Here is a 111,708-nt window from a genome sequence, read left to right on the forward strand (position 1 = left end):
CGTCTACAGCGCCAAAAATAAAGCCTATGGCCTGTTCAGCGAAGAGAGTGAGCTGGCTGACAGCCTGCGCCTGCAGCGTCAGGGCGAAGAGGATTTCCTGGCGTTTAGCCGTGCCGCAACCGGGCGTCTGCGCGACGAGCTGGCGAAATATCCCTTCGCCGACGGCGGTATCGTCCTGTTCTGCCACTATCGCTACCTGGCGGTCGAGTATCTGCTGGTGAGCGTGCTGAATAACTTAAGCAGCATGCGCGTGAACGAGCAGCTGGATATCAGCTCAACGCACTATCTGGATATCAACCATGCGGATATCGTGGCGCGCATTGATTTAACCGAGTGGGAAACCAACCCGGAGTCGACTCGCTACCTGACCTTCCTGAAAGGGCGCGTGGGCCGCAAAGTGGCGGATTTCTTTATGGACTTCCTCGGCGCCAGCGAAGGCCTGAACGCCAAAGCGCAGAACAAAGGACTGCTGCAGGCCGTTGATGACTTCACGGCGGAAGCGCAGCTCGATAAATCCGAGCGTCAGACCGTGCGTCAGCAGGTTTACAGCTACTGTAACGAGCAGCTGCAGGCCGGCGAAGAGATTGAACTGGAGTCGCTGTCAAAAGAGCTGGCGGGCGTCAGCGAGGTCAGCTTCCAGGAATTCACCGCAGAGAAGGGCTATGAACTTGAGGAGAGCTTCCCGGCGGATCGCAGTACGCTGCGCCAGCTCACTAAGTTTGCCGGCAGCGGCGGTGGGCTAACCATCAACTTCGACGCCATGCTGCTGGGGGAACGCATCTTCTGGGATCCGGCTACCGATACGCTGACCATCAAAGGCACGCCGCCGAACCTGCGCGATCAGCTTCAGCGTCGCACGTCTGGCGGTAAATAGCAGCCATAAAAAAACCCCGCCGAAGCGGGGTTTTTCTCGACAGGTTTGCGATTACGCGCGAACGAAGTCGATGTGAGTCAGTTTTGGCTTGAACGCGTGACGCTGAACAGCCTGAACCTTCACTTTTTCTTCTTTACCGCCAACAACGATGGTCAGAACTTCGCTGTAGAATTCAGCTTTGGTCTGCAGGTTCCACACTTTGTCGTGATCCAGTTCGATAGAAACTGGAGCAGCTTCGCCACCGTAAACGATAGCCGGGAACTTGTTAGCGTTACGCAGGCGGCGGCTCGCACCCTTACCCTGCACGTTACGTACTTCTGCTTCGATAGTGAACATTGATTTCTCTCTGTATTTAAAACCCTACTACAGGCGACCCAGCAGCAGGTGAGTGTTCTGCCTCACGGATGTGAAGCGGGCGGCATTTTATACTCAAATGCCCCTCACATCAATGAAAAGTCCGCTAACCGCGCAATTCATTTGCCCGGCGGAAGCGTCCTTCATAGTCAAAGACCTTTTCGCGAACCTGCCAGAACTGACCTTTTTTTCGGGCGACAACAAAATCCGGATGGCGCAGCAGCACCTGCTGATGCACGATATCCGCTACGGTTATCCAGCGCAGCGGAACGCCCGGCGTGCGGGTATGTGGGCGGATAAACAGCTGCTCAAAAGCCGTGCGCTGGGCAGGCGTCTGGACCCGGAACCGTTCGCTGACGTCAGCGCCATCTTCGTCGTAATAGGTAATTTTCAGCCACTCGCCTTTTTCATCCGCGCTGGGCTGCAGCGCCATGCCGGAACAGCGCAGCACCAGCGCATCCTTCAGCTTCAGCGCCGCTTTCAGCATGTCGTCCGGGTCGACCAGTACCGTGTCGCACTCACGGCAGCGGCGGGCGGCAATGTCATTTTCGGCGTTGCACTGCGGACAGTTTTTGAAGCGGAAACGGAAATCGCACTGCTCGCGATGCCCGTCATCATCTTCAAACCAGCCCTGGCAGCGGCGGCCGAAGTGTTCAATCAGCGTGCCGTCGGCGGTGGTTTTTCCCCAGAAGGTGTTGGCAAACCCGCAGGCCGGGCAGAAAACCTGCACCGGCACGTTGTCGCTTTTGCCTTTTGGCGCGCCCACTTCCGGGGAGTAGAGATCGTGCGGGTTACCGGCATAATCCAGTATCAGGCAGTCGGTTTTGCCCGGCGCCAGGCGTAGTCCGCGTCCGACAATCTGCTGATACAGGCTGACGGATTCCGTCGGGCGCAAAATCGCAATCAGGTCGACGTGCGGGGCGTCAAATCCGGTGGTTAAGACCGAGACGTTGACCAGATAGCGAAACTGCTGCGCTTTGAACGCTTCAATCAGCCTGTCGCGCTCCGGGCCGGGCGTTTCGCCGGTGATCAGCGCCGCGTCGTCGGCGGGCAGCAATCCGGTGATCTCACGCGCGTGCTCGACGGTCGCGGCAAAGATCATCACCCCTTTGCGCGTCGCGGCAAATTCCTCAATCTGGCTGATGATGTGCGGCGTAATGCGCTTTTGCTTTTTCAGCTCCTGATTAAGATCGGCCTCGCTGAATAATCCGTTGCTCTGCGCCTGTAAGCGGCTGAAATCATATTGCACTACCGGCATATCCAGCCGCTCTGGCGGGGTCAGGTAGCCGTGCTTAATCATGTAGCGCAGCGGAAGTTCATAGATACAGTCGCTGAACAGCGCCTTCTCATCGCCGCGCACCATGCCGTGATAGTGAAAACGGTAGATCCAGCCTTTACCCAGACGAAACGGCGTGGCGGTCAGGCCGAGCAGGCGTAAGTGAGGGTTCACCTCTTTCAGGTGAGTGAGGATTTGCTGATACTGGCTGTCGTCTTCATCGCTGATGCGGTGGCACTCATCAACAATCAGCAGCGAAAACTCGCTGCGAAACAGGTCCAGATTACGTGCAACCGACTGCACGCTGCCGAAGACCACTTTGCCGTGGCTCTCTTTACGCTTTAACCCGGCGGCAAAAATGTCGGCCTCCAGTCCAAGCGCGCAATATTTGGCATGGTTTTGCGCCACCAGCTCTTTGACGTGAGCCAGCACCAGCACGCGACCGCGCGCCAGGCGGGCCAGCTCGGCGATGACCAGGCTTTTGCCTGCGCCGGTCGGCAGCACAATCGCCGCTGGCTCGCGGTGTTTACGGAACCAGGCGAGGGTGGCGTCGACGGCTTCCTGCTGATAGGGACGAAGTGTAAAAGTCATGGGGTCTCGGTTTCGTTATTCCGCGTATAGTATGCCACGAAACTTTTTCCCTTGAGTGGCGCAACCAGACCATTATACTGAACCGTTCCTGACCGCTTCTTTTTTCGGACGCACGGTCCGACTTCCAGCACCATTAAGGCTAAAAAGATTTCATGCGACTTGATAAGTTTATCGCTCAGCAACTCGGCGTAAGCCGCGCTATTGCCGGGCGCGAAATTCGTGCCAACCGCGTTACCGTGGACGGCGAGATTGTGAGAGACAGCGCGTTCAAACTCCAGCCCGATCATCAGGTTGAGTACGACGGTAATCCGCTGACCCAGCAGCACGGTCCGCGCTATTTCATGCTTAATAAGCCGGAAGGCTATGTCTGCTCAACGGACGATCCGGATCACCCAACGGTGCTCTATTTCCTCGACGAGCCGGTAGCGCACAAGCTGCACGCTGCGGGGCGCCTCGACATCGACACCACCGGGCTGGTGCTGATGACCGACGACGGACAGTGGTCTCATCGCATCACTTCCCCGCGTCACCACTGCGAGAAAACCTATCTGGTCACGCTGGAGTCACCGGTTTCTGATGACACGGCAGAGCAATTCGCAAAAGGCGTTCAGCTGCATAATGAAAAAGATCTGACCAAACCGGCGGTGCTTGAAGTGATCACCCCGACGGAGGTCCGTCTGACCATCAGCGAAGGGCGCTACCATCAGGTCAAACGGATGTTTGCCGCCGTGGGGAACCACGTCGTGGGCCTGCACCGTGAACGTATCGGCGCGATCGCCCTCGATCCCGACCTGGCGCCCGGTGAATACCGCCCGCTGACGGAAGAAGAGATCGCCAGCGTCGGTCTGCCTTCGCATTAATTTCAGGAGAACCCTGTGACCACCAGGCCACACTCGTCGTTCAAAATCGTCTTCATTCTTGGCCTGCTGGCGATGTTGATGCCGCTGTCTATTGACATGTATCTGCCTGCGCTGCCGGTGATTTCCGCGCAGTTTGGCGTACCGGCAGGCAGCGCGCAGATGACGCTCAGCACCTATATTCTCGGTTTCGCGCTCGGACAGCTGTTGTATGGCCCGATGGCGGACAGCCTGGGGCGTAAGCCGGTGATTCTGGGCGGGACGCTGGTCTTTGCGGCCGCAGCGGTCGCCTGTGCGCTGGCGCAGAGTATCGATCAGCTGATCGTCATGCGCTTCCTGCACGGGCTGGCCGCCGCTGCCGCGAGCGTGGTGATCAACGCGCTGATGCGTGATATCTACCCGAAAGAAGAGTTCTCCCGCATGATGTCGTTTGTCATGCTGGTGACGACAATTGCGCCGCTGGTGGCACCGATGGCCGGTGGTGCGGTGCTGGTGTGGTTTAGCTGGCACGCGATTTTCTGGATCCTGGCGCTGGCCGCGCTGCTGGCCTCGGCAATGATTTTCTTCTTTATTGATGAAACCTTGCCCGTCGAGCGCCGCCAGAAATTTCATATTCGAACCACGATAGGCAACTTCGCGTCGCTGTTTCGCCATAAGCGGGTGTTGAGCTACATGCTGGCGAGCGGGTTCAGCTTCGCCGGGATGTTCTCCTTCCTGAGCGCCGGGCCGTTTGTCTATATTGAACTGAACCACGTTTCGCCGCAGCACTTTGGCTATTACTTTGCGCTCAATATTGTCTTCCTGTTTGTGCTGACCATCATTAACAGCCGCTTTGTCCGGCGGGTGGGGGCGCTGAACATGTTCCGCGCCGGGCTGTGGATCCAGTTTGTGATGGCGGTCTGGCTGGTGGTGAGCGCGTTCCTGGACGTGGGCTTCTGGGCGCTGGTGATCGGCGTGGCGGCCTTTGTTGGCTGCGTGTCGATGATCTCGTCAAATGCAATGGCGGTGATCCTCGATGAGTTCCCGCACATGGCGGGGACCGCTTCGTCACTGGCTGGAACTTTCCGCTTTGGGATTGGCGCCATCGTCGGGGCGCTGCTGTCTATGGCGACATTCAGCACGGCCTGGCCAATGCTGTGGGCGATGGCTTTTTGCGCAACCAGCTCTGTACTCTTCTGCCTTTACGCCAGTCGACCGCGAAAAGCGGCCCACTAAAACACAGAGAAGGCCCGGCAGGGCCTTTTTTGTTGACGCATATCAACCAAACCCTCGTTCGTTTATCCCGTGTTTGTTTATTTTATGTAAAATCTATTTATGTAAAAAGTCACATCATTGTATTCAAAAAGGTTGAGTTAGATCGCAGAAACGGGTACATATAGCGCCGACGCGAGCCTGAATACCGATAAAAAAGCGCTGAATAGTGCAGGTTGGCGATGATGTGTTACTATAAATGTAAATAAATTGTGAAGTAAATTTTGCTTCCGGGGAACGAACGTGAATACATTACAACTCTCCATTGTCCATCGCTTGCCCCAGAGCTATCGCTGGTCGGCGGGTTTTGCAGGTTCGAAAGTTGAACCGATTCCGCAAAGCGTCGCAGGCTGTGAGAATTGCCTGGTGGCGCTCAAGCTGCTGAGCCCGAGCGATGAAAATGCATGGCGGGTGATGGAGCGTCTCAGCCAGGCCCTGACGGATATCGAAGTGGACAGCTCCGTACTGGAGTGTGAAGGGGAGCCGTGCCTGTTTGTCAAAAGCCAGGACGAGTTTGCCGCGACCTGCCGCCTGAAAAACTTCGGCGTTGCGATTGCTGAGCCTTTCTCCGGCCAGTACCCGTTTTAAGCGCTAGTCTGCCGCCAGCAGCTGGCGCGTGTAGTTCTGCGTTGGCGCAGTAAAGACGCGCTGGCAATCACCCTGTTCGACCACCTCACCCTGCCGCAACACAATCACCTGATGGCATAGCGCCCGAACCACCTGAAGATCATGGCTGATAAAGATATAGGCCAGCCGGTGCTTTTCCTGTAGCCCTTTCAGTAGCGCCAGGATCTGCGCCTGGACGGTTCTGTCCAGAGACGAGGTCGGTTCATCCAGAATAATCAGCTCCGGTTTCAGGATCAGCGCGCGGGCAATGGCGATACGCTGGCGCTGGCCGCCGGAAAATTCCGCAGGATATCGGTGGCGGGTGTCGGGATCTAAGCCCACTTCCGCCATCACCCGCATGACCTCCTGTTCCCGCTGTTGTGCGCTCAGTCCAGCCTGGTGAACGCGCAGACCCTCTTCGATAATCTGTAACACGCTGAGGCGCGGGTTAAGCGAGGAGTTGGGATCCTGAAACACCACCTGCATGCGCGGGCGAACGGGCAGCATCTGGCGGCGGTTCCAGCGGTGCAGCGGCATATCATCAAACAGGATCTCGCCCTGAGAGGCAATTAAGCGCAGCAGCGCCAGGCCGGTGGTGCTTTTACCGGAACCAGATTCGCCCACCAGCCCCAGGGATTCCCCCGGGCGCAGCGAGAAGCGGATATTTTTCAGCACCGGGTTCTGGTCAACGATGCGCCGCAGAACGCCTTTACGGATTGGGAACGAGACGGATAAATCTTCAACGCGCAGCAGCGGTGTGCTGTCAGCCGCGAGCGGAACCGGGTCTCCAGAAGGCTCGCTGTCGAGCAGGCGCTGCGTATAGGGATGCTGCGGCGCGTTCAGCAGCGTGGAGGCGGTATTCTGTTCAACGCACCGTCCGTTTTGCATGACCGCGACGCTGTCGGCCAGCTTTCTGACGATGCTCAGGTTGTGCGTGATAAACAGCAGGCTCATGTTCAGCTCGTCACGCAACTCACGCAATAGCGTCAGAATTTGCGCTTGTACCGTCACGTCCAGCGCCGTCGTTGGTTCGTCGGCAATTAACAGTTCGGGGCGCGTGAGCAGGGCCATGGCTATCATCACCCGCTGACGTTCACCGCCAGAAAGCTGATGCGGAAAATCATTCAGCCGTTTAGCCGCATTGCGTATGCCTGTTCGTTCCAGACAATCCAGAATTTCGCCTCGCGCGGCCTCTTTGCGCATACCCCGGTGCAGAGAGAGCACTTCATAGAGCTGTTTTTCCAGGGTATGCAGCGGGTTAAGGGAAACCATGGGCTCCTGAAAGATCATAGCAATCTTATTGCCGCGAATACCGCGCAGGGTATGTTCATCAGCGTGCAGCAGCGAACGGTCGTGGAACAGAATATCCCCTTGCGGATAACTCACGGGCGGGGAGGGCAGCAGACGCAAAATGGAGAGCGCCGAGACGCTCTTGCCTGAGCCGGATTCCCCCACCAGCGCCAGCGTTTCACCGCGCTGGATCTGCAGCGACAGGTCAGTGACCACGGTCCGCGACTCACCCTGCTTCGAGAAGGCAATCGACAGGTTTTCAATACTGAGAAGAGGCTGCGTCATTTTATACCGCCTTGTTGGGATCGAAGGCATCGCGCACGGCTTCGCCAATAAAAATCAGCAGCGAAAGCAGCACCGCCACGGAAAGGAAGGCGGTGATACCCAGCCACGGCGCCTGCAGATTATTCTTGCCCTGCAGCAGCAGTTCGCCGAGCGACGGTGAGCCCAGCGGCAGGCCGAAGCCCAGAAAGTCCAGCGAGGTGAGGGTGGTGATGGAGCTGCACAAAATAAACGGCAGGAAGGTGAGGGTCGCCACCACGGCGTTTGGCAGCATATGGCGGAAGATGATCCCCCAGTCGCTCACCCCGAGCGCCTGCGCGGCGCGAATATAGTCGAAGTTACGGGTGCGCAGAAACTCCGCGCGCACCACGCCCACCAGCGCCATCCAGCCGAACAGAACGGTGATGCCCAGCAGCCACCAGAAGCCCGGCTGTACCACGCTGGAAAGCAGAATGATCAGAAACAGCGTTGGCATACCGGACCAGACTTCAATAATACGCTGCCCCCACAGGTCAATTTTTCCGCCGTAGTAACCCTGAACGGCGCCAGCCACCACGCCCATCACGCTGGAGAAGAGAGTCAGCATCAGCCCAAAAAGAATCGAAATTCGCGTGCCGTAAAGGATGCGCGCCAGCACGTCGCCGCCGTTGGCGTCCGTCCCCAGCCAGTTTTGCGCAGAGGGCGGAGAAGGGAAGGGGGTTGTGGTCGCGAAGTTAATGCTGTTGGCGCCAAAGCGCACCGGCGCCCAGAGAGCCCAGCCGTGCTGTTCTATCTGCTGGCGCAGCCACGGATCCTGATACTCCGCCGGTGTCGCAAACGGGCCGCCGAAATCGCTTTCACTGTAGTTAGCCAGCACCGGCACGTACCAGCGGTCGTTAAAGTGCACCAGCAACGGTTTGTCGTTGGCGATCAGCTCCGAACACATGCTCAGGACAAACAGAACGGCAAAAATCCACAGCGACCAGTAACCGCGGCGGTTGTGACGAAAACGGGCCCAGCGGGCCTGGTTGACGGGGCTTAAACGCGGCATCAGCGGCCCTCAAAATCAATTCGGGGATCGACCAGCGTATAGCTGATATCGCTGATGATATTCAGCAGCAGGCCAATCAGGGTGAAAATATAGAGTGTGCCGAACATCACCGGATAATCGCGCGACACGGTGGCTTCGTAGCCCAGCAGGCCCAGACCGTTGAGCGAGAACATCACCTCAATCAGCAGCGAGCCGGTAAAAAACATACTGATGAACGTGGCCGGAAATCCGGCAATCACCAGCAGCATGGCGTTGCGGAAAACGTGTTTCCACATGATCTGCTTTTCGCTGACCCCTTTGGCGCGGGCGGTGACGACATACTGCTTGCGGATTTCATCGAGAAAGGCGTTTTTGGTCAACATGGTCAGGGCGGCGAACCCGCCGATTACCGTTGCCAGAACCGGCAGCGTGATATGCCAGAGATAATCGGTGATTTTCTGATACCATGGCAGCGTGCTGAAATCGGCGGAGACCAGCCCTCGCAGCGGGAAGATGTCGAAATAGCTGCCTCCGGCAAAGAAGACAATCAGCAGAACGGCAAACAGAAACGCCGGGATAGCATAGCCAATGATAATAAAGGTGCTGCTCCACATATCGAAGCGGCTGCCGTTATAAACCGCCTTGCGGATCCCGAGCGGAATAGAGACCAGATAGATAATCAGCGTCCCCCACAGCCCCAGCGTGACTGAAACCGGCAGGCTTTGCTTGATCAACGTTAACACAGATGCACTGCGAAACAGGCTATCGCCAAAATCAAAGCGGATATAATCCCAGAGCATCTTGAAATAGCGCTCGTGAATAGGCTTATCAAAACCGTAGCGGTGGGTGATCTCGGCGATCACCTCCGGATCCAGCCCGCGCCCGCCGCGGTAATGGCTTTCACTGATATTCCCCACGCCGGTGCGCGCATGGCTGGCACCCATGCCTTCTCCGCCGCCGCCGGGCATGCCGCCGCTGTTGCCAAACTCGATGGCAGCAATCGCCTGATCGACCGGGCCGCCCGGGGCAATTTGCACAATAAAAAAGTTAATGGTGATGATGGCCCACAGCGTGGGGATGACCAGCAGGAGCCGGCGGATCAGATAGGCACCCATGAAAATTCCTTATCGCCGCTCAGCGGGAAGTCTGGCGGCTTTATTAACGTCATACCACCAGGTGTCAAAGCCCAGCGAATAGACAGGGCGCACCGCAGGCACGGAGAATTTATCCCAGCGCGCAAGGCGGTCTTCGCCCATATACCACATCGGCAGCATGTAATAATTCCAGGTTAACACCCTGTCGAGCGCGCGCCCGAGCGGCAGGAGTTTGTCTTTATCGCCCTGCGCCGCCACAATTTTCGCAATCAACGCATCAATCGCCGGGCTTTTTACGCCTGGCGCATTGTACGAAGAGTCGATGTAGCTGGAGGCCCAGGAGATTTGCAGGTCCGAGCTGGGCCACGGCTGCGCGGGCCACAGGCGCTGCATCATGTCGTAATCGCGGCTGCGCATGCGGTTGGTGATCTGCGCGTTATCGACCTGACGAATATTCATGGTGATCCCCAGCCGCGCAAGGTTATGCTTAAACGGGAGCACCCACTGATCGTTACCACCGGAGGAGAGCAGCAGTTCAAAGCTGAGGGGCTTGCCCGTTTTGGCATCCACACGCTTTTGATTTTTCAGGTGCCAGCCCGCTTCATCCAGCAGCTTGCTGGCTTTCAGCAGGTTGTCCCGGTCGTAGCCGTCACCGTTTGAGGCAGGCGGTTGAAACACCGTGGTAAACACTTCCGGCGGCACTTCCGCTTTCAGCGGTGCCAGCAGGACCAGCTCATCGGCTTTCGGGTAATCACGTGCGGCATATTCGGTGTTCTGGAAATAGCTGTTCGCCCGGCTGTAGGCCCCGTAAAACAGCGCTTTGTTCATCCATTCAAAATCAAAGGCCAGGGAAATCGCTTCCCGAACGCGGCGGTCGGTAAATACCGGGCGCTGGATGTTAAATGCCAGCCAGCGCGTGTCCTGGGCAGATTCGTTTTTGTGCTCGTCTTTTACGATGTAGCCTTTAGCGAAATTTTTACCGATATAGCGGGTCGCCCAGTTTTTGGCACTGTTCTCCACGCGCAAATCGAAGGCGCCAGCCTTGAAGGCTTCAAATGCCACGTTATCGTCAAGGTAGTAGTCATAGCGAAGGGTGTCGAAATTCCAGCGCCCGCGGTTGACCGGCAGGTTTGCCGCCCAGTAGTCTTTCACACGGGAATAGACCACGTACTGCCCCATGCGCCAGTCGGTAATGCGGTAAGGGCCACCGGCCAGCGGCGGCGTGGAGAGCGGGTCGCTTAACTTATGGTTTTTCCAGAACGATTCAGGCATAACCGGCAGCGAGAACAGGCTGAGCATGTTCTCTTTGTTCGGTTCGCTCAGCTCAATTCGCACGGTAAGTGGCGCAATGGCGCGTACCGTCGTGCCTTTATACACAATACGGAACTGAGGTACGCCTTCGGTCATGAATTTGTGAAACGTAAAGGCCACGTCGCTGGCCTTGACTGGTGTGCCGTCGTGAAAACGGGCGCGGGGATTTAGCGTGATTTCGGCCCAGGAAAAGTTATCCGCGTAGCGCACGTTGTCGGCAATGAGCGGATAGTAGCTGCCGGGTTCATCATCCGACGTGACAAAAAGCGTATCGTAAAGTGATTCCGTTCGCGCCGCCGCCACGCCGCGCAGGGCGAAGCGGTTAAAGTTGTCGAACGTTCCCGTCGCGGAGAGCGTGACCTTTCCACCTTTCGGGGCGGCAGGATTGACGTAATCAAAGTGCGTGAAGTTGACCGCGTATTTGGGCTCGCCAATCACGGCGAACGCGATGTTCTCTTTTATGGTTTGCGCCTGGCTGGACAGGCTTACTACTGCCAACCAAAGCAACATAAAGCGCATTAACATCTCGCGGCGGCTCCCTCTTTTACAGACCGGCTCAGTTAAGCTGAATAATAAGTGACGCCACGGGCAATGTGAAATTATTCACCGTCAGGCGACAGCGTATTTTGCCACGTACGGAACTGCTCCAGCGGCATCGGGCGACTAATCCAGTATCCCTGCAGGAAATTAACCCCATGTTCGCGCAGCCAGGCTGCCTGTTCCGGCGTCTCCACCCCTTCCGCAACGGTAGACATATTCAGCCTTCTTGCCAGCGTCAGTACAGCATCCAGCACCGGGGAGGTCACGGTTTCTGTGCCAATGGCGTTGACAAAACCACGGTCGATTTTCAGGTAGTCCATGGTGAAATGTTCAAGATAAATCAGCGCGCTGTGGCCGGTGCCGAAATCATCAATGGCAACTTCAAACCCCTCGTTGTGCAGCCATTCGAAGAGGCTATTGGCTTCCCGATGGTTAACCATGTCGCGCTCGGTAATTTCCAGTACGATCTGGAAATAATCAGGCGGCAGCAGGGCCTTGAAGGTGCGCATATCGTCTTTGAAGCTTTCCGCATGCAAATGTCCCGGTGCGATATTGATGCCCAGTTTTGCACCTGGCGGGAGCACGGTCTGTAACACCGGCGCATCGCGAATGATGAGATCAAAAAGATGCAGCGTCAGCGGAACAATCAGCTTTTGCGCTTCGGCAAAATTGATAAAGGCGTCCGGCGGGATCTCTCCCATTGTCGGGTGTTTCCAGCGCATCAGAACTTCGACACCGCGCATCTGAAGGGTTTCGGTATCCACCACGGGCTGATAAACCACGTAGAACTGGCCGCGCTTAATGGCGCTCAGAATTTCTTTGCCCGGATTGAGACGTGTCGTGAGGATGTAAAAGTTAAGCGACCCTGCCGCAATGCCGCACACCAGCCCGAAGAACAGGGCGTAAAGTATCTCATCGCTCGTCCACTCCTCGGCGTACAGGTTGATGGTCAGAGGAACGTTTTTGAGCGTCGCGGTGCGCGCAGGCGTTTCCTGTAAATCCTTCGTTTTGACGAGGGTGCTTGAGGTGGTGGATAACGCGTTGTCGCCGATGACGATCGCTATGCCTGCAAATTCGTCCTGGCGCGCGGTATAAAGCAGGTACGGCGTCAGGTTGAGATTCACTGAGGTGAATACGCCACCGTCCTTTACGAGCGGATTACGATACCAGATGGCAATCGCGGGCTTATTGGGCAGCATGGGCGTACCGGGCAGCAGGGCGATATCCACCTGCTTGTTGATGTGCAGCCCGGGTATGAGCTCCTCCATCGGAGCATTCAGTGGCCCGGTGGCTGACGAGCAAAAGGCCATTTTGTCCCTGACCAGCAGGAAGGCGCGCACGTTGAGGCTGAAGGCCGCGCGCGAGGTAAGCTCTGCGTTAACGTCTGCGCAATTATTGAGCGTCAGCGGCTGGAGCACGTCGATGGAGGCTTTCAGCTCGTCAAAATAGCTCTCCATGTAGATGCGCACATCCATGATCAGCGTATCGAACCGGACTTCCCGCTTGTGGTAGCTCCAGAAAAATTGCAGTGAACCCAGGAGCAGGGCAGTGATCAGGCCGGTAATAATGCTGAGGATCAGTATTTTGCGATGACTGGAGAAGTAGCGGGTGAGCATAAACGTCGTGATTCCTGAAATGCCGCTGGATGTATTCAGTGTAACGGGCAAAAAAAAACACCGCCGAAGCAGTGCTTTTTTATTGTATCGCCAGCCAAGGGATAACCAACGATACAATTATCATATTAACTGCGGGTCAGTACGCGACGCGCTTCGTTGTAACGCTTCTTCCAGTACGGTTCGTTCATGCTGGAAATGGTCACACCGCTGCTGGTGGAGGCATGTACAAACTGGTCATTACCAATGTAAATGCCCACATGTCGACCCGTCGAACCTGCACGGAACAGCACTAAATCACCGGTGCGGAGTTTGGTACGTGAAATCGACTTGCCCATCTCCTGCTGTTCGTAGGTCGAACGCGGAAGATCTAACCCAAATTGCTCACGGAACGTACGCTGTACAAAACCGGAACAATCAATGCCTTTTTTGGTGCTGCCGCCAAGACGGTAACGCACGCCTTTCCAGTCAGCATACTGGTCCATAATGCGGGACTTCACGTCCAGATTACGTACCATATTTTCAAATTCATCCTGAGAGGCTTGCAGTGACGAGGAATCTTCCATTCCCACAACACGCGTCTCAGGATGCATATTCTTTGCGGTGTTCGATGTACTACATGCAGATAACAGTACCGCGACTGCTATCGCCGGGATCCCCCGTAAGATATATCTCAGAAACGGTTGAGATTTGACCATTTTGTTTATTTTCCCTTGAAGTCCTTAACGACAAATATCGTTATAAAAATGCCAAACGTGACGAGACTAATTATCTGTTCACATTGAGACAATTGTTTCTGGTGACATTTGTGGCGCAGCGCACAAAATTATTCACCATCGAAATAATTATCTCCATGGGGCAAAACGAGTTCGAGATTAACCGATTGCCAGGGCTAATGCGAGTAAAAAGAACCTTTTTTTTATAAGAAATTGTGATACAGGAAGTAAAAATTTGTCATTGCACAAAATAGCGGCAGATCCGCCGCGTAATCGTGCAATTGCTTCATTTTTATCATGAATGTGATGACAAGAATATGACAGCGCAGAAAGATCGCAGGAAGGGCATTATCAGGGATCGCGATGATCCCCGATAGTTTACGTTAAAAAACGGTATTTATTTGTTCAATTTTTGTTGCTTTCTACGCGGAAGATAGCGATCGAAAACGGTAATTAGGCGATCGCTCAAAGGCGTCATCAGAACCCACGGCAGACCAATCAGCACGGCGGAAAGCGAACCCACGACAATATCCGTCAGCCAGTGCGCGCCAATCATCACGCGCGGGAATGCAAATATCACCACAATAAGAAGGGCGATAGCAAAGGCCTTCTTGCCGAAATAGCGGAGCATAAAACCGGCGAAAATGAGCAGCATCATGCCGTGATCGCCCGGGAAACTGTCTTTCGAGGCATCTTTTGTTGGAATATGCAGCAGTTCACTCACGCGATAGATATTCGGGAAAGAGAGCGAAGGGCTGGCGCGCTTTACCGGCATCAGATGTTGCGCCAGCTGATTAATAACCACCGCAGCCAGAAGCATCACCAGACCGATAATCAGGATGCGACGGCGCCCCGTGACATCCTCTCTGAGCCAGAAAGAGAGCATCAGACAGCCCATGGCCAGCAGGGAAAAACCGTCAAAGGCGCGGTTATTGGTGATCGCGACCAGCCACAGGAAGGCGTCACTCTTCACCAGCCCCTGGTTGAAGAAATGGAACAGGGCTGAATCCAGCGGGAACCAGAAACCGTGATTCACCGGGATATACCAGGAGAAGAAAAGCGCCAGACCGGCGACATTAAGCAGTAGTATCAGGGGAAATCGAGTTGTCATAACGTTCAGCATAGAAGGAAAACTGGGGCAACGTTAGCCGCCCGAACTTAAACGAATCCTCAACAGGCTGGTCTGCAGGGCATTCCAGTCGGCGTTAACCGCACTAATTAACTCTATTCGGCTGTCAGGCGGCGCGACGTTTTGCGTTTCGATAAAGAAATCGTCGCCCTGGCGGTTGATCCGCACCAGTCCGTCAGGGGTGCGCATGATCCCCTTCACGCGATCGACCGGCGCAAGCCTCGCCCACTCAAGGATGCCAATGGTGTCGAAAACGGTATCGGCGTCGAAGATCCAACCGCAGGCCTGATACCCCTGGCCGCTGTTCAGATTCCGACGCCAGCGCTGGTGTTCGGGCAGGCTAAGCGCAGCCAGACCCTGCTTTGGAGGATGTTGATGCGCATGCTCCGCGCTGGCCGGCAGTTCAGCCAGGTTCAGGCGGGGGAGATCGAGCAGGGCGATATCAATGTTCCCCTGGGTGGCCTGCACCCGCGTCCGGTTGCCGCCGAAATGTTGCCACCAGGCATCCAGCGCGGCCTGGCTTTCCGCCGTGGCGCGATCGTCTTTATTGGCGACGATCACGTCTGCTGCGGCGAGCTGATCGCGGAAGTTCTCATTGGCCACCGCTTTTTCATCCAGAAGCTGACGCGGATCGAGCAGGCAGAGGGTGGCGCGCAGATCGATCCACGGCTCGTAAACCGGCGCGGTCAGTAAATCGAGGATCTGCTTCGGGTGACCCAGACCGGTGGGTTCAATCAGCAGGCGGTCCGGTTTGCCCTGACGCAGCAGCGTATTCAGCCCCACCTGCATAGGCAGGCCGTTTACGCAGCACATGCATCCGCCAGGGATCTCTTTAATCATCGCGCCGCTGGATGACAGTAACGCGCCATCAATGCCCACTTCGCCGAATTCATTGACCAGCACGGCCCATTTCTCGGCGGGGTCTTTATTCGCCAGCAGATGAAGAATAGAGGTGGTTTTACCGCTGCCGAGAAAACCGGTGATGAGGTTGGTTTTGGTCACGTGCGCTCCGGGAGAATTGTGATGCTATAACACTTTTCTCTTATCCTGGCGAAAAACGGGCGCAATGAGAAGGGGGAGGGCGAACGGAGGCGATATCCGTTCGCATTAAGCGCAATAATCGCTAAAGATTTAACGTTTCAATAACAGCCTGACGTGCCCCGCGGCGGGATATGCGCTGGTAGGCCTGGCTGACAGCCTCAACGAAAACGCGATTTTGCGCGAGATCGTGACCAAAGACCTCGCTCAGCCCCAGCAGCGCGCTAACGCGGTCGGCGTCGCTGCTGGCCTCGACACTCGTGCGGATTTTATCGCTGAGGGGATCGCGAACGTCAATCGCGTTGCCGCGTTCGTCGGACCCGCTGACATAGCGTATCCAGCCGGCGACGCCCAGCGCCAGCAGCGGCCATGCGGTTTTGCGCTCAAGGTGAACGCGGATCCCATCCAGCATCCGCTGCGGCAGTTTCTGGCTACCGTCCATCGCGATTTGCCAGGTACGGTGCTGCAGCGTCGGGTTAGCAAAACGCTCAATCAGGCTGTCGGCGTAAGCCGTCAGGTCGACATCCTTTATGCGCAGCGTGGGCGCCTGTTCATTCAGCATTAACCGCCGGGCGGCTTCGCGGAAGGTGGCGTCCTCCATGCATTCATTAATATGTGCGTATCCGGCGAGATACCCCAGATACGCCAGGAAAGAGTGGCTGCCGTTGAGCATGCGTAATTTCATCTGCTCCCACGGCAGAACGTCCTGCACCATCTGAACGCCCGCCACTTCCCACTCCGGACGCCCGGCGACAAAATTATCTTCCACTACCCATTGAATAAACGGCTCGGAGCTGATGGCGCACGGATCGTTAACGCCGAGCGCGTCGGCGATTTCCGCAAGCGAGGTCTCCGTCGCGGCGGGAACAATTCTGTCGACCATCGTTCCCGGAAAACTCACGTGACCTTCGATCCACTCCGCCAGCGCCGGGGAACGCTTGTGCGCCATACCGAGCACCGCATTTTTCACCACGTGGCCGTTGTCCGGGATATTGTCACAGGAAAGCACGGTAAATGCAGGTAAGCCACGCTCGCGGCGGCGATGAAGAGCTTCGACCAGGATCCCCGGGGCGGAATGCGGTTCAGAAGGATTTTCGAGGTCGTGAAGGATCCGGGCGTTTTGCAGATCAAGCTTACCGGTCGCGGGATCGATGCAGTAGCCTTTCTCCGTAATGGTGAGCGACACAATCGCCACCTGAGGTTCGCAAAACTTCTCAATTATGGCGGGCAGAGAGTCCAGCTTTGCATTCAGACATTCATGTACGGCGCCGATAATAATCGGTTGATTTCCTTCAGCGCCTTTCTCCAGCACGGTGAACAGGTGGTCCTGCGCGCGCAGCTGGCTCATCAACACATCGCCGCTGAACAGGCTTATTTCACAGATCCCCCAGTCGCCGCCTTTTTCATTCAGCACCCGGTTTGTTAACAATGCCTGGTGCGCGCGGTGAAACGCACCGAAGCCAAAATGGACGATGCGGGAGCGCAGCTGCTGGCGATCGTAGCGAGGGAGCTGAACATGGGCAGGGAGCGAGGTGGAGGCAATTGTCTTCATGAAATACACACCTGATTAACCATTAATTAACAATGCCAGTGTAAAGTTATATGACAGCAAATAAAATTGGTGAGCCGTAAATATCCCCGTTCTGTGAGTTTGATCAATCAATGCGTGGCGGTGTGTTGACCCTTTCCGGTAAACATGTATGGTAGTCGTCATTGCAGTTACCCATATTGGTATAACAACTTGAGAGGATGAGGCAATGGAACAAACCTGGCGTTGGTACGGGCCGAACGATCCGGTTTCTCTTGATGATGTGCGTCAGGCTGGCGCAACGGGTGTCGTCACGGCGCTGCATCACATTCCTAACGGCCAGGTCTGGCCGGTTGAGGAGATTCAACAGCGTCAGGCGCTGCTGGCAGAGAAGGGACTGACCTGGTCTGTCGTGGAAAGCATTCCGGTTCACGAAGATATCAAAACACACACCGGGGAATACCAGACCTGGATTGCAAACTACCAGCAGAGCATTCGCAACCTGGCGGCCTGCGGCATTGATACGGTCTGCTATAACTTCATGCCGATTCTGGACTGGACGCGTACCGACCTGGAATATCAGATGCCGGACGGCTCGAAAGCGCTGCGTTTTGACCAGATTGCCTTTGCGGCGTTTGAGCTGCACATTCTGAAACGCCCGGGCGCCGAAGCGGATTATACCGCTGAAGAGCAGCAGCAGGCGCTTGAATGGTTTAATGCCGCCAGTGAAGCGGACATTGAAAAGCTGACCCGCAATATCATTGCTGGTCTTCCGGGGGCGGAAGAGGGGTACACGCTGGATCAGTTCCGCGCACGTCTGGCGGAATACGGAAATATTGATAAGAACCAGCTGCGTGAGAACATGGCATATTTCCTGCGCGCTATCGTGCCGGTTGCGGAAGAAGCGGGGGTACGTCTGGCGGTGCACCCGGACGATCCACCGCGTCCTATTCTCGGCCTGCCGCGTATTGTTTCCACCCTCGAAGATATGCAGTGGCTGAAAGAGACGGTAAACAGCATCTATAACGGCTTTACCATGTGTACCGGCTCTTACGGAGTGCGCGCGGATAACGACCTGGTGCGGATGATTGAAACCTTTGGCGATCGCATTCACTTCACGCACCTGCGTGCGACCTGCCGCGAAGCGAATCCTAAAACCTTCCACGAGGCGGCGCACCTGGGCGGCGATGTGAATATGGTGGCGGTGGTAGACGCCATTCTGGCGGAAGAGGCGCGCCGTAAGCAGGCGGGCGATGTGCGTCCTATTCCGTTCCGTCCGGATCACGGACACCAGATGCTGGACGATCTGCGTAAGAAAACCAACCCGGGCTATTCGGCCATTGGCCGTCTTAAAGGGATGGCGGAAGTGCGCGGCGTTGAACTGGCGCTGAAGATGACGAAGTATCCGGAACTTCTGTAACCGGAATTGTCGGGTGGCGAAGCCGCCACCCGACAAATGCCATAATCAGTCAGCACGACCCATATAGCGTTTTTCTTCAATATGGATGCGGATCTTCTCGCCCGCGGAGAGGTATTCCGGCACCTGCACAACCAGCCCGGTGGTCAGGGTCGCTGGTTTGTTGCGCGCACTGGCCGACGCGCCTTTGATGCCCGGCGCGGTTTCAACGATTTCCAGATCCACGGTCTGCGGCAGTTCCAGCGCCAGCAGCACGCCGTCCCAGGTCAGCACCTGCATGTCTGGCATTCCGCCTTCAGGAATGAACAGCAGCTCTTCTTCGATCTGATCTTTGGTGAAGATGTACGGGGTGTAATCTTCTTTATCCATGAAAACGTACTCGTTGCCGTCGATGTAAGAGAAATCAACATAGCGACGGGTCAGGGTCACGGTATCAACGATATCGTCACCTTTAAAACGTTCTTCCACCTTCAGGCCGGTACGCACATCGGCGAAACGCATTTTGTACAGCGTCGCTGCACCACGGGCGCTTGGTGCCTGAATGTCGATATCTTTCACAATCAGCAGTTTGCCGTTGTAATTCAGTACCATACCTTTCTTAATTTCGTTCGCTCTTGGCATTGCAGTAATCCTGTCTACGGGAGGTAAAAAATATCGCGCCAAATTACTCGCGCGCGGCCTTTCAGGCAAGAGGAATTCGTGGCTTTTGCTATCAATACGCAAAAGGTGTTACTGTGCGCGCGATGCCCGACTGTACGGGCGTTCGTCACTGAGAGAGCATGTATGGATTGTCGTCCAGATTGCGGCGCGTGCTGTACCGCTCCGTCCATTTCAAGCCCCATTCCAGGTATGCCGGAGGGCAAGCCCGCCAATACCCGCTGTGTTCAGCTCTCTGAATCCAACCTGTGTATGATCTTTGAGTCACCCCTGCGCCCGAAGGTCTGTTCAGGGCTTCAGCCCTCGGCCGAAATGTGCGGCAGCACGCGCGCGCAGGCAATCACCTGGCTGCTGGAACTGGAAGCGCTCACCGCACCTTAAACGTCTTTAATTCTCGCCAGACAGCCAATCGTCAGCGTACACATCACCAGCGCAATCCAGAACACCGTGTGATAGTTCCAGATTTCAGCAACGACACCGGCCATTGAGCCCGCGATAATCCAGCCCACGCGGGTGGTATTCGTATAAAGGGTGGTCGCAGAGCCTGCCTGGCCCGGCATCAGATCCTGGAAGTAGAGCATGCCAATCCCGGCCAGAATGCCGATATATACGGCGTTCAGCAGCTGTAAAGCAAGAAGCAGGGCTGGCGTATGCACCGTCAGCATGCCGATATAGAACAGCAGCCCGGCGACGGCCGCGATGCGCATCAAAAAACGCTTGCCGAAACGCTTCGCATAATAGCCTGCGATCAGCATGGTTGGGATCTCAAGGCCCGCGGCCGTCCCCATCATGATCCCCGCCAGCTTCTCCGGCAGATGCAGTTCATCAATAATAAACAGCGGCATGTTGATGATATACAGGCTGTTGGTGCCCCACATCAGCGTGCAGATAACAAACAGCAGCAGGGCGTCGCGGCGGTTACGGCGCGGGGCTTCCAGCACGCCCGTTGCCACTTTGGGCTCTTTGCGCATGGATGGCAGAAAGCACCACACCAGCGCGCCGCACGCCACAAACGCGACCGCCGCGCTCAGGTACATCACCGTAAAGCCAAACCCCATCGCCAGCGCGTAGGCCAGCGGCGGGCCAATCACCCATGCCAGCGACACCTGGGCGCGCAGTATCGAGCTGAACATTACTGCTTCCCGCCCGGTATGGTCGGCATGCTCGCGGGCGAGGGCAAACAGCTGCGGGTTGGCGGTTGAGCCAAAGCTGCTCAGAAAAACCCCGACGAACAGCAGAACGAAATAGTTACGGTTCCATGCAAACAGGACGCAGGCCAGCACCCCCAGCAGACAGCAGAATACGATCAGGCTTTTACGATCGCCTTTTCGGTCGGATCGACCGGCCAGAAACTGGCTGACGAGAATACCGATGATGGCGCTCCCGGTAAAAAAGAAGCCAACCATCGCCGGACGGGCGTGAACTTCGTTAGTCAGGAACAGGCTCAGCGTCGGGGTTTGTAACGCACCGGCGATGCCCGTGAAGAAGGCAACAATCAGGAACGCCGTTGACGTCAGGTCAAAGGGCTTCGGCGAGGTGGCCGCAGGGGTGTTATGCATGTTTTATAATTAGCGAGTAACAGAGAGGGGCGGAGTTTACGCCGAGAGCTAAAAAATAAACAGTGGGTGAAGTCAATTACGCCACGAAAAATCAAAATGGCATTTCAACTTGTGATCCTCATGGCTGAACTTAGCTGAAACTGGTTTGCTGAACTTCAGCAAAATTCAGCTGAGCGCAGAAGAAATGTGCTGTATCTCTAAATTCTGATATCGGAAATACGAGTTTACTTGCAAGACATTGCAGAAAGCGCAAGACTTTTTGAAACGTTTCAGCGCTATCTTGTTTTAACAAACGGAGCAGGCTAGCGTATTTTTTCTCATGTAAGCTGAAACGATTCACTTTCAGCAGGAGAGGAGAACCATGTTCCAGTTATCTGTTCAGGATATTCACCCGGGCGCTCAGGCCGGGGACAAAGAAGAGGCCATTCGTCAGGTTGCCGCTGCCCTTGTGCAGGCGGGTAACGTCGCGGACGGCTACGTAAACGGTATGCTGGCGCGCGAGCAGCAGACCTCCACCTTCCTCGGCAATGGCATTGCCATTCCGCACGGTACAACGGATACCCGCGACCAGGTGCTGAAAACCGGCGTGAAGGTTTATCAATTCCCGCAGGGCGTGCTCTGGGGCGAGGGTCAGGTAGCCTATGTGGCGATCGGTATTGCGGCAAGCAGCGACGAACATTTAGGCCTGCTGCGTCAGTTGACGCACGTTCTGAGCGATGACTCCGTAGCGGAACAGCTGAAGTCTGCAACCACCGCTGAAGAGCTGCGCGCCCTGCTGATGGGTGAAAAACAGAGCGAAGCGCTGAAACTGGATAACGAAACCCTGACGCTGGACGTTGTCGCGACCGATCTCGTGACCCTGCAGGCGCTGAACGCGGGTCGCCTGAAAGAAGCGGGTGCCGCTGATGCCACCTTTGTAACGCGCGTGATCAACGATAAACCGCTGAATCTCGGTCAGGGTATCTGGCTGAACGATAGCGCTGAAGGCAACCTGCGTAGCGCGATTGCCGTGAGCCGCGCAGCTACCGCCTTCGACGTAGAAGGTGAGCGTGCAGCGATGCTGGTAACCGTGGCGATGAACGATGAGCAGCCGGTTTCGGTGCTGAAGCGTCTGGGCGATCTGCTGCTGAACAACAAAGCTGAAAAACTGCTGAATGCCGATGCGGCAACCATGCTGGCGCTGCTGACCAGCGACGACGCGCTGACGGATGATGTGCTGAACGCTGAATTCGTGGTGCGTAACGAACACGGCCTGCATGCCCGTCCGGGCACTATGCTGGTGAATACCATTAAACAATTCGAAAGCGAGATTACCGTGACCAACCTGGATGGTTCGGGCAAACCGGCCAACGGCCGTAGCCTGATGAAAGTTGTCGCGCTGGGCGTGAAGAAAGGCCATCGCCTGCGCTTCACCGCGCAGGGCGCAGATGCTGAACAGGCGCTGAAAGCGATTGGCGATGCCATCGCAGCGGGTCTGGGGGAGGGCGCATAATGAGCAGACGTGTTGCCACCATTACGCTGAACCCGGCTTACGATCTCGTGGGTTTCTGCCCGGAAATTGAGCGCGGCGAAGTCAACCTCGTGCGTACCACTGGCCTGCATGCCGCGGGTAAAGGGATTAACGTCGCGAAAGTCCTCAAGGATCTCGGTATCGACGTCACCGTCGGCGGGTTCCTCGGTAAAGATAACCAGGATGGCTTCCAGCAGCTGTTCAGCGAGCTGGGCATTGCCAACCGTTTCCAGGTTGTGCAGGGCCGCACCCGCATCAACGTTAAGCTGACGGAAAAAGACGGCGAAGTGACCGATCTTAACTTCTCCGGTTTCGAAGTGACGCCTGCTGACTGGGAACGCTTTGTGACCGACTCCCTGACCTGGCTGGGCCAGTTCGACATGGTGTGCGTCAGCGGCAGCCTGCCGTCCGGCGTTAGCCCGGAAGCGTTTACCGACTGGATGACGCGTCTGCGCAGCCAGTGCCCGTGCATTATCTTCGACAGCAGCCGCGATGCGCTGGTAGCGGGTCTGAAAGCCTCTCCGTGGCTGGTGAAGCCAAACCGTCGCGAGCTGGAGATCTGGGCAGGCCGTAAGCTGCCAGAATTAAAAGATGTGATTGACGCAGCCCATGCGCTGCGCGAGCAGGGGATTGCTCACGTGGTGATTTCGCTGGGTGCTGAAGGGGCGTTGTGGGTTAACGCTTCAGGTGAATGGATTGCCAAACCGCCGTCAATGGAAGTAGTGAGCACCGTTGGCGCGGGGGATTCCATGGTTGGCGGCCTGATTTACGGCCTGCTGATGCGTGAATCCAGTGAACATACGTTACGTCTTGCCACCGCCGTTGCTGCCCTGGCCGTGAGCCAGAGCAATGTCGGTATTACCGATCGTACCCAGTTAGCCGCGATGATGGCGCGCGTTGACTTAAAACCTTTTAACTAACAGCAGGAGAGGAATAATGAAAACGCTGCTGATCATTGACTCCGGTCTCGGACAGGCTCGCGCCTACATGGCGAAGACCCTGCTGGGCGCGGCGGCACAAAAAGCACACCTGGACATCATTGATAACCCAGGCGATGCCGAGCTGGCGATTGTCCTGGGCGATAAAATCCCGGCCGACAGCGCGCTGAACGGCAAAAAAGTGTGGCTGGGCGATATTAATCGCGCGGTGGCACACCCGGAACTGTTCCTGAGTGAAGCGAAAGGTCACGCGACCGTTTACAGCGCACCTGTCGCGGCGGCATCGGTGACGACCTCTGGCCCGAAACGCGTTGTCGCGGTCACGGCCTGCCCGACGGGCGTGGCGCACACCTTTATGGCGGCTGAAGCCATCGAAACCGAAGCGAAAAAACGCGGCTGGTGGGTAAAAGTTGAAACCCGCGGCTCTGTGGGTGCGGGTAATGCCATTACGCCTGAAGAAGTGGCGGAAGCCGATCTGGTGATCGTGGCGGCGGATATTGAAGTGGATCTGGCGAAGTTTGCCGGAAAGCCGATGTACCGCACCTCTACCGGCCTGGCGCTGAAGAAAACCGCGCAGGAGTTTGATAAGGCGCTGGCAGAAGCTAAACCGTATCAGGCGACAGGTGCAGCCAAAACCCCGACCGAAGGGAAAAAAGAGTCTGCGGGCGCATACCGTCACCTGCTCACCGGCGTCTCCTACATGCTGCCGATGGTGGTAGCGGGCGGTCTGTGTATCGCACTGTCGTTCGCGTTTGGTATTACGGCATTTAAAGAAGAAGGGACGCTTGCGGCTGCGCTGATGCAGATCGGCGGCGGTTCAGCGTTCGCGCTGATGGTGCCGGTGCTGGCGGGCTTTATCGCCTTCTCCATTGCTGACCGTCCGGGTCTGACCCCGGGGCTTATCGGCGGTATGCTGGCGGTGAGCACCGGCTCCGGCTTTATCGGCGGTATCATCGCCGGTTTCCTCGCGGGTTACGTGGCAAAACTGATTAGCTCGAAGCTGAAGCTGCCGCAGAGTATGGAAGCGCTGAAGCCAATCCTGATCATTCCGCTGATCTCCAGCCTGGTCGTTGGTCTGGCGATGATTTACCTGATTGGTAAGCCGGTTGCGGGCATCCTGGCGGGTCTGACCCACTGGCTGCAAACCATGGGCACGGCGAATGCGGTGCTGCTGGGCGCAATCCTCGGCGGTATGATGTGTACCGATATGGGTGGCCCGGTGAACAAAGCGGCATACGCGTTTGGCGTTGGCCTGCTGAGTACCCAGACCTACGCGCCGATGGCCGCGATCATGGCGGCAGGTATGGTGCCACCACTGGCGCTCGGCCTGGCGACAATCATTGCCCGTCGCAAGTTTGATAAAGCGCAGCAGGAAGGCGGCAAAGCGGCGCTGGTGCTGGGTCTGTGCTTCATCACCGAAGGTGCGATTCCGTTCGCGGCGCGTGACCCGATGCGTGTTCTGCCGTGCTGTATCGTCGGTGGCGCGGTAACGGGCGCCATCTCCATGGCGATTGGCGCGAAGCTGATGGCACCACACGGCGGTCTGTTTGTCCTGCTGATCCCTGGCGCCATAACCCCGGTACTGGGTTATCTGCTGGCGATTATTGCCGGTACGCTGGTGGCGGGCTTGTCCTACGCGGTGCTGAAACGTCCGGAAGCGGAAGTTGTGGCGAAAGCAGCGTAAGCGGTAAGCAATAAAAAAGCCGGGTGCGAATGCAACCCGGCTTTTTTTATGCCGCCTGTTCAGCGGTTTGCTGTGCCTTCAGCCAGGCTATCTCTTCCGCCCAGATATCCGGATTGATGGTTTCCAGCACCATCGGAATACCGTCGAAGCGGGCGTCCTGCATGATAAAGCGGAAGGCATCGTGACCGATATTCCCTTCGCCCAGGCTGTGGTGACGGTCAACGCGGCTGCCGAACGCGCTTTTCGCATCGTTCAGGTGCATACCGCGCAGGTACTTAAAGCCGACAATTCGCTCAAATTCATCGAAGGTGTTTTTTGTTGCCTCGGTTGTGCGCAGGTCATAACCTGCTGCAAACGCGTGGCAGGTATCAATGCACACGCCCACGCGGGATTTGTCTTCCACGCCGTCAATAATTGCCGCCAGATGTTCGAACTTAAAGCCGAGGTTGCTGCCCTGACCGGCGGTGTTTTCAATCACTGCGGTGACGCCTTTGGTCTTATCCAGCGTCATGTTGATAGACTCGGCAATGCGCGCCAGACAGGCATCTTCGTCAATCTGCATCAGATGGCTACCCGGATGGAAGTTCAGCAGCGTCAGCCCCAGCTGTTCGCAGCGCTGCACTTCATCAAGGAACGCCTCGCGGGACTTGTCCAGCGCTTCCTGAACCGGATGCCCAAGGTTGATCAGATAGCTGTCGTGGGGAAGGATCTGGCCGGGCCCGTAGCGGTATTTCTCGCAGGCGGCTTTGAAATCATCAATCACGTCGGTGGTGAGCGGGGCGGCGCGCCACTGGCGCTGGTTCTTGGTGAACAGGGCGAAAGCGGTCGCCTCGATTTCGGCGGCGCGAATGGCGGCATTCGCAAGGCCACCGGCAGCGCTGACGTGCGCTCCAACGTATTTCATAAAAGAACTCCTGTTAACCCGAAACGCTTATGATAGCGGGTTAACAGGAGAAGGACGAGATGGTTTATGCCATCAGGCTGTGTACGGCGAGGTTAATCGCGCCGCCGCCGACAATCAGCCAGATGAAGAGCACCAGTGCCATCAGCAGCGGCTTCGCACCGGCTTTTTTCAGCGCGCTGACGTGAGTGGTCACCCCCAGCGCCGCCATCGCCATCGCCAGCAGTACGGTATCCAGCGTCACCAGCATATCCACTACCGCTTTCGGCAGCAGGTGGAAGGAGTTAAAGATGGCGACCACGATGAACAGGATGGCAAACCACGGAATGGTGATTTTGCTCTTCTCGTTGCCGCCAGCCGGAGCCAGCTGTTTAACACGGGCCGCCAGGAAAATCAGGAACGGGGCCAGCATCATCACGCGCAGCATTTTGGCAATGACCGCCGCGTTTTCGGCTTCCGGGTTAATGGCGTGACCTGCCGCCACCACCTGCGCCACTTCGTGCATGGTCGAGCCAATATAGATGCCGTAGGTTTCCGGGCTAAACCAGTGCGCCACCAGCGGATACATGGCCGGATAGAGGAAGATCGCCAGCGTACCGAAGATAACTACCGTCGCGACCGCTACCGTCACTTTACTGGCTTCAGCTTTAACGACCGGCTCTGTCGCCAGCACCGCGGCCGCACCGCATATGCTGCTGCCTGCGCCGATTAACCAGCTGGTTTGCTTATCCAGGCCAAAGATTTTCTGACCAATAAAGCACGCCAGTAAAAAAGTGCTGGTAAGCGTCAGGACGTCGATGGCAATCCCGCTGACGCCCACGTCCGCAATCTGCGAAAAGGTAAGGCGGAAACCGTAAAGAATAATCCCGAGGCGCAGCAAATGCTGTTTAGCAAAGATTACCCCGCCGTCGCAGGATTTCCAGATGTGCGGGTAGACGGTATTCCCGACCACCATGCCGAGCAAAATGGCCAGCGTTAGCGCGCTGAAACCTGCACCGGCGACCGCCGGAATACTGCCGCCCCATAAGGCCGCGCCGGTAACCACGGCGCTGAGCGCGAGACCCGGCACGAAGTGCCACACTGTACGGTGATGTTGTAAGGTGATTTCTGACATAACCTTCTCCTTTGTCTGGCTAAAGGTTACGGCGCTCTGGTTTAAAAATAAAATTGATTATATACTTATAATTAATCTATATAAGTGGTAAGCAACCATGCACATTACATTGCGTCAGCTGGAAGTGTTCGCCGAGGTGCTGAAAAGCGGCTCGACGACCCAGGCGTCACAAATGCTGGCGCTCTCGCAGTCCGCCGTCAGCGCGGCGTTGACCGATCTCGAAGGCCAGCTGGGCGTTCAGCTGTTCGACAGGGTAGGGAAGCGGCTGGTGGTCAACGAACATGGCCGCCTGCTGTACCCGCGCGCGCTGGCGCTGCTGGAGCAGGTCGTCGAAATCGAACAGCTTTTTCGCGAGGACAACGGCGCGATCCGCGTCTATGCCAGCAGCACCATCGGCAACTACATCCTGCCGGAAGTGATTGCCCGCTACCGCCGGGATTTCCCAACCTTGCCGCTGGAAATGAGCGTCGGTAATAGCCAGGACGTGATTAACGCGGTGATCGATTTTCGCGTAGATATTGGCCTTATCGAAGGGCCTTGCCACAACGTCGATATCATTGCCGAGCCCTGGCTGGAGGATGAGCTGGTGGTGTTTGCCTCACCGGCCTCGTCGTTATTACAGGGTGAAGTGACGCTGGAGCGGCTGGCGCAGGCGCAGTGGATCCTTCGCGAGCAGGGTTCCGGCACGCGTGAAATTGTCGATTACCTGCTGCTGTCCCATCTGCCGCATTTCCAGTTAGGGATGGAGCTGGGGAACTCAGAGGCCATTAAGCATGCGGTGCGTCATGGCCTGGGGATCAGCTGTCTTTCCCGACGGGTGATTGCCGAACAGCTGGAGACCGGGTCGCTGGTTGAGATCCCCGTTCCGCTGCCAAAACTGGTACGCACGCTGTGGTGCATTCATCACCGCCAGAAACACCTTTCCAGCTCTCTGCAGCGTTTTCTGCGCTATTGCGAGATGTAAAAGCGCCCCTTACCCCAAAGGGGAGAGGGAAAAATTATGCTTTACTTATAATCCTGGCCGAGTCATGAAGCTCTCTTATAACTGAGTATTTCTGCCGGAAGCAACGCAGATCGTCTGCTACAATCGCGCCTCATTTATTGAATGGACAGCATTTTCACATGGTTTCAGAAACTAAAACCACACAAGCGCCCGCGCTACGTCGCGCACTTAAGGCGCGTCACCTGACGATGATCGCCATTGGCGGCTCAATCGGTACAGGTCTTTTCGTTGCCTCTGGCGCAACGATTTCGGCAGCCGGCCCGGGTGGGGCATTATTCTCTTATATCCTGATTGGCCTGATGGTTTACTTCCTGATGACCAGCCTGGGCGAACTGGCGGCATACATGCCGGTGTCAGGTTCGTTTTCGACCTACGGACAAAAATACGTTGAGGAAGGCTTTGGCTTCGCGCTGGGCTGGAACTACTGGTACAACTGGGCGGTGACCATCGCCGTTGACCTCGTCGCCGCACAGCTGGTGATGACCTGGTGGTTCCCGGACACGCCGGGCTGGATCTGGAGCGCCCTGTTCCTCGCCGTCATCTTCCTGCTGAACTACATCTCCGTACGCGGTTTCGGCGAAGCGGAATACTGGTTCTCTTTGATCAAAGTGGCAACCGTCATCATCTTTATCGTCGTCGGTGTGGCGATGATCGTTGGTATTTTCAAAGGCGCTGAACCTGCGGGCTGGAGCAACTGGACAACAGGCGATGCGCCGTTTGCCGGGGGCTTATCGGCGATGATTGGCGTGGCGATGATTGTCGGCTTCTCCTTCCAGGGCACCGAGCTGATTGGTATCGCGGCCGGTGAATCCGAAAACCCGGAGAAGAACATCCCGCGCGCGGTGCGTCAGGTATTCTGGCGTATCCTGCTGTTCTATGTGTTCGCGATCCTGATTATCAGCCTGATTATTCCTTATACCGATCCAAGCCTGCTGCGTAATGACGTGAAAGACATCAGCGTCAGCCCGTTCACCCTGGTCTTCCAGCATGCGGGTCTGCTCTCTGCGGCGGCGGTGATGAACGCGGTGATCCTGACGGCGGTACTGTCTGCGGGTAACTCCGGGATGTACGCCTCCACCCGTATGCTCTACACCCTGGCCTGCGACGGTAAAGCGCCGCGCATTTTCTCGAAACTGTCTCGCGGCGGCGTACCGCGCAACGCGCTGTATGCGACCACGGTAATTGCTGGCCTGTGCTTCCTGACCTCCATGTTCGGCAACCAGACGGTTTATCTGTGGCTGCTTAACACCTCCGGCATGACGGGCTTTATCGCCTGGCTGGGCATTGCCATCAGCCACTACCGTTTCCGTCGCGGCTACGTGATGCAGGGTCACGATCTGAATAACCTGCCGTACCGCTCTGGCTTCTTCCCGCTGGGGCCGATTTTTGCCTTCATTCTGTGCCTGATTATTACTCTGGGACAGAACTATGAAGCCTTCCTTGCGGACACCATTGACTGGGGTGCCGTCACGGCCACCTACATCGGTATTCCGCTGTTCCTGATCATCTGGTTTGGCTACAAACTGACGAAAGGAACCCGCTTCGTTCGCTACAGTGAAATGGATTTCCCGGAACGATTTAAACAATAACCTCACTTCCTCTCTTTCAGCCCGCTCAGTTGAGCGGGCTTTTTTTATGGGCAGATCAGAAGCTGTAGGTCATGCCGACGGTATAGCGACGGCCATCCAGCACGGTGTCATACGTATCGTAGTCAATCTGCTTATCGAGCACGTTATACACACCGGCAGTAACCAGCAGGTTTTTGTTGGCGTTGTAGCGCATACCGACATCAACCTGAGTGTAGGACGGCGTACCCTGGGACATTGACGTGCGGCTCAGGTACTCAGACGTTTTACCGCGCAGGTTCAGACGGCTCCAGAAGCCGACGTCGGGCGTCGCCTGCCAGTCCAGGGTGGTGTTGAACATGTGTTTCGGCATTTTGTTCAGTGGTTGGCCGGAGAACTGGCCGCTCTTCTGCTCGGACTCTGTATAGGTGTAGTTTGCAGTCCAGTTCACATCACGCGTGATCTTCCACCCGAAGGAGGACTCCACACCGCGCATGTTGGCTTTGTCCACGTTGACGCGGTCGCTGACGAAATCATAGCTGTGATCGCCAATCGTACAGGCGGGATCGGCGCTGCTGTTACAGCGGCGAACTTCCGTAATCTTATCCTTGAAGTCGGTATTAAACAGCGTCACACCGGCATTAAGGTTATCGTTATTATCCCAGAGCAGGGCGAGCTCTTCGCTCAGGCTCTTCTCTGGTTTCAGATCCGGGTTGCCGACGATGATACCGTCAAGACGGCCGCCACCTGTCACCTGGCCCCAGCTGGCAGACGACTGACGCAGATCCGGCGCACGATAGCCAGCAGAAACCCCGCCTTTCAACGTCCACTGATCGGCCAGGTGCCATACGCCGTAACCGCGCGGCGTCCAGTTAGTACCGTAGTTTTGGTCTTTGTCCATACGCAGGCCGCCGGTCAACGTAAAGCTTTCCGTCATTGACCATTCATCTTCGGCAAACAGGGCCCAGCTCCAGCGCGTCAGTTTGTTCAGGTCGTCAGCAGCTTCCAGCTGATTACCGTTGTCGCGCAGTTTCTCATAGCGATACTGCCCGCCGAGGGTCAACGTATGATCGCCGAGGAAAATCTGGTTCTGGTTGTTGAAGGTGGTGTTATAGGAGCGCATTTCGCGACCTGGATTATTGGTCTCTTCCTGCTGGATATAGCTGGTGGTATTGAAGTCGTCGTAATAACCACTGTGGGTTAACGAGTAGGTCGTGTGCTCATAGCGCGAGTCGCTTTTGGTATTTGGCTTACAGGTTGTTCCCCGGCAGGTTTCAGCCGCTTTCGACATCCCTGGGGTGCTGTTTCTGTCCTGAAGCTCGCGAGCAAAGTCGAGGTCGAAATCGTTCTTCTCGTCCGGCGTGAAGTTAAGCGTAACGCCACCGTTACGCATTTTCTGCTCGTTATAGCCGTTGACGATTTTATCTTCTGCGCGGCGTGACAACAGCCCCGTCACTTTTGCGCCCAGCAGTCCGTCAATCAAGGGACCAGAAGCGTAGGCGTTGGTCTGGAAGATATCGCCGGAATCATGGTTTTCCTGGAAGGTCGCATCACCATGCAACGAACCGGTCCAGGCTTTGGTGTTCGAGACTTTTTTGGTAATGACGTTAATGACGCCACCCATCGCATCGGAGCCGTAAAGCGAGGACATCGGGCCGCGGATGACCTCGATGCGCTCAATGGACGCCAGCGGCGGCAGCCAGCCTTGTTCAATACCCGAGTTGTCGCTGTTTGGGCGGGTGCTTCGCGTGCTGACGCGTTTGCCGTTCACCAGGAACAGGGTGTATTGAGAGGCCATGCCGCGAATACTGATATCACTGCTGCTCCCGCCGCCAGTGACGACAACGCCCGGGACATCTCTCAGGGCATCGGTAACATCACGGTAGGCTTTATCTTCAATCTGCTGTTTTGAAATCACAGAGATGGAGGCGGGGGCATTCTGGATCTTTTGTTCAAAACCCGTCGCGGTGACGACAACGGTGTCCTGATCGGCTGCGTGAACGAAGGGGGAACATGTGGCAGCGCCAATGGCGACGGCCAGGAGCTTAATGCGTGGTATTGTCATTTGTACATTCCGTATAACAATGAAAAAAACTCCATCGGGATAACCCTGAGAACTGTATGTTTTTGTCTTGTAAGAACTCTTTGAGATGGAGAAGAGCCTGGAATTGTACAAAAGAATGTAGAATTGTAAACACAAATGATAATTGAAATCATTTGTGTTTGACAAAAGCGACAGAAAACAGGCTGGATTCAAGCGGATAGAATTATGTACAGAGGAGGAGGGGAAAGACCCGATAGGCAGGAGGCGCTACCGGGCAAAAGGCGGAACTTACCTGAACAGATGCTCCGCATGGAAGCGGAGATGATCCTCAATAAAGGACGCCATGAAGTAATAGCTGTGATCGTAACCCGGCTGAATGCGCAGCGTCAGCGGCCAGTCCTTCTGGCGTGCCGCCTCAGCTAACACCGCAGGCTGTAGCTGTCCGGCGAGGAACTGATCCGCATCGCCCTGATCGATAAGCATCGGGATCGCATTCGCCGAATCGCTTGCCAGCATCAGCGCGCAACTGTCCCACTCCTGCCATTTCTCTGCATCCTCACCCAGATAGTGCGTAAAGGCTTTTTGCCCCCACGGAACCTGCGTTGGGTTCACAATCGGCGCGAACGCAGAGACGCTGGTGTATTTCCCCGGGTTTTTCAGCGCCATGATTAACGCCCCGTGCCCGCCCATGGAGTGCCCGCTGATGGCACAGCGATCGTTCACCGCGAATTCAGCCTGAATCAGCGCTGGCAGCTCGTCACGAATGTAGTCATACATGCGGTAATGGCTCGCCCACGGCTGCTCGGTGGCGTTGAGATAAAATCCGGCGCCTTTACCTAAATCGTAACCGGCATCATCCGCCACCTCGTCACCGCGCGGGCTGGTGTCGGGCATCACCAGTGCAATGCCCAGCTCGGCCGCAATACGCTGCGCGCCCGCTTTGGTAGTGAAGTTTTCGTCGTTGCAGGTCAGGCCTGACAGCCAGAACAGAACCGGCGGATTTTCCGTCGGTGGCAGGAAAATGCTGAACGTCATGGCACAGTTCAGCGTGGTGGAGTCGTGCCGCCAGCGCTGCTGTCGACCTTCAAAACAACGGTGCTCTTCGAGCAGTTCCATGCAGGGCTCCTTAATGAGAATAGCTATTCATTAGACCCATAATACAGCGTTTTCATTTACCTGTGAGCAACTTTCACTTTCGCGGAACCGCAAGATGCTGCATCATAAATTTACTTTTTTTTAACAATTGGAGCGGTCATGGCGTTGCGTATTGCGCTCAGTGGGTTTGTCGTTCTGGTCGTGGCGATGGGGATAGGGCGTTTCGCTTTTACGCCTCAGGTGCCGCTGATGATTGCCGCCGGGCAACTCACGCTCACCAGCGCAGGTCTGGTGGCGGCGATGAACTATCTGGGCTATCTGGTTGGGGCGTGGGATGCCATGCGTGCACACCGCTTTGTTGAAATGCGCCTCTGGCTTGGCATCACTGGCGCGGTGGCGCTGACCTTGCTCTCCGCCGCCGCGGATAACGCCGTTGTACACGGCCTGCTGCGCTTTGTGATTGGCTGCATGAGCGGCTGGTCAATGGTGCTGATTGCCGCCTGGACCAACGAACGGTTGGGGCAGTTGGGTAAACCGGGCCTGAGTGCCGCCGTGTTTGCCGGTCCTGGCGCGGGCATTGCCCTGAGCGGGCTGCTCGCGGTCTATATTCAGGCGAAATCCCTTTCGGCCGGTGCGGCGTGGCAGATCTACGGCGTGCTGGCGCTGGTATTGGTTGCGCTGGTGGCGCGCTATCTGCCGCGCGCGGGTCAGCTTCATCGGCCCGGCACCGCGCCTGAGCCGCTGGTGCTGACGGCGGATCTCAAGCGTCTGGTGTGGAGCTACAGCCTGGCGGGATTTGGCTATATTCTCCCGGCGACATTCCTGTCGCAAATGGCGGCGGTGCGTTTCCCCGGCAGCCTGTTTGCCCAGTTTGTCTGGCCGATATTTGGAGCCGCCGCCGTGGTCGGCATTGCGCTCAGCATTCTGTTGCGCCATACCTCAACGGCTAACCGCAGGCTGGCTATTGTGTTGTGGTTACAGGGAGCAGGCGTGCTGGCGGCCTGGCTGCTGCCGGGCATTGGCGGCTTGCTGACGGGCGGGCTGCTGGTCGGCGGCGGGTTCCTCTGCGCCGTGCAGCTCTCGCTTTTATACGGTCGCGAGCTGGCACCGAACCATACGCGTTATATGGCGGGGCTGCTCACCACCGGGTATGCCATTGGCCAGCTGATCGGCCCGGTGACCTCGGCGCTCTCGACGTGGCTGACGCACCGGCTGGAGCCTGCGCTGGGGCTGGCTGGCGTTGCGCTGTTTGTTGCGGGTGCTCTGGTCTGGAACCGTCACGCTGAAAGGCAACAGCAATTGCAATAATTATCGTCGTGAATACTGGATTATGTGCGTCGCCTCACGCACAATGAGCGCATACTTTTGCCACAACGAGGGCAAAAGACGCCACACCTGCAGGAGAACAAAATGTCATCACTCAGTAAAGAAGCTGCCCTGGTCCACGAAGCCCTGCTCGCGCGCGGTCTTGAAACGCCACTGCGTCCGCCCGTTCAGGATATGGACAATGAAACCCGTAAAAGTTTGATTTCCGGGCATATGACCGAGATCATGCAACTGCTGAATCTCGATCTGAGCGATGACAGCCTGATGGAGACGCCCAAGCGCATCGCGAAAATGTACGTCGACGAGATTTTCTCCGGCCTGGATTATGCCAACTTCCCGAAAATCACCGTTATCGAAAACAAGATGAAGGTAGATGAGATGGTGACGGTCCGTGACATTACGTTGACCAGCACCTGCGAGCACCATTTCGTGACCATCGACGGTAAAGCGACCGTGGCGTATATCCCGAAAGATACGGTGATTGGCCTGTCGAAGATCAACCGTATTGTGCAGTTCTTCGCGCAGCGCCCCCAGGTGCAGGAGCGTCTGACGCAGCAGATCCTGATCGCGCTGCAGACGCTGCTGGGCACCAATAACGTGGCGGTCTCCATCGACGCGGTGCACTACTGCGTGAAAGCGCGCGGCGTGCGTGATGCGACCAGTGCGACCACCACCACCTCGCTGGGCGGCCTGTTTAAATCGAGCCAGAACACTCGCCAGGAATTCCTGCGCGCCGTGCGTCACCACAACTAATCAGACAGGGCAGGGACCATGGAGCGAAACGTCACGCTCGATTTTGTTCGCGGCGTCGCCATACTGGGTATCCTGCTGCTGAATATCAGCGCCTTCGGTCTGCCGAAGGCCGCATATCTCAATCCCGCCTGGTACGGCGACATCACCCGAAGCGATGCATGGACGTGGGCGATCCTCGACCTGTTTGCCCAGGTTAAATTTCTCACGCTTTTTGCGCTGCTGTTCGGCGCGGGCCTGCAGCTTCTGCTCAAACGCGGCACGCGCTGGATCCAGTCGCGCCTGACGCTGCTGGTTATCCTTGGGTTTATCCACGGCCTGTTCTTCTGGGACGGTGATATTCTTCTCGCTTATGGGTTAGTCGGGCTGATCTGCTGGCGGCTGATTCGCGACGCGCACAGCGTGAAAAGCCTGTTTAATACCGGCGTGATGCTCTATCTCATGGGGCTCGGCGTTTTGCTTTTGCTGGGGCTGATCTCCGGCGACGCGACAAACCGTTCCTGGATCCCGGATGCCGCTAACCTGCAGTACGAACAGTACTGGAAGCTGAAAGGCGGTACGGAGGCGATAAGCAACCGTGCGGATATGCTGGGGGATAACCTCCTTGCGCTGGGCGCGCAATACGGCTGGCAGCTGGCGGGCATGATGCTGATGGGGGCGTCATTGATGCGCACCGGCTGGCTGAAGGGGGAGTTCAGTCTGCGCCACTACCGCCGCACCGGGGCAGGACTGGTTCTGCTCGGCGTGCTGATTAACCTCCCGGCGGTGATTGCTCAGTGGCACCTCCACTGGGATTACCGCTGGTGCGCGTTCCTGTTGCAGGTGCCGCGCGAACTCAGCGCACCGTTCCAGACTATCGGCTATGCGGCGCTGATGTATGGCTTCTGGCCGCAGCTGTCTCGTCTGTGGATCGTCAGCGCCGTTGCCTGCGTTGGCCGCATGGCGTTAAGCAATTACCTCCTGCAAACGCTGATCTGCACCACGCTTTTCTATCGATTTGGCCTGTTTATGAAATTCGACCGCCTCGGACTGCTGGCATTTGTTATTCCGGTCTGGGTGGTAAACCTGGCGTTTTCTGTTATCTGGCTGCGCTATTTCCGCCAGGGACCGCTGGAATGGGTGTGGCGGCAATTAACCGCACATGCTTCGGGTGTATCATTGCGTAATACATCCAGATAACGATCTGGATCACAATCATTAACAAAACGGATGTAAGCGTTTTCATGAGTGTGAGCTTCTTCACGTAGTCCCCTTTCTCTCGCTGCCAAAATAGCCACCTTGCTAAACACAGGGGGTGTCTGTGAGTTGCTGCAATCCTATTAAGGATGGTGAATATGATCACCATTCGTGACGTCGCCCGTCTGGCGGGCGTTTCTGTGGCCACCGTCTCTCGCGTGCTGAACAACAGCGCGCTGGTCAGCCCTGAAACCCGTGAAACCGTAATGAAAGCCGTGACCCAACTGGGATATCGGCCAAATGCCAATGCCCAGGCGCTTGCAACGCAGGTCAGCGATACCATCGGCGTGGTGGTAATGGATGTCTCGGACGCCTTTTTCGGTGCGCTGGTGAAAGCGGTCGATGTGGTCGCCCAGCAGCATCAGAAATACGTGCTGATTGGCAACAGCTATCACGAGGCGGAGAAAGAGCGTCATGCCATTGAAGTGCTGATTCGTCAGCGCTGTAACGCCCTGATTGTTCATTCAAAAGCCCTGAGCGATGAAGAGCTGGCCGGGTTTATGGAGCAGATCCCGGGCATGGTGCTGATCAACCGTATTGTCCCGGGCTATGCCCATCGCTGCGTCGGGCTGGATAACGTCAGCGGCGCGATGATGGCGACCAAAATGCTCCTTAATAACGGCCACCAGCGGATCGGCTATCTGGCCTCCAGCCATCAAATCGAAGATGACGAGCTGCGGCGTGAGGGGTGGAAAAACGCCCTGAAAGAGCACGGCATTACGTCATCGGAAAGCTGGGTTGGCACCGGCACGCCGGACATGCAGGGCGGTGAGGCGGCAATGGTGGAACTCCTGGGCCGCAACCTGCAGCTCTCTGCCGTCTTTGCGTACAACGACAGCATGGCGGCGGGTGCATTGACTGCGTTGAAGGATAACGGCATTGCGGTGCCACAGCATTTGTCACTGATTGGTTTCGATGATATTCCCATTGCCCGTTACACCGACCCGCAGTTGACCACGGTGCGCTATCCCATTGCTTCTATGGCAAAACTGGCGACCGAGCTGGCGTTACAGGGGGCGGCAGGGCTGCTGGATCCGGGGGCGACTCACTGCTTCATGCCGACGCTTGTTCGGCGTCATTCCGTCGCCGCCCGGCAAATTGTGGTTCCGATCACTAACTGATTACATCAGGTGATGTAACCGTTTTCAATCTGTGAGTAAATTCACAGTATCTTAACAAGGCGCTGACTATGATGTCAGCGTTTTAGGGGCTGAAACGCTATGTAACAGTGATTATTCACTTTCACTATAGCTAATGTGCCGCAAACAACGAATAAAACGCATTTCTGGAGCGTTACCGACCACGGAAGATAGAAATTTTATAAGTGAACGTCGGCTGTCAGTAACGTTTTATTAACACCTGCCTGCCGATTGTTATTCACAAGAACTACCCTGCATAAAAAAACCGGAGATACCATGAATAAGAAGGTGTTGACCCTGTCTGCTGTAATGGCAAGCATGCTTTTTGGTGCAGCAGCGCACGCTGCGGATACCCGTATTGGTGTGACCATCTATAAATACGACGACAACTTCATGTCTGTTGTGCGTAAAGCAATTGAGAAAGATGCGAAAGCAGCGCCAGACGTACAGCTGCTGATGAATGACTCCCAGAACGACCAGTCCAAACAGAACGACCAGATCGATGTTCTGCTGGCGAAAGGCGTGAAAGCGCTGGCAATCAACCTGGTTGACCCGGCTGCAGCAGGCACGGTTATCGAGAAAGCGCGCGGTCAGAACGTGCCAATCGTTTTCTTCAACAAAGAACCTTCCCGTAAGGCGCTGGACAGCTATGACAAAGCGTATTACGTCGGTACTGACTCCAAAGAGTCCGGTATTATTCAGGGCGATCTGATCGCGAAACACTGGGCGGCTAACCCGAACTGGGATCTGAACAAAGACGGCCAGATCCAGTTCGTGCTGCTGAAAGGCGAACCAGGCCATCCGGATGCTGAAGCACGTACCACCTATGTTATCAAAGAGCTGAACGACAAGGGCCTGAAAACCCAGCAGCTGGCGTTAGATACGGCGATGTGGGACACCGCTCAGGCGAAAGATAAGATGGACGCGTGGCTGTCTGGCCCGAACGCAAACAAAATCGAAGTGGTCATTGCCAACAACGATGCGATGGCAATGGGTGCGGTTGAAGCGCTGAAAGCCCACAATAAATCGTCCATTCCGGTATTTGGCGTGGATGCCCTGCCAGAAGCGCTGGCGCTGGTTAAATCTGGCGCGATGGCCGGTACCGTTCTGAACGATGCTAACAACCAGGCGAAAGCGACCTTCGACCTGGCGAAAAACCTCGCCGATGGTAAGGGCGCGGCAGATGGCACCAGCTGGAAAATTGACAACAAAATCGTTCGCGTACCTTACGTGGGCGTAGACCAGTCCAACCTGGCTGAGTTTATCGGTAAATAAGTGATCTGAATTGTCTTCACTGGGCGCAACCTGTTGCGCCCTTTTATAACGCGATATGCGAGGCCAACAAGGTATAATTATGGTCAGCACAACTACTCAGTCAACCGGCGAATACTTGTTGGAAATGAACGGTATTAACAAGTCATTTCCCGGTGTTAAGGCACTCGATAACGTTAATTTAAAAGTCCGCCCTCACTCTATTCATGCATTAATGGGGGAGAATGGTGCGGGTAAATCAACGTTATTAAAATGTCTTTTTGGGATCTATCAAAAAGATTCTGGCAGCATTCTTTTTCAGGGGAAAGAGATCGATTTCCATTCAGCGAAAGAAGCACTGGAAAACGGTATCTCAATGGTTCACCAGGAATTAAACCTGGTACTGCAACGTTCGGTAATGGATAACATGTGGTTGGGTCGTTATCCAACCAAAGGTGTGTTTGTCGATCAGGACAAAATGTATCGCGACACCAAAGCGATTTTCGATGAGCTGGATATTGATATCGATCCGCGCGCCCGCGTGGGGACATTATCCGTTTCCCAGATGCAGATGATCGAAATTGCCAAAGCGTTCTCCTATGACGCGAAAATCGTCATCATGGACGAACCCACCTCGTCATTAACGGAAAAAGAGGTTAATCACCTTTTTACCATTATTCGTAAGCTGAAAGATCGCGGATGCGGCATCGTCTATATCTCGCACAAAATGGAAGAGATCTTCCAGCTGTGCGATGAAATTACCATCCTGCGCGACGGCCAGTGGATTGCCACGCAGCCGCTGGAAGGGCTGGACATGGATAAGATCATCGCCATGATGGTTGGTCGCTCCCTGAACCAGCGCTTCCCGGATAAAGAAAACAAGCCAGGCGAAGTGATTCTGGAGGTGCGTAACCTGACCTCGCTGCGTCAGCCGTCTATTCGCGACGTCTCCTTCGATCTGCACAAGGGCGAAATTCTGGGCATTGCTGGCCTGGTAGGGGCAAAGCGTACCGATATCGTGGAAACCTTGTTTGGTATTCGTGAGAAAGCCGAAGGCACCATTACCCTGCACGGAAAGAAAATTAACAATCACAACGCCAACGAAGCCATTAACAATGGTTTTGCGCTGGTGACGGAAGAGCGTCGTTCGACCGGTATTTATGCTTATCTGGATATTAACTTTAACTCGTTAATTTCGAATATTCGTAATTACAAAAACAAAGTCGGACTGCTTGATAACTCCCGTATGAAGAGCGATACCCAATGGGTAATTGACTCCATGCGCGTGAAAACGCCAGGCCACCGCACACAAATTGGTTCGCTTTCCGGTGGTAACCAGCAGAAAGTCATTATCGGCCGTTGGTTGTTAACCCAGCCTGAAATTCTGATGCTGGATGAACCAACCCGCGGTATTGACGTCGGTGCGAAGTTTGAAATTTATCAGCTGATTGCCGAGCTGGCGAAAAAGAATAAAGGGATCATTATTATTTCTTCCGAAATGCCGGAACTGTTAGGGATCACGGACCGTATTCTGGTTATGAGCAATGGTCTCGTTGCCGGTATTGTTGACACCAAAACGACTACGCAAAACGAAATTTTGCGTCTTGCGTCTTTGCACCTTTAAGATCAGGGGCTCCTCATGAGTGCGTTAAATAAAAAAAGTTTTCTCACTTACCTGAAAGAAGGCGGTATTTACGTTGTTCTTTTAGTCCTGCTGGCCATCATTATTTTCCAGGACCCTACGTTCTTAAGCCTGTTGAACCTGAGTAACATTCTGACCCAGTCCTCCGTGCGTATTATCATTGCGCTGGGCGTGGCGGGGCTCATCGTCACCCAGGGGACAGACCTTTCTGCTGGTCGTCAGGTCGGCCTGGCGGCGGTGATCGCGGCAACCCTGCTGCAGTCGATGGAAAACGCCAACAAGGTATTCCCGGAAATGGCAACCATGCCGATTTTCGTCGTGATCCTGATTGTCTGCGCCATCGGGGCGGTAATTGGTCTGATCAACGGTATTATCATCGCCTACCTTAACGTGACGCCGTTTATCACCACCCTGGGTACGATGATCATCGTTTATGGCATCAACTCCCTGTACTACGACTTCGTGGGCGCGTCGCCAATCTCTGGCTTTGACAGCGGCTTCTCCACCTTCACGCAAGGTTTTATTGCGCTGGGCAGCTTCCGCCTGTCATACATTACCTTCTATGCGCTGATTGCGGTGGCTTTCGTCTGGATCCTGTGGAACAAAACGCGCTTCGGTAAAAACATCTTCGCTATCGGCGGTAACCCGGAAGCGGCGAAAGTGTCCGGGGTAAACGTAGCCCTGAACCTGCTGATGATTTACGCGCTGTCCGGTGTGTTCTACGCCTTCGGCGGGATGCTGGAAGCAGGCCGTATCGGCTCCGCAACTAACAACCTTGGCTTCATGTACGAGCTGGATGCGATTGCCGCCTGCGTGGTCGGCGGCGTTTCCTTCAGCGGCGGGGTGGGAACCGTGCTCGGCGTGGTCACCGGTGTGATCATCTTTACCGTGATCAACTACGGTTTGACCTACATCGGCGTGAACCCGTACTGGCAGTACATCATCAAGGGCGCGATTATTATCTTCGCGGTGGCGCTCGATTCACTGAAGTACGCGCGTAAGAAATAAGCGCAGGAATGAAAAACCCGCAGCGATGCGGGTTTTTCAGGAGAAAAGTGAAGCTATAAGCGATTTTGAAACAGGCACCAGCCCGGTTTGAAGCCCAAAGGGCTTAAAGATTTTATTTATGACGTCAGCGGAATAATTGCCTCTGTTATTTTCTACATCCGACAATGTTTTCCGGGATACGCTGACCAGCTTTGCATATTCATCCTGCTTCAGCCCCAGCACTTCGACCCTGAGTCTTTTCAGCGCCTCTCCCTGTGTGATTTTACCCAGTAAAATGTCCCGTATGGCTGCATGCAGTACAGCCTGGCGATCGAGAGTACTAATCCGTGTTAAGCCTTGTGAAACGCGTTGCCTCTTCACCATCGATGATGTGTCCGGATCTTCTGCCTCATCATGCTGTCGCTTTTTATTTACGCTGCGTACTCGGGCTAATGTCTGTAGAAGCTCTGATTCAGCTTTATTAGATGTTTTCATAATAAACCCCAACGGGAAAGCTTATTCGGAATATAGTGAAAACCAATCGCGGGCATTTCCATTATCTGTTCCGGAACGCCTCGCGCCGCCAGCCTTTCCGGAAGATCGATGAGCTGGACGGCTGTCTCATGCAGAGCGTCAAGTAAAGTTGCGGGAGGGATCCACTCCGCCAGCGCTTGCGCGATAGAGTTGAAATTATAATCCCCCCCTGATTCGCAAGATAATGACCACTTCAGGGTTCGAGGTATCCCTTCAGGATCGGCTTTCATCGGCGCAAAGTCATACACAGGGGAGAGCATAATTTGGTTTTCAGCTTTCACAAAGGCGGTGTTTCGTCCATGGTTGTCACTATTTCCAAAAATAATATTTACCAGATCGCGACGCACCCATTCTGTTACAAAGCCCGGAATATCGAATTGGTAGCCCTGATGCTGAACCATATGGCTGGAGGTAATTTTGTTAATTAACGCGCGCAGCGTTGTCTCATGATCCAGGAGAGTGCCGGGTGCTTTTTGTAATAGCGAATACACCGATTCCATACCCAGCCTGACCAGTTGGTCCTGCTCATTTCTCACTATGTCGAAACGCGGTAACCACAGAGACGGGTAATGGCTACCTTCTTCAAGGCGCATTGTGTCTACTGGGATCGTGGAAAAACCCATCGCGTTAAGCTCGTGGTAATAATGAAATTCAGCCCGCAGAATATTACAGTCAACTTCTGTTCTGTTTCCGCGAGGATATTTAACCAAATAATAGCGATCCCGGTTATCCGGCTCGTTTTGCCAGGTATCGATCCAGATGGCATCAGTTTCACTACAGCGCAGCAAAAGTTTAGGCGCTTCACCGCCAGCGCCAGTTGCCCCACCCGCAGCCGCGCCTCTTTCCTGGGCATAATCCAGAAAATCGGCCGCACGATCGATGACGTCCGCTACCGTAAACTTTTTAGCGCTCGCGACTTTATTCCATTCAGGAACAGATTCTTTAATTCGCAAATTTCCCACAGGGGACATTGTGCCAAATTTCAGCAATAAGAAATTTTGCTGGCCAAGGGGCAATTCGCTGATACCGAGCGCATTTATCCAATAACGGCGGCTGGCTCCGGCGGGAATGATATCATCGATAAATCGCAGCCAGCCCGGTTGACCATGGTCATCAAAAAAGAGTGATACAGGGTGATTGACTGAGACCGCGTGAAAATCATCATAGTCTAAAAAATTAATCGCATACTCAGTGAGATAGTCTAACTGCGTGGTATTCCAGTCATTTTTATCACTTCCTGGATATTTGATGAGAGCGATATCCGTCCATGTTTCGTTCAGATATGCCTGTACGGTTAACGTCTCCATCTCACCTCCATAAAGCAATAATGAGTAAAATATTACTCATTGAGAGTGATAAAAGCAAGTTGCGCTACTTATATCACTCATTAAGCGTCTGAAAAGAGAATAAAGCGTTTTATATCACGCATTGTAGAGTTGTATTACTTCTTCTGCATCTCAAGTAGCTGCTCCGGCGTCACTGCCGGGTAACCCTGCGCGTCTTCCGGCACTTCATGCATCGCCGGAATCGGGACCAGCGGGCCTAAGAAGCGCGGTTCACGTTTGAAAATGTAGAGGTCCGCAAGGGCGCCAAAACGCGCACCAAACTCGCGTACGCGCACGCTGAGCATATCCTTAGGCGATGGCACCGCATAACACTGCGCCTGAATGCCCATATGGAGCGCAATAAATAGCGCACGCTCGCAGTGGAAGCGCTGGGTGATGATGATGAAGTCGTTGGTGTCGAAGACTTTACGGGTCCGCACGATGGAATCCAGGGTGCGGAAACCCGCATAGTCGAGCACGATATCGGCCGGATCGACGCCTGCGGCAATCAAATCCTTCCGCATCGTCACCGGCTCGTTATAGCTTTGCAGGGCGTTATCGCCGCTCAGCAGCAGGTAGTTCACCTTGCCGCTGTTATAGGCGTTCAGCGCGCCCTGAATGCGGTAGCGATAATACTGGTTGATCACCCCGGTGCGGTAATATTTGGCGGTGCCAAGCACCACGCCCACCTGGCGATAGGGCAGATCCTGCAGGTCATCAAAGATGTAGGGGGCGGTTTTCCAGCTCATCCAGCGGTCGAGACCCAGCACGATAAACAGCAGTATGCCGACCAGGACAGACAGGCTGTAAAAAACGCGCTTTAACATGGAGATGGCTCGTTCGTGGATGAAATTTAACTCAGGCTACTTTACCCGCCTGGTTAGCGCAAGAAACAGCGACTCAACTGAGGGGTTTTTCAGCAACGTGGCGGGCATTTCTGCCCGCCGGAAGGATCACGCAAGCAGAACGCGGTCAATCGTCGTACAGCCTAACGCCTTGAGCGTTGCGGCGGTGGCGTCCCACTGAATCAGCGGTGCATCGGCTTTTTCTGCCAGAATAGCGCGCTGAATGTCCGGATAGTCGTAGCCGTTCAGGCTCAGCAGGTTAAGCGCGCCCTGCAGCGGCGGCAAGGTTGGGTTAAACGCGGCGTTTTCCGCATAGCTGCCGGTGAAGATCCCGCCATCGCGGCACTGCAGCGCCACGCCGCTCGGGGATTTGCTGTACGGGGTGTGGCTCTTGTTCGCCGCGCGAATGGCCGCCTGGCTCAGGTCATCGCCGGACAGGGCGTAACCGTGATCCTGCTCGTCCATCAGCAGCGTTTTAATTTCCAGATCTTTCGGCCCGAAGGCGTCCGGCAGGTAATCCCCCAGCGTGTGCGGCGCGCGACCTGGCAGGTTGATGCGCAGCTGCAGCCCGCTGTTCAGCTCATTCATAAACTGACGGCAGTGGCCGCATGGGGTGTAGTTAACGGTGATGGCGTTCAGGGCTTTCTCACCGCGCAGCCAGGCGTGGCTGATGGCGCTCTGCTCGGCGTGAACAGTCTGCTGCATGGTTGCTCCGAGGAACTCCATGTTCCCGCCGAAGTACCAGGTTCCGCTGACGCCGCGCGCAATGGCGCCGACGTTGAAGTGGGAAAGATCGGCCCGGGCGCAGGCGGCAGCCAGGGGGAGCAGTGCGAAAGCCAATGCGTCTTCATCCAGCCCCGTTGCCTGTTTCAGCACCGTGACCTGCTCCGCCGTCAGCAGGGCGGGGAAATGTGCATCTGCCAGAACGGGAGCCAGGGCTGACTGCAAATTTTCTGCAAGCTGAGCGAAGGCAGCTTGAAAACGTGGGTGCATGGCGTTTGCCTCATAAAGGTTAATGGATCGGTAGTTTACGGAGCCGTCAGGGCTTTATATGTGATCCACTTCTCATTATGTATGCAACTTATGAAATCAAAATGAAATTTGCGCGACGCATCGCAAATTTTAGCCCATCACCGCCAGAATCACGGGGAAAATGAACGGGGCGAGCAGGGAGGTGATAATGCCGCAGATGACCAGCGCCAGCGAGCTAAACGCCCCTTCCTGATAGTCCAGTTCCGCGCAGCGTGCAGTGCCCAGCGCGTGCGAGGCGGTGCCCATCGACAGCCCGCGCGCCGCTTTGGTGTGAATACGCATCCCGTTCAGCAGGGTGTGACCAAACACCGCGCCGAGAATACCGACGAAAATAACGCACATCGCGCTGATGGCCGGGATCCCGCCGAGGCTGCCGCCTACCGCCATCGCGATAGGCGTGGTCACCGATTTAGGCAGAATAGAGGCGGCAATCTGCGGGGAGGCTCCCATCAACAGCGCCACCGACGTGCCGGTGATCATCGCCACCAGGCTTCCCACAAAACAGATCGTAATGATGGATTTCCATCGGGCGCGGATCTGGTGCAGCTGCTCATATAAAGGAAAGGCAAGCGCGACAACGGCGGGTTGCAGGAGATCGTTTAAAATTTTGCTGCCCGCAAAGTAGCGTTCGTAGGGAATGCCGGTGAGCAGCAGGAAGGGAATAATCACCACCATCGCCACCAGCAGCGGGTTCAGCAAGGGCATTTTGAAACGAGCGGCAAGCTTGCGCGCGGCGAAGAAAACCAGCAGGGTTAACGGCAGCGACCACCAGATATTAGCCATCATTTTTTTGTTTTCTCCCCGACCATTTTACGTTCGCCATGTACCAGATGCGAACTCCAGCTCACCACCAGAAAAACCACCAGCGTACTGACCGCGCAGGAGACCACAATCGGGCCGAACTGCGCTTTGAGCAAATCAAAATACTGCATGACGCCCACGCCGATGGGCACGAACAGCAGCGCCATGTAGCGGATAAGGACGAAGCAGCCAGGGTTAACCCACTTTGCAGGCAGAATTTGCAGCGCCAGTAAAACAAAGAGGATCAGCATACCGATAATGCTGCCGGGTATGGTGATAGGCAGCAGCGACGCGATGAAAATGCCAGCATACAGGCAGGCGTAAATCAGGACGAATGCGCGCAGATATTGCCAGATAATGTTCAATGATTTGCTCATGGTGATAGTCCTTACTGAAACGCATTCATCATACAATTAAACCTAAAAATGTGCCACGGATCACATCATGAATTTTGAGCATACCAGACATTCCGGAATGGAACGTCGGGTATCGCCTTACAGGGACAGGCTACAGTTTAGAGGAAAGGGAGTACGGTGGCGAAGTGACGAGCCAGAGATTGCATCAGCGCGAGGCGGTCAGTTTATCGAGGAAAGAAAACAGCGCCTGGTTCATTTCGCAATAATCATGCGAGCGGAGTTTTTCCGCCGTTTCGACAAAACGGAATTCATCCGCACGGCGAAGGTCGTTCTGCGAATGCTCAATCAGCAGCTCTACAACCTCCGGCGTCAGTTCCATATGGCACTGAAAACCGTAAACCCGTTCGCCGTATTGCACGATCTGGCGGGGACAGCCCTCGCTGTAAGCGAGAACCTTAGCCTGCGTCGTCAACCCTGGCATATCGTTATGCCAGTGACCGACGTTCAGCTCGTGGCCAAAATCTTCAAACAGCGGGTTCGCCTTGCCTGCATCTGTAAGCCTGACGGGAAATTTGCCGATCTCTTTTTCCGGGCTATGGCAAAACGCTGCGCCCAGCGCCTCACCGATAAGCTGTGAGCCCAGACAAACGCCTATCACCGTTTTACCTGCCTCTATCGCGCGGCTGATGAGTGCTTTTTCCGCCTGCGCATCAAACCAGGGGCATTCCTCAAGCGTCGTGGCGGGTGACTGCGGGCCTCCCATGATGATAAGCAGGTCTGTGCGCCCCAGCTCCTCGGGTAAAGGATCGCCCTGATAAACTCTGGTGTAGCTCAGGCTACAGCCGCGATTTTTCCCCCAGGTTTCATAGGCACCTGGCGCTTCGAAATGTTCATGAATGATAAAATGGATGTGCATTGCGTCTCTCTCTGGTTACGTGTACAAGCAGCATCATAAGAGGAAGGGAGGAATGTGAAATGCCAACCGTTGTCGATAAAACGCCAATTCACGATGATGCCATCGGATGGTCAAGAGGGGCAATTAGCTACACGCGCGGTGAAGTGGATCCGCCTCACCAGCATTCGCAGGGGCAGCTACTGTTTGCCATCAAAGGGGTCATGCTGGTCGAAACCGGAAGCAAACGCTGGGTAATACCGCCGCAGCGCGCGCTGTGGATCCCTCCCTTTCAGGAACACACCTACAGCGTGTTATCCGCAACGGAGCTCCGCGCGGTCTGGTTTAGCCCGGCGCTGATATCGCAATGCGAACCGTTTAAGCGGAAAGAAGAGGTTCACGTGATTATGGCGACAGCGTTGTTCAAAGAGCTGATTGCCGGGCTGTTCAGCGCGGAATACCGCCCGGCAAGCCAGCGCAGCATGGCCGTTTTGCTGCTCGATATCCTCAGCGAGACGCAGCAGATTTCGGCCGAACTGCCGATGCCCGTTGATGAGCGCTTACATCGCGTTGCCTGTGACATCATTGCCAACAATCTCTGGAATCTTTCTCTGGAAAGGCTGGCGGAACGGGCCGCGATGTCTGAACGCACATTTTCACGCGCGTTTATCAAAGATACCGGCTTTAGCTTCCGGGCCTGGCGACAGCGTGCAAGGATTTGTGCCTCGCTGGATCTCCTCGCAAACGGGTACCCGGTTAAACAGGTAGCCTGGATGCTGGGGTTTTCTGGCCCGGCGGCATTTGCGGCGGCGTTTCGCGTCATTGTTGGGGCAACCCCGGGTGACTTTCTCCCTGAACAGAAGCGCTTCCCAGCGATATAGAGAGCGGCTACTATAGCGCGTCTTTTTTTACAGGTACTGCTATGCGTGTTTTACTGGCCCCAATGGAAGGCGTGCTCGACTCGCTCGTGCGCGAGCTGCTTACCGAGGTGAACGATTACGATCTCTGCGTGACGGAGTTCCTGCGCGTGGTCGATATGTTGTTGCCGGTAAAATCCTTCTTCCGCCTGTGCCCCGAGCTGCACAACCAGAGCCGGACCTCTTCCGGCACGCTGGTGCGTATTCAGCTGCTCGGCCAGTATCCTGAATGGCTGGCGGAAAACGCTGCCCGCGCGGTTGAGCTGGGCTCTTACGGCGTGGATCTCAACTGCGGCTGCCCGTCGAAGCTGGTTAACGGCAGCGGCGGCGGGGCGACCTTGCTGAAAGATCCAGAGCTGATTTACCGCGGCGCGAAAGCCATGCGTGAGGCCGTGCCTACGCATTTGCCGGTGACGGTGAAGGTGCGCCTGGGGTGGGACAGCGACGCCCGGCAGTTTGAAATCGCCGATGCGGTGCAGCAGGCCGGGGCTACCGAGCTGGTGGTGCATGGCCGCACCAAAGAAGATGGCTACAAAGCCGAGCGCATTAACTGGCAGGCGATCGGTGAAATCCGCAAACGCCTCACCATTCCGGTGATCGCCAACGGCGAAATCTGGGATTACGAGAGCGCGCAGGCGTGCCTGAACGCCACCGGCTGCGATGCGGTAATGATCGGCCGCGGCGCGCTAAATGTGCCTAACCTTAGCCGGGTGGTAAAATATAACGAGCCGCGTATGCCGTGGCCAGACGTTGTCACGCTGCTGCAAAAATACAGCCGTCTGGAAAAGCAGGGCGACACCGGTTTGTATCACGTCGCGCGTATTAAGCAGTGGCTGAGTTATTTACGCAAAGAGTACAGCGAAGCGCTGGGGCTGTTTCAGGAGATCCGCACGCTGCAAACTTCTGCTGATATTGCCCGGGTCATCCAGTCAAAATAACCCGCACAAATATTTGAATTTTAATAATTTATTTGGTGAATATTTTGCCAGGTATGTAAATGTATGACAATTTGCGGATTGCCACGCATTACTAAAAAATAGCGCGTCATCAAGCGTAAGTTGCGCCTTTATTTTTTTGAGTGCATGGCGTAATGAAACGTTTTCTTATTTTATCTCTGAGTGCTCCCCTGGTTTTTATGCTGGCTGCCTGTGCACCGGAACATTCCACGGTGTCGCCAATTAAAACGCAAACGACAGCCGCGTCTGTTAATACCCGACTGAGCCATGTTGACTGGCCGAAAAACGAATGGTGGAAAGAATATAACGACCCGCAGTTAAATTCGCTTATTGCCAAAGCCATAGCGGATGCTCCCGATATGCAAATTGCCCGGCAGCGTATTACGCTCGCAGAAGCGCAGGCCAGAGCCGCTATCGCAGCCGATGGCCCACAAATGGATTTTTCTGCGGATGTTGAACGGCAAAAGATGTCGGCGGAAGGGCTGATGGGGCCGTTTGCCCTGACCGACCCGGCGGCGGGAACCACCGGCCCCTGGTACACCAATGGCACCTTTGGCCTGACGGCGGGTTGGGATCTCGATCTGTGGGGTAAAAACCGCGCCCGGATTGCAGCGCGTATCGGTAAAGTGAATGCGCAAAAAGCGGAGCTGGAGCAGACCCGCCAGCTGCTTTCAACCAGCGTTGCGTGTCTTTACTGGGCGTGGCAGACCCAGGCCGAAGCAGGGGATGTACTTGTCCAGATCAAACAGGAGCAGGAAAATATTATCGACGCCGATCGTGAACTGTATCAGCACGGTATTACCTCCTCGGTGGAAGGCGTCGAAACCGATATTCATGCCAGTAAGACTGATGAGCAGTTAGCTGATGTGAAGGGCAAAATGAAGGCCCTTGAAGCGCGTCTGGATGCGCTGACCGGTACATCTGCAATTCAGCTTACGCGCCACGCGTTACCTGCAACCGAAGCCTCGCTACCGTCAACGCTGGGATATGAACTGCTGGCTCGCCGTCCGGATCTGCAGGAAGCGCACTGGTATATTGAAGCCTCCATGAGCGAGGTGGAAGCCGCCAGAGCGGCGTTCTACCCTGATGTGAACCTGATGGCATTCTTACAGCAGGACGCCCTTCACCTGAGCGATCTGTTCCGCTCTTCCGCGCAGCAGATGGGCGTTACCGCCGGGCTGACGCTGCCTATTTTCGACAGCGGCAGGCTGAATGCCAACCTGGATATTGCCCAGGCGCAGAATAATCTCTCGGTCGCCAATTACAACAAAGCGGTGGTGGAGGCGGTCAATCAGGTAGCGCGCACCGCCAGCGAAGTCGAAACCCTGACGGCAAAAAACCGTCACCAGCAGCAGATTGAAAAAGATGCGGCGCGCGTGGTGGCGCTGGCGCAGGCGCGTTTTAGCGCAGGTATTATTGCTGGCTCGCGGGTCAGTGAAGCCAGGATACCGGCTCTTAAAGAACATCTTGAAGGCGTAATGCTGAAAGGTCAGTATCTCGACGCCACGCTGCAACTCACCTCGGCGCTTGGCGGCGGCTATCATCATGGCTAAAAATGGTCATTATCTATACTTACCTCTTTGCAGTTTTTCAGGAGGTGAGTATGACCAGAGTAGCGATTGTAACGGCATCGGATTCCGGGATTGGTAAAACCACGGCGCTGATGCTGGCAGAGCGTGGGTTTGATATCGGCGTCACCTGGCATTCCGATGAAAAAGGGGCGCTGGAAACCTGCCGGGAAGTCGAAGCCCGGGGGCAGCGCGCAGAGGCTATCCATCTTGATTTAAGCACGCTCCCGGAAGGTGCCGACGCTATTGAAACGCTGATTGCGCGTTTCGGTCGGCTGGACGTTCTGGTTAACAATGCCGGAGCGATGACCAAAGCGCCCTTCCTTGAGATGCCTTTTGACGACTGGCGAAACATCTTCACCGTCGACGTTGACGGCGCATTTCTCTGCTCGCAGATTGCCGCCCGGCAGATGGTGAAGCAGGGGGAAGGGGGGCGGATTGTGAACATTACCTCGGTACATGAGCACACGCCGCTGCCGGAAGCCAGCGCCTATACCGCCGCGAAACATGCGCTCGGCGGCTTAACCAAATCGATGGCGATGGAGCTGGTTAAGCACAAGATTCTGGTGAACGCCGTTGCACCGGGTGCCATTGCCACGCCAATGAACGATATGGACGACAGCGAAGTGAAGGAAGGTTCAATGCCGGAAATCCCGCTGGCAAGGCCGGGCCACACCAAAGAAATCGCCAGCCTGGTGGCGTGGCTGTGCGACAGCGACGCCAGCTATACGACAGGACAATCGTTCATCGTCGACGGGGGTTTTATGCTGGCGAACCCGCAGTTTAAGCCGGAAGGGTAAGTTTCCCCTCACCCCAAAGGAGAGAGGGTGTATCTAGTTCCCTCTCCCCTTTGGGGAGAGGGGTAGGGTGAGGGGGAGTAGACCGCACTCACTCTTCATCTCGCCTCTTTTCCCGTTGCCGCATCCACAGCCTGACCCCGATCACCGCCACAACCACCAGAATCAGCCACGCCCAGTGCTTCAGGTGTTGGTCAAGGTTATGCAGCCACGGGCCAATCACCTCACCGCCCACGTAACCAAGCGTCGTGAAGATCAGCGCCCAGGCTATCGCGCCAAGAATATTCAGCGGCAGGAAAATTTTTGGCGGCAGGCGACTGGCGCCAATCAGTATCGGCCCGATAATCCTGAAGCCGTACATAAAGCGGGTACCGATGACGAACAGATAAGGATGGCGCTGGATCAGACGCTGCGCGCGGTTGATTTTCTTTTTGTGTTTAGCGAAACGCTTTAGCAGCGTCGGGCCAAAGCGCAGCCCCAGAAAGTAGAGCAGCTGGTCGCCAATCATACCGCCCAGCGCGACCGCGGCGACAACCAGCGGGAATTTCAGTAAGCCCTGATGCGCGGCGACGCCGCCTAACAGCGTGATGGTTTCCCCTTCTGCCACGCTGCCGATGACCAGCGCGGCATACCCATAGTGTTCAATTAGCGCGTTAATATCCATTGCGTAAAGATTATCTCCCTCTGCGTACCTCGTTTAATCATATACCCCCTGCATCAACCGTGCGGCAATCAACGGAAATTTCCCACTGTACATAAAATAATCTAAAGCCTGCATTATACTTAAGGTATCGCTGACGGGCCGACAACAAGGGGGCGCTATGAACCATGTCTGGGGACTTTTCTCCCATCCCGATCGTGAAATGCATGTCATTAAAAGTGAGAACGAAACGGTCTCGCATCATTACACGCACCACGTGCTGCTGATGGCCGCGGTACCCGTAATATGCGCGTTTATTGGCACAACACAAATCGGCTGGAACTTCGGTGACGGTACCGTGGTTCAGCTCTCCTGGTTTACCGGGCTTTATATGGCCATTCTTTTTTATGGCCTCATGCTGGCGGGGGTGGCGGTCATGGGGCGCGTCATTCACTGGATGGCGCGTAACTACCCGCAGCGCCCATCACTGGCACACTGTATGGTCTTTGCCGGATACGTCGCGACCCCGCTGTTCTTAAGCGGTATTGTTGCGCTCTATCCACTGGTCTGGCTGTGCGCGCTGATCGGTACTGTTGCGCTCTTTTACACCGGTTATCTGCTGTATCTGGGCGTTCCTACCTTCCTGAATATCAATAAAGAAGAGGGCCTGAGCTTCTCCAGCTCCACGCTTGCCATTGGGGTGCTGGTACTGGAGGCGTTACTGGCGCTGACGGTTATTCTTTGGGGTTATGGATACCGTCTCTTCTAAGCTCACTGCATTGCTGGCGTAAATGCCAGCAATGCAGCATTTCTTCACGATTATCCACTGGCGACAAAGCACGGTGACCGCTATGATGCCGAAGCCAGCCTGTGTTTATCCGTCGACGCAGGCGGTGTACGTCATAACGTGCGTGAATAATTATCAGAAGTCTCACCATGCTGAAATTCCGAGTCTCATTACTTAGCCTGGCGCTGTTGCTGGGCGCGTCCGCTGCCGTGCCAGCCGTCGCCAAAACGCCCGCGGTGACCTCCGCTGCTGCCCAGCCGCAAATTGCGTCCGGTAGCGCGATGATTGTTGATCTCAACACCAATAAGGTCATTTACGCCAGTCACCCGGACCTGGTGCGCCCGATTGCTTCCATAACCAAATTAATGACCGCGATGGTCGTGCTTGATGCACATCTGCCGCTGGACGAAAAACTGAAAGTCGATATCAGCCACACGCCGGAAATGAAAGGGATTTACTCTCGCGTGCGCCTGAACAGTGAAATCAGCCGTAAAGATATGCTGCTGCTGGCGCTGATGTCGTCCGAAAACCGTGCGGCGGCCAGCCTGGCGCACCACTATCCTGGCGGCTACGACGCGTTTATCCGCGCGATGAACGCGAAAGCCAAAGCGCTGGGGATGACCAATACCCGCTATGTGGAGCCGACCGGGCTGTCGATTCATAACGTCTCCACGGCGCGTGACCTGACGAAGATGCTGATCGCCACGAAGCAATATCCGCTGCTCGGTCAGCTCAGCACCACGCGCGAGGACATGGCAACATTCTCGAATCCGTCGTACACGCTGCCGTTCCGCAATACTAACCATCTGGTATACCGTGATAACTGGAATATTCAGTTAACCAAAACCGGCTTTACCAATGCGGCAGGCCACTGTCTGGTGATGCGTACCGTGTTCAACGGTAAGCCGGTGGCGCTGGTGGTGATGGATGCCTTTGGCAAATATACCCACTTTGCGGATGCCAGCCGTCTGCGCACCTGGATTGAAACAGGAAAAGTGCAGCCCGTTCCGGCCGCGGCATTGACGTATAAAAAGCAGAAAGCGGAACAGATGGCGACGGCGCAGAACGACTGAGTCGTTTGTGCGCGCTGATGCCCTCACTCCGATCCTCTCCCACAGGGAGAGGGAGAAAACACTAAAAACGGTAACCCAGGTTACCGTTTTGCTTTTATTCCGGCAGCGTCCAGTCCCCGTCGTTGAGCGGGCGCTGCATTATCACCGTATCCCGCCAGTCGCCTTTCTTATACCCCACGCTACGCAATTGGCCGACAATCTCGAAGCCATGTTTTTTATGCAGCCGTAACGAGCCGGAATTATTATTGCCATCTCCCACAACGGCGATCATCTGCCGCCACGGGCCCTGCTCGCAGCGTGCGATCAGCGCGTTCATTAATGCGGTGCCAAAACCGCGTCCGGTGATGCTGGCATCCACGTAAATCGACTCTTCCAGGGTATAGCGATAGGCCTGGCGCGGTCGGTAAGGGGTGGCGTAACAATAGCCCACCACGATGCCGCGATAGAGTGCGATAAGCCACGGTAAACCGTTTTCGGCCACGTTTTTCATACGCTGACGCATTTCATCGATGGTGGGGGGAACTTCTTCGAATGACGCGCGGCCGTGAAGCACATGCCAGGCATAGATGGCGGCGATGGCATGCACATCATCGGGAAGGGCGTCGCGCACTTCCAGCTCGGTTTCGGATAAAACATCAACAGCCGACATGATGTGTCTGCTCCTCATCGTAACATGCCGGAGAAACGTTTCTCCGGCGACAGAAAGCTACTCTAGTACGATTAAGGAGCGCTAAACAATCTCTCAAATTTGGCTGTAGGAATTAATCAGACGTTTGCGTTATGGGCTGCTCCGTGTCTGCACTCTCTTTCCAGTATTTCTTCCGCGTTGTTTTGCCGATGCCGGGGTTCATGCTGTTTGTAGGGTCATTCTCGCGATAAAACTGCTTAAGTGCGTCAGGGGCTTTATAAAGATGCCCGACGTTGTGTTCCGCAGGATATTGTGCGCCACGCTCGCGCAGCAGGGCGAGCATCTGCTCCTTCAGTTCGTGCGCATCAACGCCTTTTTTGACGATGTAGTCCTGATGGAAGACGTAGCACATAAAGTGACCGTAATAGAGCTTATGCACCAGCTTGCTGTCGATCTCCGGCGGCAGATGCTCAAACCACTCGGTATCGTTGCGTCGCAGGGCGATATCCAGCGCCAGAATATCCTCCACCTCTTCGGAATGTACCGCCTGGTAACGGATAGCGGCGCCCGCCGCGGCGAAGCGGTGCAGGAACGCTTTGCTGCCTTCTTCCGGCGTACAGGCAAAGAAATCGCCTTCGGCGGTTTTGAAGAACTCGGTAAGCCAGCTCTGCGCTTCAGCAATCCCGTCCCCGGCCATTTTCAGCAGCAGGTGATGTTCATACTTATCGCGCCAGATTTTCATTCGCTCCGGCAGATGGGCCGGGAAAACGTTGCCCAGCTTCTGCATAAAGCGGTCGGTAAAGTGGGGTTTGAACAGCGACACTTTTTCCAGCATCGCGTCGGTGCGCCCCTTCATGGTGAAGAAGAACGGCATTTTATCGGTGCCGAGCTTGTCGATCATCAGGAAGGTATCTTTCCCGTAGCGCTCGGCGATGTCGTAAATATCCCGGTGCATATATTCGCCCGCCACCGGCAGGTGGGTGAACTCGCCCAGAATATGGCGACGAATTTCGGTCAGAACTCCGGGCTGGTTGGTGCCAATGTAAAACACCTGCTGTTTTTTCTCTGCCGGGAAGGTGTCAAGACGCACGGCAAAAACGGCCAGCTTGCCCGCGCAGCCGGAGGATTCAAACAGGCGGTCCGGGTCGGCGTTATAGCGCGCCGGGGTGTCAGCGTCGATATCCCGCACGCGGGTGATGTAATCGTGATCGTGCGCGTGACGCCCATCGTGCTGAACGTCTTCGTCCTTCACGCGATCGTCGTCAAGCTTGCTGAGGATCTGCTCGGGCGTCACGCCCAGATCGATACCCAGATGGTTCACCAGCGTCAGCTTGCCGTTTTCGTCGATGCGGGCAAACAGCGACATCTCGGTGTAGGCCGGTCCGCGCTGTACCAGCGAGCCGCCGGAGTTATTACAGATCCCACCAACCACTGAGGCACCAATGCAGGAGGAGCCGATCACCGAGTGCGGCTCGCGGCCCAGCGGCTTAAGCGCTTTTTCCAGCGAGTAGAGCGTGGTGCCCGGGAACGCGAGCACCTGCTCGCCTTTGTCCAGCAGGTGCAGCTTATCGAGGCGCAGGGTGCTGATAATCACGATGTCGCGATCGTAATCGTTGCCGTTCGGCGTGGAGCCTTCGGTCAGGCCGGTATTGGCGGCCTGCATTAAAATAATCTTGTCGGCGGCGACGCAGGCGCTCAGCACGCGCCACAGTTCCAGCAGCGTGCCGGGAAAGACCACCGCCAGCGCCTCGCCCTGGCCGGAGCGGAAGCCCTTACGGTAGCGGGCAGTTTTGGCCGGGTCGGTAAGCAGGTGAGAGGAGCCAACCAGGCGCGACAGTTCGTTAATAAAAGTTTTGTTATCGTCAGTTCGAACAGAAGTCATCTTCCACTCCTTGTGGTGGGGCAAATTTCTCGCTGTAAAGCATAGCGCGATTCACTGTTCAGCGGTCGGGTATTCACGAGAAAAATCAGAGAATAACCCTGCAACGTTCAGAGGGTTTGTGGCACACTGCGCTTTTCGCACGGTCTGGCCGGGTGCTTCCCACGGTTATTGATGAGAGAGAATAACAACATGAAATGGCTATGTTCTGTAGGTGTTGCCGTCAGCCTGGCGCTGCAACCTGCGATGGCAGAGGATTTGTTTGGTAATCACCCGCTCACGCCTGAAGCCCGCGACGCGTTTGTCACGGAGTTGCTTAAGAAGATGACGGTCGATGAGAAGATCGGCCAGCTGCGTCTGATCAGCGTCGGTCCGGATAACCCGAAAGAGGCCATCCGCGAGATGATCAAAGACGGGCAGGTCGGGGCCATCTTTAATACCGTTACCCGCCAGGATATCCGCAAAATGCAGGATCAGGTGATGGAACTTAGCCGCCTGAAAATCCCGCTGTTCTTCGCCTATGACGTGGTGCATGGCCAGCGTACCGTCTTCCCGATCAGCCTCGGCTTAGCCTCCTCGTTTAACCTCGACGCGGTGAAAACTGTAGGGCGTGTTTCTGCCTATGAAGCGGCGGATGACGGCCTGAATATGACCTGGGCGCCGATGGTCGACGTCTCGCGCGACCCGCGCTGGGGCCGCGCCTCGGAAGGCTTCGGTGAAGATACCTTTTTAACGGCCACGATGGGCAAAACCATGGTGGAAGCGATGCAGGGCAAAAGCCCGGCGGATCGCTACTCGGTGATGACCAGCGTTAAACACTTCGCGGCCTATGGCGCAGTGGAAGGCGGTAAAGAGTACAACACCGTCGACATGAGTCCGCAGCGCCTGTTCAACGATTACATGCCGCCGTACAAGGCTGGTCTGGACGCGGGCAGCGGCGCAGTGATGGTGGCGCTGAACTCGCTGAACGGTACGCCTGCGACATCCGATTCCTGGTTGCTGAAAGACGTGCTGCGCGACCAGTGGGGCTTTAAGGGCATCACCGTTTCCGACCACGGCGCGATTAAGGAGCTGATCAAACACGGCACCGCCTCCGACCCGGAAGACGCGGTGCGCGTGGCGCTCAAGTCCGGCATCAACATGAGCATGAGCGACGAGTACTACAGCAAATACCTGCCGGGGCTGGTGAAGAGCGGCAAGGTCACGATGGCGGAGCTGGACGATGCCGCGCGCCACGTGCTGAACGTCAAATATGACATGGGTCTGTTTAACGATCCGTACAGCCACCTGGGGCCGAAAGATTCAGACCCGGCGGACACCAACGCCGAAAGCCGCCTGCACCGCAAAGAAGCGCGTGACGTGGCGCGCGAAAGCCTGGTGCTGCTGAAGAACCGTCTCGACACGCTGCCGCTGAAAAAATCCGGCACCATCGCCGTGGTGGGCCCGCTGGCTGACAGCAAGCGCGACGTGATGGGCAGCTGGTCTGCCGCGGGCGTGGCCGATCAGTCCGTGACCGTGCTGACCGGCATTAAGAGCGCCGTCGGTGAAAACGCCAAAGTGGTGTACGCCAAAGGGGCGAACGTCACCAACGATAAAGACATCGTCACCTTCCTCAACCAGTATGAGGAAGCGGTGAAGGTCGATCCACGCACGCCGAAGGAGATGATCGACGAAGCGGTCAACGCGGCGAAGCAGTCTGACGTCGTTGTTGCGGTCGTGGGGGAAGCGCAGGGTATGGCGCACGAAGCCTCCAGCCGCACCGATATCACCATTCCGCAGAGCCAGCGCGATCTGATCGCCGCCCTGAAAGCGACCGGCAAACCGCTGGTGCTGGTGCTGATGAACGGTCGTCCGCTGGCGCTGGTGAAAGAGGACCAGCAGGCTGACGCCATTCTGGAAACCTGGTTCGCCGGTACCGAAGGCGGTAACGCCATCGCCGACGTGCTGTTTGGTGATTACAACCCGTCAGGCAAGCTGCCGATGTCCTTCCCGCGCTCCGTCGGGCAGATCCCGGTCTACTACAGCCACCTGAACACCGGTCGTCCGTACAACGCCGACAAACCGAATAAGTACACGTCTCGTTACTTCGACGAAGCTAACGGCCCGCTGTATCCGTTTGGTTACGGCCTGAGCTACACCACCTTCAAGGTGTCTGACGTGAAAATGTCGGCGCCGAGCCTGAAGCGTGACGGCAAGATCACCGCCAGCGTTGAGGTGACCAACACCGGCAAGCGCGAAGGGGCAACGGTGATTCAGATGTACGTGCAGGATGTCACCGCGTCGATGAGCCGCCCTGTGAAGCAGCTGCGGGGCTTTGAGAAGGTCAATCTTAAGCCTGGTGAAACCCAAACCATCAGCTTCCCGATTGACGTGGACGCGCTGAAGTTCTGGAACCAGCAGATGAAATATGATGCGGAACCGGGCAAGTTTAACGTCTTTATCGGGGTAGATTCCGCCCGCGTGAATAAGGGCGAGTTCGAGCTTCTGTAACCTTTCCCTCCTTTGCATCCCCCGATTTCCGGGGGATGCGTCTTACCTTATGCTAAAAAGGCATTTTGCCGGGTAAATCCGTCGTTTTAAGCTACGCTTTTCTCTCAAGCCTCTGAAAAAGGCGATAAAAAAATGAGGACAGCGGAATGACGATTAAAACGGGGATGGCAGTTTCTGCAGCGCTACTCGCGGCGCTAAGCCTGCCGCTACAGGCGGCGGAGCCGGTAAAAGTGGGCTCAAAGATCGATACCGAAGGCGCGCTGCTCGGCAATATTATTTTGCAGGTGCTGGAAAGCCACGGCGTGAAAACCGTCAATAAAGTTCAGCTGGGCACCACGCCCGTCGTGCGCGGCGCGATTACCTCCGGCGAGCTGGATATCTATCCGGAATACACCGGCAATGGCGCATTCTTCTTTAAAGAAGAGAACGATCCGGCATGGAAAAATGCCAAAGCTGGCTATGAAAAAGTCAAAAAACTCGACGCGGAACAGAACAAGCTGGTCTGGCTGACCCCGGCTCCGGCCAATAATACCTGGACTATCGCCGTGCGTAAGGACGTGGCGGAAAAAGGTAAGCTCACCTCGCTTGCGGATCTCAGCCGCTATCTGAAAGAGAAGGGCGACTTCAAGCTCGCGGCGTCCGCGGAGTTTATCGAGCGTCCTGATGCGCTTCCGGCATTCGAAAAAGCGTACGACTTCAAACTCGACCAGGCGCAGCTGCTCTCTCTGGCGGGCGGGGATACGGCGGTCACCATCAAAGCGGCGGCGCAGCAAACCTCCGGCGTTAACGCGGCGATGGCCTACGGCACCGACGGCCCGGTCGCGGCGCTGGGCCTGCAAACCCTGACCGATCCAAAAGGCGTCCAGCCGATTTACGCCCCGACCCCGGTCGTGCGTGAGGCAGTGCTGAAAGCCTATCCGGATATAGCGGAATGGCTCAAACCGGTCTTCGAAAAGCTGGATGAAAAAACGCTGCAACAGCTGAATGCCAGCATTGCCGTCGAGGGGCTGGATGCCAAAAAAGTGGCCGCCGACTTCCTGAAACAACAAGGGCTTGCGAAGTAACGGGAAAGGGCTGTGCCAATAAAATGTCATAACCGCGTACTGCTGCTGTTGGCCTGCGTGGCCATCGCGGCGGTCGCGTTACCGTTTGTGAACGTCGCGCCTAACCGCCTGATGTCGGGGGAGGGGCGCGCGCTGTGGCAAATCTGGCCGTTCATGCCGTGGTGCCTGACGGCCGCGCTGGCAGTGTGGCTTGCGCTAGCGTTCTGGCAAGGGCGCACGGCGCAGTGGCTGACGCTGCTGCTCTCGGAAGGGCTCTTCATCGTGCTGTTCTGGAGCGCGGGGCTGGCGGCAACGCACATGGCCTCGGCGGAAAGCCCGCTGGCGCGAACCACGATTGGCAGCGGCCTGTGGCTGTGGCTGGCGCTGTGTTTGCTGGCCAGCAGCGATGCCATTCGTCGCCTCATTACCAGCGCCGTCTGGCGCTGGGTGCTCAATGCGCAGATCTGGTGTATTCCCTTGCTCCTGTTGTTCAGCGGCGAACTGAACAATCTCTCGCTGTTAAAAGAGTATGCCAACCGTCAGGAGGTGTTTGATGATGCGCTGGCGCAACATCTGACAATCCTCTTTGGCACGTTGATCCCGGCGCTGCTGATCGGGATACCGCTCGGTATGTGGTGCTATCGCCATCCTTCACGTCAGGGCGGTATTTTTGCCGTGCTCAACGTTATCCAGACCATTCCCTCCGTTGCGTTGTTTGGCCTGTTGATTGCGCCGCTGGCCGGGCTGGTAAAGTCGTTTCCCGCGCTGGGCGCGGCAGGTATCGCCGGAACGGGATTAACGCCCGCGCTGATTGCGCTGGTGCTGTATGCGCTGCTGCCGCTGGTGCGCGGCGTGGTCGCAGGGTTAAGTCAGGTCGCGCCGGATGTGCTGGAAAGCGCCCATGCGATGGGGATGAGCGCGCGACAGTGTTTCTGGAAGATACAGCTCCCGCTGGCGCTGCCTCTGCTGCTGCGTAGTCTGCGGGTGGTGGCGGTCCAGACCGTCGGCATGGCGGTGATTGCGGCGCTGATTGGTGCGGGCGGCTTTGGCGCGCTGGTGTTCCAGGGGCTGCTGAGCAGCGCCCTCGATCTGGTGTTGTTGGGTGTCGTTCCCACCATTGCGCTGGCGGTTGTCGTCGACGCGCTGTTTGCCTTATGGCTCGCGCTGCTCAGGAGAAGAGCCAATGATTGAATTTCACGATGTCAGTAAAACCTTTGCCGGCCGCCCGGCGGCGAGCCATCTTAACCTGAACTTTGCCGAGGGGGCGTTTTCCGTGCTGATTGGCACCTCGGGCTCGGGCAAATCTACCACGCTGAAGATGATCAACCGGCTGGTGGAGCATGACAGCGGGTTAATTCGCTTTGCCGGAGAGGAGATCCGCAGCCTGCCGGTGCTGGAGCTGCGCCGCCGGATGGGCTATGCCATTCAGTCTATCGGCCTGTTTCCGCACTGGACGGTGGCACAGAACATCGCCACCGTGCTGCAACTGGAGAAATGGTCCCGGGCTAAAATCGCTGACCGCGTTGATGAACTGATGTCTCTGCTGGGGCTGGAGCCCGCGCTGCGCGACCGCTATCCGCACCAGCTCTCCGGGGGCCAGCAGCAACGTGTGGGGGTGGCGCGCGCGCTGGCGGCTAACCCGCAGGTGCTGCTGATGGATGAACCTTTCGGCGCGCTGGATCCGGTTACGCGCGGGGCGCTGCAGGCGGAGATGACCCGCATTCATCGCATTCTTGGTCGAACGATTGTCCTTGTGACGCACGATATCGATGAAGCCCTGCGCCTGGCCGACCATCTGGTGTTGATGGATCATGGCGAAGTGGTGCAGCAGGGTTCGCCGCTCGCGTTGCTGACGCGTCCGAAGAACGACTTTGTGCGCGAGTTTTTTGGCCGCAGCGAGCTGGGCGTCAGGCTGCTCTCCCTGCGGACGGTCGGCGATTATATGCGCAGACAGGATACGTCGCTCGCCGGGGAGCCGCTCCAGGCGCAGATGAGCCTGCGGGATGCCCTCTCCGCGTTTGTCGCGCGCCAGTGTGAGATACTGCCCGTTTCGGATGACCGGGGGACGCCGTGCGGGACCTTACATTTTCGCGATCTGCTGGTCGGGGAGGTGACGCGTGAAGGCACTGCGTGATCCGCTCCTCTGGCTGGTAGCGCTCTTTGTCGCCTTACTGTTTCTGATGCCCCACAGTGCGGCGCTGTTTAATACCCTTTTTCCCGGGCTGCCGCGGCCGGTGTATCAGCAGGAGAGCTTTATTAATCTTGCCCTGGCGCACCTGTGGCTGGTGGCACTCTCAAGCGTCATCGCGGTTGTGTTGGGGGTAGGGGCAGGCATCGCGGTCACGCGGCCTGCGGGCAAAGAGTTTCGTCCGCTGGTGGAGACGATTGCGGCCATTGGTCAGACTTTTCCCCCGGTGGCGGTGCTGGCGATTGCGGTGCCGGTAATGGGATTTGGTCAGCAGCCCGCGATTATTGCGCTGATTTTATACGGCGTGTTGCCCATTCTGCAGGGTACGCTGGCGGGTCTCGCGGCGGTACCGGCGTCAGTTTTAAGCGTGGCAGAAGGGATGGGGATGAGTCGCTGGCAGCGGCTGCGCAAAGTCGAGCTGCCGCTTGCAGCACCGGTTATCATTGCCGGGATCCGCACGTCGGTGATTATCAACATCGGGACGGCGACCATTGCGTCTACGGTCGGTGCCAATACGCTGGGAACGCCGATCATCATCGGCTTAAGCGGGTTTAATACGGCTTATATTGTGCAGGGGGCGGTGCTGGTCGCGCTGGCGGCCATTGTCGTCGATCGCGTTTTTGAGCGGCTGGCGTTGTACCTCAGCCGACACCGCCACGAACAATAAACGAGTACCCTGCAAGCATTACGCCGCCGATACCGCTCACGGCCATCAGGACAAAAAGGGTAATAATGGCCAGTTTGGTTGCCTTCATCATGTGCTCCTGTTGTTAACGGAACAATTATACGGTGAAGCGCAGCTGTTAATGAACCATTAAATGCCGTTATGGCTCATCCGGGCCAAGGGAGTAAACCGGGTAACCATTCTCTCGCCATTGTGTCAGCAGCTGTTGCTGCGTGGCGGAGGGCACTTCGCCACACCAGACCAGCAGGGTCTGACCGTCGAAAAACTCCGGCTTAAGCTGGGCCAGCGAGTGCGCCAGGACATCCACGCGCCAGCCCTTTTGGGTGGCAATCCACGCCTCCAGCCACAGGCGGGTGGTATCGTGCACGTTCCAGCCGACCACCAGCGCATCTTTTCCGGCTTTATTCTTCGCCGAGGCAAGGCAGACGGCAATGTAGTTGATCAGCACCCCGTCGAGCATGCTGAGCAGCGCCTGCAGGGTGGACTGCTGGCACTGCAGGCGTCGACGGAGCGGAATGAAAAGATGGGTGATGAGCGATTGTGCCGGGTGATCGCGACCCTGCTCTTTGATCCAGGCGCGCACGCGCTGCAGGTTACCGGCCTGCAACAGCCGCAGCAGGGTTTCCTGCTGTTCACGCCAGAGGTGTTGCGTGTCGGCATCATCGTAGCTCAGCAGCGACTTCACTTTGCCGACCTGCACCCCGTTGTCGATCCAGCTTTTAATTTCGCGGATCCGGTCGATATCATCATCGTTGAACAGACGATGCCCGCCGTCCGTTCTCTGCGGTTTGAGCAATCCATACCGTCGCTGCCACGCCCGTAGGGTAACGGGATTGATATCACAAAGGAGTGCCACTTCACCTATTGTGTAAAGCGCCATATTCGCCCCCTGGCTTACGCGTCCCCAGCTTAACTGTAGACCCACTTTGTCGAACCAGGAAGAATTGATCGATTTTTGAACAAACAATGCGAAGCCTGCGCGATATTCAGAAAAAGGTGTGATAACGGGCACGATTTTGCGCTTTTTTGCAATGCTTCAAAGAAAGTTAACCCACATACGTGTATGTTACGCGTTTTTAGCGTGTGCGGTTTTGAGTATGTACGAGTTTAATCTGGTGCTGCTGTTGCTTCAGCAGATGTGCGTGTTTCTTGTCATTGCCTGGCTGATGAGTAAAACGCGTCTTTTCATCCCGCTGATGCAAGTTACCGTACGCCTGCCGCATAAGCTGCTCTGCTACGTCACCTTCTCTATTTTTTGCATCATGGGGACCTACTTCGGCCTCCACATCGAAGACTCTATTGCCAATACGCGCGCCATCGGTGCGGTGATGGGCGGGCTGCTGGGCGGCCCGGTTGTCGGCGGCCTGGTGGGGCTAACCGGCGGGCTGCACCGCTATTCGATGGGCGGGATGACGGCGCTGAGCTGTATGATCTCGACGATCGTCGAAGGGCTGCTCGGCGGCCTGGTGCACAGCTATATGATTAAACGCGGTCGCCCGGATAAGGTGTTTAGCCCGCTTACCGCCGGGGCCATTACTTTTGTGGCCGAAATGGCGCAAATGGCAATCATTCTGCTGATCGCCCGCCCGTTTGAGGATGCGCTGCACCTGGTCAGCAATATTGCCGCGCCGATGATGGTGACCAACACCGTCGGCGCGGCGCTGTTTATGCGCATTCTGCTCGACAAGCGCGCCATGTTTGAGAAGTACACCTCGGCGTTTTCCGCCACGGCGCTGAAGGTCGCCGCCTCGACCGAGGGGATCCTGCGTCAGGGGTTTAACGAAGAGAACAGCATGAAGGTGGCTCAGGTGCTGTATAAAGAGCTGGATATCGGCGCTGTTGCCATTACCGATCGCGAAAAGCTACTGGCGTTTACCGGCACCGGTGACGATCACCATCTGCCGGGCAAACCGATCTCATCGACCTACACGCTGCGCGCCATTGAAACCGGCGAAGTGGTCTATGCCGACGGTAACGAAGTGCCTTATCGCTGTTCGCTGCATCCGCAGTGCAAGCTGGGCTCCACGCTGGTGATTCCGCTGCGCGGGGAAAATCAGCGCGTAATGGGTACCATCAAGCTGTATGAGGCGAAAAACCGTCTGTTCAGCTCCATCAACCGCACGCTGGGGGAGGGCATCGCCCAGCTTCTTTCCGCGCAAATTCTGGCGGGGCAATATGAGCGGCAGAAAGCGTTGCTGACGCAGTCTGAGATCAAGCTCCTGCACGCCCAGGTCAATCCACATTTCCTGTTTAATGCGCTTAATACGCTGAAGGCGGTGATCCGCCGCGACAGCGATCAGGCCGCGCAGCTGGTGCAGTTTCTGTCGACCTTTTTCCGCAAGAACCTGAAACGGCCGTCAGAGATCGTGACACTGGTCGATGAAATTGAGCACGTGAATGCGTATCTGCAGATTGAGCAGGCGCGTTTCCAGTCGCGCCTGCAGGTGTCGCTCTCCGTTCCGGATGAGCTGGCGTATCAGCATCTCCCGGCCTTTACCCTGCAGCCTATTGTGGAGAACGCCATCAAGCATGGTACGTCGCAGCTTCTGGGGACAGGGGAGATAACCATCGCCGCCAGCCGTTTTAACCATCATCTGGTGCTGGATATTGAAGATAACGCCGGGCTTTACCAGCCTTCCACCTCAGGTGGATTAGGCATGAGCCTGGTGGATAAACGCCTGCGCGCCCACTTTGGCGACGACTGTGGTATTACCGTCGCCTGCGAGCCTGACCGCTTTACCCGTATTACCGTTCGACTGCCGCTGGAGGAAAACGCATGTTAAGAGTGCTGATTGTGGATGACGAGCCGCTGGCACGGGAAAACCTGCGCGTTCTGCTGCAGGAGCAGCCAGACATTGAGATTGTTGGGGAGTGCGCCAACGCCATTGAGGCCATCGGTGCGGTGCACAAGCTGCGCCCGGACGTGTTGTTCCTCGACATTCAAATGCCGCGCATCAGCGGGCTGGAGATGGTCGGCATGCTCGACCCGGAGCATCGCCCCTACATCGTGTTTCTGACGGCATTCGACGAATATGCCGTTAAGGCTTTTGAGGAGCACGCGTTCGATTATTTACTCAAGCCGATCGAAGAGAAGCGCCTGGAAAAAACGCTCACCCGTTTACGCCAGGAGCGAACCGCACAGGACGTTACGCTGCTGCCGGAAAACCAGCAGCCGCTGAAATTTATCCCCTGCACCGGGCACAGCCGGATCTATCTTCTGCAGATGGATGATGTGGCGTTTGTCAGCAGCCGCCTGAGCGGGGTGTTTGTCACCAGCGCGGAAGGGAACGAAGGGTTTACCGAACTGACCCTGCGCACGCTGGAGAGTCGCACGCCGCTGATCCGCTGCCACCGCCAGTATCTGGTGAACATGGCGCACCTGAAGGAGATCCGTCTGGAAGATAACGGCCAGGCCGAGCTGGTGCTGCGCGCCGGGCAGACCGTCCCCGTCAGCCGCCGCTACCTGAAGAGTTTGAAAGAGGCGATTGGCCTGTAAAACTGGTACACTGCGCGCCATTGCATCATCGACATTCGAAGGCTCTATGCTAAGTAACGATATTCTTCGTAGCCTGCGCTACACCCTGAAAGCAAACAATAACGATATGGTGCGCATTCTTGCGCTGGCCGATATGGAAGCCACGTCGGCAGGTTTCGACACCTGGATGACCAAAGAAGACGAAGAGGGCTTCGTTCGCTGCCCGGACATCATTCTGTCGGGCTTCCTGAACGGCCTGATTTACGACAAGCGTGGCAAAGATCCGGCCGCACCGGAACTGGCGCTGGAGCGTCGGGTGAACAACAACACGGTGCTGAAAAAGCTGCGTATCGCGTTCTCGCTGAAAACGGACGATATTGTGGCGATCATGACCGAGCAAAAATACCGCGTATCCGTGCCGGAAGTGACCGCCATGATGCGCGCGCCGGACCACAAAAATTACCGCGAGTGCGGGGACCAGTTTCTGCGCAATTTCCTGCGCGGGCTGACCCACCGGGTGCATCACCCGAAACCATAAAAAAAGCCGGAGATTATCTCCGGCTTTTTTGTTATTTCACCTGCTGACCCGGCTTCGCGCCTTCGTCAGGGCTTAACAGGAAGATATCCTTCCCGCCAGGGCCTGCCGCCATCACCATCCCCTCGGAGATGCCGAAGCGCATTTTGCGCGGCGCCAGGTTAGCCACCATCACGGTCTGACGACCGATCAGCACCTGCGGGTCCGGGTAGGCTGAACGGATGCCGGAGAAGACGTTGCGCTTCTCGCCGCCCAGATCCAGCGTCAGGCGCAGCAGCTTGTCAGAGCCTTCCACGAATTCTGCGTTTTCAATCAGCGCCACGCGCAGGTCGACTTTAGCGAAATCATCAAAGGTGATGGTCTCCTGAATCGGATCGTCCGCCAGCGGGCCGGTCACCGGTGCTGCAGCTGCCTTCACTTCTTCTTTGGATGCTTCCACCAGGGCTTCAACCTGCTTCATCTCGATGCGGTTATACAGCGCCTTGAAGGTGTTCACCTTGTGGCCGAGCAGCGGCTGCGCCATTGCATCCCAGGTCAGTTCGGTGTTCAGGAACGCTTCAGCGCGGGCTGCGAGCTGCGGCAGAACCGGCTTCAGGTAGGTCATCAGCACGCGGAACAGGTTGATGCCCATGGAGCAGATGGCCTGCAGATCGGCATCGCGGCCTTCCTGTTTTGCCACCACCCACGGCGCCTGCTCGTCCACATAGCGGTTCGCCAGATCAGCCAGGGCCATGATTTCACGCACCGCTTTACCGAACTCGCGCGTTTCCCAGGCTTCGCCAATGGTGGCTGCCGCGTCGGTGAAGGTTTGGTACAGGGCTGGGTCCGCCAGCTCAGCCGCCATCACGCCGTCAAAACGCTTAGCGATAAAGCCCGCATTACGGGAGGCCAGGTTCACCACCTTGTTGACGATGTCCGCGTTCACGCGCTGCACGAAATCTTCCAGGTTCAGGTCGATATCGTCGATGCGGGAAGAGAGCTTCGCGGTGTAGTAGTAGCGCAGGCTGTCCGCGTCGAAGTGGTTCAGCCAGGTGCTGGCCTTAATGAACGTGCCGCGAGATTTGGACATCTTCGCGCCGTTCACCGTCACGTAGCCGTGTACGAACAGGTTGGTCGGCTTGCGGAAGTTGCTGCCTTCCAGCATAGCCGGCCAGAACAGGCTGTGGAAGTAAACGATGTCTTTACCGATAAAGTGATACAGCTCGGCTGTGGAATCTTTCTTCCAGTATTCGTCGAAGCTGACGGTGTCACCGCGCTTGTCGCACAGGTTCTTGAAGGAGCCCATGTAGCCGATTGGCGCGTCCAGCCAGACGTAGAAGTATTTACCCGGCGCGTTCGGGATTTCGAAGCCGAAGTACGGCGCATCGCGGGAGATATCCCACTGCTGCAGGCCGGATTCGAACCACTCCTGCATCTTATTCGCCACCTGCTCCTGCAGCGCGCCGCTGCGGGTCCACGCCTGCAGCATTTCGCTGAAGGACGGCAGGTCGAAGAAGAAGTGCTCGGAGTCACGCATCACAGGCGTGGCGCCAGAAACCACGGATTTCGGTTCGATAAGCTCGGTCGGGCTGTAGGTCGCGCCGCACACTTCGCAGTTATCGCCGTACTGATCCGGGGATTTACATTTCGGACAGGTGCCTTTGACGAAACGGTCCGGCAGGAACATGCCTTTTTCCGGATCGTACAGCTGAGAGATGGTGCGGTTTTTGATAAAACCGTTCTCTTTCAGACGGGTGTAGATCAGCTCCGACAGCTCGCGGTTTTCATCGCTGTGCGTGGAGTGATAGTTGTCATAGCTGATGTCAAAGCCAGCAAAATCGGTCTGATGCTCCTGACTCATTTCGGCAATCATCTGCTCCGGGGAAATCCCCAGCTGCTGCGCTTTCAGCATGATAGGGGTGCCGTGGGCATCGTCCGCGCAGATGAAGTTAACCTCGTGGCCGCGCATTCGCTGGTAACGGACCCAGACATCAGCCTGGATATGCTCCAGCATGTGGCCGAGGTGGATTGAGCCGTTGGCGTACGGCAGGGCGCACGTTACCAGAATTTTTTTCGCGACTTGAGTCATAGTAGGCATTACTTCTTTTAACTGTGAAAAGGGTTTTCGATATTACCAAAAGGGGCATTATTAAGTAAGCACAAACCACGGCCTTTCAGGTAAACTTGTTTGTCTAAGGTCTTATTCACAAGAACAAAGGAGTCGGGATGAGTTCTCAATCCCAGGCCAAATCACCGGAAGCCTTACGAGCAATGGTCGCCGGGACGCTGGCTAACTTTCAGCATCCAACCCTGAAGCACAATCTCACTACGCTGAAAGCGTTACACCATGTCGCATGGCTGGACGATACGCTGCACATTGAGCTGCAGATGCCGTTCGTCTGGACCAGCGCCTTTGACGCGCTGAAGGAGCAGACCAGCGCTGAGCTGCTGCGCATTACCGGCGCAAAAGCGATTGACTGGAAGCTGAGCCATAGCATCGCCACGCTGAAGCGCGTGAAAAACCAGCCTGGCGTAAATGGCGTGAAAAACATCATCGCCGTCAGCTCAGGCAAGGGCGGGGTGGGGAAATCCTCCACTGCCGTTAACCTGGCGCTGGCGCTGGCTGCGGAAGGGGCAAAGGTCGGCATTCTGGATGCGGATATCTACGGTCCGTCTATTCCAAACATGCTGGGCGCGGAAAATCAGCGTCCAACCTCGCCGGACGGCACGCATATGGCGCCGATCGTGGCGCACGGCCTGGCGACTAACTCGATCGGTTATCTGGTGACCGACGATAACGCTATGGTCTGGCGCGGCCCGATGGCCAGTAAGGCGCTGCTGCAGATGCTGCAGGAGACAATGTGGCCGGATCTGGATTATCTGGTGCTGGATATGCCGCCAGGGACCGGTGACATTCAGCTGACGCTGGCGCAAAACATTCCGGTAACGGGCGCTGTTGTGGTCACCACGCCGCAGGATATCGCGCTGATCGACGCCAAAAAAGGCATCGTGATGTTCGAGAAAGTGGAAGTGCCGGTGCTGGGTATCGTCGAGAACATGAGCATGCACATCTGCAGCAACTGTGGGCACCATGAGCCTATCTTCGGTACCGGCGGTGCGGAGAAGCTGGCGGCGCAGTATCACACCCAGCTGCTGGGGCAGATGCCGCTGCATATTTCCTTGCGTGAAGACCTGGACAGCGGGAAACCAACGGTGGTCAGCCGCCCGGACAGCGAATTTGCCCAAATGTATCGCCAGCTGGCAGGGCGCGTTGCGGCGCAGCTCTACTGGCAGGGTGAAGTGATCCCGGGTGAAATCGCCTTCCGCGCGGTGTAATCCCTCTGTGCTTTAGTGCCGGGTAGCGGCTTCGCCTTACCCGGCCACGAATGGCACCATCACATAGGTCGGGTAAGGCGAAGCCGCCACCCGACTTTAACGCAATCGGTAATGCATCAGATAGTACTCTCCCTCAGGAGAATCTCCCGTCGCCTCAATGTGCCAGCCGTGCCGCTGGTAAAACGCAATTGCCCGCGTATTCTTCACCAGACACTTGAGTGAACCGGTGCTGGTAAACGTCTTCTGAACGTGTTCAAGCAACACATGGCCGACGCCCAGGCTCTGATACTGCGGATCGACAAACAGGTTGTGCAGAAAATTATCGTTCGTCCAGACTGAGGCGAAGCCAAGTCGGTGCCCATCCTGCTCCGCCACCCAAATCTCTTCGTCCAGGGTTGCCGCGTCAAAATCTTCAAGCTGCCACGCAGAGCTCTCCAGCCACGGCCAGGCTTCACGCCGGGCGTGGAGGAAGAGCGTGCGCAGGAAAGGGCGATCGCTCTCCTGCCACGGACGGATTAGGATCGTATCAGCGATGATAGAAGATATCTCCGTTGTAGGCTTTGTAGATTTTGCCATCGGTATCGCCAATCAGAACGTAGTTTTCACCCATGTAAGTCCAGTGGGTACCGGCATCCGGCGCCGGAAGGTTACGCAACTGGTACTGTTTGATGGTGTACTCCGGCGTTTGATACTGCGCGGGTGCGGTGTCGCCGATTTTGAACTTTGTGAAATCCGCGATGAATTCTTGTTCTTCGTAGGCCTTGATGCCGGATGCCGCTTGTGGTGCTGCATTCGCCGCGCTTGCCAGAGACATCACGACACCCAGAAGCAGCCATTTACACTTAGCCATTTTTTCTCCAGTTGAACGGTTTTTAAGTTTGATTTTGCCTGTCAACAATACGGCAACCTGCCTATTTTAAATATCAGACTATGGCTTGTTCGAAAAAAAATGTAACAAAAATGAACCTACCTGATAACCGTTTTCCGTTTGGTAAGCTTCATCGATGAAATGATCTTTACCAGCAAACAGACGCGACACTTCTTTACAGCATAGTAGTGTAATGCCCGCTAAGATGACCTCCGTTAAAACATGAGGTCACAATGGACAACCGCAAAATCAATCGACTGCGCCGCTGGGCGCGGGAAGGGATAATACTCGTTCTGCTGACGCTGGCCGTAGTGTGGGGTGTGGATCAATACCGAAAACCGATGCTCCCCGCCAGTTTTAGCGCAACCCCGATGCAGAGTATCGACGGTAAGATCCACGATATCGCGGCGCTCAGCCAGGAGCGCCCGCTGCTGATCTACGTCTGGGCAACCTGGTGCAGCATCTGTCGTTATACGACGCCTGCGGTCGATAAGCTGGCAGAAGAGGGCGGTAACGTCGTGAGCATTGCCATGCGCTCCGGTGATGATGCAAAGCTTGCCCGCTGGGCAGAAAAGAAAAGCCTGAGTATGCCGATAATTAACGATGCAAACGGCGCCTTGTCGCAGCAGTGGCAGGTGAGCGTAACGCCAACGCTGGTGATTGTATCGAAGGGTGATGTGGTCAGTACCACAACGGGCTGGACGAGCTACTGGGGATTAAAAGTAAGGATGTGGTGGGCAGGGATATAAAAATAACCCCTCTCCCGGCGGAAGAGGGGTGTTGTATTACTTAGCCAGAACTTCCTGCGCGGTGCGCTCAACCAGAGACAGCAGGACTTTAATATCCTCCAGCGTCACGGTTGGGTTCAGCAGCGTCAGCTTCAGGCAGGTCACGCCGTTATGCTCGGTCACGCCGACGTTAGCGCGGCCAGATTCCAGCAGCGCATCGCCAATTTTCTGATTCAGCAGGGCGATGCCCGCGTCGTCCATCTGCACCTGTCCGCGGAAGCGGAACAGTACGCTTGCCAGCTGTGGCTGCATGACCAGTTCCAGAGCAGGCTGCGCTTTCACGTAGGCCGCAACCTGCTGCGCCAGCGTTACGCCGTGATCGATGATTGCCGCGTACTGCTCCTGACCCAGCGCTTCCAGGCTCATCCACAGCTTCAGCGCGTCGAAACGACGGGTGGTCTGCAGAGATTTGGACACCAGGTTTGGCACGCCTGCCTCTTCGTCGAACTCGGAGTTCAGGTAGGCCGCCTGATAGCGCATCAACTCATAGTGACGCGCTTCTTTCAGCAGGAACGCGCCGCAGCTGATGGTCTGGAAGAACTGCTTGTGGAAGTCCAGGGTAACGGAATCCACCAGCTCGATGCCGTCCAGGTAGTGACGATACTGCTCAGACATCAGCAGCGCGCCGCCCCAGGCCGCATCAACGTGTACCCAGATGTTCTGCTTCGCCGCCAGTTCAGCGATCGCGCGCAGCGGGTCGATAGCACCGGCATCGGTAGTACCTGCCGTCGCGACAATCGCCAGAATCTGCTCGCCGTTCGCGTTGCACTGTTCAATTTTCGCCGCCAGATCGGTCAGATCCATGCGGGAGAATTCGTCAGTTTTCACCTGCACCACGGACTGGTAGCCCAGACCCATCAGCGCCATGTTTTTCTGCACGGAGAAGTGGGCGTTCTCGGAGCACAGCACGCGAATTTTGCGCAGATCGCCTACCAGGCCATCCTGCTGAACGGAGTGACCCAGACGGGCGAAGAACGCATCGCGCGCCAGCATCAGGCCCATCAGGTTGCTCTGGGTGCCGCCGCTGGTGAAGACACCTGCGTCGCCAGCCTGATAACCCACGCGGGTACGCAGCCACTCGATCAGTTTGATTTCGATAATGGTTGCGGACGGGCTTTGATCCCAGGAGTCCATACTCTGGTTAGTGGCGTTGATCAGCACTTCCGCCGCCTGGCTTACCACCAGGCTTGGGCAGTGCAGGTGCGCCACACACTGCGGGTGATGAACGGACAAGCTGTCTTTCAGGAAGAACTCCACGGCGCGTTCAATCGCCGCTTCGTTGCCCAGCCCTTTCGGGTTGAAATCCAGCTTAATACGGTCGCGCAGTTCCGCGACCGTTTTGCCCTGGTACATCTCAGGCTGTTTCAGCCACTGCATCACAGCCTGAGTGCTTTGTTCAATCGCCTGCTGGTAAGCTTCAATGCTCTGCGCAGAGGAGAACAAAATTGGGTTTGAATCAGACATCGTAATCAATAACTCCGGTTACGCCGGGCGAACGCCCGCAGCAAGCAGTGCCTGCTCAAATTTATCCAGGAAGATCTTCAGCTCTTCGTCGCTGATCAGCAGAGACGGCAGCAGGCGCAGAACGATACCGTTACGTCCGCCGCGCTCCAGAATCAGACCGGCTTCGAAGCACTTCTTCTGAATCAGCGCAGACAGTTCGCCGTCGCCCGGGAAGCAGCCCATGTGGTCAGCGGCTTCGTGCGGCTTAACGATCTCAATACCGATCATCATGCCCAGACCGCGCACGTGGCCGATGACCGGATAGCGTTTCGCCATCTCTTTCAGCTGGCCTTTCAGCCATTCGCCCTGAGCTGCCACTTTGCCAGCGATGTTCTGGTCTTTCAGGATTTTCAGCGTCGTCAGACCGGTTGCCATCGCCAGCTGGTTGCCGCGGAAGGTGCCGGTGTGGTGGCCTGGCGCCCATGCGTCGAACTGCTTTTTGATACCGAGCACGGCCAGCGGCAGACCGCCACCGACTGCTTTAGACATCACGATGATGTCTGGCTCAATGCCAGCGTGTTCGAAGGCGAAGAATTTACCGGTACGGGCAAAGCCAGCCTGAACTTCGTCGAGGATCAGCAGAATGCCGTGTTCCTGAGTCACTTTACGGATGCGCTGCAGCCACTCGGCAGGAGCCGGGTTCACGCCGCCTTCACCCTGAACGGCTTCCAGGATCACCGCAGCAGGTTTACGCACGCCGCTTTCAACGTCGTTGATCAGGTTGTCGAAGTAGTAGGTCAGCGCTTTCACGCCCGCTTCACCACCGATACCCAGCGGGCAACGGTACTCGTGCGGGTAAGGCATGAACTGCACTTCTGGCATCATGCCGTCAACCGCTTCTTTCGGAGACAGGTTGCCGGTCACGGACAGTGCGCCGTGGGTCATGCCGTGGTAACCACCAGAGAAGCTGATGATACCGCTACGACCGGTCACTTTTTTCGCCAGCTTCAGCGCCGCTTCAACGGCGTCAGCACCGGATGGACCGGTGAACTGCAGGCAGTACTCTTTGCCCTGACCAGGCAGCAGAGAGAGCAGGTATTCGGAAAACGCGTCTTTCAGAGGCGTAGTCAGATCCAGAGTGTGTAACGGCAAGCCGCTGGTAATGACATTTTGGATGCTTTTCAGCACATCAGGATGGTTATGGCCAAGCGCAAGGGTGCCTGCGCCTGCTAAACAGTCAAGGTATTCTTTATTATCTGCATCGGTGATCCACACGCCTTCTGCTTTAGTGATTGCTAAAGGCAGTTTGCGCGGATAACTCCTGACGTTAGATTCAAACTCGGCCTGACGGGCCAGATAGGTTTCGTTGCTTTTGTGGGCATCTACGGTGTCAATACGGACTTTATCCGTCATCATATCACTCCTACAACCGCCGCTTCGTTATGAGCCACGATTGAATAAAAAGTTAAAAAACAGATGGGGGCCTGAAAAAAACGCCGCCAATATAGAGCCTTTTGTCACGGGGCTCAATGGTTAATTTGTTTACTGTTTTGTGACAGGGGGCACAGGAGAGGCGATAACGCCCTTTTTAAAAAGAAGATTGCACTTTATAGTCAATAAAAACAGTGTGTTACGTTGGTTTTGCTCGGGGTATTAAATGACAGAAAAGAGTGTGACAAATCGTGCCATTGACTGAGAAAAAAAGGAGGTATGCTGCCTTTATACCCCCTTCTTTTTCCATCATCGTCTAAAAGCGGTGGTCACATGGCGTGCGCAATGGAATCACGCATTAAAAATGGACTTTCAACGCGCGTCGTTTCCCGGTGCTGTTCACCATGAATAATGTGCAGGGCGCTCAGGCGGCCAATTTCATAGTGGGGTAGTTGAACCGTTGAAAGAGGGGGCAGGAACAATTCTCCAATGCCCACCATATTGTCGTAGCCGATAACCGCGACATCTTCTGGAATGCGAAGCCCCTGCGCCAGCAGCGTCTGGTACACCATAAACGCGATACGATCGTTGCCGCAGATAACGGAGTCAAACCCAGGGATGCCATTCTGAATGCGCGCCAGCAACGCTGACGGAATGTCACGATAATGCTCGTCCCCGGGGGCCATATAGCTGTGCTCCAGGGCATCCGGGTCGAGCCCGGCTTCACGGCAGGCACGTTCAAGCCCCTGACGGCGTCGGGTTGTGGCCAGATGGCCCACAGGTAAATGCAGACACAGGGGCCGTCGATAGCCCTTCCCGAGTAACGCCCTGACGGCGGCGTACTGCCCCTGTTCATCATCCGGAATATAGCTGGCGACCTTTTCACCGACACTTTCACAGTTGGCCAGTACACAGGGGAGGGTGAGCAGCTTGGCAGGAAGAGGAACCTGACGTAACCCCATCGTGGTGTAGATAATCCCGTCTGGCCGGTGGGAGAGAAGAAGATCGACGATGGCATCGGGGTTGTCGTCAGCAAACATGTTCATGACGAAGCTATTCCATCCGTGCATCCTTGCCGTCTCTTCAATAGACAGCGTAATCTCCACCGAGAACGGTGTCGTGACCGTATCGAGCGCCAGCACGCCAATGGTTTTAGGTGAAGCATTTGCGCCGCGTATTTTCTTGGCGGACAGATCGGGAACGTAGCTGGTCTGCTCGATAGCCCACTGCACGCGCGCCAGCGTTTCCGGTTTAAGACGTTCCGGGCTGTTAAGCGCACGGGAAACCGTCATCAGCGATACGTTAGCCAGCTTTGCGACGTCCTTCAGGGAAGCCATTTTCTTACTCCATTCATGCTCTGTGAGAGGGTATACAACGAAGTCGCTGATGTAAAAGGAAGGCTGATGAACAGGCCTGGTCATGCTGACCTCAGTGATGAATTTATGATCGCGATCTCATTCCCTTGATGTTAACGTTAACTTTCGTGATTAACATCTTAAATCTTAATCAGGCAGCGTGAGAAAACATGAATGTTAACGTTACCATTGCGTCATTACTCCAACATGAGAATGCCATGATGAAAACGCATCACTCTCACAGCTATCCCTTACTGAGCGCATTACTGTTTTTCTTTTTTGTCACCTGGTCATCTTCCGGTTCGTTGCTCTCTATCTGGCTCCATCAGGAAGTGGGCTTAAAAGCGGGGGATACGGGCGTTATCTATGCCGTGCTTTCCGTCTCCGCGCTGTTTGCTCAAATCTGCTATGGATTTATTCAGGACAAACTCGGCCTGCGCAAAAATTTGCTCTGGTTTCTGACCTGTCTGCTGATTCTTTCCGGTCCGGCCTTTTTGCTGTTTGGCTATCTGCTGCAGATTAACGTGTTGCTCGGCAGTATTTTCGGCGGGATTTTTATTGGCCTGACGTTTAACGGTGGGATTGGGGTGCTGGAATCCTATACCGAACGCGTGGCCCGTCAGAGCCAGTTTGAATTTGGCAAGGCGAGAATGTGGGGATCGCTTGGCTGGGCGGCGGCGACCTTTTTTGCGGGGCTCCTGTTTAACATCAATCCAAAGCTGAATTTCGCTGTCGCGAGCTGCGCCGGGCTGGTGTTTTTTGTTTTGCTGGCGCGCCTGCGGGTCTCTTCCGCCCCGCACGCCATGCAGGAAGCGGTGTCCGGTGGTAAGGTCACGCTGGAAGATGCACTGCGCCTGCTGACGCTGCCGCGTTTCTGGGCGCTGGTATTTTTCGTTATCGGCACCTGCATTTACGGCGTTTATGACCAGCAGTTCCCGGTCTATTTCTCATCCCAGTTCCCGACGTTACAGGAAGGAAACGCCATGTACGGCTATCTCAACTCCTTCCAGGTTTTCCTTGAGGCGGCGGGTATGTTTTGCGCACCGTGGCTGGTGAATCGCCTCGGCGCGAAAAATGGCCTGATTTTCGCGGGCATGGTGATGGCGATGCGTATGGTGGCATCCGGTCTGGTTGAGGGGCCGGTATTGATCTCCATTACCAAGCTATTGCACGCGGTTGAGCTGCCCGTATTGCTGGTCTCAATCTTTAAATACAACAGCCTGCATTTTGATAAGCGGCTCTCTTCCACACTCTATCTGGTGGGCTTTGCCTGTACAAGCTCGGTGATTGCTTCGGTTCTGTCGCCGCTGGCGGGTTACAGCTATGAGAAATACGGCTTTGCCCAATCCTATCTCATTATGGGGCTGTTAGTTTTCAGCACCACGCTCATCTCCATCTTCCTGTTGCGCTCGGGTAAGTCTTCTTCTGACCCGTTAATGCCGCAACCCTCCACTATCTGACTGAAAAGAGTGAATAAATGATGTATTCCATTGCCAAAGCTGAACAGGAATTGCAGGCCAGACAAGGCAGTCTTAACCTGCGCTGGTATCCGCGTTACCACCTCGCCGCGCGTGCCGGCTGGATGAACGACCCGAATGGCCTGGTGTGGTTTGACGGCTGGTATCACGCGTTTTACCAGCATCATCCGTACTCAACCCAGTGGGGACCGATGCACTGGGGCCATGCGCGCAGCAAGGATTTAGTTCGCTGGGAACACCTCCCGGTGGCGCTGGCACCGGAAGGGCCAGAAGACAAAGACGGCTGTTTTTCCGGCTCGGCGGTGGTGGATGGCGATACGCTGGCGCTGATTTATACTGGACACAAATTCCACGGCGATCCGGATGACGAGGCTAACCTTTACCAGGTGCAGTGCCTGGCAACCAGCCGTGATGGCGTCCATTTTACGCGACAAGGAACGATCGTTGATACGCCGCCTGGCCTGCATCACTTTCGCGATCCGAAAGTGTGGCGGGAAGGGGAGTGCTGGTACATGGTGGTCGGTGCACGGGATGGCGAGACGGGCCAGGTGCGCGTTTACCGTTCTGACGACCTGCGCGAGTGGCAGGATATGAGCGTGCTTGCGGTGGCTGAAAAAGAGATGGGTTACATGTGGGAATGCCCGGACTTTTTCACCCTCAATGGTAAACGGGTGCTGATGTTTTCACCTCAGGGGCTGGCGGCAGAAGGCTTCAAAAATCGTAATCTTTTCCAGAGCGGCTACCTGCTGGGCGAGTGGCAGCCCGGTCAACCTTTCGTGCGTGAAGGGGAATTTGTGGAGATGGATCGCGGGCATGATTTCTACGCACCACAAAGCTTCCTGACGCCCGACGGCCGCCGCATTGTTATCGGCTGGCTGGACATGTGGGAATCCCCCCTTCCGGAACAGCAGGATGGGTGGGCTGGCATGCTCTCTTTACCGCGTGAGCTGTCGCTTAGTGAGGATAACCGCCTGCAAATGCGGCCAGCCAGAGAAGTCGAAAGCCTGCGAGGGGTGTGGTTCCCCTGGCCGGTGAGCACGCTCAACAATCAGCAGATCCCTCAGGTGGAAAACTGTAATGCGATGGAGGTCATTCTGCAGTGGGATTGCGCTAACAGCAGCGCGGAGCAGTACGGCATTCGTCTTGGCGACGGATTACGCCTCTACGTGGATGCGCAGATGCAGCGCCTGGTGCTGGAGCGTCACTATCCGCAATATGGCTTGTGTGGGACCCGAAGCGTCGCGCTTAACCTGAACGACACGCTAAGCCTGCGCCTGTTCTTTGACTGCTCGTCTGTGGAGGTGTTTGTCAATGAGGGCGAGGCGTGCCTCAGCAGCCGTATATATCCTGATGCCGAGTGCCGCGAGCTGGCGTTGTTTGCCTGGGCGGGGAGCGCGTCGCTTATTGATGCCGGGGCGTGGCAGCTAGAGTAATATGTTAAGGCCTGCAAATGAAAAAGGCGACAGGTGTCGCCTTTGTTTTCTATTTAATCTTTGTTGCGTAGCCTACAAACTTTCCTTCTTTACTCACCGCTAATTTGCCTTTAGCGGGATAGTAAATGAAGGTGTATAGCCCTTGGGAATACACTTTTGCCTGAGGTTCGTTTTCATCCAGCGCGCCCAATACACCATCGACATCCAATATCTCACCTTTAATCGTGATCTTCATTCCTTCCCATTTAAAGGCGTAAACCGTTTTAGCTGCCTGAGCATGTTGTTTCGCGTCTTTTTTAGCCCAGATCCCCGTGCCCGCAGCGGCATCACGCGCGTTCGCCCATGCTGCATTTTGTGCAGCTTCATTGTAAGCATTCTGGCGATTTTGTTCGGCCAGGTAGCAGGTATCATTGCTGATACCCTGTCGCTCACATTCGGCCATGCGCTGAGCAGGTGACGTACACGCAGAAAGCAGGATGGTAGCACCAGTTATTAATACTGCTAAGAGTGACTTTATCATTACGATGATACCTTAGATGACATATATTCGATAAAAGAAGGTTTAATTGCCGCAAATATAATAAGCCTGATACATAATACCTAACCATGCGCCAACGATAATAAGTATCAGGTACAATATTACAGAGATAAGAATGTATTTTGTCATGCTGGTTATTTATTAAAAGCCGATCCCTACGCCGACTGAAGCTCCCATGTTATTTGCTGTGTCATCAGAGAAGCTCACTTTACCAACCATATGTTCGTTAAAGTTAACCGACGCCCCAACTGCTAAAGCGCTTTCACCGTTGTAAGTCGCGCCGCCAGCCGAGAACATCACGCGCTGATTCGTTTGCACCTGAGGTAAACCGGCCATCGCCATCGCGCCACTGATACCTGCGTTTGCTTCTTTCTTATTATTATCGACTTCCTCACGTAGCGATCTAAATTGCTGGTTAGTGTTGTTATTCAGAGCCTGTAATGTCTGTTTGGTAGCCTGCAGTTTCTCAGCCTCGGCAGTAATAGCCTGGCTATTAGTTGCGACTTTAGCTTGCGTTGCCGTATCTACCTGCGTTCGTGTCACGGTGGTCATCACGCCATTTTTTCCATCTTGGCCATCTTTACCATTCGCTCCGTCACGTCCGTTAATTCCAGCAACGCCTTGTGCGCCTGTATCGCCTTTATCACCTTTAGCGCCATCTTTTCCATCTACGCCGTTAGTTGGTTTTGGTGCATTCTCAAGAGCTAAGAGGCGGCTATCTTGCACAGCGTTAACTGTTTCAATATGAGTAATTGCAGTTCCGTTAGTAAGCACGCCTTTTAACGCCACATCACCTTTTGTATTAGCAGTGTCAGCAAGAGCGCCTGCTAATTTAGCTTCCTGATCTACCTGAGAAACAGTCGTTTGAAGAGAGGAAATATCAGAGGTGTTAGTGCTGATATTATTTTTACTTACGTTGATCTCGTCTTGCATGCGGTCACGATCGCCCTGCAAGTTATAGATTTGCCCGTCTTGTGTTGCGTTTTCAGCTTTCATATTATCCAGATTATAAGCGGTATTATTAGTTCCCTGAATCTGAATGAAAGTACCTGAGTTGGTTACGTTATCGTTAAGGTCGACGTTTACATCAGCAGCTTTAGTTACATTCATAGAACAAGTCAAAATAACACCCGATACAAAAGCAGTAACGGCATTTTTAGCAACTTTCATTTTAAAAGCACTCATCATTTAAAAAGTAAAAATGGGTAAGGCTAGCTATCCTGGCGTGTTGATGTAACGTCTGGTTACGCCTGATTAAAATAACGGGGTTACGTAGAATTTTGAATAAATCACTTAATTCGTAACGTGCAGTAACTATCAATTAATGCGAGCATTTAGATATTGATCTAAATCATAAATGACATGAATAGCCAAAGTGACTTTTTACGGGGGTGATGCAAAATATCTCAATGTTTACATTAACTTATAAGGTGTGCAGCCTAATACCTGTTTCGTGGTAACACCTTGATTGAGAGGCTAAATGTTTAACGGGGTTAAACGGTTTGGAACTCACTTTATATTTCATTCGAAATGATATTCAATGATTAATGAAGCATAAAATAGACTAACTGAAAACGAAAAAAATTATGTTAGTAGAGCTATTTCTTAAACGCTGAAAAAGTCGGTGTTTTTTGGACGTAATGGAAATGTTATAGAGAATGGTGTTGATTCAAAGGAGTGGCATAATAGTCCTGTAATTATCGCTGCTAGCCTTATCTTTTGCACCTGTTCTGCATGAAGAAGCGATCCCCGAAAGGGCGCTTGCGTCAGCATGAAACTTGCCCTAATCTGGCAAAATGTAAGCTAATACTTACCATATGACTCGGGGTGCCCTTCTTCGTTGAAGGCTGAGAAATACCCGTATTACCTGATCTGGATAATGCCAGCGTAGGGAAGTCAGATGCCTTCCCGGTCATCGCTTCTTCACGCAAGGCAGGAGCGAACCCATGCAGCCTGACCTGCTCGATTTACACGTTTTACAACACTTCCGAACCCGTTCTCCGCTGACCCACTGCATGACCAACGACGTCGTACAGACCTTTACGGCCAACGTTTTGCTGGCACTGGGGGCATCCCCGGCGATGGTGATTGACGCAGAAGAGGCTGAACATTTCGCTTCGATCGCCGATGCGCTGCTGATTAACGTCGGCACGCTGACCTCGCCGCGCGCACAGGCGATGCGTCGGGCAATAGAAAGCGCGGTGGCGGCAGGGAAGCCCTGGACGCTGGACCCGGTTGCGGTGGGTTCCCTGACGTTCCGCACCCGTTTTTGCCATCAAATCCTGGCTCTGAAACCGGCCGCCATTCGCGGTAATGCCTCCGAAATCCTGGCCCTTGTCGGTATGAGTGCGGGCGGGCGCGGCGTCGATACGACCGACAACGCCGCCAGCGCGTTGCCAGCCGCTCAGGTATTGGCCCGCCAGACCCATGCCATTGTGGTCGTCACCGGCGAGGTGGACTACATCACTGACGGAGAGCGGACCCAAACGGTAACGGGCGGAGACCCGTTAATGACCCGCGTGGTAGGAACCGGGTGTGCGCTTTCTGCCGTTGTGGCGGCGAGCTGCTCGCTGCCGGGCGACCGGCTGGATAACATTGCCGCGGCCTGCGGATGGATGAAACGTGCCGGAACGGTAGCCGTGACAGCCTCTCGTGGACCAGGCAGTTTTGCCAGCGCGTTTCTGGATGCGCTCTACGCGCTGGAGGAACAGGCATGAAGCGAATTAACGCCCTGACCATTGCCGGTACCGACCCCAGCGGCGGCGCGGGCATCCAGGCCGATCTGAAAACCTTCTCCGCGCTGGGTGCCTATGGCTGCTCGGTGATCACCGCCCTGGTGGCACAAAACACGCACGGGGTGCAGTCGGTCTACCGTATCGAGCCGGATTTTGTTGCCGCGCAGCTGGATTCGGTGTTCAGCGACGTCCGAATCGATACCACCAAGATCGGCATGCTGGCTGAGACGGACATTGTGGAGGCGGTGGCCGAGCGCCTTAAACGCTATCAGGTGCAAAACGTGGTGCTGGATACCGTCATGCTGGCAAAAAGCGGCGATCCGCTGCTCTCCGCCTCGGCCGTGGCGACGCTGCGTCATAAGCTGCTGCCGCAGGTGGCGCTCATCACGCCCAATCTGCCGGAAGCCGCCGCGCTGTTAGGCACCTCGCACGCAAAAACTGAACGTGAAATGAAGGAGCAGGGGAAAGCGCTGCTGGCGATGGGCTGCGGTGCGGTGCTGATGAAAGGCGGGCATCTGGATGATGCTGAAAGTCCGGACTGGCTTTTCACCCGTGACGGCGAACAGCGTTTTACGGCCCCGCGCGTGCAGACCAAAAACACCCACGGCACGGGGTGCACTCTCTCTTCCGCGCTGGCGGCGCTGCGCCCGCGGCATGACTTCTGGGCCGATACGGTGCGCGAAGCGAAAATCTGGCTCTCGGCCGCACTTGCCAAAGCCGATACTCTGGAGGTGGGTCACGGTATTGGGCCGGTTCACCATTTTCATGAATGGTGGTAAGCCTTATACTGGCAGGAAACACCACGCCTGAGAAAAACAGAGATGGAACAAGCGCATACCCGGTTAATCGCCCAACTGAATGAACGGATCGCCGCGCCGGACAACACGCCGCTGTACCTGAAATTTGCCGAAACGGTTAAAAACGCGGTTCGCAGCGGCGTGCTGGAGCACGGGAATATCCTTCCCGGCGAGCGCGATTTAAGCCAGTTAACCGGGGTGTCGCGCATTACCGTGCGGAAAGCGATGCAGGCGCTGGAGTCTGAAGGCGTGGTGACGCGGGCCCGGGGCTACGGGACGCAAATCAACAACATCTTTGAATATTCGCTCAAGGCGGCGCGCGGGTTCTCACAGCAGGTAGTGCTGCGCGGCCAAAAGCCCAATACGCTTTGGGTCAACAAACGGGTGGTGAAGTGCCCGGATGAGGTGGCCAATCACCTTTCACTTCCCCCGGAGAGCGAGGTTTTCTTGCTTAAACGCATTCGCTACGTTGACGACGACGCGGTGTCTATTGAAGAGTCCTGGGTGCCGGTCGGGCTCATTCCCGATCCGGATGCGATTGGTATTTCGCTGTACGACTATTTCCGCAGCCAGAATATCTTCCCCCAGCGCACCCGTTCACGGGTCAGCGCCCGCATGCCGGACAAGGAATTTCAGGCGCACATCAAAATGGATGACAAAATACCGGTACTGGTGATCAAGCAGGTTGCGCTTGACCAGCAGCACCGGCCGATTGAGTACAGCATCAGCTACTGTCGCAGCGATCTATACGTCTTTGTGTGCGAGGAGTAATTCGTCGCGAGTCGGGGCGCAGTCGCCGCCCCGGTGGCTGACCACCCAGGACGCCACGGCATTACCCAGCAGTACAGCATCTGCCAGCGACCATCCCGCCGCCAGCCCGGCAAGCGTTCCGCCCGCGTGGCTGTCGCCTGCGCCGATGGTGTCTACGACCTTGGCGGGAAACGCGGGAACAACGCCCGAGACGTCACCGTCATACCACGTAGCACCGTCTTTATCGTGACGCACAATCAGTGCGGCACCGAAGCGCTGCTGCCACTGTGCGCCGAGGGTTTCCACCTCCATTCCCAGTCTTTCAGCGGCAAGTTCCGCTTCCTGACGATTGAGTGACACAATCGGCCTGCAGGCCATAATGCGCGCCATCAGCGCATCGGGAATATCGGCAATGCGTGGGCCGAAATCAATAAAGGCCGTTACGTGTTGCAGCCCTTCAAGCCAGCCCGTCAGCAGCTCGCCGCTCGGCGAGGCCAGCTGGTAACCGGACAAATAGACAAGGCTGTTGTGCGGAACGTGAAGCTCGTCAAGCCAGCGCTGCTGCCACTGGTTTTCCACGCCGCTAAAGGACATAAAGGTGCGCTCGCCGTCAGGCTCCACCAGTGCCAGACACCAGCCGTTGTCGCCGGTTTCGGCCTCCACGGCGCTGTGCAGATCCTGCTTCGCCATCGCGTTGCGGATGATCTCCGCCCACACCCCGTGACCGACGGGAAGGGCGTTTTGCGCCGCAATGCCGAGCCGTTTCAGGGCGATGGCAATGTTCAGCGCGCAGCCGCCGATGTTCACGCCCTGCTGTTTGAGCTCAATATCGCACCCGCGCCAGGGCAGGGCGTAGGCGTCGGCGATGACGTCAATCACCGCCGCGCCCAGCACCGTTACCGGACGCGTGGCGTGCAGGGTGTCGAGACGTTGGGCAAATGCGTTCATACGCCCTCCCTTTGCTCCCTGAAGTGCAGCAGTTTCTCGCAGTAGTGACCAAAATCGAGCTGGTTGACGGTGTCGAGCTCGGCCTTCAGCGCCGGGTCAATCGCCTGTACGCCATGAAGCGCGCCGCAGATGGCCGTCGCCATCGCGCCAATGGTATCGGTATCGCCACCCAGGTTGGCGCATAAAATCGCGCAGCGGTTCGGGTCGGTTCCCGCCAGCTCGACCATTGCAATGGCCGCCGGAACGGATTCGATAGTGCTGGTTCCTGCGCCAGTGAGCTGATAAATCTGCTCGCTGGCGGAGTCGATACCGTTGGCTTCCCGCACGGTCTTAAGCGCCAGCTCGATGCGTGCTGCCAGCGACGCGCTGAAGGTGGTGGTTTTCTCCTCCTGCGCATAGCGGGCGATGCCCGGAAGGGCATCGACGATGTTCTGCCAGCGTTCCCCGTCGATGGCGCGGGAAACCGCCCAGGCAATCACCACCGCGCCGGCAATGGCAAGATCCGATTTATGGGTCGGACTGGAGGCCAGCGCCACCTGCTCAACAAAGTGTTCCAGGCGCGTGGCCGGAAGCAGGCAGCCAAGCGGGGAAGCGCGCATCGCCGCCCCGTTGGTCACGCCGTTATTTTCCAGCTCGCTGACCGGCTTGCCGTCGCGGATCGCATTAAGCGCGATTTTCGACGTTGGGCCGAGCACGTTCTTATTAAACGCGTCAAAATCGAGCGCCCAGTTCAGGATATGCTTACCGATAACGTCCGCGTTAATCTCCCCGTCGCACTCGATGATCGCATCGGCCAGGCACAGCGCCATTGAGGTATCGTCGGTGAACTCGGCCTGTTTGAAATAGCAGGCCGCATTGTTCTCTGCCGGGCCGGGTAAGAAGCGGTCGATCCAGCCGAAGTGCGCCTTGACGCGCTTTCTCGGCCACAGCTCCGACGGCATACCCATCGCATCCCCTAACGCCTGGCCGTAAAGGGCCCCGAGAATACGGTCTTGTTTCATTTAACTTCCCCTTGTGTCAGCGCGGTATCGCCATCAACCACCTCAATTGCGGTGATCTCTTTATCCGATTCGCGGAAAAACAGCATAAACAGCACGGCAATCACGGCAATCATGACTGCACCAAATGTCCACATTCCGGCCCAGTTGAAGGTCAGCCCATTCACCGGCTCTTTGTAAGCGAACATTTTTTCCATCATCACGCCGCCCAGGCGGTAACCCAGCAGGCTACCAAACCCCTGACAGCACAGCGTAATCAGGCCTTGCGCGGCGGTGCGCATATGCACCGGCGCTTTTTTATCCACGTAGATGTACGCGGTGACGTAGTAAAAGTCGTAGCTCACGCCGTGCAGCAGAATGCCAAGGAACAGCAGGGCGTAGGTAAAGTATTGTTCCGCACCGCCGTAAACGAAGAAGCCATAGCGGATGGCGGCGGTAATCAGGCCCAGCAGTAAGACCTTCTTAATACCAAAGCGTTTAGTAAAGAACGGCAGAGCGAGCATAAAGAAGATTTCAGAGAACTGGCCGAGCGTCATCCAGCCGGTGGCGTTTTTCATCCCCACTTCGGTGAGATAGCCGTTGGCGAAGATGTAGTAGAAGGCCAGCGGCATGGCGAACAGGAACGAGCAGAAGAAGAACACCAGGAAGTTTTTGTCGCGCAGAAGAACCAGCGCATCCAGCCCCAGCATGACTTTGAAATCCAGCTTGCCGGTACTTTTCGGTGGCGTGTTCGGCAGGAACAGGGCAAAGACGCCAAGCAGGGCGGAGCTGGCGGCGGTCATCAGCAGGGGAATATTGGTATCAGAAATGTCGCTGTAGCCCAACATCTGCGGCAGGAATCCGCATGCCAGGCCCGAGGCGATCCAGCCGATGGTGCCCATCACGCGAATGCGCGGGAAATCGGCCTCGACGTCGTCCACGTTGGCGAAGGCAATACTGTTGGTCAGCGCGATGGTCGGCATATAGGTCAGAGAATAGACCAGCAGCAGCGGGAAGAAAGTGCTGAACTGGGTTTGCCGGGCGGCGAAGTACATCAGAATGGCACCGGCGAACATCAGCACTGACAGCACTTTCTGCGCAGCGAAGAAGCGGTCCGTCAGCGAGCCGACCAGGATCGGGGAGAGGATCGCGGCAATCGCGGTACAGGCGTAAGACCAGCCAATTTCCCCGGCGGTAAACCCGCTTTTACTCAGCCAAAGCCACAGCGGCACAAACCACGCGCCCCAGATAAACCATTCAACAAACATCATGAATGACAGTTGGACTTTCGTTTTCATTTTTTAATCCTGCATGTCAGAGAGGGTACGCCTTTAACATACCATTCAATAATACCTTTTAAATACCTTTGTGGCGATTGTTTGATCAATGTAACAGTTTTGTTGTACACGAATCGAGCCAGCAGATTGTGCTGAAAAAAAATGCAAATGGTGGAAAATCTGTTAAGTCGGTACCAGGCTTAGTCTGCCCATAAAAGATGGGACTGGATAAACACACACCGACACGACGTCGGACTTACGGGAGTATCACATGACTGATATTGCGCAGTTGCTTGGCAAAGACGCCGACAGCCTTTTACAGCATCGTTGTATGACCATTCCAGCCGACCAGCTGTATCTGCCTGGTCATGACTATGTTGACCGCGTGATGGTGGATAACAACCGTCCGCCTGCGGTTCTGCGAAACATGCAGACGCTCTTTAACACCGGGCGGCTCGGCGGCACCGGGTATCTCTCGATTCTGCCGGTAGACCAGGGCGTTGAGCATTCGGCGGGCGCCTCCTTTGCGGCGAACCCGCTCTATTTTGATCCGAAGAACATCGTAGAGCTGGCGATTGAAGCGGGCTGTAACTGCGTGGCGTCCACTTATGGCGTGCTGGCCTCCGTGTCGCGTCGCTACGCCCACCGCATTCCGTTCCTCGTGAAGCTGAACCACAACGAAACCCTCAGCTATCCTACCGAGTATGACCAGACCCTCTACGCCAGCGTCGAGCAGGCGTTCAATATGGGGGCGGTTGCCGTCGGGGCGACGATTTACTTCGGCTCTGAACAATCCCGTCGTCAGATTGAAGAGATCTCCGCGGCGTTTGAGCGCGCGCACGAGCTGGGTATGGTGACCGTGCTGTGGGCCTACCTGCGTAACTCAGCGTTCAAAAAAGACGGGGTGGATTACCACGTCTCCGCTGACCTGACCGGCCAGGCGAACCATCTGGCGGCGACCATTGGTGCGGATATCGTGAAGCAGAAAATGGCCGAGAATAACGGCGGCTATAAGGCGGTGAACTTTGGTTACACCGATGACCGCGTTTACAGCAAGCTGACCAGCGATAACCCGATCGACCTGGTGCGCTACCAGCTGGCGAACTGCTACATGGGCCGTGCGGGGCTGATTAACTCCGGCGGTGCGGCGGGCGGTGATACCGACCTGTCAGACGCGGTGCGTACGGCGGTTATCAACAAACGCGCGGGCGGCATGGGGCTGATCCTTGGCCGTAAGGCGTTCAAGAAATCGATGGCCGACGGCGTGAAGCTGATTAATGCGGTTCAGGATGTATATCTGGACAGTAAAGTCACAATTGCCTGACGTCTCCATCTCCCTCTCCCCGTGGGAGAGGGTTGGGGTGAGGGCATCATCGCGCACCGTGTGAAACATCAGCGCAAAAGCACACAGTCCGGTGGCAGCCTGCACTGCAGCGCGCCGGGCAACACCTCAATGCGGAACTGCGTCCCGCTCAGCGGCTCTCCGTCGAGGTTAAACGTCATCCCGTGCGGAGCATTTACCTCAAACCACGCCGATTTACCGTCAATAATATTCGGGCTCTCTTCCGGCTGCGTCAGCGTGGTAAACAGCGCGGGCAGCAGGCCGTCGCCGGTGAAAATACGCAGCTGTAGCTGGCCATCATTAATGAGCGCCTCCGGGCAGAGCTGTTGCCCGCCGCCTGCCTGACGGCCATTGCCAATCCCAATCACCAGCGCGTCACCCTGCCACTGAAAATCCTCGCCGCGAATTTCGCAGCGGTCAGGCTTGAGGGTATCCATGCGCATCAGACCGTGGATCAGGTACGACACGCCGCCCAGAGCCGCTTTCAGTTTTTCCGGCGTTTCGCTGGTGATGCGCGTGCCAAACCCGCCCGTCGCCATATTGATAAAGCAGGTTTTGTCATTCACCTGGGCGATATCCACGGCGGTGGCTTTGCCGAGGATTGCCAGCTGGAGCGCTTTCTGTAAATCTTCCGGGATCCCGGCGCTGGTGGCAAAGTCGTTGGCGGTGCCCAGCGGTAAAATGCCCATCACCGGCCGGTCTGCCGGGGGCAGGTCGATAAGCGCAGAGGCGATCTCATTGATAGTGCCATCGCCGCCACCGGAAATGATGGTGCTGATACCTAACGTTAACCCTTCATTGATATAGCGTGCCGCGTCGCCTTTTTCCCACGTCACCCTGACGTGAATGCGCGCGCCATCTTCACGCAAACCCTGAATTGCCTGACGCAACAGATCGTTGCCTGCGCTTTTGCCATTGAGAATCAATAAACTGTCTGAATAGGTTGCCATCCGCGCTGCTCCCTTTTTTAGCGTTAGTAAGAGTGTATAGCAGAGAGGAAAAAAGCGGGTAAGAACAGGATGAAAGGGAGAAATAATCCCGCGTAAAAAGGGGCTCCTTTACAACGAAAGATGTGCCCCGTGTTGTTGACTCTTTAAACGGTTTTCGCTCAAAAGATTCTTAACGTCAGCTTTTGAGTCCTGCCATTTACTTTGCCTCTATTTTCAACTGTTTCCGCCACACCCGATTATGTAGCGTTAGCGCAATTGAACGATAAAAGACTGACGTATTCATCCACACGATATTCAGGCCGAAAAATCCCAATCCTAATAATGAGGTTATTTGCGGTGTGTAATTCTCTACAGAGCCGAATAAAAGCGAAATCCACATCCAGATAAAGTAAACGATGCTCATCAAGCCGGTTAGTGTAATGACAAAAATATGCAGTTTATATCCCGTTAAGGACCCTCTGGCCGTTAAAAACATCGTGCTCATTACAATCATGCAATACACCACTGCTGCAAGGAATACTCCCATCATTACCTTAAATTCAGGTAAGCCGAGCAGGCGAAATAGCAACATCCAGACAGAAACTTGTAGCATAGCGTAGCAAAAAATAGTGAGTAAGGTACTTATTGCTAAGGGAATACCTGTCATATGTACACCCACAGGAACACCGAACTGACCTTTTAAGCGATCTTTCAATGATTCAAGCCGTTGGCAATCGTCTGTCGCCATTTCACCTGTTATCACAGCACTTAATGCAAGGCTCTTTTTGATGTAATTTATCATGTCCGGGTCAATAACTTCCTGTAAATGAAAACGACTGAATCAAACCAAAAACGTATTTACCAGATTGTGTAATATTCTGAGGATTCCGGATTGTACCCGAGATAGCACTGCCAACAAATGCTGAGGAGTTTGAAATAGCATTCAACAGCTCTCGCTGTAAGAGCAGCTGCAGCGCTTCCGAGGGGTAACGTTTAGGGTAAACGCCAGCTTTCATCGCTGCTTTAACCCCTGAATTAGAGATCCCGGGATTTCGAATACGAATGATTTCCTCAGTTAACCGCGTGCGGTCCGCTCGGCTCATTTTTTGTAATAACGAGAGTAAACTTTCGGACGTCGAGCGATTAAGTAGACGGTAGGTTAATACTGCACTTTTTAGACCCGCGGCAGCCCCGGCAAGTGAAATCGCATCAAGAGCAGTATTGGTTGCGGTATACCACTCCTGAGAATCCATCCACGCAACATAGTCATTATGATTCATGGCAATAAGTGACAAGCGGCCAAGCCCGTTTGCACACTGAATTCCTGTTGCTACACCGCCAGCGACAATCACAGCGGCAACAGCGCCAGAAGAACCTGCGGTGAGAGGAATGGCCATACCTGCGCCTGCAGCAAGTACGACAGTGAGAATGGCAGCTCCGCAAGAAATCGCCGTAGAACCTATTTCAGTCGCTAATGATGGTGACTGAATCGTCGTCGTCGTTGCCTGGAGAGGATTACTTGATGAAGCGTTTACTTTAGTGATGACGACATGACTTACCGAGCTTTCGTTTGGCGTCGCAATCCGTCTTGAGGGTCTCACTAACCACTGACGCGCACCGTCTGAGTAGATGATCCCAACCTGGCTAAAGTTACGGCTACAGTCCAGCTGATTGGCAAGGGCGGTGAAATTAATATCGCCGCCGGAGGCTAGACCCAGACTGCGTGCGAGTTCGTAATCCGAAATATCCTTTGAAATCTGACCAGGAAAAGTCATGTTGTCTCTCCGTCCGTGTGAAATCGTATAACGCTAAGAAATCAAGAGTAAAGGGCATGTTATGGACGGGAATTAGGAATGATCCGAATAACGCGCCATCCTGCCAGAACCAATGAAAATTGTGATGGATATCATATACCCGCCCGATTTTCGTAAAAGATCTTCCAGCAGATGCTGTCGCGAATCAACACCCTTCATTTGGTGGGGCGGTGCAATTTCATTCTGACTCAGTGGACTGAATTATACAAAAAAATAAGCCCGCGTAAGAGCGTTTATGCACCCTTACAATAGGGGCTTTCAACGGTGCAATGCGGGTTTGAGCGGCACACAAGACCATTGAAAGCCATATTTAGTTACCCGTCTGTGGACACTGTGTGGACACTCTGAACTTTGATTCCTCCACGTAACGGATTGAGGGCGATCGCGTCCTGCAAGTATTCAGGGGCAAAGTGTGCGTAGACCATTGTTTGCTCAATTCGGGAATGACCCAGGATACGTTGCAGCGTGATGATGCTCCCACCGTTAATCATGAAATGGGTTGCGAAGCTGTGACGCAATGCATGGGTTGCCTGTCCTGCCGGCAAATCAGGTTTCAGTTCCTTCATCAACCGCCTGAATGCTGGATAGTTTGCATCCGGGAAAAGAAAGCCTCGCTTGTTGTTGGCGATCATATTTGCCACCTCGTCAGAAATTGGCACAGTGCGTGGTTTGTTCGTCTTGGTTTTAACGAACGTACAGCGGTTATGGATCACGTTCTCCGCTTTCAGCCGCGCGGCTTCACCCCATCTTGCGCCGGTACTGAGACAAAGAATCGCAATCTTCTTGTTGTCCCCGTCCAGCTGCGAAAGCAACACGGTAATTTCATCCTGTGTCAGATAGCCGGTTTCCGGCTTCTGCTCTTTCAGCCTTTTTGTGCCGCGTATCGGATGCTCACCGAAGAACAACTCAGCTTCAATCAATGCGGTGAACATCCCACTGATGCAGGTTAAATCGCGGTTGATGCTTGACGGCTTGATCCCCTGGCTTCTGCGCGTCGCACTGTACTGGCTGATAAGTGCTTTTGTTATCTGGAATGCACAGGGGTCGTCAGTTATCCGGGTAAATATCTCAATTTTCCCAAGATTAGATTTTCCGTGATCCTCATGCTTGCCTTTCAGTTCCCACCAGATAGCCGTTAGCTCTGACAGACGCCGCTTGTCTGTCGGCTTCGAAAGCCATTCTTTGTTGTGGTGGTTGTACTGCGTGTGTTTTTCGAAAGCGATAGCCTCGCTTTTTTTGTCAAACTTCCTGCGGATGCGCTTTCCGTTGCGCCCGGCAGGTCTGATATCCACTTCATACCGACCATCATCGAGTTTCTTAACTGTCATAAGAAAGCCCTCCGATGGGTTCGTTCTCTGCTTGTTCCTAACTCTTTGTAATGTCGGGTACAAAATTTATCCGCCAGTAGCATGCATTTGTAATGCATGTATTCGCGGTAAATCGTTAGCCAGTCTTTTGGTCTGAGGACTGAGAGGTTGTTGCATCTTGCCCAAAGTGTGCGAGAGCCGGTGCAATTTGACCGGATTCAGGGGAGATTTGGTCAGTCATAAACCACAGGGTGTATTTAGTGAACTGCGGTGTTTGGAGGATTTTCATCATAACGTCAGTCGGAGGGGTAGAACGTCCGCTTTCATAATAACTCAGCGTCCCGTAAGGAATGCCTGATATATCAGCAAGTTGCTGTCGGCTTAGGTATTCGGACTTTCTAATTAGTACTATTTTTTCGCCTATCGTATTTGACATGGTGTTTAGATCTCAATAGTATTTGGTTTAGATATAGATTGTTTGATGTTTAAAACTGAACATCAGAGGACACTATAAGCCATTAGAGGCAATTTCAGAACCGCGAGAGGGCTTGAAATGACTAAGCAAATTGTTCTAACCAGCGATGCCGTCCCCTATCAGGAATTTGCTCGTCTCATTGGGAAATCAGAGCGAGCGGTAAAGGGAATGATTGAAAAAGGGAAATTACCGATTGTTGAAATGACCGACCCGCAATCTACATCTGGTCGCGCTGGAGAGTATTGGGTTTACCTTCCAGCCTGGAATAATGGTATGAAGCTGGCCTATGAGAGCCGCCCTAAAGAAATTCGTGATGGTTGGTTGATGTGGTTAGGTTTGGGAGAGCCACGATGAAAACTAAATACGCCACTCTCATTCGTAGCTTGTTGCAAAATTATCATGCACAGGCAAAGGCTATTGATAAAGAAACGTTCTCTGTCCACAGCGACGGATTACAGTTAATGGAATTGAATATTCAGCTGGCGAAATGTCTTGAGGGAATAACCTCTACTGCGCGTTTCAATAACGACAGTGACGATTTTGAAGAACTTCACAAAATAACACTAATGGTGTTTGGCGGAAATATACCAACTGAAAATAATATTTCCGGGCTTATGTCGCTGGCCACATCTGCATTAAAGAATAACAACACCCATCTTAAATCTGTTGCTGCCTCTCAACGTTAAGGAACCGATATGAAACATTTAATGATTGACCTTGAAACTATGGATAACAAACCAACTGCGGCGATTACTTCTATCGGTGCTGTTTTTTTTAATCCGGAAACTGGCGAAATGGGTGAGCAGTTTTATCAGCGTGTAAGCCTGGACAGCTGCGTAGAGCATGGCCTGACCATGGGGGCTAGTACCGTGCGTTGGTGGATGCGTCAGGACGCAGCGGCGCGCAGCGAAATTCTGAATGAAGATTGCCTGGATTTATCACTGTCATTAGCGAATCTCGAAGCTTTTGTGACGGAGCACTCCGACCCGTCTAAAGTGCAGGTGTGGGGCAACGGAGCTGCGTTCGACAATGTGATCCTCCGCAATGCGGCCGAAAAATGCGGGTTTATTGAACCCTTGTGGTTCTTCTGGAATGACAGGGATGTCAGAACAATTGTGGAGTTGTCAAAAAATCTTGGGCTGAACGTCCATAACATTATCCAGTTTGAAGGTGTTAAACATCACGCCTTATATGATGCCATTCATCAGGCCAAAATTGTTTCTTACGTCTGGATGTATCTCGTTAAAATAGCCAGTGTGAAATAACGATGATTACAGTGACCTCTCAAGCAAGTGAAAGTGTCATTAACAAGGCATTTTCAGTGCTGTCAGAATACTACAGTGGCAAAAAGGTATATCAGGTAATAAAACCGCATCATTATTTTTCTGTGCATGTCTCTTATCGCTGGCGATTACTGAGTAAAGATAAGGGGCGGCACTGGGAGTTAATGACGCATGAACGATATAACAAACAATACCGAATATAGTTTTTGCCTTTAACACCTTTTTATATCTGGATTAATTATGAATGCCACAATACAGCAGGACGTTGTGCGCCGGCTCGTTCAGGATTTTGAATTTAAGGAACGGGATAAATATTTGCAGCAGGGCGTTTGCCCCAAATGCCATAAACGCGAATTATTCACCAGCATAGAAAAGCCCTGGATCCTGAAGTGTGGCCGCGAAAACAACTGCGGCCATCAGGTTGTTGTTAAAGAGCAGTATCCGGAAATCTTTGAGGACTGGTCAAAGCGCTATCAGGCAACGCCTGAAACCCCATACGCCGCAGCTGAAGCGTATCTGCGTGAGGCGAGGGGGCTGGACACCGAACCGCTCAAGGGTTGCTTTACCCAGGGCGCGTTTGCCAAAGACAACATGGGTTCGGCAACAGTCAAATTTAAGCTGGCGTGTGGTGCGACGTGGGAGCGCATCATTGACCAGCCGCAGCGCTTCGGTAAGCAGAAAGCGAACATCAGAGGAAGCTATGTTGGCCACTGGTGGGTTCCGCCGTCCGTGAACCTGCTGGAAGTAAACGAAATCTGGATCACAGAGGGTATCTTCAACGCGCTTAGCCTGTGTCAGGCGGGTTTACCCGCCGTGGCTACGCTGAGCAGCAACAATTACCCACTGGCGGCGCTGGATACCCTGGCTAAAGAACTGGGCGAGAAACCCCGCCCACGCCTGATATGGGCGTTTGATGGTGACAAAGCCGGCACTAAACACACGCTGGCCTTTGCTGCCCGTAGCGAGGAAGCCGGCTGGAAGGTTCGCGCGGCGCAGCCGGTGAAATCATCCTCCAGCCTGGACTGGAATGACCTGCTGTTACGTGGCCGGTTCAGCAAATCGGACATCAAAAATTATCGCTACTATGGCGATATCCTGCTGGCGAAAAGCCCGACAGAGAAAGCGTTGCTCATGCATCAGCATAATGAGTGGCACTCTTTCTACTTTGAGCATAACTCCCGCATGTACTGGTTTGAGCTGGATCTGGACAGGTACATGCGAGCCTATGAGCGCATCACCAATACCGGTACCGAAGTGGTGATGGAGTGGGAGGCCAAAGAACGGGCGGTTAAAGAGTCAGGCGGCGTGACCGAAATCGCCAACTGCTGGCTGACGCCGCTTTACTTCCAGCGTTCTGAACCTACGGACGAGTCCTGGTATTACGTGAAGGTCAACATGCCGAACCGGCCAGCCGTGAAAGACACCTTCACGGCTAATCAGCTCACTAGCTCCGCCGAGTTCAAAAAGCGTCTGCTGCACATCGCCAAAGGGGCGGTGTACACCGGCAGTACCAAACAGCTGGATAAGTTCATCCAGATGCGTCTGCCTGAAATCAAAGAAGTTAAGACGCAGAATTTTATCGGTTATAACAAAGATTATGCCGCCTGGCTGTTTAACCGCGTGGCCGTTTGCGATGGCCGGCTGTATGAGATGAACGACGAGGATTATTTCGAAATCCACAGCGCCAGCGTCAAGAGCCTGAGCCTCACGCCGGCGCTGGATCTGAATCCGAAGCTGAACGAATTCACCACGGGCTGGGTGGACGATATCTGGACGGCGTTTGGTGAAAAAGGCTATGTGGCGCTGGCGTTCTGGCTGGGGTCGCTGTTCGCTGAGCAAATCCGCGAGCGTGACAAGTCTTTCCCGTTCCTTGAAATCGTGGGTGAACCCGGCACAGGTAAATCCACGCTGATTGAATTTCTGTGGAAGCTGGCTGGCCGTGAAGAATATGAAGGGTTTGACCCGTCCAAATCGACCGCTGCCGCGCGCGGCCGTAACTTCGCTCAGGTCGGCAATCTGCCGGTCGTACTGATTGAGGGAGACCGCACCACGGATAACGCCAAACAACGCGCTTTCGACTGGGACGAGCTGAAATCGCTGTATAACGGTCGTGCCTCCCGCGCTGTGGGTATCAAATCGAACAATAACGAGACCTACGAGCCGCCATTCAGGGGCAGCATAGTGATAGCGCAGAATGCCGACACCGACGGCAGCAAGGCGTTTCTGGAGCGTATCATCCACATCTATACCGACAAACGCGGCCAGTCCATTCAGACCCGCTATGCTGCCGAGCGCCTTGAGCAGGTTCCTGTCAGCCAGGTATCTGGTTTCACCCTGCTGGCCACTATGCGCGAAAAAGAAATTATGAAGGTGTTTGGCCAGGGCTACGAACGCGCCCGTAGCGAGCTGGAGTCCAACACCAATATCCGCCATATCCGTATCGCCAAAAATCACGCTCAGCTGGTCGGTTTGCTCGAAGCGCTGGCGCTGGTTGTGCCGGTTCCGGTGGAACGTATTGAGAAGACCCGCGAGGCCATCACGGCACTGGCCGTGGAACGCTGTCAGGCACTTAAAAAGGATCACCCGCTGGTACAGGAGTTCTGGGAGCTGTTTGATTACCTCGACGAGCTGGCACCGCATGGTATTAACCATTCCACAGATGAAGGGGAGATTGCCGTCAACTTCAATCATCTGGAAGAAGTCGCCGCCGCTCACCGTCAGCGTATTCCGTTCACGCTAACCGAAATCAAAAAGCTGCTTAAAAACGGCAATGAACGCCGTTTTATCGACACCAAAACCACGCGCAGCGCGGTAAGTGAACGCCACAACCGTGGCAAAGGTGAAGTGCAAAGAATGCCGGAAACCTTCCGGTGTTGGATTTTCCGCAGAGAGAAATAACTATGTCAGACCAAAATTATGAGCAAAGGTCGTTAAAACTGCTGGGGGTAACAGCCAGATTGCAAACGCTGATGATTAATCAGCGCATTACCCCTCTTGAGCTGGTTAACTGCGCCAATGCAGCCCGCGCAATGTATTTGATGGCTACCAGCAACAAAAAATACGAGTTAACAGGTTTATTTTATTGTGATTTTTGCAACAGAGATAGTAGCGAAAAAGGGATGTTACTTGTTGGAGGATTGCGGAATACTCATATCTGCTCTGAATGCGTGGATATTTGCCGTGAAACGCTTGATAAAAAAAGGCCTGGCGGGGAATGAATCCCCGCTGTTTTATCAGGCTGCAAGACCAGCCTTGAGCAGATCCAGCGTCATTTGCTTCTGTTCAGGCGAGAAAGAATTGAGGATCGTCTGCACCATCAAATCCCCGGTTTTGGCGCTGGGGCTTAACGTGTGTGAGAACGTCAGGTTAAGCACGAAGGTATGTCCACACTCCACGTCTGAACAGGCGCAGTAAATATCTGAAATATGCGGGTGCTTGGGATTCGTCTTTTTGATGATCGCCTTTGCTCCGCACTCCGGACATTTAACTTTTAGTACCCGCATATTCCGCGCTCCATCAACCTGAAAACGCCTATATTTTAGCCTTTTTGAGGGCATTAATCACCTTCCAGCTCGCTGTCTTTCAGGAAATTCAGGTACAAATGCTGTGGAATATCGCTCTGGCCAGCAATCGCTGCCGCAAACATGCGTTGAATTGGTAAAATTTCAGCCTTACGGTAGGTCTTAGCCGCTTTCTCAATATCTCCCATCACAGCGCCGTTCGTCGGGATAATCCCCGCCAGCCCGGCCGGGAAGCGATGCGCGGTCAGAACGTCCTGGGCGCTGATGCTCTTGATGTTCTGAAACTCATCTTTGGCGCTGATATCGCCAATCGGGATAAATTTGATGCCATCCGGATCGCCTTTGGGGATGTTCACGAACATAGTGCTGAAGTTCCCGATTCCCTTCGACTGTTCCAGCTTGCTGATAATCTCTTCTTCCACTTCGTCGGTCATGTTCGGGTCATTGGAATAGATGATACCCCCGGTGTGCGCACCGTTGTGGTAGTAGCGACGGCGGAAGATTGTCGCCTCACCGTTCAGCAGGGCGGAGTGAATGCCGCTGATGTAGTCCGGCAGGCCATAGACCGCCTGCTGCGGGTCGTACTGCTTCAGGAAGATGATATCTTCAGGCGGATAAATCATCGGTTCCGCCTGTTGCAGCACGACGAATTCTCCCGTTTTACGCTGGCGGGTGTACAGAGCCGGTAGCGGGTACAGCGCCACTACATCCCCCCAACCGTTACGCACTTTCAGGATGGCCACATCACCGAACGTCAGCCAGTCAAATACCGCAGCGCCGAGCTGTTCATGCGTCAGTCCACCATTTTCGTAGTTAGCCGTTACCATATTGCGTCGGGCATACAGCACACCACCGTGCTGTGCATTCAGGTTAACCAGCTGCGCCAGCGCCAGCCGGTCAATCGGCAGCGTCCAGTGCTCTGCCTCGTTGTCATACCAGACATCGGTATAGTTTGTGCCGGTGGTCAGGATGGGTTCAGGTTTACCCAGGCTGATAAGGCTCATATGACGCGGTTTTGGGGCGCTGCGGCGTTCCCTGAATTTACGTTTTTTCATGCTGCTTTCCCTAAGTTGCCCCAGCGGGATTTGCGCTGGTTTTCATAATTTAAAGGTTCGTTATCAATGGCGTGGGCGATAGCCCAGAAACTGTCTGCGTGGCCGGTTTCAGCGGTACGATCGGCGACAAATGTCATGGCGTTGCCGCTGGCCGTGGCCGTGCGGCGGATGGTCATAAAGCTGGCGGCGATTTCGGTCTTCTCCTTATCCCACTCCACGCGGCCATCTTCGATAACGTCAATCATCTTCATCACAAGGCGATTTTTGGTCTCAACGCCGTAGCGGATCGCGACAGCCTGGCGCATGGCAAAGTGCTGAACGTCTTCAAAGACCCCGCTTCCCAGCCCGGTAATATCAATGCCGATGTAGGTCATGTTGTACTGGCCAAAAAGCTTCTTAATCTGTGCCGCCTGCCATTTCCAGTTCATTCCCTGCCAGTGAAAGACCCGTAATACGCGGAAATTTTCGACCGCCAGAACAGGGGGCGCGATAATCACAAAGGTTGACGTGTCACCGCTGCGCGCCGGGTCATATCCCGCCCACACCTCACGGTTGCCGAATGGCCGGGGCAGATTTTCGTCATGGTCTTCCCAGGTGGCAGGATCGACACAACAACGCTCCACATGGGAGAACGAAAACACGCTGTCCTTACTGTCCACAAATACGCACATGTAAAGCATGTTGAACGTATCGCGGTTGTAGCGGTTGCGTAGCTTCTCGATGCTGGCCAGGTTGTAACCACCGGCGATCGCATCTTCCATCGTGATGATGTAGCGCCATTGTCCATCCGGACAGAGTCGCCCTCCGTCCCGCAGCTCTTTATCTGCCGGGAATACTGCTCGTGCGCGTTTTTTGTCGCCGCGTTTCCATTCCTCCCCCGTCCAGAACGGGTACGCCTGATGGGTCTTGCTGCTGGGCGTGGAAAAGTAGGTGGTTCGCCATTTATCTATTGTGGCCATCGCACTGGCCACTTCGTTCAGCCTGGCGAAGTTCGGTACCCAGAAATATTCATCGCAGTACAGATGGCCGTTGTAGGACTGTGCGGTATTTTTGTTGGTGGACAGAAAGCGCAGCTCTGCACCATTCGACAGGCGGATGGGGTTGCCGGTGAGTTCCACCCCGAAATGCTGCTCTGCAATGTTGACAATATAGCTGCGGAAAACTTCCGCCTGGGCTTTCGATGCTGAAAGAAAGATTTGCGGATCGCCGGTCATGACCGCGCTTTCAAAAGCCTCAATCGAAAAATACCAGGTTGCGCCAATCTGGCGGCTTTTGAGTATATTTCTGACCTGCTGGTGAAGATTGGCACGCAGATGTTTCTGGTAGCCGAAAAGATGCTCCAGCGCGAACCGGTCAAAGTCTTCCTGGGTGAGATGGCTGATATCATTCTTTTTATATTTGCCGCGTTTACGCGATTTGTCCCCGTCACCTGACTGGCGCGGTGCAGCTGTGTCACTTCCGCTGTGCTTAATTTCGGCCAGCTTTTCCTGATGCTTGTTATGCTGCGCACGCAGTTTCACCAGATGCGCGACAAGACTGTCCAGCTCGCGCAGCTCCAGCTCCGATTTGCCCTCACGTAGCGTCAGCGACTGCACGCGGCGATTGAGCGCGTCTTCCGTAGATTCATGGCTGAGCAGTTCCGCCCAGGCATATTTCTCCGCCCAGTAATAAACGATACGTCGATTGGGTAGATTAAGTTCGCTGGCTATTTCCTGTGGGGTATAGCGTTTCAGATATAGCGCCCTTGCCACCCCTTTTAGTTCTTCACTGTATTTCGCCATTGGCTTCCTTGCCTTTTGCCTGTTTTGTTTAATAAGCGAATTATTCAGCAATCTGGACGTAATTTTTGAAAATTAAATCTTATTAATGCGGTAAAGAATCGATAACCGAATTTTTTCAAAATAATTGAAATGCGGAGATGCATTTTATTGGTGATACTGAAACTCGCAGAATGAACGGAGGCAATATGTCAGGTTCACAACTGGCAACAAACTGGATTTGTATCGCCACTGCGGGTGAAACGGTGGATAAACGTACCATTGAAGAACAATGGTTACTTGATGCCGCTGAATTATATGACCCCTCTTTGTATACCGCGCTGTTATGGCCGGAACACTCCCGTAATTTCGGGAATATGGGGGAAGTGCTGGAAGTAAAAGCCGAGCGGGATGATGAAGGTATTCTTCGTTTATATGCCCGTCTCTGTCCGGCAATTTCATTGCTACAGGCAAATGCAGAAGGACAGCTTTTATTTTTATCACCGGAGTTTACACCGGATGGCAATTTCAGAAATACCGGAAAAACCTATCTTGAGGGGCTGGCCATTACTGACAGTCCTGCCGGAGTAAGCACCACACGGCTACGTTTCAGCCGCACGAAAGGTAAACGCATCGGGCCATATAAGCCGCTGGCGTTTGATGAAGTCAGGGAATTTAAAAAGGAAAAGGGAATGTCTAAAACAGCAAAAAAAGGCTGGCGTCATTTTTTCAGTATCGAAGAACCGGAGCAGACTCATGACCCGGATCCGGTTCCGTCTGATGCCTTGCAGGCGCTGGCGGATGCGCTGGCCGCGCTAGAAGATCGCGTTAGCGCCATTGAGTCCGCTATGTCCGATGTACAGGACGATGTTGATACCGTGAAAGAAGTGGTTGATACCGAAGATTTCGCGCGTCTGGTTGGCAACCTGCCGGAGTTGGTTAAGGGCTTCAGCAAGCTGAATGAAAAAGTCACCCGACTGCCGGCTAAGCAGTTCAGTAAGGGCAAAAAAGGCTTCAACTTCCTGTAAGGGATGATGCTGATTTTCTTTAAGGAAAATGAATATGCAATTGAATGCAAAAGCCCGTCAGTTTCTGCGTCAGTACCACAGTGGACTGCGTGAATCCTACGGTGCTAATGAGGATGACCGCTGGTTTGCACTGACCGACCCGAAAGAGACCCAGTTGCGCAATGCGCTGCTGGAACAGTCTGACTTTCTGAATTTCCTGACGGTCGCTGATGTTGACCAGTTACAGGGGCAGGTGGTGCCGGTTGGCAGTTCTGGCCTGTATACCGGTCGTGTGCTGGATGGTCGCTTCCGTAAGAAAGTGGGCGTGAGCGGTAATGACTACAAGCTGGTTGAAACCGATTCCTGTGCAGCGCTGACCTGGCAACTGCTTTCTGTCTGGGCGAATGCCGGCGATGAAGGTGAGTTCTTCCAGCGCGTGCAGGAATTTACCAACCAGTCCTTTGCGCTGGATATGCTGCGTATCGGCTTTAACGGTAAGTCCATTGCGGAAACCACAGACGCCGAGAAGAACCCGAACGGCGAAGATGTGAACAAGGGCTGGCACCAGATCGTTAAAGAGTGGAAGGATGGCCAGCAGATTATCACCGATCCGGTTGTTCTCGATGGCGACGGCAAGGGTGATTATGTGTCACTCGATGCGATGGCGTCCGACCTTATCAACGCCAAAATCCCGGCGCAGTACCGCAATGACCCGCGTCTGGTTGTGCTGGTCGGTGCTGACCTTGTGGCGGCTGAATCTTTCCGTCTGTACCAGAAAGCGGATAAGCCGACCGAGAAGATCGCCGCACAGCTGCTGTCTGACAGTATCGCCGGCCGCACGGCATACGTCCCGCCGTTTATGCCGGGCAAACGTATGATTGTCACCACGCTGCCGAACCTGCACATCTACACCCAGCGCGGCACGCGCCAGCGTAAGGCTGAGTTCGTGGAAGACCGTAAACAGTACGAAAACAAATACCTGCGTAACGAAGGTTATGCGGTTGAGTATCCGGAACTGTACGCCGCGTTTGATGAAAGTGCGGTAACTATCGGGGCACCAGTAGTGCCACCGGCAGGGGAATAAGGGGATCTGAATGCAACTGTCACCGGCACAGCGCCACAGCGCCCGAATTGAAGCAGAGCGGTTACTGCGACAGCAGCAGGCGCTGGACACGGAAACCAGCCTGCATGTTCAGCTCGTGGCGCTCGAAAAAGATGTGGCCGCAGCGGCGGCCATTGAGAGCCGCGCCGAACGTATGGCGTTCAAGCGGGATGTACTGCTGCCGCGCTGGATGCCAACGGCGCAGGAGTGGCTTGACGGTGACAGTACGAATCAGAACCCCGTTTTTGCCTGGTGTGTTGTCTGGCTGTTTGACACCGGCCAGTTTGACCAGGCTCTGGACTGGGCGGACGTAGCCGTAGCACTGGGGCAGGAAACCCCGGCCGCGTTCGGCAGTACGTTCCCGGTGTTCGTGGCGGATACGGTGTTGTCCTGGGCGGAAGCGGAAGCCGTTGAGGGACATGATGTGGAGCCGTATTTCGGCCGTACGCTGGAGAACGTGATGCAGCACTGGAATGTGTATGAGGTCATCAAGGCCAAGTACCTGAAGTTTGCCGGTCTGCACCTGTTGCGTGATGAGAACGGAGAACCACGCGCAGCAGCAACGGAAGACAGGGACGTATTGCTCCGGGCTAAGGAACTGCTGGAGCAGGCGAAGGGATTCGACCCTAAATGTGGTGTCGGCACGATGTTGCAGCGTATCGCTGCGCGTCTGCGGGTACTGGATAAATAAAAGGCTACCGACCCGAAAGCGGGCGCGGTGGAGGGGATCGCATAAGCGTATCGCCCGTGGAAACCGGCCAGCCCGCTTTTTTTCCGGAGAAACAGGATGTTCAGCGGAACCTCTATTGATTTTGATGATGCCATTCTGACGAATGATGGCTTCTGGCCAGACCTGAGCGTCAAGGATTTTCAGTCCCAGCGCACCATTCCGGCCGATATCGACGCGGCCACCATTCGCCAGGCGCTGCTGACCGCAGCCGGCGAAATCAATGACGATCTCGTTAAGGTAGCCGCTAAATATCAGAGCGATGGCCACACCAGCGCCGAGGCTGTGCCGGGAGTGGAAATCGACGGGGAAAACCTGCTGTGCGCCCGTTACCGCAAGGCGGTATATGCCCGCGCCAAAGCTGACCTGATGGGGGAGTTTGCGTCTGTTGGACGACGAGAGAGCCATCCAGGGCAGGAGAGTGACGAGACGCGCTCCAGCCTGATTGCCGAATCCACGCTGACGGTACGGCGTATCAAGGGGCTGAAACGTATTACGGTGGCCATGATATGAGCCAGTTAAAGCAACTGACCGATTTTCTCATAGCAAACATGCCTAAGCGCGCCATGCAGGGTTTTGACAGCCAGATGGACGAAATCACGTTCATTCCGGCACAGCGGGATAACGGGCTGGGGCAGTATCGCCTTGCCATCATTCGCTATAACGCTGTCCTGACGTGGGAGCGTTATCCCTACCGTGAGTACGATCCCAAAATCCTGATGGCGCTGTTTATGTCCTGGCTGACGCAGGATGAGCGGGGGCTGCTGGAGGAAACCGGCATTGACAGCGAGCTGCCGGAATTCGATATCGAAACCATCGACCAGGAGACGGCCATCATGGTGGTGACGCTTCCTATGGCGGAAGAACTCAACATGGTTCCCGATCCAAAAGGGGAGATCCCCTTCGATGGCCAGCGCTGGCGACTCGATGAGCCTGAAGTCTGGACGGCGGAAGAAATGACCATTATCCCGCTCACAGAGGGTCAAAAATGATTCAGGGGGAGCTGAATCAGGAGCAGTTCCGGCAGCTTCAGGCGGCGCTGGCCAGCCTGGAGTTACCGCCACCGAAGCGCCGCCGTCTGTTATGGCGTATGGCCAAATACGGTGTGGAAGCTGCATCCAGGCGCAATGTGCGTAATCAGCAGTCTCCAGAGGGGGAGAAGTGGCCAGCAAGGCAGACGCGCCGTAAGGGCAAGATGCTGCGCAACATGCCAAAACTTATTCGCATCCGGGAGATACCGGAAACCGAGTCCGTCAGACTCTATCTTGCCGGCGGTCATTACCGCAACGCGAAAGGGAAACTTTCTGCCGGCGTCGTGGGGTATGTCCAGCAAAACGGGATGAGCGTCACCGTCAACCGTAAGCAGGTGGCAGGCCGCGAGCAGGGTGATAAACCTGCCTCACTGCGACAGGCGAAGCGCCTGCGCAAGGCCGGGTATAAAGTCAGGCGCGGTAAGCGCTGGCGTAAACCCGGATATAAGGAAATTCAGGAAAAAATGACCGCCCGTCAGGCTGGTCTGCTTATCCGGACACTGGAGGATAAGCCTGTCAAAACCTCCTGGCAGATTGATTTACCTGCCAGGGCGTTTCTGGGAATTGGTCAGGAAGATTTTAACAAAGCGCTGGCGCGGCAGCTTCAGGCTGTCGGGTTCGGTCTGGATGTTAACGCGCAGGATATCAGGGGGAGAGCATGACCTGGCCAAATGTAACCGTTAATCAGGTAAACCAGCTACTGGGCGAAACCAATGAGGTGGAGCGTACGCTGCTGTATATCGGTACCGGTTCAAAAAACGTAGGGAAGACGCTGGCTGTCAACGCGCAGAGCGATTTTGATGCGCTACTGGGCGACGGGGACAGTCCGTTAAAAAGTGATGTACTGGCTGCTGTAGCGAATGCTGGTCAGAACTGGTGGGGATTCGTGCATGTGCTGGCCGCAGACAGCGAGCCGGATGCGTGGGTGGCAGCGGTTAAAGCAGCACAGGTGTCCTGTTCGGTTGAAGGGGTAGTGCTGTCTGATGATGTCACCGCAAAAACGACAATTAACCAGGCGGCAACGCTGCGATCGGAACTGACGGCGAAATATGGCCGCTGGGTCTGGTTCATTCTGGCGGTGCAGGGGATGCAGGATGAGGAGGCTCAGGCCGATTATCTGACCCGCCTGTCCACGCTTCAGGATGGTATTGCCGAGAAATCTGTACAGCTGGTTCCCCGTCTCTGGGGTAACGAGCCTGGCGTTCTTGCCGGCCGTCTGTGTAACCGTGCTGTCACTATCGCTGACAGCCCCGCACGGGTGAAGACCGGGGCACTGCTGAACATGGGCAGCGATGAACTGCCTAAAGACGGTACCGGCGAGGTGCTGGAGCTGGCCACGCTTAAGGCGCTGGAAGCGCAGCGCTACAGCGTGCCGATGTGGTATCCGGACTATGACGGTTATTACTGGTCTGATGGCCGTACGCTTGACGTTGAGGGTGGCGATTATCAGTCCATTGAAACGCTGCGTATTGTGGATAAAGCCGCACGTCGCGTGCGTTTGCTGGCTATTGGCAAAATTGCTGACCGTTCGCTTAACAGCACACCGGGCAGCATTGCCGCACACCAGACGCTGTTCGCACGTCCGCTGCGCGAAATGTCCACGGCCGCGAACATTAACGGTGTGTCCTTCCCTGGCGAAGTGAAGCCGCCGCAGGATGGCGATATCACGATCGTCTGGAAGAACAAAAAGGCCGTCGATATTTACATTGTTGTGCGTACGTATGAAGTACCGCTGCAAATCACGATCAGCCTGTTGCTGGATGCCAGCCTGGAGACAAACTCATGACCAGACGTATTTCGGGCATGTCCTTCGACTTCTATATGGATGGCGAGCTGGTACATGCGGAGAAAATTTCGCTCGATATTACCGACAACACCGCCGCAGCACAGACGCGCGGCGTGCCGGATGGCTGGGTGGATGGTGATGTGTCCGCCGAGGGTGAGCTGGAGCTGGCCACTAAGGCACTGACCACCATCAAAGCCCGTGCGCAGTCTGCCGGGTCGTGGCGCGGCATTCCTGAGCTGGATTTTCTTTTCTATGCCAAAGCCGGCAACGAAGAAACCAAGGTGGAGGCGTTCGGCTGCAAGCTGCTGCTGAATAACCTTCTGGATCTCGATCCCAAAGGCGGGGCGCTGTCCACGCGAAAAATTAAGTTTCTCGTGACAAGCCCTAAATTTATCAACATTGACGGCATTCCGTACCTGGAAGCGGAAGCCACGGAAAATCTGATTGGATAAGAGGCAGGGATGCAGGAGTACGAAAAGGGATTTATTGCACTGGTCGGCATCGGAGCATTGATTGCACTGGGAAAGATGCTGAACAGCGGTGAGCCTATCACCGCCCGTTTACTGGCCGGCCGCCTGATTGTTGGCAGTGCGCTGTCACTGCTGGCCGGTGTGGCGCTGTATGTGGTACCGGACATTCATCCGCTGGCACTGGTAGGTATCGGTTCCGGACTGGGGATTCTGGGTCTGAACGGCGTGGAGGCCTGGTTGCGTAACAAAGGAATTGGCGGTCTTCTGAGTAAAGGGACAGGGAAATGACTCTGAGCGAAAAACAGCAGCTTTTCACCGTAATGGTGGCAAATCTGATCCAGTGGGCGGATGAACACGGCTATCGCCTGACGTTCGGCGAAGCGTACCGCACGCCTGAGCAGGCCGCGCTGAATGCGAAAAAAGGCAGCGGTATCACCAACAGCCTGCATACCCAGCGTCTGGCCGTGGACTTCAATCTGTTCATTAATGGCCAGTACCAGACCGACAGCGCGGCATACCTGCCGCTGGGCGAGTACTGGGAGACGCTTGGCGGTACGTGGGGCGGGCGCTTCAAATCCCGTCCGGACGGCAATCACTTCAGCCTGGAACACAACGGGGTTCGTTGATGGAACATCCTGTGGTGAGAATTATTCTGGTTGTCCTGACGTTCTGTAGCGGCTGGACAGTGGCAGGGTGGCAGCGGGACAGTATTGACCTTGCGATTAGCCGGACGGCCACCGCTACCGGTAAGCAGCTGGCAGACGCGGCCAGTGCGTCGGGGCGAAAACTGGAGGCTCAGCTGGAGGCTTTGAAAAATGCGCCACCCCGTGAAATTCGTACCGAAGTGGTCAAGCCGGTGTTTACCAATCGTTGCCTGTCTGATGATTTTGTCAGCATGTACAACGAAGCCGCAGCCGGCACCGAGCGTGCGCTATCAGGAAAACCTGAAGACTAAATGTACCACGCAGCTGCCGCGTCTGGCCGGGGCGACAGGGCGGGATGCAGCTGAGTTATTAACCCTTTATCTGGACTTATACGGACAGTGCGCTGCCCGACATAACCAGCTTGTTGATGAAATTAATTTAAGAGAGAGTGTTATTTATGGAAAAGATTAATCTTACTGTTTGTGGTCAGGATATTACCTTCGAGCCTAACCAGACGGCGTATAATAAGTTCATTAATGAAATGGCGATGGATAATAAAGTAGTGCCAGCGCACAATTATCTGACCCGTATTGTGGCGACAGAAAGCAAAGAAGCGTTGGCCGATATTTTAAAACGCCCAGGCGCTGCGCTTCAGCTTGCGGGTAAGGTTAACGAACTTTACGCGCCTGAGCTGGAAATTGAAGTAAAAAACTAACAAAGCGAGTCCAGACTATTGATGAAAATGGACTCGAACAATATCTGATATTACGGCGTTATTATCTCCCGCACGGGGAAGATACCGTGGATGATATATCCGCTGCTGTCTGGCTGGATAATCGCTACTGGGAATATATGCGTATTGCGGTGGCTAACGGAATTAGCACGGCATTTAAAGGCACGGAATGAAACAATTAGATTTTACATTAAGCCTGATTGATAAACTGACCCGCCCGTTAAAACAGGCGCAGGCCAGCGTATCCGGCTTTGCGGAAAAATCAAAAAATGCCTTTAAGCAGATTGGTGCCGGCTCGCTGGCCATGTGGGGCGTTGCTCAGGCTATTCAGGGGGCATTGTCACCGGCGATTGAGATGTATGACGCGCTGAACGATGCCGCCGCTAAAGGGATTGATGATACCTCGCTGAAGACCGTGCAGCGTGATGCGCTGCGCTTCAGCATGACCTACGGCGCCAGTGCGGTGGAGTTCGTCAGGTCAACGGAAAGCATCAATGCGGCCATTGCCGGCCTGAGCGATACCGAGCTGCCGAAAGTGACAAAAGTCGCCAATACGCTGGCTTTTGCCATGAAATCCACCGCTGCCGAAACATCTGAGTTTATGGGGCAGATGTTCGGTAACTTTTCCGCTGATGCGGCCAGACTGGGTAAAGTCCAGTTTGCCGAACAGCTGGCGGGAAAGATGGTGTATATGCGCAAAACCTTCGGTACCGAGATGGGAACCATCAAAGACCTGATGGAAGGTGCGCGAGGCGTCGGGACGAACTACGGCGTCGGGATGGACGAACAGCTGGCGGTGCTGGGGCAATTGCAACGCACGCTGGGAACGGAAGCCAGCAGCGCCTACGAGGGCTTTATGACCGGCGCGATTGATGGCGCTAAAAAGCTGGGGCTGTCGTTTACCGATGTGAACGGCAAAATGCTGTCCATGCCGGACATACTGACGAAGCTCCAGAACAAATACGGTAAAAGCCTGGACGGCAATCTGAAAGCGCAGGCGGAACTTGATGCCGCCTTTGGTGACAGTTCAGCGGTAGTCAAGCAGCTGTACGGCAATGTGGCTTTACTGCAACGCAATATCACCGAGCTGGGCGGTGCTGACGGCCTGAAGCGTACGCAGGAAATGGCGGCGAAAATGGTGAAGCCGTGGGATCGCTTTGTGCAAATCCTGAAAGCTATCCAGACGGTGATTGGCCTGACGTTAATCCCGGTGCTGTATCCGGTGCTGAACCGCCTGGCCGATATGGGGCAGACGTTTGCCCGCTGGATGCAGATGTTCCCCAATATCGCGCGCGTTATCGGGTATGCCACGCTGGCACTGCTGGGCTTTGCCGCCGTAGGGGCGAGCGCCAATATCGTGATGGGGGTCTCCAAATTCATCATCATGGGGCTGACCGGGGTTTGGCGTTTGCTGGTTGCGGTCGTGAAGTCGTACACACTGGTTGTCTGGCTGGCGCAGAAAGCCGTTTTAGCCTGGAATATCGTGCTGAAAACCCTGCGTGGTGTGCTGCTGGCGGTACGTATGGCAGCGATGCTGGCCGGTATCAGTATCAATCTGATGAGCTGGCCGGTGCTGCTGGTCATTGCGGCAATCGCAGCGCTGGTTGTGGGCTGTTATCTGCTGGTTAAGCACTGGGATGCCATTAAAGCTGCCGTCATGGACAGCGCCGCTTTTAAGGCTGCGGCGGATGTCGTGAAGTGGCTGGCGGGTGTGTTCAGTTCCGCCTGGGATTCGATTATCGCCGGCTGGAACAGTTTCATTGCTCTGCTCACCGGCTTTTCTCCGTCAAAGGCGTTAAGCGGCATGGCCAGCGGCATTGTGACGCTGTTTGACAACATCTGGCAGACCATCAAAGGCGGGTTCCTTAAGTCCTGGAACTGGATTGTCGGAAAGCTGAATAAGATCCCCGGCGTCAGTATTTCGATGACGAACGAAAGCCAGCCGGCGCTGACAACTAATACTCTCTCGACTGGCGGTGAGTTAAAGGGCATTGACCGGGGCGGTATCAGTAGCACTATCAGCAAAAATTCAAAATCTGTAACCGATAACAGTCAAAATATTAATGAATTGCATGTTCATACTACCGAGCCATTTACGCCGGGTCTGCTAATGGAATGGCAGGAGCTTAATTAATGAATGATGTGCTTTATATCGACCTGCTTATTGAGGGGCGAAACTTTGTACTTAATACAGGCAGCGAGCCTGAATTGTGCAATAACCGGAAAAGTATCGGGCAGGATATAGTCCATTCAATTATCGAAAGCGGGCTGGCCACGCAATTAATTGCCGAACGTAGCCCGACGTTACGTGCGGACATTTTTACCCAGCTGGAGCTGCTGGTCGAAAGCGACGATCGCATCGTGCCGGGCACGGTGGAAATCAGCGAGGAAAGCACTAAGCGGCTTTGGGTGACTGCCGGTACGTATGACTTTGGCAGCATTTCATATCAGGTGAACCTATGACGGAAAAGCCACAGGTCGATTTTGAAGATGTGGTGAAAGCCAGCGGGATGCCGACCACGGAAGATGAGGTGCATACCCGTTTCGATGCCGTTGTGGCCGATGAAGGGCTGATCACCAACACGTCCCGTATGTCGCCGTTCTGGCGGCTTATTACGGCAATTGTTACCGCGCCGGTGATGTGGCTGAAAGACGTGCTGGTTGCTGTGGTCATGCCCGGTATGTTTGTGGCCACCGCCACGGGGCAGATGCTGCGTCTCCTTGCCTGGGCGGTGAACGTCACCCCAAAACCGGCCAGTGCGGCCGAAGGTGTGATCCGCTTCTTCAAGGATGATGTTAAGCAGTCTGTGACGGTTAAAGCTGGCACGGTGATACAGACCGAGCGTATTAACGGCAAGGTATACGCTATGTCCACAGTCGCTGATGTCACGATCCCCTCCGGTACATCCAGTGCACTGCTGGCGGTAAAAGCGACAGGGACGGGGGGAGCGTACAATCTTGCACCGGGGTATTACCGCATTCTGCCGGTGGCCGTGGACGGTATCAGTCATGTGGCCAGTGAAGAAAACTGGCTGACGGTACCGGGAGCTGACGAGGAGAGCGACGACGAGCTGCGCGAACGCTGTCGTAATCAGTTCAATCTGGTCGGAAATTACCATACCGACGCGGTATATCGTTCGATGATTGCCGGCGTTGCGGGGCTGAGCATTGACCGGATCTTCTTTGAGCATGATGCGCCACGCGGACCCGGTACCGCCAATGCGTATCTGTTGCTGGATAGCGGCGTAGCGTCTGACCCGTTCATTGAGGCCGTGAACGACTATATCAACACCGAGGGACATCATGGCCACGGCGATGATATGCAGTGTTTTGCCATGCCTGAGACCCGTCACGAGCTGGTTGCTACGGTCTGGGTAAAAAACCTGAGCAATCTGGATCAGGATCAGCAGGACAACCTCAAAAAAGGGATTGAAAACCTTATCCGCTGCGCCTTTCGGGAGAATACCGACTATGACGTGAAGAAGACGTGGCCATACGCGCGTTTTTCCTTCTCGCAGCTGGGGCGGGAGATCCACAAGACCTTCCCGGATACGGATTCGCTGGAATTTTCGCTGAAAGATATCACCAGTGAACTCAGCGTGCCGCGCCTGAACTCTCTGAGGGTGGATTTACAGAATGAATGATTTTCTTAAGAAGCTGGCCAGCATGGTTCTGCCGTCATGGATGAACCAGGGGGAGCCGCAAAAGCTCCTTAAAGCGGCGCAGTCCTTTTGGGCGGAGGTTTACGGCTGGATAACGTGGCCGCTGCGCCAGTTTGACCCGCTGACCTGCAACGAAACGATACTGGGTCTCATCGCATGGGACAGGGATATCAGCCGGTTTAACGGTGAGCCGCTGAAGCTGTTCCGCCGGCGTGTCGCTTACGCCTTTGTGAATGCGGCCGATGCCGGCTCCGTCCAGGGTTTTATCAATATATTTGACCGCCTGGGTATTGGCTATGTGGAGCTG

At 55.2% G+C, this 111,708-nt stretch carries 112 protein-coding genes and 1 riboswitch (2 of these 113 running past the window's edge); of the genes, 64 read left to right on the forward strand and 48 right to left on the reverse strand.

Going from position 1 to position 111,708, the window contains the following annotated elements; translation table 11 throughout:
* On the forward strand, positions 1-874 hold the 3' portion of the coding sequence (yejK, locus tag ACWKXT_RS08940) for a nucleoid-associated protein YejK (RefSeq protein WP_032641831.1). The gene continues 134 nt to the left of window position 1, outside the view; only the last 874 of its 1,008 coding nucleotides appear in the window; its start codon lies off the left edge, out of view; its stop codon occupies positions 872-874.
* A gap of 51 nt (positions 875-925) precedes the next feature.
* On the opposite strand, the gene rplY is transcribed toward yejK, so the two are convergent.
* Positions 926-1,210 (reverse strand): 50S ribosomal protein L25, encoded by a 285-nt coding sequence (gene rplY / locus ACWKXT_RS08945; protein WP_080328590.1) that lies wholly within the window; start codon positions 1,208-1,210, stop codon positions 926-928.
* A gap of 124 nt (positions 1,211-1,334) precedes the next feature.
* The gene (locus ACWKXT_RS08950) at positions 1,335-3,095 is read right to left on the reverse strand and encodes a DEAD/DEAH box helicase (protein WP_454532235.1); all 1,761 of its coding nucleotides are present in this window, start codon (positions 3,093-3,095) and stop codon (positions 1,335-1,337) included.
* 152 nt (positions 3,096-3,247) lie between these two features.
* Here ACWKXT_RS08950 and rsuA point away from each other — a divergent pair, with 152 nt between their 5' ends.
* The 3 genes from rsuA (at position 3,248) to ACWKXT_RS08965 (ending at position 5,791) form a co-directional block, all read left to right on the forward strand.
* Positions 3,248-3,955, forward strand: a complete 708-nt coding sequence (rsuA, locus tag ACWKXT_RS08955; protein ID WP_454528487.1) for a 16S rRNA pseudouridine(516) synthase RsuA — start codon at positions 3,248-3,250, stop codon at positions 3,953-3,955.
* Between the two features lie 15 nt (positions 3,956-3,970).
* The gene (locus ACWKXT_RS08960) at positions 3,971-5,167 is read left to right on the forward strand and encodes a Bcr/CflA family multidrug efflux MFS transporter (RefSeq protein ID WP_454528488.1); all 1,197 of its coding nucleotides are present in this window, start codon (positions 3,971-3,973) and stop codon (positions 5,165-5,167) included.
* Between the two features lie 279 nt (positions 5,168-5,446).
* Complete coding sequence (locus ACWKXT_RS08965; RefSeq protein ID WP_028013883.1) at positions 5,447-5,791, forward strand: YejG family protein; 345 nt, start codon at positions 5,447-5,449, stop codon at positions 5,789-5,791.
* 3 nt (positions 5,792-5,794) lie between these two features.
* Here the strand turns inward: ACWKXT_RS08965 and yejF are convergent, their stop codons facing one another.
* The 9 genes from yejF to ACWKXT_RS09010 all read right to left on the reverse strand — a co-directional run bounded on the left by yejF (position 5,795) and on the right by ACWKXT_RS09010 (position 17,383).
* Positions 5,795-7,384 carry a microcin C ABC transporter ATP-binding protein YejF gene (gene yejF, locus ACWKXT_RS08970; RefSeq protein ID WP_454532236.1) on the reverse strand — a complete coding sequence of 530 codons (1,590 nt, stop codon included), beginning with the start codon at positions 7,382-7,384 and terminating at the stop codon, positions 5,795-5,797.
* 1 nt (position 7,385) lies between these two features.
* Positions 7,386-8,411 carry an ABC transporter permease gene (locus ACWKXT_RS08975; protein ID WP_454532237.1) on the reverse strand — a complete coding sequence of 342 codons (1,026 nt, stop codon included), beginning with the start codon at positions 8,409-8,411 and terminating at the stop codon, positions 7,386-7,388.
* Positions 8,411-9,505, reverse strand: coding sequence for a microcin C ABC transporter permease YejB (locus tag ACWKXT_RS08980; RefSeq protein WP_454528491.1), 1,095 nt, complete (start codon positions 9,503-9,505; stop codon positions 8,411-8,413). The genes ACWKXT_RS08975 and ACWKXT_RS08980 overlap by 1 nt, the downstream gene beginning before the upstream one ends.
* Before the next feature lie 9 nt (positions 9,506-9,514).
* A complete protein-coding gene (locus ACWKXT_RS08985; protein ID WP_454528492.1) occupies positions 9,515-11,320 on the reverse strand; it encodes an extracellular solute-binding protein in 1,806 nt (601 codons plus the stop codon).
* 74 nt (positions 11,321-11,394) lie between these two features.
* A complete protein-coding gene (locus ACWKXT_RS08990) occupies positions 11,395-12,951 on the reverse strand; it encodes a cyclic di-GMP phosphodiesterase (protein WP_454528493.1) in 1,557 nt (518 codons plus the stop codon).
* A 125-nt stretch (positions 12,952-13,076) separates the two neighbouring features.
* Complete coding sequence (gene mepS / locus ACWKXT_RS08995) at positions 13,077-13,646, reverse strand: bifunctional murein DD-endopeptidase/murein LD-carboxypeptidase (RefSeq protein WP_028013877.1); 570 nt, start codon at positions 13,644-13,646, stop codon at positions 13,077-13,079.
* A 415-nt stretch (positions 13,647-14,061) separates the two neighbouring features.
* Entirely contained in the window at positions 14,062-14,775 is a 714-nt protein-coding gene (locus ACWKXT_RS09000) for a phosphatase PAP2 family protein (protein ID WP_454528494.1), read from the reverse strand.
* Between the two features lie 33 nt (positions 14,776-14,808).
* Positions 14,809-15,795 (reverse strand): CobW family GTP-binding protein, encoded by a 987-nt coding sequence (locus ACWKXT_RS09005; protein WP_454528495.1) that lies wholly within the window; start codon positions 15,793-15,795, stop codon positions 14,809-14,811.
* 121 nt (positions 15,796-15,916) lie between these two features.
* Positions 15,917-17,383 carry a mannitol dehydrogenase family protein gene (locus tag ACWKXT_RS09010; RefSeq protein ID WP_454532238.1) on the reverse strand — a complete coding sequence of 489 codons (1,467 nt, stop codon included), beginning with the start codon at positions 17,381-17,383 and terminating at the stop codon, positions 15,917-15,919.
* Between the two features lie 205 nt (positions 17,384-17,588).
* Here ACWKXT_RS09010 and uxuA point away from each other — a divergent pair, with 205 nt between their 5' ends.
* Positions 17,589-18,779, forward strand: a complete 1,191-nt coding sequence (gene uxuA / locus ACWKXT_RS09015) for a mannonate dehydratase (RefSeq protein ID WP_454532239.1) — start codon at positions 17,589-17,591, stop codon at positions 18,777-18,779.
* A gap of 45 nt (positions 18,780-18,824) precedes the next feature.
* Here the strand turns inward: uxuA and yeiP are convergent, their stop codons facing one another.
* Positions 18,825-19,397 (reverse strand): elongation factor P-like protein YeiP, encoded by a 573-nt coding sequence (gene yeiP, locus ACWKXT_RS09020; RefSeq protein WP_008500940.1) that lies wholly within the window; start codon positions 19,395-19,397, stop codon positions 18,825-18,827.
* A gap of 162 nt (positions 19,398-19,559) precedes the next feature.
* Between yeiP and ACWKXT_RS09025 the strand changes: the two genes are divergently transcribed.
* The gene (locus tag ACWKXT_RS09025) at positions 19,560-19,814 is read left to right on the forward strand and encodes a YkgJ family cysteine cluster protein (protein ID WP_080328602.1); all 255 of its coding nucleotides are present in this window, start codon (positions 19,560-19,562) and stop codon (positions 19,812-19,814) included.
* On the opposite strand, the gene setB is transcribed toward ACWKXT_RS09025, so the two are convergent.
* A complete protein-coding gene (setB, locus tag ACWKXT_RS09030) occupies positions 19,811-20,992 on the reverse strand; it encodes a sugar efflux transporter SetB (RefSeq protein WP_454532240.1) in 1,182 nt (393 codons plus the stop codon). The two genes, ACWKXT_RS09025 and setB, sit on opposite strands and share 4 nt — an antisense overlap.
* A gap of 361 nt (positions 20,993-21,353) precedes the next feature.
* Here setB and fruB point away from each other — a divergent pair, with 361 nt between their 5' ends.
* The 3 genes from fruB to fruA are packed head-to-tail and all read left to right on the forward strand — an operon-like array spanning position 21,354 to position 25,124.
* On the forward strand, positions 21,354-22,484 hold the full coding sequence (gene fruB, locus ACWKXT_RS09035; RefSeq protein ID WP_454528499.1) for a fused PTS fructose transporter subunit IIA/HPr protein: 1,131 nt from the start codon (positions 21,354-21,356) through the stop codon (positions 22,482-22,484).
* Positions 22,484-23,422 (forward strand): 1-phosphofructokinase, encoded by a 939-nt coding sequence (gene fruK / locus ACWKXT_RS09040; RefSeq protein ID WP_126544419.1) that lies wholly within the window; start codon positions 22,484-22,486, stop codon positions 23,420-23,422. The genes fruB and fruK overlap by 1 nt, the downstream gene beginning before the upstream one ends.
* Positions 23,423-23,438: 16 nt before the next feature.
* Entirely contained in the window at positions 23,439-25,124 is a 1,686-nt protein-coding gene (gene fruA, locus ACWKXT_RS09045) for a PTS fructose transporter subunit IIBC (protein ID WP_454532241.1), read from the forward strand.
* Positions 25,125-25,170: 46 nt separating this feature from the next.
* Here the strand turns inward: fruA and nfo are convergent, their stop codons facing one another.
* Together nfo and ACWKXT_RS09055 are read right to left on the reverse strand one after the other, a co-directional pair.
* Complete coding sequence (nfo, locus tag ACWKXT_RS09050) at positions 25,171-26,028, reverse strand: deoxyribonuclease IV (protein ID WP_454528501.1); 858 nt, start codon at positions 26,026-26,028, stop codon at positions 25,171-25,173.
* Positions 26,029-26,092: 64 nt separating this feature from the next.
* Positions 26,093-27,139, reverse strand: a complete 1,047-nt coding sequence (locus ACWKXT_RS09055; RefSeq protein ID WP_454532242.1) for a YeiH family protein — start codon at positions 27,137-27,139, stop codon at positions 26,093-26,095.
* Positions 27,140-27,236: 97 nt separating this feature from the next.
* Here ACWKXT_RS09055 and yieE point away from each other — a divergent pair, with 97 nt between their 5' ends.
* Positions 27,237-28,103 (forward strand): DNA-binding transcriptional regulator YeiE, encoded by an 867-nt coding sequence (yieE, locus tag ACWKXT_RS09060; protein ID WP_454532243.1) that lies wholly within the window; start codon positions 27,237-27,239, stop codon positions 28,101-28,103.
* Between the two features lie 158 nt (positions 28,104-28,261).
* Entirely contained in the window at positions 28,262-29,731 is a 1,470-nt protein-coding gene (locus ACWKXT_RS09065; protein WP_454528503.1) for an amino acid permease, read from the forward strand.
* Between the two features lie 55 nt (positions 29,732-29,786).
* On the opposite strand, the gene ACWKXT_RS09070 is transcribed toward ACWKXT_RS09065, so the two are convergent.
* Positions 29,787-31,772, reverse strand: a complete 1,986-nt coding sequence (locus ACWKXT_RS09070; protein WP_454532244.1) for a ligand-gated channel protein — start codon at positions 31,770-31,772, stop codon at positions 29,787-29,789.
* A gap of 267 nt (positions 31,773-32,039) precedes the next feature.
* The gene (fghA, locus tag ACWKXT_RS09075) at positions 32,040-32,867 is read right to left on the reverse strand and encodes an S-formylglutathione hydrolase (protein WP_454532245.1); all 828 of its coding nucleotides are present in this window, start codon (positions 32,865-32,867) and stop codon (positions 32,040-32,042) included.
* Between the two features lie 138 nt (positions 32,868-33,005).
* Here fghA and ACWKXT_RS09080 point away from each other — a divergent pair, with 138 nt between their 5' ends.
* From ACWKXT_RS09080 to mglC, 7 genes are all read left to right on the forward strand, one after another.
* Complete coding sequence (locus tag ACWKXT_RS09080; protein WP_454532246.1) at positions 33,006-34,154, forward strand: YbfB/YjiJ family MFS transporter; 1,149 nt, start codon at positions 33,006-33,008, stop codon at positions 34,152-34,154.
* Positions 34,155-34,256: 102 nt separating this feature from the next.
* A complete protein-coding gene (folE, locus tag ACWKXT_RS09085; RefSeq protein ID WP_023330924.1) occupies positions 34,257-34,925 on the forward strand; it encodes a GTP cyclohydrolase I FolE in 669 nt (222 codons plus the stop codon).
* A gap of 18 nt (positions 34,926-34,943) precedes the next feature.
* On the forward strand, positions 34,944-36,101 hold the full coding sequence (gene yeiB, locus ACWKXT_RS09090; protein WP_454532247.1) for a DUF418 domain-containing protein YeiB: 1,158 nt from the start codon (positions 34,944-34,946) through the stop codon (positions 36,099-36,101).
* Between the two features lie 155 nt (positions 36,102-36,256).
* Entirely contained in the window at positions 36,257-37,279 is a 1,023-nt protein-coding gene (gene galS / locus ACWKXT_RS09095; RefSeq protein WP_454532248.1) for an HTH-type transcriptional regulator GalS, read from the forward strand.
* Positions 37,280-37,573: 294 nt separating this feature from the next.
* Complete coding sequence (mglB, locus tag ACWKXT_RS09100) at positions 37,574-38,572, forward strand: galactose/glucose ABC transporter substrate-binding protein MglB (protein WP_014884564.1); 999 nt, start codon at positions 37,574-37,576, stop codon at positions 38,570-38,572.
* Positions 38,573-38,651: 79 nt separating this feature from the next.
* On the forward strand, positions 38,652-40,172 hold the full coding sequence (gene mglA / locus ACWKXT_RS09105; RefSeq protein WP_116338700.1) for a galactose/methyl galactoside ABC transporter ATP-binding protein MglA: 1,521 nt from the start codon (positions 38,652-38,654) through the stop codon (positions 40,170-40,172).
* A gap of 15 nt (positions 40,173-40,187) precedes the next feature.
* Positions 40,188-41,198: a galactose/methyl galactoside ABC transporter permease MglC gene (mglC, locus tag ACWKXT_RS09110; RefSeq protein ID WP_013097952.1), complete on the forward strand. Its 1,011-nt coding sequence runs from the start codon at positions 40,188-40,190 to the stop codon at positions 41,196-41,198.
* A 36-nt stretch (positions 41,199-41,234) separates the two neighbouring features.
* Here the strand turns inward: mglC and ACWKXT_RS09115 are convergent, their stop codons facing one another.
* From ACWKXT_RS09115 to ACWKXT_RS09145, 7 genes are all read right to left on the reverse strand, one after another.
* Positions 41,235-41,672: a helix-turn-helix transcriptional regulator gene (locus tag ACWKXT_RS09115; RefSeq protein ID WP_454528509.1), complete on the reverse strand. Its 438-nt coding sequence runs from the start codon at positions 41,670-41,672 to the stop codon at positions 41,235-41,237.
* On the reverse strand, positions 41,669-43,018 hold the full coding sequence (locus ACWKXT_RS09120) for a type II toxin-antitoxin system HipA family toxin (RefSeq protein ID WP_454532249.1): 1,350 nt from the start codon (positions 43,016-43,018) through the stop codon (positions 41,669-41,671). The genes ACWKXT_RS09115 and ACWKXT_RS09120 overlap by 4 nt, the downstream gene beginning before the upstream one ends.
* A gap of 134 nt (positions 43,019-43,152) precedes the next feature.
* Positions 43,153-43,863 (reverse strand): outer membrane permeability protein SanA, encoded by a 711-nt coding sequence (gene sanA / locus ACWKXT_RS09125; protein ID WP_454528511.1) that lies wholly within the window; start codon positions 43,861-43,863, stop codon positions 43,153-43,155.
* 126 nt (positions 43,864-43,989) lie between these two features.
* A complete protein-coding gene (gene cdd, locus ACWKXT_RS09130; RefSeq protein ID WP_454532250.1) occupies positions 43,990-44,874 on the reverse strand; it encodes a cytidine deaminase in 885 nt (294 codons plus the stop codon).
* A gap of 129 nt (positions 44,875-45,003) precedes the next feature.
* Positions 45,004-45,699, reverse strand: coding sequence for a CidB/LrgB family autolysis modulator (locus ACWKXT_RS09135; RefSeq protein WP_454528512.1), 696 nt, complete (start codon positions 45,697-45,699; stop codon positions 45,004-45,006).
* Positions 45,696-46,091, reverse strand: a complete 396-nt coding sequence (locus ACWKXT_RS09140; protein ID WP_346806109.1) for a CidA/LrgA family protein — start codon at positions 46,089-46,091, stop codon at positions 45,696-45,698. Before ACWKXT_RS09140 ends, ACWKXT_RS09135 begins: the two co-directional genes overlap by 4 nt.
* A 184-nt stretch (positions 46,092-46,275) precedes the next feature.
* Complete coding sequence (locus tag ACWKXT_RS09145; protein WP_454532251.1) at positions 46,276-46,986, reverse strand: type 1 glutamine amidotransferase; 711 nt, start codon at positions 46,984-46,986, stop codon at positions 46,276-46,278.
* A 59-nt stretch (positions 46,987-47,045) separates the two neighbouring features.
* Between ACWKXT_RS09145 and ACWKXT_RS09150 the strand changes: the two genes are divergently transcribed.
* The 4 genes from ACWKXT_RS09150 (at position 47,046) to ACWKXT_RS09165 (ending at position 51,203) form a co-directional block, all read left to right on the forward strand.
* Positions 47,046-47,843, forward strand: coding sequence for an AraC family transcriptional regulator (locus ACWKXT_RS09150; protein ID WP_454528514.1), 798 nt, complete (start codon positions 47,046-47,048; stop codon positions 47,841-47,843).
* 41 nt (positions 47,844-47,884) lie between these two features.
* Positions 47,885-48,817: a tRNA dihydrouridine(16) synthase DusC gene (gene dusC, locus ACWKXT_RS09155; protein WP_454528515.1), complete on the forward strand. Its 933-nt coding sequence runs from the start codon at positions 47,885-47,887 to the stop codon at positions 48,815-48,817.
* A 152-nt stretch (positions 48,818-48,969) separates the two neighbouring features.
* Complete coding sequence (gene mdtQ, locus ACWKXT_RS09160) at positions 48,970-50,388, forward strand: multidrug resistance outer membrane protein MdtQ (RefSeq protein WP_454532252.1); 1,419 nt, start codon at positions 48,970-48,972, stop codon at positions 50,386-50,388.
* Between the two features lie 50 nt (positions 50,389-50,438).
* The gene (locus ACWKXT_RS09165; protein WP_454528517.1) at positions 50,439-51,203 is read left to right on the forward strand and encodes an SDR family oxidoreductase; all 765 of its coding nucleotides are present in this window, start codon (positions 50,439-50,441) and stop codon (positions 51,201-51,203) included.
* 88 nt (positions 51,204-51,291) lie between these two features.
* Here ACWKXT_RS09165 and ACWKXT_RS09170 read toward each other — a convergent pair whose 3' ends face one another.
* Entirely contained in the window at positions 51,292-51,864 is a 573-nt protein-coding gene (locus ACWKXT_RS09170) for a DedA family protein (protein WP_454532253.1), read from the reverse strand.
* 157 nt (positions 51,865-52,021) lie between these two features.
* Here ACWKXT_RS09170 and ACWKXT_RS09175 point away from each other — a divergent pair, with 157 nt between their 5' ends.
* Both ACWKXT_RS09175 and pbpG read left to right on the forward strand, forming a co-directional pair.
* Positions 52,022-52,609: a Yip1 family protein gene (locus ACWKXT_RS09175; RefSeq protein WP_080328622.1), complete on the forward strand. Its 588-nt coding sequence runs from the start codon at positions 52,022-52,024 to the stop codon at positions 52,607-52,609.
* Between the two features lie 167 nt (positions 52,610-52,776).
* Positions 52,777-53,700 (forward strand): D-alanyl-D-alanine endopeptidase, encoded by a 924-nt coding sequence (pbpG, locus tag ACWKXT_RS09180; RefSeq protein ID WP_454528519.1) that lies wholly within the window; start codon positions 52,777-52,779, stop codon positions 53,698-53,700.
* 94 nt (positions 53,701-53,794) lie between these two features.
* Here the strand turns inward: pbpG and ACWKXT_RS09185 are convergent, their stop codons facing one another.
* Together ACWKXT_RS09185 and dld are read right to left on the reverse strand one after the other, a co-directional pair.
* A complete protein-coding gene (locus ACWKXT_RS09185) occupies positions 53,795-54,349 on the reverse strand; it encodes an N-acetyltransferase family protein (RefSeq protein ID WP_454528520.1) in 555 nt (184 codons plus the stop codon).
* 112 nt (positions 54,350-54,461) lie between these two features.
* The gene (gene dld / locus ACWKXT_RS09190; protein WP_454532254.1) at positions 54,462-56,210 is read right to left on the reverse strand and encodes a D-lactate dehydrogenase; all 1,749 of its coding nucleotides are present in this window, start codon (positions 56,208-56,210) and stop codon (positions 54,462-54,464) included.
* A gap of 189 nt (positions 56,211-56,399) precedes the next feature.
* Here dld and bglX point away from each other — a divergent pair, with 189 nt between their 5' ends.
* The 5 genes from bglX (at position 56,400) to ACWKXT_RS09215 (ending at position 62,595) form a co-directional block, all read left to right on the forward strand.
* Positions 56,400-58,697 (forward strand): beta-glucosidase BglX, encoded by a 2,298-nt coding sequence (gene bglX, locus ACWKXT_RS09195; RefSeq protein WP_454532255.1) that lies wholly within the window; start codon positions 56,400-56,402, stop codon positions 58,695-58,697.
* 146 nt (positions 58,698-58,843) lie between these two features.
* A complete protein-coding gene (gene osmF / locus ACWKXT_RS09200; RefSeq protein ID WP_454528523.1) occupies positions 58,844-59,761 on the forward strand; it encodes a glycine betaine ABC transporter substrate-binding protein OsmF in 918 nt (305 codons plus the stop codon).
* A 12-nt stretch (positions 59,762-59,773) separates the two neighbouring features.
* Positions 59,774-60,931 carry an ABC transporter permease gene (locus tag ACWKXT_RS09205; RefSeq protein WP_454528524.1) on the forward strand — a complete coding sequence of 386 codons (1,158 nt, stop codon included), beginning with the start codon at positions 59,774-59,776 and terminating at the stop codon, positions 60,929-60,931.
* The gene (locus ACWKXT_RS09210; protein ID WP_454532256.1) at positions 60,924-61,874 is read left to right on the forward strand and encodes an ABC transporter ATP-binding protein; all 951 of its coding nucleotides are present in this window, start codon (positions 60,924-60,926) and stop codon (positions 61,872-61,874) included. Before ACWKXT_RS09205 ends, ACWKXT_RS09210 begins: the two co-directional genes overlap by 8 nt.
* Positions 61,858-62,595 (forward strand): ABC transporter permease, encoded by a 738-nt coding sequence (locus ACWKXT_RS09215; RefSeq protein WP_454528526.1) that lies wholly within the window; start codon positions 61,858-61,860, stop codon positions 62,593-62,595. The genes ACWKXT_RS09210 and ACWKXT_RS09215 overlap by 17 nt, the downstream gene beginning before the upstream one ends.
* Here the strand turns inward: ACWKXT_RS09215 and ACWKXT_RS09220 are convergent.
* Together ACWKXT_RS09220 and mlrA are read right to left on the reverse strand one after the other, a co-directional pair.
* Entirely contained in the window at positions 62,570-62,683 is a 114-nt protein-coding gene (locus ACWKXT_RS09220; RefSeq protein ID WP_008500895.1) for a protein YohO, read from the reverse strand. The two genes, ACWKXT_RS09215 and ACWKXT_RS09220, sit on opposite strands and share 26 nt — an antisense overlap.
* Before the next feature lie 69 nt (positions 62,684-62,752).
* Positions 62,753-63,493, reverse strand: a complete 741-nt coding sequence (gene mlrA / locus ACWKXT_RS09225; protein ID WP_454528527.1) for an HTH-type transcriptional regulator MlrA — start codon at positions 63,491-63,493, stop codon at positions 62,753-62,755.
* Positions 63,494-63,710: 217 nt separating this feature from the next.
* Between mlrA and ACWKXT_RS09230 the strand changes: the two genes are divergently transcribed.
* From ACWKXT_RS09230 to ACWKXT_RS09240, 3 genes are read left to right on the forward strand one after another with little or no spacing between them, the layout of a single operon-like run.
* Entirely contained in the window at positions 63,711-65,396 is a 1,686-nt protein-coding gene (locus ACWKXT_RS09230; protein WP_454532257.1) for a LytS/YhcK type 5TM receptor domain-containing protein, read from the forward strand.
* Positions 65,390-66,109, forward strand: coding sequence for a two-component system response regulator BtsR (gene btsR, locus ACWKXT_RS09235; RefSeq protein ID WP_045908659.1), 720 nt, complete (start codon positions 65,390-65,392; stop codon positions 66,107-66,109). The genes ACWKXT_RS09230 and btsR overlap by 7 nt, the downstream gene beginning before the upstream one ends.
* Positions 66,110-66,155: 46 nt before the next feature.
* Positions 66,156-66,626, forward strand: a complete 471-nt coding sequence (locus ACWKXT_RS09240; RefSeq protein ID WP_454528528.1) for a DUF1456 family protein — start codon at positions 66,156-66,158, stop codon at positions 66,624-66,626.
* A gap of 31 nt (positions 66,627-66,657) precedes the next feature.
* Here ACWKXT_RS09240 and metG read toward each other — a convergent pair whose 3' ends face one another.
* Positions 66,658-68,691 (reverse strand): methionine--tRNA ligase, encoded by a 2,034-nt coding sequence (gene metG, locus ACWKXT_RS09245; protein ID WP_049000348.1) that lies wholly within the window; start codon positions 68,689-68,691, stop codon positions 66,658-66,660.
* Positions 68,692-68,828: 137 nt separating this feature from the next.
* Between metG and apbC the strand changes: the two genes are divergently transcribed.
* Positions 68,829-69,938, forward strand: coding sequence for an iron-sulfur cluster carrier protein ApbC (gene apbC, locus ACWKXT_RS09250; RefSeq protein ID WP_080328635.1), 1,110 nt, complete (start codon positions 68,829-68,831; stop codon positions 69,936-69,938).
* Positions 69,939-70,034: 96 nt separating this feature from the next.
* Here the strand turns inward: apbC and ACWKXT_RS09255 are convergent, their stop codons facing one another.
* Positions 70,035-70,514, reverse strand: a complete 480-nt coding sequence (locus tag ACWKXT_RS09255) for a GNAT family N-acetyltransferase (RefSeq protein ID WP_454528530.1) — start codon at positions 70,512-70,514, stop codon at positions 70,035-70,037.
* On the reverse strand, positions 70,465-70,788 hold the full coding sequence (locus ACWKXT_RS09260; RefSeq protein ID WP_032646531.1) for an RcnB family protein: 324 nt from the start codon (positions 70,786-70,788) through the stop codon (positions 70,465-70,467). Before ACWKXT_RS09260 ends, ACWKXT_RS09255 begins: the two co-directional genes overlap by 50 nt.
* A gap of 251 nt (positions 70,789-71,039) precedes the next feature.
* On the opposite strand from ACWKXT_RS09260, the gene ACWKXT_RS09265 reads away from it, so the two are divergent.
* Complete coding sequence (locus tag ACWKXT_RS09265; protein ID WP_454532258.1) at positions 71,040-71,555, forward strand: protein disulfide oxidoreductase; 516 nt, start codon at positions 71,040-71,042, stop codon at positions 71,553-71,555.
* 36 nt (positions 71,556-71,591) lie between these two features.
* Here the strand turns inward: ACWKXT_RS09265 and ACWKXT_RS09270 are convergent, their stop codons facing one another.
* The 3 genes from ACWKXT_RS09270 to ACWKXT_RS09280 form a co-directional block, all read right to left on the reverse strand.
* Positions 71,592-73,058 (reverse strand): pyridoxal phosphate-dependent decarboxylase family protein, encoded by a 1,467-nt coding sequence (locus ACWKXT_RS09270; RefSeq protein ID WP_454532259.1) that lies wholly within the window; start codon positions 73,056-73,058, stop codon positions 71,592-71,594.
* 18 nt (positions 73,059-73,076) lie between these two features.
* Positions 73,077-74,453 carry a diaminobutyrate--2-oxoglutarate transaminase gene (locus tag ACWKXT_RS09275; protein ID WP_014884533.1) on the reverse strand — a complete coding sequence of 459 codons (1,377 nt, stop codon included), beginning with the start codon at positions 74,451-74,453 and terminating at the stop codon, positions 73,077-73,079.
* A 344-nt stretch (positions 74,454-74,797) separates the two neighbouring features.
* Entirely contained in the window at positions 74,798-75,805 is a 1,008-nt protein-coding gene (locus ACWKXT_RS09280; RefSeq protein ID WP_454532260.1) for a LacI family DNA-binding transcriptional regulator, read from the reverse strand.
* Between the two features lie 236 nt (positions 75,806-76,041).
* Here ACWKXT_RS09280 and ACWKXT_RS09285 point away from each other — a divergent pair, with 236 nt between their 5' ends.
* A complete protein-coding gene (locus tag ACWKXT_RS09285; RefSeq protein ID WP_454532261.1) occupies positions 76,042-77,283 on the forward strand; it encodes an oligosaccharide MFS transporter in 1,242 nt (413 codons plus the stop codon).
* 17 nt (positions 77,284-77,300) lie between these two features.
* Complete coding sequence (locus ACWKXT_RS09290) at positions 77,301-78,734, forward strand: glycoside hydrolase family 32 protein (RefSeq protein WP_454532262.1); 1,434 nt, start codon at positions 77,301-77,303, stop codon at positions 78,732-78,734.
* A gap of 49 nt (positions 78,735-78,783) precedes the next feature.
* On the opposite strand, the gene ACWKXT_RS09295 is transcribed toward ACWKXT_RS09290, so the two are convergent.
* Positions 78,784-79,254, reverse strand: coding sequence for a hypothetical protein (locus ACWKXT_RS09295; protein ID WP_454532263.1), 471 nt, complete (start codon positions 79,252-79,254; stop codon positions 78,784-78,786).
* 159 nt (positions 79,255-79,413) lie between these two features.
* Entirely contained in the window at positions 79,414-80,442 is a 1,029-nt protein-coding gene (locus ACWKXT_RS09300) for a YadA-like family protein (protein WP_454532264.1), read from the reverse strand.
* A 643-nt stretch (positions 80,443-81,085) separates the two neighbouring features.
* Positions 81,086-81,183, forward strand: a riboswitch (TPP riboswitch).
* A 35-nt stretch (positions 81,184-81,218) separates the two neighbouring features.
* Here ACWKXT_RS09300 and thiM point away from each other — a divergent pair.
* The 3 genes from thiM to ACWKXT_RS09315 are packed head-to-tail and all read left to right on the forward strand — an operon-like array spanning position 81,219 to position 83,575.
* The gene (thiM, locus tag ACWKXT_RS09305; protein ID WP_454532265.1) at positions 81,219-81,989 is read left to right on the forward strand and encodes a hydroxyethylthiazole kinase; all 771 of its coding nucleotides are present in this window, start codon (positions 81,219-81,221) and stop codon (positions 81,987-81,989) included.
* Complete coding sequence (gene thiD, locus ACWKXT_RS09310) at positions 81,986-82,786, forward strand: bifunctional hydroxymethylpyrimidine kinase/phosphomethylpyrimidine kinase (RefSeq protein WP_454532266.1); 801 nt, start codon at positions 81,986-81,988, stop codon at positions 82,784-82,786. Before thiM ends, thiD begins: the two co-directional genes overlap by 4 nt.
* Before the next feature lie 42 nt (positions 82,787-82,828).
* A complete protein-coding gene (locus ACWKXT_RS09315) occupies positions 82,829-83,575 on the forward strand; it encodes a GntR family transcriptional regulator (protein WP_454532267.1) in 747 nt (248 codons plus the stop codon).
* Here the strand turns inward: ACWKXT_RS09315 and ACWKXT_RS09320 are convergent.
* Genes ACWKXT_RS09320 through ACWKXT_RS09330 form a run of 3 tightly spaced genes read right to left on the reverse strand, consistent with a single transcriptional unit; the run spans position 83,549 to position 86,777 of the window.
* A complete protein-coding gene (locus tag ACWKXT_RS09320) occupies positions 83,549-84,502 on the reverse strand; it encodes a PfkB family carbohydrate kinase (RefSeq protein ID WP_454532268.1) in 954 nt (317 codons plus the stop codon). The two genes, ACWKXT_RS09315 and ACWKXT_RS09320, sit on opposite strands and share 27 nt — an antisense overlap.
* Positions 84,499-85,503: an ADP-ribosylglycohydrolase family protein gene (locus tag ACWKXT_RS09325; protein ID WP_454532269.1), complete on the reverse strand. Its 1,005-nt coding sequence runs from the start codon at positions 85,501-85,503 to the stop codon at positions 84,499-84,501. Before ACWKXT_RS09325 ends, ACWKXT_RS09320 begins: the two co-directional genes overlap by 4 nt.
* Positions 85,500-86,777, reverse strand: a complete 1,278-nt coding sequence (locus tag ACWKXT_RS09330; protein ID WP_454532270.1) for a nucleoside permease — start codon at positions 86,775-86,777, stop codon at positions 85,500-85,502. The genes ACWKXT_RS09325 and ACWKXT_RS09330 overlap by 4 nt, the downstream gene beginning before the upstream one ends.
* Before the next feature lie 250 nt (positions 86,778-87,027).
* Here ACWKXT_RS09330 and fbaB point away from each other — a divergent pair, with 250 nt between their 5' ends.
* Entirely contained in the window at positions 87,028-88,080 is a 1,053-nt protein-coding gene (fbaB, locus tag ACWKXT_RS09335; protein WP_454532271.1) for a class I fructose-bisphosphate aldolase, read from the forward strand.
* A 68-nt stretch (positions 88,081-88,148) separates the two neighbouring features.
* Here the strand turns inward: fbaB and yegS are convergent, their stop codons facing one another.
* The 5 genes from yegS to ACWKXT_RS09360 form a co-directional block, all read right to left on the reverse strand.
* On the reverse strand, positions 88,149-89,048 hold the full coding sequence (gene yegS / locus ACWKXT_RS09340) for a lipid kinase YegS (protein ID WP_454532272.1): 900 nt from the start codon (positions 89,046-89,048) through the stop codon (positions 88,149-88,151).
* 196 nt (positions 89,049-89,244) lie between these two features.
* Positions 89,245-89,829 carry a hypothetical protein gene (locus ACWKXT_RS09345; RefSeq protein WP_454532273.1) on the reverse strand — a complete coding sequence of 195 codons (585 nt, stop codon included), beginning with the start codon at positions 89,827-89,829 and terminating at the stop codon, positions 89,245-89,247.
* Positions 89,830-89,836: 7 nt separating this feature from the next.
* Complete coding sequence (locus ACWKXT_RS09350) at positions 89,837-90,802, reverse strand: hypothetical protein (protein ID WP_454528545.1); 966 nt, start codon at positions 90,800-90,802, stop codon at positions 89,837-89,839.
* Positions 90,803-91,155: 353 nt separating this feature from the next.
* Positions 91,156-92,169, reverse strand: a complete 1,014-nt coding sequence (locus tag ACWKXT_RS09355; protein ID WP_454532274.1) for a phage integrase — start codon at positions 92,167-92,169, stop codon at positions 91,156-91,158.
* 115 nt (positions 92,170-92,284) lie between these two features.
* Positions 92,285-92,584, reverse strand: coding sequence for a helix-turn-helix domain-containing protein (locus ACWKXT_RS09360; protein ID WP_454532275.1), 300 nt, complete (start codon positions 92,582-92,584; stop codon positions 92,285-92,287).
* A 117-nt stretch (positions 92,585-92,701) separates the two neighbouring features.
* Here ACWKXT_RS09360 and ACWKXT_RS09365 point away from each other — a divergent pair, with 117 nt between their 5' ends.
* From ACWKXT_RS09365 to ACWKXT_RS09390, 6 genes are read left to right on the forward strand one after another with little or no spacing between them, the layout of a single operon-like run.
* Positions 92,702-92,977 (forward strand): regulatory phage cox family protein, encoded by a 276-nt coding sequence (locus ACWKXT_RS09365; protein WP_454532276.1) that lies wholly within the window; start codon positions 92,702-92,704, stop codon positions 92,975-92,977.
* Positions 92,974-93,309 (forward strand): hypothetical protein, encoded by a 336-nt coding sequence (locus tag ACWKXT_RS09370; RefSeq protein WP_454532277.1) that lies wholly within the window; start codon positions 92,974-92,976, stop codon positions 93,307-93,309. The genes ACWKXT_RS09365 and ACWKXT_RS09370 overlap by 4 nt, the downstream gene beginning before the upstream one ends.
* Positions 93,310-93,318: 9 nt before the next feature.
* Entirely contained in the window at positions 93,319-93,888 is a 570-nt protein-coding gene (locus ACWKXT_RS09375) for a 3'-5' exonuclease (RefSeq protein WP_454532278.1), read from the forward strand.
* Between the two features lie 2 nt (positions 93,889-93,890).
* A complete protein-coding gene (locus ACWKXT_RS09380) occupies positions 93,891-94,109 on the forward strand; it encodes a ParE family toxin-like protein (protein ID WP_454532279.1) in 219 nt (72 codons plus the stop codon).
* Between the two features lie 37 nt (positions 94,110-94,146).
* The gene (locus ACWKXT_RS09385; RefSeq protein ID WP_454532280.1) at positions 94,147-96,804 is read left to right on the forward strand and encodes a toprim domain-containing protein; all 2,658 of its coding nucleotides are present in this window, start codon (positions 94,147-94,149) and stop codon (positions 96,802-96,804) included.
* Between the two features lie 2 nt (positions 96,805-96,806).
* Complete coding sequence (locus ACWKXT_RS09390) at positions 96,807-97,124, forward strand: ClpX C4-type zinc finger protein (protein ID WP_454532281.1); 318 nt, start codon at positions 96,807-96,809, stop codon at positions 97,122-97,124.
* Positions 97,125-97,139: 15 nt separating this feature from the next.
* On the opposite strand, the gene ACWKXT_RS09395 is transcribed toward ACWKXT_RS09390, so the two are convergent.
* From ACWKXT_RS09395 to ACWKXT_RS09405, 3 genes are read right to left on the reverse strand one after another with little or no spacing between them, the layout of a single operon-like run.
* Positions 97,140-97,463 carry an ogr/Delta-like zinc finger family protein gene (locus tag ACWKXT_RS09395; protein WP_454532282.1) on the reverse strand — a complete coding sequence of 108 codons (324 nt, stop codon included), beginning with the start codon at positions 97,461-97,463 and terminating at the stop codon, positions 97,140-97,142.
* The gene (locus ACWKXT_RS09400) at positions 97,463-98,482 is read right to left on the reverse strand and encodes a phage portal protein (RefSeq protein ID WP_454532283.1); all 1,020 of its coding nucleotides are present in this window, start codon (positions 98,480-98,482) and stop codon (positions 97,463-97,465) included. The genes ACWKXT_RS09395 and ACWKXT_RS09400 overlap by 1 nt, the downstream gene beginning before the upstream one ends.
* Positions 98,479-100,263, reverse strand: coding sequence for a terminase large subunit domain-containing protein (locus ACWKXT_RS09405; RefSeq protein ID WP_454532284.1), 1,785 nt, complete (start codon positions 100,261-100,263; stop codon positions 98,479-98,481). The genes ACWKXT_RS09400 and ACWKXT_RS09405 overlap by 4 nt, the downstream gene beginning before the upstream one ends.
* A 185-nt stretch (positions 100,264-100,448) precedes the next feature.
* Here ACWKXT_RS09405 and ACWKXT_RS09410 point away from each other — a divergent pair, with 185 nt between their 5' ends.
* The 18 genes from ACWKXT_RS09410 to ACWKXT_RS09495 form a co-directional block, all read left to right on the forward strand.
* Complete coding sequence (locus tag ACWKXT_RS09410; RefSeq protein WP_454532485.1) at positions 100,449-101,267, forward strand: GPO family capsid scaffolding protein; 819 nt, start codon at positions 100,449-100,451, stop codon at positions 101,265-101,267.
* A 34-nt stretch (positions 101,268-101,301) separates the two neighbouring features.
* A complete protein-coding gene (locus ACWKXT_RS09415) occupies positions 101,302-102,330 on the forward strand; it encodes a phage major capsid protein, P2 family (RefSeq protein WP_241297870.1) in 1,029 nt (342 codons plus the stop codon).
* Positions 102,331-102,340: 10 nt separating this feature from the next.
* Positions 102,341-103,039, forward strand: coding sequence for a phage terminase small subunit (gene gpM / locus ACWKXT_RS09420; RefSeq protein WP_454532285.1), 699 nt, complete (start codon positions 102,341-102,343; stop codon positions 103,037-103,039).
* 96 nt (positions 103,040-103,135) lie between these two features.
* The gene (locus ACWKXT_RS09425; protein ID WP_200083608.1) at positions 103,136-103,588 is read left to right on the forward strand and encodes a head completion/stabilization protein; all 453 of its coding nucleotides are present in this window, start codon (positions 103,136-103,138) and stop codon (positions 103,586-103,588) included.
* A complete protein-coding gene (locus ACWKXT_RS09430; RefSeq protein WP_086626639.1) occupies positions 103,585-104,067 on the forward strand; it encodes a phage tail protein in 483 nt (160 codons plus the stop codon). The genes ACWKXT_RS09425 and ACWKXT_RS09430 overlap by 4 nt, the downstream gene beginning before the upstream one ends.
* A complete protein-coding gene (locus ACWKXT_RS09435) occupies positions 104,064-104,768 on the forward strand; it encodes a hypothetical protein (protein WP_454532286.1) in 705 nt (234 codons plus the stop codon). The genes ACWKXT_RS09430 and ACWKXT_RS09435 overlap by 4 nt, the downstream gene beginning before the upstream one ends.
* Positions 104,765-105,892, forward strand: coding sequence for a DUF2586 domain-containing protein (locus ACWKXT_RS09440; RefSeq protein WP_454532287.1), 1,128 nt, complete (start codon positions 104,765-104,767; stop codon positions 105,890-105,892). Before ACWKXT_RS09435 ends, ACWKXT_RS09440 begins: the two co-directional genes overlap by 4 nt.
* Positions 105,889-106,344 carry a phage protein gene (locus ACWKXT_RS09445; protein ID WP_454532288.1) on the forward strand — a complete coding sequence of 152 codons (456 nt, stop codon included), beginning with the start codon at positions 105,889-105,891 and terminating at the stop codon, positions 106,342-106,344. The genes ACWKXT_RS09440 and ACWKXT_RS09445 overlap by 4 nt, the downstream gene beginning before the upstream one ends.
* 9 nt (positions 106,345-106,353) lie before the next feature.
* Positions 106,354-106,650 (forward strand): holin, encoded by a 297-nt coding sequence (locus ACWKXT_RS09450; protein ID WP_454532289.1) that lies wholly within the window; start codon positions 106,354-106,356, stop codon positions 106,648-106,650.
* The gene (locus tag ACWKXT_RS09455; RefSeq protein ID WP_454532290.1) at positions 106,647-106,988 is read left to right on the forward strand and encodes a M15 family metallopeptidase; all 342 of its coding nucleotides are present in this window, start codon (positions 106,647-106,649) and stop codon (positions 106,986-106,988) included. Before ACWKXT_RS09450 ends, ACWKXT_RS09455 begins: the two co-directional genes overlap by 4 nt.
* Entirely contained in the window at positions 106,988-107,317 is a 330-nt protein-coding gene (locus ACWKXT_RS09460) for a hypothetical protein (protein WP_454532291.1), read from the forward strand. Before ACWKXT_RS09455 ends, ACWKXT_RS09460 begins: the two co-directional genes overlap by 1 nt.
* Positions 107,289-107,477: a hypothetical protein gene (locus ACWKXT_RS09465; protein ID WP_454532292.1), complete on the forward strand. Its 189-nt coding sequence runs from the start codon at positions 107,289-107,291 to the stop codon at positions 107,475-107,477. Before ACWKXT_RS09460 ends, ACWKXT_RS09465 begins: the two co-directional genes overlap by 29 nt.
* Positions 107,464-107,721: a putative phage tail assembly chaperone gene (locus ACWKXT_RS09470; RefSeq protein ID WP_202560984.1), complete on the forward strand. Its 258-nt coding sequence runs from the start codon at positions 107,464-107,466 to the stop codon at positions 107,719-107,721. Before ACWKXT_RS09465 ends, ACWKXT_RS09470 begins: the two co-directional genes overlap by 14 nt.
* 47 nt (positions 107,722-107,768) lie before the next feature.
* Complete coding sequence (locus ACWKXT_RS09475) at positions 107,769-107,912, forward strand: DUF6890 family protein (protein ID WP_454532486.1); 144 nt, start codon at positions 107,769-107,771, stop codon at positions 107,910-107,912.
* Positions 107,909-109,873 carry a phage tail tape measure protein gene (locus ACWKXT_RS09480; RefSeq protein ID WP_454532293.1) on the forward strand — a complete coding sequence of 655 codons (1,965 nt, stop codon included), beginning with the start codon at positions 107,909-107,911 and terminating at the stop codon, positions 109,871-109,873. The genes ACWKXT_RS09475 and ACWKXT_RS09480 overlap by 4 nt, the downstream gene beginning before the upstream one ends.
* The gene (locus tag ACWKXT_RS09485; RefSeq protein WP_454532294.1) at positions 109,873-110,202 is read left to right on the forward strand and encodes a DUF2590 family protein; all 330 of its coding nucleotides are present in this window, start codon (positions 109,873-109,875) and stop codon (positions 110,200-110,202) included. The genes ACWKXT_RS09480 and ACWKXT_RS09485 overlap by 1 nt, the downstream gene beginning before the upstream one ends.
* On the forward strand, positions 110,199-111,383 hold the full coding sequence (locus ACWKXT_RS09490; RefSeq protein ID WP_454532295.1) for a baseplate J/gp47 family protein: 1,185 nt from the start codon (positions 110,199-110,201) through the stop codon (positions 111,381-111,383). The genes ACWKXT_RS09485 and ACWKXT_RS09490 overlap by 4 nt, the downstream gene beginning before the upstream one ends.
* On the forward strand, positions 111,376-111,708 hold the 5' portion of the coding sequence (locus tag ACWKXT_RS09495) for a hypothetical protein (RefSeq protein ID WP_454532296.1). It continues 264 nt past the right edge of the window; only the first 333 of its 597 coding nucleotides appear in the window; its start codon is at positions 111,376-111,378; its stop codon lies beyond the right edge, outside the window. The genes ACWKXT_RS09490 and ACWKXT_RS09495 overlap by 8 nt, the downstream gene beginning before the upstream one ends.

This window comes from Enterobacter sp. UPMP701, from assembly GCF_053709515.1.

What these genes read in the sequence shown, in the direction of transcription:
- rplY (WP_080328590.1), bottom strand. Translation starts at nt 1,210, where the DNA reads ATGTTCACTATCGAAGCAGAAGTACGTAACGTGCAGGGTAAGGGTGCG.
- ACWKXT_RS08950 (WP_454532235.1), bottom strand. Translation starts at nt 3,095, where the DNA reads ATGACTTTTACACTTCGTCCCTATCAGCAGGAAGCCGTCGACGCCACC.
- rsuA (WP_454528487.1), top strand. Translation starts at nt 3,248, where the DNA reads ATGCGACTTGATAAGTTTATCGCTCAGCAACTCGGCGTAAGCCGCGCT.
- yejF (WP_454532236.1), bottom strand. Translation starts at nt 7,384, where the DNA reads ATGACGCAGCCTCTTCTCAGTATTGAAAACCTGTCGATTGCCTTCTCG.
- ACWKXT_RS08975 (WP_454532237.1), bottom strand. Translation starts at nt 8,411, where the DNA reads ATGCCGCGTTTAAGCCCCGTCAACCAGGCCCGCTGGGCCCGTTTTCGT.
- ACWKXT_RS08980 (WP_454528491.1), bottom strand. Translation starts at nt 9,505, where the DNA reads ATGGGTGCCTATCTGATCCGCCGGCTCCTGCTGGTCATCCCCACGCTG.
- ACWKXT_RS08985 (WP_454528492.1), bottom strand. Translation starts at nt 11,320, where the DNA reads ATGTTAATGCGCTTTATGTTGCTTTGGTTGGCAGTAGTAAGCCTGTCC.
- ACWKXT_RS08990 (WP_454528493.1), bottom strand. Translation starts at nt 12,951, where the DNA reads ATGCTCACCCGCTACTTCTCCAGTCATCGCAAAATACTGATCCTCAGC.
- mepS (WP_028013877.1), bottom strand. Translation starts at nt 13,646, where the DNA reads ATGGTCAAATCTCAACCGTTTCTGAGATATATCTTACGGGGGATCCCG.
- ACWKXT_RS09000 (WP_454528494.1), bottom strand. Translation starts at nt 14,775, where the DNA reads ATGACAACTCGATTTCCCCTGATACTACTGCTTAATGTCGCCGGTCTG.
- ACWKXT_RS09010 (WP_454532238.1), bottom strand. Translation starts at nt 17,383, where the DNA reads ATGAAGACAATTGCCTCCACCTCGCTCCCTGCCCATGTTCAGCTCCCT.
- uxuA (WP_454532239.1), top strand. Translation starts at nt 17,589, where the DNA reads ATGGAACAAACCTGGCGTTGGTACGGGCCGAACGATCCGGTTTCTCTT.
- yeiP (WP_008500940.1), bottom strand. Translation starts at nt 19,397, where the DNA reads ATGCCAAGAGCGAACGAAATTAAGAAAGGTATGGTACTGAATTACAAC.
- ACWKXT_RS09025 (WP_080328602.1), top strand. Translation starts at nt 19,560, where the DNA reads ATGGATTGTCGTCCAGATTGCGGCGCGTGCTGTACCGCTCCGTCCATT.
- setB (WP_454532240.1), bottom strand. Translation starts at nt 20,992, where the DNA reads ATGCATAACACCCCTGCGGCCACCTCGCCGAAGCCCTTTGACCTGACG.
- fruB (WP_454528499.1), top strand. Translation starts at nt 21,354, where the DNA reads ATGTTCCAGTTATCTGTTCAGGATATTCACCCGGGCGCTCAGGCCGGG.
- fruK (WP_126544419.1), top strand. Translation starts at nt 22,484, where the DNA reads ATGAGCAGACGTGTTGCCACCATTACGCTGAACCCGGCTTACGATCTC.
- fruA (WP_454532241.1), top strand. Translation starts at nt 23,439, where the DNA reads ATGAAAACGCTGCTGATCATTGACTCCGGTCTCGGACAGGCTCGCGCC.
- nfo (WP_454528501.1), bottom strand. Translation starts at nt 26,028, where the DNA reads ATGAAATACGTTGGAGCGCACGTCAGCGCTGCCGGTGGCCTTGCGAAT.
- ACWKXT_RS09055 (WP_454532242.1), bottom strand. Translation starts at nt 27,139, where the DNA reads ATGTCAGAAATCACCTTACAACATCACCGTACAGTGTGGCACTTCGTG.
- yieE (WP_454532243.1), top strand. Translation starts at nt 27,237, where the DNA reads ATGCACATTACATTGCGTCAGCTGGAAGTGTTCGCCGAGGTGCTGAAA.
- ACWKXT_RS09065 (WP_454528503.1), top strand. Translation starts at nt 28,262, where the DNA reads ATGGTTTCAGAAACTAAAACCACACAAGCGCCCGCGCTACGTCGCGCA.
- ACWKXT_RS09070 (WP_454532244.1), bottom strand. Translation starts at nt 31,772, where the DNA reads ATGACAATACCACGCATTAAGCTCCTGGCCGTCGCCATTGGCGCTGCC.
- fghA (WP_454532245.1), bottom strand. Translation starts at nt 32,867, where the DNA reads ATGGAACTGCTCGAAGAGCACCGTTGTTTTGAAGGTCGACAGCAGCGC.
- ACWKXT_RS09080 (WP_454532246.1), top strand. Translation starts at nt 33,006, where the DNA reads ATGGCGTTGCGTATTGCGCTCAGTGGGTTTGTCGTTCTGGTCGTGGCG.
- folE (WP_023330924.1), top strand. Translation starts at nt 34,257, where the DNA reads ATGTCATCACTCAGTAAAGAAGCTGCCCTGGTCCACGAAGCCCTGCTC.
- yeiB (WP_454532247.1), top strand. Translation starts at nt 34,944, where the DNA reads ATGGAGCGAAACGTCACGCTCGATTTTGTTCGCGGCGTCGCCATACTG.
- galS (WP_454532248.1), top strand. Translation starts at nt 36,257, where the DNA reads ATGATCACCATTCGTGACGTCGCCCGTCTGGCGGGCGTTTCTGTGGCC.
- mglB (WP_014884564.1), top strand. Translation starts at nt 37,574, where the DNA reads ATGAATAAGAAGGTGTTGACCCTGTCTGCTGTAATGGCAAGCATGCTT.
- mglA (WP_116338700.1), top strand. Translation starts at nt 38,652, where the DNA reads ATGGTCAGCACAACTACTCAGTCAACCGGCGAATACTTGTTGGAAATG.
- mglC (WP_013097952.1), top strand. Translation starts at nt 40,188, where the DNA reads ATGAGTGCGTTAAATAAAAAAAGTTTTCTCACTTACCTGAAAGAAGGC.
- ACWKXT_RS09115 (WP_454528509.1), bottom strand. Translation starts at nt 41,672, where the DNA reads ATGAAAACATCTAATAAAGCTGAATCAGAGCTTCTACAGACATTAGCC.
- ACWKXT_RS09120 (WP_454532249.1), bottom strand. Translation starts at nt 43,018, where the DNA reads ATGGAGACGTTAACCGTACAGGCATATCTGAACGAAACATGGACGGAT.
- sanA (WP_454528511.1), bottom strand. Translation starts at nt 43,863, where the DNA reads ATGTTAAAGCGCGTTTTTTACAGCCTGTCTGTCCTGGTCGGCATACTG.
- cdd (WP_454532250.1), bottom strand. Translation starts at nt 44,874, where the DNA reads ATGCACCCACGTTTTCAAGCTGCCTTCGCTCAGCTTGCAGAAAATTTG.
- ACWKXT_RS09135 (WP_454528512.1), bottom strand. Translation starts at nt 45,699, where the DNA reads ATGATGGCTAATATCTGGTGGTCGCTGCCGTTAACCCTGCTGGTTTTC.
- ACWKXT_RS09140 (WP_346806109.1), bottom strand. Translation starts at nt 46,091, where the DNA reads ATGAGCAAATCATTGAACATTATCTGGCAATATCTGCGCGCATTCGTC.
- ACWKXT_RS09145 (WP_454532251.1), bottom strand. Translation starts at nt 46,986, where the DNA reads ATGCACATCCATTTTATCATTCATGAACATTTCGAAGCGCCAGGTGCC.
- ACWKXT_RS09150 (WP_454528514.1), top strand. Translation starts at nt 47,046, where the DNA reads ATGCCAACCGTTGTCGATAAAACGCCAATTCACGATGATGCCATCGGA.
- dusC (WP_454528515.1), top strand. Translation starts at nt 47,885, where the DNA reads ATGCGTGTTTTACTGGCCCCAATGGAAGGCGTGCTCGACTCGCTCGTG.
- mdtQ (WP_454532252.1), top strand. Translation starts at nt 48,970, where the DNA reads ATGAAACGTTTTCTTATTTTATCTCTGAGTGCTCCCCTGGTTTTTATG.
- ACWKXT_RS09165 (WP_454528517.1), top strand. Translation starts at nt 50,439, where the DNA reads ATGACCAGAGTAGCGATTGTAACGGCATCGGATTCCGGGATTGGTAAA.
- ACWKXT_RS09170 (WP_454532253.1), bottom strand. Translation starts at nt 51,864, where the DNA reads ATGGATATTAACGCGCTAATTGAACACTATGGGTATGCCGCGCTGGTC.
- ACWKXT_RS09175 (WP_080328622.1), top strand. Translation starts at nt 52,022, where the DNA reads ATGAACCATGTCTGGGGACTTTTCTCCCATCCCGATCGTGAAATGCAT.
- pbpG (WP_454528519.1), top strand. Translation starts at nt 52,777, where the DNA reads ATGCTGAAATTCCGAGTCTCATTACTTAGCCTGGCGCTGTTGCTGGGC.
- ACWKXT_RS09185 (WP_454528520.1), bottom strand. Translation starts at nt 54,349, where the DNA reads ATGTCGGCTGTTGATGTTTTATCCGAAACCGAGCTGGAAGTGCGCGAC.
- dld (WP_454532254.1), bottom strand. Translation starts at nt 56,210, where the DNA reads ATGACTTCTGTTCGAACTGACGATAACAAAACTTTTATTAACGAACTG.
- bglX (WP_454532255.1), top strand. Translation starts at nt 56,400, where the DNA reads ATGAAATGGCTATGTTCTGTAGGTGTTGCCGTCAGCCTGGCGCTGCAA.
- osmF (WP_454528523.1), top strand. Translation starts at nt 58,844, where the DNA reads ATGACGATTAAAACGGGGATGGCAGTTTCTGCAGCGCTACTCGCGGCG.
- ACWKXT_RS09210 (WP_454532256.1), top strand. Translation starts at nt 60,924, where the DNA reads ATGATTGAATTTCACGATGTCAGTAAAACCTTTGCCGGCCGCCCGGCG.
- ACWKXT_RS09220 (WP_008500895.1), bottom strand. Translation starts at nt 62,683, where the DNA reads ATGAAGGCAACCAAACTGGCCATTATTACCCTTTTTGTCCTGATGGCC.
- mlrA (WP_454528527.1), bottom strand. Translation starts at nt 63,493, where the DNA reads ATGGCGCTTTACACAATAGGTGAAGTGGCACTCCTTTGTGATATCAAT.
- ACWKXT_RS09230 (WP_454532257.1), top strand. Translation starts at nt 63,711, where the DNA reads ATGTACGAGTTTAATCTGGTGCTGCTGTTGCTTCAGCAGATGTGCGTG.
- btsR (WP_045908659.1), top strand. Translation starts at nt 65,390, where the DNA reads ATGTTAAGAGTGCTGATTGTGGATGACGAGCCGCTGGCACGGGAAAAC.
- ACWKXT_RS09240 (WP_454528528.1), top strand. Translation starts at nt 66,156, where the DNA reads ATGCTAAGTAACGATATTCTTCGTAGCCTGCGCTACACCCTGAAAGCA.
- metG (WP_049000348.1), bottom strand. Translation starts at nt 68,691, where the DNA reads ATGACTCAAGTCGCGAAAAAAATTCTGGTAACGTGCGCCCTGCCGTAC.
- apbC (WP_080328635.1), top strand. Translation starts at nt 68,829, where the DNA reads ATGAGTTCTCAATCCCAGGCCAAATCACCGGAAGCCTTACGAGCAATG.
- ACWKXT_RS09255 (WP_454528530.1), bottom strand. Translation starts at nt 70,514, where the DNA reads ATGGCAAAATCTACAAAGCCTACAACGGAGATATCTTCTATCATCGCT.
- ACWKXT_RS09260 (WP_032646531.1), bottom strand. Translation starts at nt 70,788, where the DNA reads ATGGCTAAGTGTAAATGGCTGCTTCTGGGTGTCGTGATGTCTCTGGCA.
- ACWKXT_RS09265 (WP_454532258.1), top strand. Translation starts at nt 71,040, where the DNA reads ATGGACAACCGCAAAATCAATCGACTGCGCCGCTGGGCGCGGGAAGGG.
- ACWKXT_RS09270 (WP_454532259.1), bottom strand. Translation starts at nt 73,058, where the DNA reads ATGTCTGATTCAAACCCAATTTTGTTCTCCTCTGCGCAGAGCATTGAA.
- ACWKXT_RS09275 (WP_014884533.1), bottom strand. Translation starts at nt 74,453, where the DNA reads ATGATGACGGATAAAGTCCGTATTGACACCGTAGATGCCCACAAAAGC.
- ACWKXT_RS09280 (WP_454532260.1), bottom strand. Translation starts at nt 75,805, where the DNA reads ATGGCTTCCCTGAAGGACGTCGCAAAGCTGGCTAACGTATCGCTGATG.
- ACWKXT_RS09285 (WP_454532261.1), top strand. Translation starts at nt 76,042, where the DNA reads ATGATGAAAACGCATCACTCTCACAGCTATCCCTTACTGAGCGCATTA.
- ACWKXT_RS09290 (WP_454532262.1), top strand. Translation starts at nt 77,301, where the DNA reads ATGATGTATTCCATTGCCAAAGCTGAACAGGAATTGCAGGCCAGACAA.
- ACWKXT_RS09295 (WP_454532263.1), bottom strand. Translation starts at nt 79,254, where the DNA reads ATGATAAAGTCACTCTTAGCAGTATTAATAACTGGTGCTACCATCCTG.
- ACWKXT_RS09300 (WP_454532264.1), bottom strand. Translation starts at nt 80,442, where the DNA reads ATGAAAGTTGCTAAAAATGCCGTTACTGCTTTTGTATCGGGTGTTATT.
- thiM (WP_454532265.1), top strand. Translation starts at nt 81,219, where the DNA reads ATGCAGCCTGACCTGCTCGATTTACACGTTTTACAACACTTCCGAACC.
- thiD (WP_454532266.1), top strand. Translation starts at nt 81,986, where the DNA reads ATGAAGCGAATTAACGCCCTGACCATTGCCGGTACCGACCCCAGCGGC.
- ACWKXT_RS09315 (WP_454532267.1), top strand. Translation starts at nt 82,829, where the DNA reads ATGGAACAAGCGCATACCCGGTTAATCGCCCAACTGAATGAACGGATC.
- ACWKXT_RS09320 (WP_454532268.1), bottom strand. Translation starts at nt 84,502, where the DNA reads ATGAACGCATTTGCCCAACGTCTCGACACCCTGCACGCCACGCGTCCG.
- ACWKXT_RS09325 (WP_454532269.1), bottom strand. Translation starts at nt 85,503, where the DNA reads ATGAAACAAGACCGTATTCTCGGGGCCCTTTACGGCCAGGCGTTAGGG.
- ACWKXT_RS09330 (WP_454532270.1), bottom strand. Translation starts at nt 86,777, where the DNA reads ATGAAAACGAAAGTCCAACTGTCATTCATGATGTTTGTTGAATGGTTT.
- fbaB (WP_454532271.1), top strand. Translation starts at nt 87,028, where the DNA reads ATGACTGATATTGCGCAGTTGCTTGGCAAAGACGCCGACAGCCTTTTA.
- yegS (WP_454532272.1), bottom strand. Translation starts at nt 89,048, where the DNA reads ATGGCAACCTATTCAGACAGTTTATTGATTCTCAATGGCAAAAGCGCA.
- ACWKXT_RS09345 (WP_454532273.1), bottom strand. Translation starts at nt 89,829, where the DNA reads ATGATAAATTACATCAAAAAGAGCCTTGCATTAAGTGCTGTGATAACA.
- ACWKXT_RS09350 (WP_454528545.1), bottom strand. Translation starts at nt 90,802, where the DNA reads ATGACTTTTCCTGGTCAGATTTCAAAGGATATTTCGGATTACGAACTC.
- ACWKXT_RS09355 (WP_454532274.1), bottom strand. Translation starts at nt 92,169, where the DNA reads ATGACAGTTAAGAAACTCGATGATGGTCGGTATGAAGTGGATATCAGA.
- ACWKXT_RS09360 (WP_454532275.1), bottom strand. Translation starts at nt 92,584, where the DNA reads ATGTCAAATACGATAGGCGAAAAAATAGTACTAATTAGAAAGTCCGAA.
- ACWKXT_RS09365 (WP_454532276.1), top strand. Translation starts at nt 92,702, where the DNA reads ATGACTAAGCAAATTGTTCTAACCAGCGATGCCGTCCCCTATCAGGAA.
- ACWKXT_RS09370 (WP_454532277.1), top strand. Translation starts at nt 92,974, where the DNA reads ATGAAAACTAAATACGCCACTCTCATTCGTAGCTTGTTGCAAAATTAT.
- ACWKXT_RS09375 (WP_454532278.1), top strand. Translation starts at nt 93,319, where the DNA reads ATGAAACATTTAATGATTGACCTTGAAACTATGGATAACAAACCAACT.
- ACWKXT_RS09380 (WP_454532279.1), top strand. Translation starts at nt 93,891, where the DNA reads ATGATTACAGTGACCTCTCAAGCAAGTGAAAGTGTCATTAACAAGGCA.
- ACWKXT_RS09385 (WP_454532280.1), top strand. Translation starts at nt 94,147, where the DNA reads ATGAATGCCACAATACAGCAGGACGTTGTGCGCCGGCTCGTTCAGGAT.
- ACWKXT_RS09390 (WP_454532281.1), top strand. Translation starts at nt 96,807, where the DNA reads ATGTCAGACCAAAATTATGAGCAAAGGTCGTTAAAACTGCTGGGGGTA.
- ACWKXT_RS09395 (WP_454532282.1), bottom strand. Translation starts at nt 97,463, where the DNA reads ATGCCCTCAAAAAGGCTAAAATATAGGCGTTTTCAGGTTGATGGAGCG.
- ACWKXT_RS09400 (WP_454532283.1), bottom strand. Translation starts at nt 98,482, where the DNA reads ATGAAAAAACGTAAATTCAGGGAACGCCGCAGCGCCCCAAAACCGCGT.
- ACWKXT_RS09405 (WP_454532284.1), bottom strand. Translation starts at nt 100,263, where the DNA reads ATGGCGAAATACAGTGAAGAACTAAAAGGGGTGGCAAGGGCGCTATAT.
- ACWKXT_RS09410 (WP_454532485.1), top strand. Translation starts at nt 100,449, where the DNA reads ATGTCAGGTTCACAACTGGCAACAAACTGGATTTGTATCGCCACTGCG.
- ACWKXT_RS09415 (WP_241297870.1), top strand. Translation starts at nt 101,302, where the DNA reads ATGCAATTGAATGCAAAAGCCCGTCAGTTTCTGCGTCAGTACCACAGT.
- gpM (WP_454532285.1), top strand. Translation starts at nt 102,341, where the DNA reads ATGCAACTGTCACCGGCACAGCGCCACAGCGCCCGAATTGAAGCAGAG.
- ACWKXT_RS09425 (WP_200083608.1), top strand. Translation starts at nt 103,136, where the DNA reads ATGTTCAGCGGAACCTCTATTGATTTTGATGATGCCATTCTGACGAAT.
- ACWKXT_RS09430 (WP_086626639.1), top strand. Translation starts at nt 103,585, where the DNA reads ATGAGCCAGTTAAAGCAACTGACCGATTTTCTCATAGCAAACATGCCT.
- ACWKXT_RS09435 (WP_454532286.1), top strand. Translation starts at nt 104,064, where the DNA reads ATGATTCAGGGGGAGCTGAATCAGGAGCAGTTCCGGCAGCTTCAGGCG.
- ACWKXT_RS09440 (WP_454532287.1), top strand. Translation starts at nt 104,765, where the DNA reads ATGACCTGGCCAAATGTAACCGTTAATCAGGTAAACCAGCTACTGGGC.
- ACWKXT_RS09445 (WP_454532288.1), top strand. Translation starts at nt 105,889, where the DNA reads ATGACCAGACGTATTTCGGGCATGTCCTTCGACTTCTATATGGATGGC.
- ACWKXT_RS09450 (WP_454532289.1), top strand. Translation starts at nt 106,354, where the DNA reads ATGCAGGAGTACGAAAAGGGATTTATTGCACTGGTCGGCATCGGAGCA.
- ACWKXT_RS09455 (WP_454532290.1), top strand. Translation starts at nt 106,647, where the DNA reads ATGACTCTGAGCGAAAAACAGCAGCTTTTCACCGTAATGGTGGCAAAT.
- ACWKXT_RS09460 (WP_454532291.1), top strand. Translation starts at nt 106,988, where the DNA reads ATGGAACATCCTGTGGTGAGAATTATTCTGGTTGTCCTGACGTTCTGT.
- ACWKXT_RS09470 (WP_202560984.1), top strand. Translation starts at nt 107,464, where the DNA reads ATGGAAAAGATTAATCTTACTGTTTGTGGTCAGGATATTACCTTCGAG.
- ACWKXT_RS09480 (WP_454532293.1), top strand. Translation starts at nt 107,909, where the DNA reads ATGAAACAATTAGATTTTACATTAAGCCTGATTGATAAACTGACCCGC.
- ACWKXT_RS09485 (WP_454532294.1), top strand. Translation starts at nt 109,873, where the DNA reads ATGAATGATGTGCTTTATATCGACCTGCTTATTGAGGGGCGAAACTTT.
- ACWKXT_RS09490 (WP_454532295.1), top strand. Translation starts at nt 110,199, where the DNA reads ATGACGGAAAAGCCACAGGTCGATTTTGAAGATGTGGTGAAAGCCAGC.